The sequence below is a fragment of the Armatimonadota bacterium genome (assembly GCA_016125185.1).
In the GTDB taxonomy this organism is placed as follows: domain Bacteria; phylum Armatimonadota; class Fimbriimonadia; order Fimbriimonadales; family Fimbriimonadaceae; genus Fimbriimonas.
Window position 1 is genome coordinate 1 of record WGMG01000009.1, and the last position, 115343, is coordinate 115343.

The 115343-nt window shown below is 56.9% G+C and carries 108 protein-coding genes, 1 tRNA gene and 1 rRNA gene (1 of these 110 running past the window's edge); 47 read left to right on the forward strand and 63 right to left on the reverse strand.

The window, feature by feature from the left end:
* Positions 1-283: 283 nt before the first annotated feature.
* Positions 284-616 carry an HIT domain-containing protein gene (locus tag GC165_19235; protein ID MBI1335003.1) on the reverse strand — a complete coding sequence of 111 codons (333 nt, stop codon included), beginning with the start codon at positions 614-616 and terminating at the stop codon, positions 284-286.
* A 52-nt stretch (positions 617-668) separates the two neighbouring features.
* Here GC165_19235 and lpxK point away from each other — a divergent pair, with 52 nt between their 5' ends.
* The 7 genes from lpxK to ftsY are packed head-to-tail and all read left to right on the forward strand — an operon-like array spanning position 669 to position 6408.
* Positions 669-1628, forward strand: a complete 960-nt coding sequence (gene lpxK / locus GC165_19240; GenBank protein ID MBI1335004.1) for a tetraacyldisaccharide 4'-kinase — start codon at positions 669-671, stop codon at positions 1626-1628.
* Entirely contained in the window at positions 1604-2509 is a 906-nt protein-coding gene (locus GC165_19245; protein MBI1335005.1) for a hypothetical protein, read from the forward strand. The genes lpxK and GC165_19245 overlap by 25 nt, the downstream gene beginning before the upstream one ends.
* A complete protein-coding gene (locus GC165_19250; GenBank protein MBI1335006.1) occupies positions 2314-3414 on the forward strand; it encodes a hypothetical protein in 1101 nt (366 codons plus the stop codon). Before GC165_19245 ends, GC165_19250 begins: the two co-directional genes overlap by 196 nt.
* Positions 3402-4346 carry a lipopolysaccharide heptosyltransferase I gene (locus GC165_19255; protein ID MBI1335007.1) on the forward strand — a complete coding sequence of 315 codons (945 nt, stop codon included), beginning with the start codon at positions 3402-3404 and terminating at the stop codon, positions 4344-4346. Before GC165_19250 ends, GC165_19255 begins: the two co-directional genes overlap by 13 nt.
* Positions 4343-4786, forward strand: coding sequence for a D-glycero-beta-D-manno-heptose 1-phosphate adenylyltransferase (gene rfaE2 / locus GC165_19260; GenBank protein MBI1335008.1), 444 nt, complete (start codon positions 4343-4345; stop codon positions 4784-4786). The genes GC165_19255 and rfaE2 overlap by 4 nt, the downstream gene beginning before the upstream one ends.
* Entirely contained in the window at positions 4783-5514 is a 732-nt protein-coding gene (locus tag GC165_19265; protein ID MBI1335009.1) for a hypothetical protein, read from the forward strand. Before rfaE2 ends, GC165_19265 begins: the two co-directional genes overlap by 4 nt.
* Positions 5515-5529: 15 nt before the next feature.
* Positions 5530-6408 carry a signal recognition particle-docking protein FtsY gene (ftsY, locus tag GC165_19270; GenBank protein MBI1335010.1) on the forward strand — a complete coding sequence of 293 codons (879 nt, stop codon included), beginning with the start codon at positions 5530-5532 and terminating at the stop codon, positions 6406-6408.
* A gap of 129 nt (positions 6409-6537) precedes the next feature.
* On the opposite strand, the gene GC165_19275 is transcribed toward ftsY, so the two are convergent.
* Together GC165_19275 and GC165_19280 are read right to left on the reverse strand one after the other, a co-directional pair.
* Complete coding sequence (locus GC165_19275; GenBank protein ID MBI1335011.1) at positions 6538-7323, reverse strand: hypothetical protein; 786 nt, start codon at positions 7321-7323, stop codon at positions 6538-6540.
* Between the two features lie 104 nt (positions 7324-7427).
* On the reverse strand, positions 7428-8618 hold the full coding sequence (locus GC165_19280) for a tyrosine--tRNA ligase (GenBank protein MBI1335012.1): 1191 nt from the start codon (positions 8616-8618) through the stop codon (positions 7428-7430).
* Between the two features lie 53 nt (positions 8619-8671).
* Between GC165_19280 and GC165_19285 the strand changes: the two genes are divergently transcribed.
* Positions 8672-10183 (forward strand): M20/M25/M40 family metallo-hydrolase, encoded by a 1512-nt coding sequence (locus GC165_19285; GenBank protein ID MBI1335013.1) that lies wholly within the window; start codon positions 8672-8674, stop codon positions 10181-10183.
* Positions 10184-10228: 45 nt separating this feature from the next.
* Here the strand turns inward: GC165_19285 and gap are convergent, their stop codons facing one another.
* Positions 10229-11239 (reverse strand): type I glyceraldehyde-3-phosphate dehydrogenase, encoded by a 1011-nt coding sequence (gene gap, locus GC165_19290; GenBank protein ID MBI1335014.1) that lies wholly within the window; start codon positions 11237-11239, stop codon positions 10229-10231.
* Between the two features lie 9 nt (positions 11240-11248).
* Complete coding sequence (locus GC165_19295) at positions 11249-12688, reverse strand: MFS transporter (protein ID MBI1335015.1); 1440 nt, start codon at positions 12686-12688, stop codon at positions 11249-11251.
* An 84-nt stretch (positions 12689-12772) separates the two neighbouring features.
* On the opposite strand from GC165_19295, the gene GC165_19300 reads away from it, so the two are divergent.
* Positions 12773-14674, forward strand: coding sequence for a DUF2961 domain-containing protein (locus GC165_19300; protein MBI1335016.1), 1902 nt, complete (start codon positions 12773-12775; stop codon positions 14672-14674).
* Here the strand turns inward: GC165_19300 and GC165_19305 are convergent.
* The 3 genes from GC165_19305 to GC165_19315 are packed head-to-tail and all read right to left on the reverse strand — an operon-like array spanning position 14669 to position 16755.
* Positions 14669-15730, reverse strand: a complete 1062-nt coding sequence (locus tag GC165_19305; protein MBI1335017.1) for a hypothetical protein — start codon at positions 15728-15730, stop codon at positions 14669-14671. The two genes, GC165_19300 and GC165_19305, sit on opposite strands and share 6 nt — an antisense overlap.
* A complete protein-coding gene (locus tag GC165_19310) occupies positions 15723-16061 on the reverse strand; it encodes a PadR family transcriptional regulator (protein ID MBI1335018.1) in 339 nt (112 codons plus the stop codon). Before GC165_19310 ends, GC165_19305 begins: the two co-directional genes overlap by 8 nt.
* Positions 16062-16101: 40 nt before the next feature.
* On the reverse strand, positions 16102-16755 hold the full coding sequence (locus GC165_19315) for a methyltransferase domain-containing protein (GenBank protein MBI1335019.1): 654 nt from the start codon (positions 16753-16755) through the stop codon (positions 16102-16104).
* Positions 16756-16820: 65 nt separating this feature from the next.
* Here GC165_19315 and GC165_19320 point away from each other — a divergent pair, with 65 nt between their 5' ends.
* Positions 16821-17618, forward strand: a complete 798-nt coding sequence (locus GC165_19320) for a helix-turn-helix domain-containing protein (protein MBI1335020.1) — start codon at positions 16821-16823, stop codon at positions 17616-17618.
* A gap of 9 nt (positions 17619-17627) precedes the next feature.
* Here GC165_19320 and GC165_19325 read toward each other — a convergent pair whose 3' ends face one another.
* From GC165_19325 to infA, 15 genes are all read right to left on the reverse strand, one after another.
* Positions 17628-18245, reverse strand: a complete 618-nt coding sequence (locus GC165_19325; protein ID MBI1335021.1) for a hypothetical protein — start codon at positions 18243-18245, stop codon at positions 17628-17630.
* A 139-nt stretch (positions 18246-18384) separates the two neighbouring features.
* Positions 18385-18843, reverse strand: coding sequence for a hypothetical protein (locus tag GC165_19330; GenBank protein MBI1335022.1), 459 nt, complete (start codon positions 18841-18843; stop codon positions 18385-18387).
* Positions 18807-19826, reverse strand: coding sequence for a hypothetical protein (locus tag GC165_19335; GenBank protein ID MBI1335023.1), 1020 nt, complete (start codon positions 19824-19826; stop codon positions 18807-18809). The genes GC165_19330 and GC165_19335 overlap by 37 nt, the downstream gene beginning before the upstream one ends.
* A 451-nt stretch (positions 19827-20277) precedes the next feature.
* Entirely contained in the window at positions 20278-20721 is a 444-nt protein-coding gene (locus tag GC165_19340; protein MBI1335024.1) for a DoxX family membrane protein, read from the reverse strand.
* The gene (locus tag GC165_19345; protein MBI1335025.1) at positions 20706-21389 is read right to left on the reverse strand and encodes a prepilin-type N-terminal cleavage/methylation domain-containing protein; all 684 of its coding nucleotides are present in this window, start codon (positions 21387-21389) and stop codon (positions 20706-20708) included. Before GC165_19345 ends, GC165_19340 begins: the two co-directional genes overlap by 16 nt.
* Before the next feature lie 442 nt (positions 21390-21831).
* A complete protein-coding gene (gene rpsI / locus GC165_19350) occupies positions 21832-22227 on the reverse strand; it encodes a 30S ribosomal protein S9 (protein MBI1335026.1) in 396 nt (131 codons plus the stop codon).
* A 3-nt stretch (positions 22228-22230) separates the two neighbouring features.
* Positions 22231-22674: a 50S ribosomal protein L13 gene (gene rplM / locus GC165_19355; protein ID MBI1335027.1), complete on the reverse strand. Its 444-nt coding sequence runs from the start codon at positions 22672-22674 to the stop codon at positions 22231-22233.
* Positions 22675-22697: 23 nt separating this feature from the next.
* The gene (truA, locus tag GC165_19360; GenBank protein MBI1335028.1) at positions 22698-23495 is read right to left on the reverse strand and encodes a tRNA pseudouridine(38-40) synthase TruA; all 798 of its coding nucleotides are present in this window, start codon (positions 23493-23495) and stop codon (positions 22698-22700) included.
* A gap of 33 nt (positions 23496-23528) precedes the next feature.
* Entirely contained in the window at positions 23529-23978 is a 450-nt protein-coding gene (locus GC165_19365) for a 50S ribosomal protein L17 (protein MBI1335029.1), read from the reverse strand.
* Between the two features lie 11 nt (positions 23979-23989).
* Complete coding sequence (locus tag GC165_19370) at positions 23990-24979, reverse strand: DNA-directed RNA polymerase subunit alpha (protein MBI1335030.1); 990 nt, start codon at positions 24977-24979, stop codon at positions 23990-23992.
* Positions 24980-24999: 20 nt separating this feature from the next.
* Complete coding sequence (gene rpsK, locus GC165_19375) at positions 25000-25392, reverse strand: 30S ribosomal protein S11 (GenBank protein MBI1335031.1); 393 nt, start codon at positions 25390-25392, stop codon at positions 25000-25002.
* 48 nt (positions 25393-25440) lie between these two features.
* Positions 25441-25818 (reverse strand): 30S ribosomal protein S13, encoded by a 378-nt coding sequence (gene rpsM / locus GC165_19380; protein ID MBI1335032.1) that lies wholly within the window; start codon positions 25816-25818, stop codon positions 25441-25443.
* A 9-nt stretch (positions 25819-25827) separates the two neighbouring features.
* Positions 25828-25941, reverse strand: coding sequence for a 50S ribosomal protein L36 (rpmJ, locus tag GC165_19385; GenBank protein ID MBI1335033.1), 114 nt, complete (start codon positions 25939-25941; stop codon positions 25828-25830).
* A 238-nt stretch (positions 25942-26179) separates the two neighbouring features.
* The gene (locus tag GC165_19390; protein ID MBI1335034.1) at positions 26180-26527 is read right to left on the reverse strand and encodes a response regulator; all 348 of its coding nucleotides are present in this window, start codon (positions 26525-26527) and stop codon (positions 26180-26182) included.
* A 39-nt stretch (positions 26528-26566) separates the two neighbouring features.
* Positions 26567-26833, reverse strand: a complete 267-nt coding sequence (infA, locus tag GC165_19395; GenBank protein MBI1335035.1) for a translation initiation factor IF-1 — start codon at positions 26831-26833, stop codon at positions 26567-26569.
* A 20-nt stretch (positions 26834-26853) separates the two neighbouring features.
* Here infA and GC165_19400 point away from each other — a divergent pair, with 20 nt between their 5' ends.
* Positions 26854-28230 carry an aminoacetone oxidase family FAD-binding enzyme gene (locus GC165_19400; GenBank protein MBI1335036.1) on the forward strand — a complete coding sequence of 459 codons (1377 nt, stop codon included), beginning with the start codon at positions 26854-26856 and terminating at the stop codon, positions 28228-28230.
* 430 nt (positions 28231-28660) lie between these two features.
* On the opposite strand, the gene GC165_19405 is transcribed toward GC165_19400, so the two are convergent.
* From GC165_19405 to dnaA, 4 genes are all read right to left on the reverse strand, one after another.
* On the reverse strand, positions 28661-29275 hold the full coding sequence (locus GC165_19405) for a hypothetical protein (protein MBI1335037.1): 615 nt from the start codon (positions 29273-29275) through the stop codon (positions 28661-28663).
* Positions 29276-29285: 10 nt separating this feature from the next.
* Positions 29286-30554: a GTPase HflX gene (gene hflX / locus GC165_19410; protein ID MBI1335038.1), complete on the reverse strand. Its 1269-nt coding sequence runs from the start codon at positions 30552-30554 to the stop codon at positions 29286-29288.
* Positions 30554-31300: a hypothetical protein gene (locus tag GC165_19415; GenBank protein MBI1335039.1), complete on the reverse strand. Its 747-nt coding sequence runs from the start codon at positions 31298-31300 to the stop codon at positions 30554-30556. Before GC165_19415 ends, hflX begins: the two co-directional genes overlap by 1 nt.
* 137 nt (positions 31301-31437) lie before the next feature.
* On the reverse strand, positions 31438-32808 hold the full coding sequence (dnaA, locus tag GC165_19420; protein ID MBI1335040.1) for a chromosomal replication initiator protein DnaA: 1371 nt from the start codon (positions 32806-32808) through the stop codon (positions 31438-31440).
* A 201-nt stretch (positions 32809-33009) separates the two neighbouring features.
* On the opposite strand from dnaA, the gene GC165_19425 reads away from it, so the two are divergent.
* Entirely contained in the window at positions 33010-33663 is a 654-nt protein-coding gene (locus GC165_19425) for a thiamine diphosphokinase (protein ID MBI1335041.1), read from the forward strand.
* Between the two features lie 92 nt (positions 33664-33755).
* Positions 33756-34178, forward strand: coding sequence for an FHA domain-containing protein (locus GC165_19430; protein ID MBI1335042.1), 423 nt, complete (start codon positions 33756-33758; stop codon positions 34176-34178).
* A 3-nt stretch (positions 34179-34181) separates the two neighbouring features.
* Here the strand turns inward: GC165_19430 and GC165_19435 are convergent, their stop codons facing one another.
* On the reverse strand, positions 34182-35213 hold the full coding sequence (locus tag GC165_19435; protein MBI1335043.1) for a phosphoribosylformylglycinamidine cyclo-ligase: 1032 nt from the start codon (positions 35211-35213) through the stop codon (positions 34182-34184).
* A gap of 65 nt (positions 35214-35278) precedes the next feature.
* On the opposite strand from GC165_19435, the gene GC165_19440 reads away from it, so the two are divergent.
* From GC165_19440 to prmC, 3 genes are all read left to right on the forward strand, one after another.
* Positions 35279-35353, forward strand: a tRNA-Lys gene (locus tag GC165_19440).
* Between the two features lie 151 nt (positions 35354-35504).
* A complete protein-coding gene (locus GC165_19445) occupies positions 35505-36614 on the forward strand; it encodes an AI-2E family transporter (GenBank protein MBI1335044.1) in 1110 nt (369 codons plus the stop codon).
* Complete coding sequence (prmC, locus tag GC165_19450; protein ID MBI1335045.1) at positions 36601-37416, forward strand: peptide chain release factor N(5)-glutamine methyltransferase; 816 nt, start codon at positions 36601-36603, stop codon at positions 37414-37416. The genes GC165_19445 and prmC overlap by 14 nt, the downstream gene beginning before the upstream one ends.
* On the opposite strand, the gene GC165_19455 is transcribed toward prmC, so the two are convergent.
* The 8 genes from GC165_19455 to GC165_19490 all read right to left on the reverse strand — a co-directional run bounded on the left by GC165_19455 (position 37395) and on the right by GC165_19490 (position 47373).
* Positions 37395-38252 (reverse strand): transglutaminase family protein, encoded by an 858-nt coding sequence (locus tag GC165_19455; protein MBI1335046.1) that lies wholly within the window; start codon positions 38250-38252, stop codon positions 37395-37397. The two genes, prmC and GC165_19455, sit on opposite strands and share 22 nt — an antisense overlap.
* Complete coding sequence (locus GC165_19460; GenBank protein ID MBI1335047.1) at positions 38252-39244, reverse strand: alpha-E domain-containing protein; 993 nt, start codon at positions 39242-39244, stop codon at positions 38252-38254. The genes GC165_19455 and GC165_19460 overlap by 1 nt, the downstream gene beginning before the upstream one ends.
* Entirely contained in the window at positions 39237-40763 is a 1527-nt protein-coding gene (locus GC165_19465; GenBank protein ID MBI1335048.1) for a circularly permuted type 2 ATP-grasp protein, read from the reverse strand. Before GC165_19465 ends, GC165_19460 begins: the two co-directional genes overlap by 8 nt.
* A 72-nt stretch (positions 40764-40835) precedes the next feature.
* Complete coding sequence (locus GC165_19470) at positions 40836-42044, reverse strand: hypothetical protein (GenBank protein ID MBI1335049.1); 1209 nt, start codon at positions 42042-42044, stop codon at positions 40836-40838.
* Between the two features lie 442 nt (positions 42045-42486).
* Positions 42487-43092, reverse strand: coding sequence for a hypothetical protein (locus tag GC165_19475; GenBank protein ID MBI1335050.1), 606 nt, complete (start codon positions 43090-43092; stop codon positions 42487-42489).
* 199 nt (positions 43093-43291) lie between these two features.
* A complete protein-coding gene (locus tag GC165_19480; protein MBI1335051.1) occupies positions 43292-45802 on the reverse strand; it encodes a hypothetical protein in 2511 nt (836 codons plus the stop codon).
* A gap of 17 nt (positions 45803-45819) precedes the next feature.
* Positions 45820-46434 (reverse strand): hypothetical protein, encoded by a 615-nt coding sequence (locus GC165_19485; GenBank protein ID MBI1335052.1) that lies wholly within the window; start codon positions 46432-46434, stop codon positions 45820-45822.
* A 270-nt stretch (positions 46435-46704) separates the two neighbouring features.
* Entirely contained in the window at positions 46705-47373 is a 669-nt protein-coding gene (locus tag GC165_19490; GenBank protein ID MBI1335053.1) for a hypothetical protein, read from the reverse strand.
* A gap of 98 nt (positions 47374-47471) precedes the next feature.
* On the opposite strand from GC165_19490, the gene GC165_19495 reads away from it, so the two are divergent.
* Positions 47472-50684 carry a DUF5050 domain-containing protein gene (locus GC165_19495; protein ID MBI1335054.1) on the forward strand — a complete coding sequence of 1071 codons (3213 nt, stop codon included), beginning with the start codon at positions 47472-47474 and terminating at the stop codon, positions 50682-50684.
* 30 nt (positions 50685-50714) lie between these two features.
* Here GC165_19495 and GC165_19500 read toward each other — a convergent pair whose 3' ends face one another.
* Positions 50715-51548, reverse strand: coding sequence for a methyltransferase domain-containing protein (locus tag GC165_19500; protein ID MBI1335055.1), 834 nt, complete (start codon positions 51546-51548; stop codon positions 50715-50717).
* A gap of 59 nt (positions 51549-51607) precedes the next feature.
* Positions 51608-52183, reverse strand: a complete 576-nt coding sequence (locus GC165_19505) for a hypothetical protein (protein ID MBI1335056.1) — start codon at positions 52181-52183, stop codon at positions 51608-51610.
* Positions 52184-52286: 103 nt separating this feature from the next.
* On the opposite strand from GC165_19505, the gene GC165_19510 reads away from it, so the two are divergent.
* On the forward strand, positions 52287-53324 hold the full coding sequence (locus GC165_19510; protein MBI1335057.1) for a DUF2332 family protein: 1038 nt from the start codon (positions 52287-52289) through the stop codon (positions 53322-53324).
* A 325-nt stretch (positions 53325-53649) separates the two neighbouring features.
* Here the strand turns inward: GC165_19510 and GC165_19515 are convergent, their stop codons facing one another.
* The 5 genes from GC165_19515 to GC165_19535 all read right to left on the reverse strand — a co-directional run bounded on the left by GC165_19515 (position 53650) and on the right by GC165_19535 (position 58359).
* Positions 53650-53892 carry a DUF433 domain-containing protein gene (locus tag GC165_19515; GenBank protein ID MBI1335058.1) on the reverse strand — a complete coding sequence of 81 codons (243 nt, stop codon included), beginning with the start codon at positions 53890-53892 and terminating at the stop codon, positions 53650-53652.
* Between the two features lie 154 nt (positions 53893-54046).
* A 16S ribosomal RNA gene (locus tag GC165_19520) occupies positions 54047-55554 on the reverse strand.
* A 260-nt stretch (positions 55555-55814) separates the two neighbouring features.
* Complete coding sequence (locus tag GC165_19525) at positions 55815-56483, reverse strand: hypothetical protein (GenBank protein ID MBI1335059.1); 669 nt, start codon at positions 56481-56483, stop codon at positions 55815-55817.
* Between the two features lie 52 nt (positions 56484-56535).
* The gene (locus tag GC165_19530; GenBank protein ID MBI1335060.1) at positions 56536-57207 is read right to left on the reverse strand and encodes a hypothetical protein; all 672 of its coding nucleotides are present in this window, start codon (positions 57205-57207) and stop codon (positions 56536-56538) included.
* 147 nt (positions 57208-57354) lie between these two features.
* Positions 57355-58359: an aldo/keto reductase gene (locus GC165_19535; protein ID MBI1335061.1), complete on the reverse strand. Its 1005-nt coding sequence runs from the start codon at positions 58357-58359 to the stop codon at positions 57355-57357.
* A gap of 169 nt (positions 58360-58528) precedes the next feature.
* Here GC165_19535 and GC165_19540 point away from each other — a divergent pair, with 169 nt between their 5' ends.
* From GC165_19540 to GC165_19555, 4 genes are all read left to right on the forward strand, one after another.
* The gene (locus GC165_19540) at positions 58529-60718 is read left to right on the forward strand and encodes a hypothetical protein (GenBank protein MBI1335062.1); all 2190 of its coding nucleotides are present in this window, start codon (positions 58529-58531) and stop codon (positions 60716-60718) included.
* Between the two features lie 28 nt (positions 60719-60746).
* Positions 60747-61397 (forward strand): hypothetical protein, encoded by a 651-nt coding sequence (locus tag GC165_19545; protein ID MBI1335063.1) that lies wholly within the window; start codon positions 60747-60749, stop codon positions 61395-61397.
* Between the two features lie 24 nt (positions 61398-61421).
* Complete coding sequence (locus GC165_19550) at positions 61422-61874, forward strand: hypothetical protein (GenBank protein MBI1335064.1); 453 nt, start codon at positions 61422-61424, stop codon at positions 61872-61874.
* A 71-nt stretch (positions 61875-61945) separates the two neighbouring features.
* On the forward strand, positions 61946-62851 hold the full coding sequence (locus GC165_19555; GenBank protein MBI1335065.1) for a hypothetical protein: 906 nt from the start codon (positions 61946-61948) through the stop codon (positions 62849-62851).
* On the opposite strand, the gene GC165_19560 is transcribed toward GC165_19555, so the two are convergent.
* From GC165_19560 to GC165_19575, 4 genes are all read right to left on the reverse strand, one after another.
* Positions 62852-63556, reverse strand: a complete 705-nt coding sequence (locus GC165_19560) for a GDSL family lipase (protein MBI1335066.1) — start codon at positions 63554-63556, stop codon at positions 62852-62854.
* Between the two features lie 162 nt (positions 63557-63718).
* Complete coding sequence (locus GC165_19565) at positions 63719-64117, reverse strand: DUF559 domain-containing protein (GenBank protein MBI1335067.1); 399 nt, start codon at positions 64115-64117, stop codon at positions 63719-63721.
* A 47-nt stretch (positions 64118-64164) separates the two neighbouring features.
* Positions 64165-66075: a succinate dehydrogenase flavoprotein subunit gene (gene sdhA / locus GC165_19570; protein ID MBI1335068.1), complete on the reverse strand. Its 1911-nt coding sequence runs from the start codon at positions 66073-66075 to the stop codon at positions 64165-64167.
* An 84-nt stretch (positions 66076-66159) separates the two neighbouring features.
* Entirely contained in the window at positions 66160-67032 is an 873-nt protein-coding gene (locus tag GC165_19575; GenBank protein ID MBI1335069.1) for a hypothetical protein, read from the reverse strand.
* A gap of 163 nt (positions 67033-67195) precedes the next feature.
* On the opposite strand from GC165_19575, the gene GC165_19580 reads away from it, so the two are divergent.
* Positions 67196-68185: a hypothetical protein gene (locus GC165_19580; protein MBI1335070.1), complete on the forward strand. Its 990-nt coding sequence runs from the start codon at positions 67196-67198 to the stop codon at positions 68183-68185.
* A gap of 244 nt (positions 68186-68429) precedes the next feature.
* Complete coding sequence (locus GC165_19585; GenBank protein ID MBI1335071.1) at positions 68430-69554, forward strand: aminotransferase class V-fold PLP-dependent enzyme; 1125 nt, start codon at positions 68430-68432, stop codon at positions 69552-69554.
* A gap of 220 nt (positions 69555-69774) precedes the next feature.
* Here GC165_19585 and GC165_19590 read toward each other — a convergent pair whose 3' ends face one another.
* Positions 69775-72546, reverse strand: coding sequence for a prolyl oligopeptidase family serine peptidase (locus GC165_19590; protein ID MBI1335072.1), 2772 nt, complete (start codon positions 72544-72546; stop codon positions 69775-69777).
* Between the two features lie 51 nt (positions 72547-72597).
* Between GC165_19590 and GC165_19595 the strand changes: the two genes are divergently transcribed.
* Positions 72598-73056: a hypothetical protein gene (locus GC165_19595; GenBank protein MBI1335073.1), complete on the forward strand. Its 459-nt coding sequence runs from the start codon at positions 72598-72600 to the stop codon at positions 73054-73056.
* Here the strand turns inward: GC165_19595 and GC165_19600 are convergent.
* On the reverse strand, positions 73053-73889 hold the full coding sequence (locus tag GC165_19600; GenBank protein MBI1335074.1) for a helix-turn-helix domain-containing protein: 837 nt from the start codon (positions 73887-73889) through the stop codon (positions 73053-73055). The genes GC165_19595 and GC165_19600 overlap by 4 nt on opposite strands.
* 4 nt (positions 73890-73893) lie before the next feature.
* Positions 73894-74832, reverse strand: coding sequence for a PEP-CTERM sorting domain-containing protein (locus GC165_19605; protein MBI1335075.1), 939 nt, complete (start codon positions 74830-74832; stop codon positions 73894-73896).
* Here GC165_19605 and GC165_19610 point away from each other — a divergent pair.
* The gene (locus GC165_19610) at positions 74806-75555 is read left to right on the forward strand and encodes a sigma-70 family RNA polymerase sigma factor (GenBank protein MBI1335076.1); all 750 of its coding nucleotides are present in this window, start codon (positions 74806-74808) and stop codon (positions 75553-75555) included. The genes GC165_19605 and GC165_19610 overlap by 27 nt on opposite strands.
* The gene (locus tag GC165_19615; GenBank protein MBI1335077.1) at positions 75542-76882 is read left to right on the forward strand and encodes a hypothetical protein; all 1341 of its coding nucleotides are present in this window, start codon (positions 75542-75544) and stop codon (positions 76880-76882) included. Before GC165_19610 ends, GC165_19615 begins: the two co-directional genes overlap by 14 nt.
* A 3-nt stretch (positions 76883-76885) precedes the next feature.
* Here the strand turns inward: GC165_19615 and GC165_19620 are convergent, their stop codons facing one another.
* Complete coding sequence (locus tag GC165_19620) at positions 76886-77464, reverse strand: riboflavin synthase (protein ID MBI1335078.1); 579 nt, start codon at positions 77462-77464, stop codon at positions 76886-76888.
* Between the two features lie 64 nt (positions 77465-77528).
* Between GC165_19620 and GC165_19625 the strand changes: the two genes are divergently transcribed.
* Positions 77529-78344 (forward strand): hypothetical protein, encoded by an 816-nt coding sequence (locus GC165_19625; GenBank protein MBI1335079.1) that lies wholly within the window; start codon positions 77529-77531, stop codon positions 78342-78344.
* Between the two features lie 181 nt (positions 78345-78525).
* Here the strand turns inward: GC165_19625 and GC165_19630 are convergent, their stop codons facing one another.
* Positions 78526-79305 (reverse strand): HAD-IIA family hydrolase, encoded by a 780-nt coding sequence (locus GC165_19630; GenBank protein MBI1335080.1) that lies wholly within the window; start codon positions 79303-79305, stop codon positions 78526-78528.
* Positions 79306-79377: 72 nt separating this feature from the next.
* Between GC165_19630 and GC165_19635 the strand changes: the two genes are divergently transcribed.
* Entirely contained in the window at positions 79378-80115 is a 738-nt protein-coding gene (locus GC165_19635) for a ubiquinone/menaquinone biosynthesis methyltransferase (protein ID MBI1335081.1), read from the forward strand.
* A complete protein-coding gene (locus GC165_19640) occupies positions 79989-81125 on the forward strand; it encodes a hypothetical protein (GenBank protein ID MBI1335082.1) in 1137 nt (378 codons plus the stop codon). The genes GC165_19635 and GC165_19640 overlap by 127 nt, the downstream gene beginning before the upstream one ends.
* Here the strand turns inward: GC165_19640 and GC165_19645 are convergent.
* Genes GC165_19645 through pyrR form a run of 7 tightly spaced genes read right to left on the reverse strand, consistent with a single transcriptional unit; the run spans position 81069 to position 87811 of the window.
* On the reverse strand, positions 81069-82385 hold the full coding sequence (locus GC165_19645) for a hypothetical protein (protein MBI1335083.1): 1317 nt from the start codon (positions 82383-82385) through the stop codon (positions 81069-81071). The genes GC165_19640 and GC165_19645 overlap by 57 nt on opposite strands.
* 41 nt (positions 82386-82426) lie before the next feature.
* Positions 82427-83125 carry a GNAT family N-acetyltransferase gene (locus tag GC165_19650; GenBank protein ID MBI1335084.1) on the reverse strand — a complete coding sequence of 233 codons (699 nt, stop codon included), beginning with the start codon at positions 83123-83125 and terminating at the stop codon, positions 82427-82429.
* Between the two features lie 35 nt (positions 83126-83160).
* A complete protein-coding gene (locus tag GC165_19655) occupies positions 83161-84345 on the reverse strand; it encodes a hypothetical protein (protein MBI1335085.1) in 1185 nt (394 codons plus the stop codon).
* 1 nt (position 84346) lies between these two features.
* Positions 84347-85033, reverse strand: coding sequence for a hypothetical protein (locus GC165_19660; GenBank protein MBI1335086.1), 687 nt, complete (start codon positions 85031-85033; stop codon positions 84347-84349).
* Positions 85034-86380, reverse strand: coding sequence for an amidohydrolase family protein (locus GC165_19665; protein ID MBI1335087.1), 1347 nt, complete (start codon positions 86378-86380; stop codon positions 85034-85036).
* On the reverse strand, positions 86353-87285 hold the full coding sequence (locus GC165_19670) for an aspartate carbamoyltransferase catalytic subunit (protein ID MBI1335088.1): 933 nt from the start codon (positions 87283-87285) through the stop codon (positions 86353-86355). Before GC165_19670 ends, GC165_19665 begins: the two co-directional genes overlap by 28 nt.
* Positions 87275-87811: a bifunctional pyr operon transcriptional regulator/uracil phosphoribosyltransferase PyrR gene (gene pyrR, locus GC165_19675; protein MBI1335089.1), complete on the reverse strand. Its 537-nt coding sequence runs from the start codon at positions 87809-87811 to the stop codon at positions 87275-87277. The genes GC165_19670 and pyrR overlap by 11 nt, the downstream gene beginning before the upstream one ends.
* 224 nt (positions 87812-88035) lie before the next feature.
* On the opposite strand from pyrR, the gene pilM reads away from it, so the two are divergent.
* Genes pilM through GC165_19705 form a run of 6 tightly spaced genes read left to right on the forward strand, consistent with a single transcriptional unit; the run spans position 88036 to position 94077 of the window.
* Positions 88036-89106, forward strand: a complete 1071-nt coding sequence (gene pilM, locus GC165_19680; GenBank protein ID MBI1335090.1) for a type IV pilus assembly protein PilM — start codon at positions 88036-88038, stop codon at positions 89104-89106.
* A 12-nt stretch (positions 89107-89118) separates the two neighbouring features.
* The gene (locus GC165_19685; GenBank protein MBI1335091.1) at positions 89119-89718 is read left to right on the forward strand and encodes a hypothetical protein; all 600 of its coding nucleotides are present in this window, start codon (positions 89119-89121) and stop codon (positions 89716-89718) included.
* On the forward strand, positions 89718-90356 hold the full coding sequence (pilO, locus tag GC165_19690; GenBank protein MBI1335092.1) for a type 4a pilus biogenesis protein PilO: 639 nt from the start codon (positions 89718-89720) through the stop codon (positions 90354-90356). Before GC165_19685 ends, pilO begins: the two co-directional genes overlap by 1 nt.
* The gene (locus tag GC165_19695; GenBank protein MBI1335093.1) at positions 90346-90957 is read left to right on the forward strand and encodes a hypothetical protein; all 612 of its coding nucleotides are present in this window, start codon (positions 90346-90348) and stop codon (positions 90955-90957) included. The genes pilO and GC165_19695 overlap by 11 nt, the downstream gene beginning before the upstream one ends.
* On the forward strand, positions 90926-93661 hold the full coding sequence (locus tag GC165_19700) for a hypothetical protein (GenBank protein MBI1335094.1): 2736 nt from the start codon (positions 90926-90928) through the stop codon (positions 93659-93661). Before GC165_19695 ends, GC165_19700 begins: the two co-directional genes overlap by 32 nt.
* A 2-nt stretch (positions 93662-93663) precedes the next feature.
* Entirely contained in the window at positions 93664-94077 is a 414-nt protein-coding gene (locus GC165_19705; GenBank protein MBI1335095.1) for a hypothetical protein, read from the forward strand.
* 6 nt (positions 94078-94083) lie between these two features.
* Here GC165_19705 and GC165_19710 read toward each other — a convergent pair whose 3' ends face one another.
* Positions 94084-95487 (reverse strand): acyltransferase family protein, encoded by a 1404-nt coding sequence (locus GC165_19710; GenBank protein MBI1335096.1) that lies wholly within the window; start codon positions 95485-95487, stop codon positions 94084-94086.
* Between GC165_19710 and GC165_19715 the strand changes: the two genes are divergently transcribed.
* Positions 95261-96670: a protease complex subunit PrcB family protein gene (locus GC165_19715; GenBank protein ID MBI1335097.1), complete on the forward strand. Its 1410-nt coding sequence runs from the start codon at positions 95261-95263 to the stop codon at positions 96668-96670. The genes GC165_19710 and GC165_19715 overlap by 227 nt on opposite strands.
* Here the strand turns inward: GC165_19715 and GC165_19720 are convergent.
* The 3 genes from GC165_19720 to GC165_19730 are packed head-to-tail and all read right to left on the reverse strand — an operon-like array spanning position 96667 to position 98455.
* Positions 96667-97473 (reverse strand): NADPH-dependent oxidoreductase, encoded by an 807-nt coding sequence (locus GC165_19720; protein MBI1335098.1) that lies wholly within the window; start codon positions 97471-97473, stop codon positions 96667-96669. The two genes, GC165_19715 and GC165_19720, sit on opposite strands and share 4 nt — an antisense overlap.
* Positions 97470-97688 (reverse strand): hypothetical protein, encoded by a 219-nt coding sequence (locus GC165_19725; GenBank protein MBI1335099.1) that lies wholly within the window; start codon positions 97686-97688, stop codon positions 97470-97472. The genes GC165_19720 and GC165_19725 overlap by 4 nt, the downstream gene beginning before the upstream one ends.
* Complete coding sequence (locus GC165_19730; GenBank protein ID MBI1335100.1) at positions 97685-98455, reverse strand: hypothetical protein; 771 nt, start codon at positions 98453-98455, stop codon at positions 97685-97687. Before GC165_19730 ends, GC165_19725 begins: the two co-directional genes overlap by 4 nt.
* A gap of 37 nt (positions 98456-98492) precedes the next feature.
* On the opposite strand from GC165_19730, the gene queC reads away from it, so the two are divergent.
* From queC to GC165_19780, 10 genes are all read left to right on the forward strand, one after another.
* Positions 98493-99185, forward strand: coding sequence for a 7-cyano-7-deazaguanine synthase QueC (gene queC / locus GC165_19735; GenBank protein ID MBI1335101.1), 693 nt, complete (start codon positions 98493-98495; stop codon positions 99183-99185).
* 43 nt (positions 99186-99228) lie between these two features.
* Positions 99229-99618 carry a hypothetical protein gene (locus GC165_19740; GenBank protein MBI1335102.1) on the forward strand — a complete coding sequence of 130 codons (390 nt, stop codon included), beginning with the start codon at positions 99229-99231 and terminating at the stop codon, positions 99616-99618.
* Positions 99619-100015: 397 nt separating this feature from the next.
* Complete coding sequence (locus GC165_19745; GenBank protein MBI1335103.1) at positions 100016-100738, forward strand: radical SAM protein; 723 nt, start codon at positions 100016-100018, stop codon at positions 100736-100738.
* Positions 100739-100928: 190 nt separating this feature from the next.
* Positions 100929-105611 carry a DUF3320 domain-containing protein gene (locus GC165_19750; GenBank protein MBI1335104.1) on the forward strand — a complete coding sequence of 1561 codons (4683 nt, stop codon included), beginning with the start codon at positions 100929-100931 and terminating at the stop codon, positions 105609-105611.
* An 89-nt stretch (positions 105612-105700) separates the two neighbouring features.
* Positions 105701-106999 carry an amidohydrolase family protein gene (locus tag GC165_19755; protein ID MBI1335105.1) on the forward strand — a complete coding sequence of 433 codons (1299 nt, stop codon included), beginning with the start codon at positions 105701-105703 and terminating at the stop codon, positions 106997-106999.
* Positions 106996-109683, forward strand: coding sequence for an amidohydrolase family protein (locus GC165_19760; GenBank protein MBI1335106.1), 2688 nt, complete (start codon positions 106996-106998; stop codon positions 109681-109683). The genes GC165_19755 and GC165_19760 overlap by 4 nt, the downstream gene beginning before the upstream one ends.
* Positions 109684-109710: 27 nt before the next feature.
* Positions 109711-111351, forward strand: a complete 1641-nt coding sequence (locus tag GC165_19765; protein ID MBI1335107.1) for a phospholipid carrier-dependent glycosyltransferase — start codon at positions 109711-109713, stop codon at positions 111349-111351.
* Between the two features lie 132 nt (positions 111352-111483).
* On the forward strand, positions 111484-112590 hold the full coding sequence (locus GC165_19770) for a DUF2961 domain-containing protein (GenBank protein MBI1335108.1): 1107 nt from the start codon (positions 111484-111486) through the stop codon (positions 112588-112590).
* Between the two features lie 659 nt (positions 112591-113249).
* Positions 113250-113807 carry a hypothetical protein gene (locus GC165_19775; GenBank protein ID MBI1335109.1) on the forward strand — a complete coding sequence of 186 codons (558 nt, stop codon included), beginning with the start codon at positions 113250-113252 and terminating at the stop codon, positions 113805-113807.
* A gap of 154 nt (positions 113808-113961) precedes the next feature.
* A protein-coding gene (locus tag GC165_19780) for a DUF2339 domain-containing protein (GenBank protein ID MBI1335110.1) crosses the window boundary here: on the forward strand, positions 113962-115343 show its 5' portion. Its footprint extends 1057 nt past the window's final position; 1382 of the gene's 2439 nt are visible here — the first part of the coding sequence; its start codon is at positions 113962-113964; the stop codon falls past the right edge of the window.

Genomic DNA, 115343 nt, shown 5'->3' on the forward strand with positions numbered 1-115343 from the left:
CTCTGCACTCTGCACTCTGCACTCTGCACTCTGCACTCTGCACTCTGCACTCTGCACTCTGCACTCTGCACTCTGCACTCTGCACTCTGCACTCTGCACTCTGCACTCTGCACTCTGCACTCTGCACTCTGCACTCCGCACTCCGCACTCCGCACTCCGCACTCCGCACTCTGCACTCTGCACTCTGCACTCTGCACTCTGCACTCTGCACTCTGCACTCTAAGAAAAGGGTGCATCCTGACCTGCGTCAGGAGACAGGTGAGGGCCAGTCAGCTAAAGCTTATTACCCTGGCGGCCAAGCCATCTGTCGCCCACCCAACAAATGCGCATGCAGATGCGGCACGCTCTGCGAGCCGTCCGATCCTTGATTGATCACCAACCGATACCCGTTCGTCAGACCCTGCTGTTCAGCGATGATCTTCGCCGCGTTCAAAATCGCCAGATGATCCCCCTGCTCCGGCACGTCCGCCAACCCCGGAATCTCGCTCTTGGTAATGATAATCAGGTGAACCGGAGCCTGCGGCGCAATGTCCTTGATCGCAAAAACATGCTCGTCCTCATAGACGAAAGTAGCCGGAATCTCGCGGTTCAGAATCTTCGTGAAGATCGACGCCATCGCACTCCATGATATCCCGCAACCGCGTCTTGGGGTTCAATGACTAGGCCAGGTGACGATTCACGACGTTTGGTACGGAGATTCGATGGCGGCGCGGACCGTCCGCATCCTGCTGTACCCCCTCAGCCTGCTCTATGCCGGCGGATGGCAGATTTACCTCCTCATCTATCGCCTCGGAATCAAGACCGCCCAAAAGCCACAAAAGAAAATCCTTTGCATCGGCAACCTCGTCGCCGGAGGCACCGGTAAAACCCCAACCGTCGTCTTCATTGCCAACCTCCTACAAGAGCTCGGCTACACCGTCGTCATCGGCTGTAGCGGCTACGGTTCGCCCCGAGCCGAAGACGCCTCTGCCGCTCCCGAAGGCCCCCTAGACCCCGCTGAATGGGGCGACGAACCCGCCGAGATTCGCGAACTCTTGCCAGATATCCCGCTGATCGTCGGTCGCGCCCGCGTCATCGCAGCCAAAATCTGCGCCAAGCGCTACCCCGATGCCGTCCTCTTGATGGACGACGGCTTCCAGCATATGCCCCTCGCCAAGGACCGCTCGATCATCCTCGATCCGCCCACTTCCAATACCCTGACCTTTCCTGCCGGGCCCTACCGCGAATCACGCGCCAGCGGACGTCGACGCGCCAGCCTCGTCGTCCCCTCCGACGAATGGCGATTCGAATTCTCGCCCATCCGCTTCACCACCGCCGCCGGAACCGCTATTCCCGCCCCACCGAAAGCCCGAGTCCTCACCGCTGTCGGCCGACCCGATAACGTTCAGCGCAACCTCCAATCCGCCGGGGTCGAAATCGTCGAGTTCATCGCCCTTCCCGACCACGACAAGCTGGAATTCGACCTCGCCCAGCGGCCGCAGGACGTTCCCTGGATCGTCACTCGCAAGGATTGGGTCAAGCTTCGCTCACGTTGCACCAACGACTCAAACGTCGTCCTCGCCGAACGCCAAGCGTCCATCGAGCCGTCAGAAGAGTTGAAGAAATGGCTCAAAATAGTGTTGGGATGAATTTCAAGCCGCTGATCCACAAGCTCGGGCTCGGCGTTCTCACGCTCGGCGAAAAATGGTTTCGCATCCCCAACGTCACCAAGGCCGAACGGCGCGGCGCATTTCTCTCACGCACCGTCTGGCGGTTCGACAAAAAGCATCGCGAGCAGACCAAAGCCAACCTCATCCTCGCCTTTCCCGAGAAATCCGATTCCGAGCGCGCCGAAATCGCCGAGGGCATGGTCAACCACTTCGGCTACGTCGTAGCCGACTTCGTGCGCGGCTCCATCCGGACCGACGAGGAATACCTCTCTACCACCGCCGTCGAGGGCAAGGAGAACTTCGACCAAGCCATCGCCGAAGGCAAAGGCGTCCTGCTCGTTTCCGCCCACCTCGGCAACTGGGAGCGGTTCGGGCACTGGTTCGCCCTCAACAACGTCTCCGTTTCCGGCGTGGCCCGTGACGCCAACGACGACGAGATCACCCAGCGCGTCACCAAGATTCGCGGGGAACGCGGCGCGCGCATGCTCAGTCGTGGTAACGCTGCTCGAGAAATCCTCGTCCGACTCCGCAAGGGCGAGGCCATCTTCATCCTCCCCGACCAAAACGCCGACGACGCCTACATCCCCTTCTTCGGACATGTCGCAGGCACGGCCCTCGGCCCCGCCGTGCTTCATCTCAAGACGAAAGCGCCCATTCTGCCCGCTTGTATGCTCCGCACAGGCGCGGGAACGTATCGAATCGTGTTCCGAGAGCCCATGCACGCCAAAGTGGACGAGAAGGCCGAAGAATTGATGACGCGAGTCAACGCCGAAATCGAGGCGATGATCCGCATGGCCCCGGAACAGTATCTCTGGATGCACGACCGGTGGCGAAACGCCCGCCGAAAGGGTCTGCTTTGAAGGTCCTCCTGATCCGCTTCTCTGCCATCGGCGACTGCGTCATCGCGGGCCACGCCGTCAATGACCTTCGCTATACCTACCCCGACGCAGAGCTTTCGTGGGCCGTCGAGGACCGGTGCGCTGGCGTGATCTCCACCTCCCTGGTCCGCAAGCTGGTCCTCCCTCGTCGCAGGTGGCGCGCAAAAGGCGACCTCAAAACCCTCTTCGAGCAATATCGCTGGCTGACCAGTTTTCGCAAATTCGGCTTCGATTACGGCTTCGACCTCCAGGGCCATAGCAAGACGGCGTGGTGCCTTCGGCTCTCTGGCGCCAAAAAACGTCTGTCGGTCCACGGCACCGACGTCGTCGCCAATCGCCTGAATCCGGTTCTCGTTGACCCGCTGCTCGAAGAAGTCCATGCCGTCGAATCGAGCCGCCGCCTCGTCAATGCCCTCCTACCTATCGAGCATGTTCGGTCCGACTTCCTTCCCGGCTCGCCCCAGGTTCGGAACCCCCGATTAGTCACTCTCTGTATCGGCGCGGGGCACCCTCTCAAGGTGATTCCGCCCGAAACATTAGTTGCCGTGGGTCGAACGCTAGCATCCGAAGGCTTCGAGGTCGTCTATCTAGGCGGGCCGGAAGACCAACTGGACGCGCCGGCGGGTACAACCAATCTGGCGGAAAAAACGACCTTGGAGGAGTCCATCGACTGGGTGCGAAAGAGCGCGGTTCATATTGCCGGAGACACCGGCACGGGCCATATCGCCGCCGCCGTGGGCACTCCCTTGGTGTCCATTTGGGGACACATGCCGCTCGATCGCTACTATCCCTATGGCGAGGAAGTCACCGTCCTCAATGCGAATGGAATTCCCGCCGACGTTTCCGTGGCGGAAATCGTCCATGCCGCCAAGAGGTGGCTTCCCTGAACATCCTCATTGCGCGCCTTTCGTCTCTAGGCGACGTCGTCTGCACGCTCCCCGTGGCCGCCAGCTTGCGAACCTCCTTTCCCGAGTGCCACATCAAGTGGGTTGTCGATCCTCGCTTTGCCGGAATCCTTGAATGCTGTCCTGCCGTCGACGAAATCGTCACCTGCAAGCCTTCGTTTTCGCCGTCCTCGTTGCCGAGCTTCAAAGAGCCATTCGATCTCGCTCTAGACATGCAGGGCCTCAGCAAAAGCGCATTGGTCGTCGGACGGGCCCGCGCAGCCCGAAAGCTTGGCTACCATTGGCAACGCGAAATCGCCCCGTTCTATTCTCAGCGCGTCTTACCCGATCCATCCTCGCTCCACGTCGTGGACCAGTACGTCGATGTGATCCGGGCCGCTGGGGCCGAGGCGTCCAAGGCAGATTTCGGCTTGATCGCCCTCGACGACGATAGGGAGCGCATGAAAGCCCTTCTGTCCCAGCACGGTGTGACCGGTCCGTTTGTGGTCATGAATGCCGGTGCGGGCTGGGCCACCAAACGTTGGCCCCCGTCTCACTTTGCGACTCTCATCGAAATGCTCGCGTCCAAGGGCGTGCAGTCAGTGTTGATCGGAACCGACTCCGCCGCCGATGTCGCCGCCGCCTCAGAAGTCGTCGCCGCGTGCCCAACGCCGGTTGTAAATCTCCTGGGCAAAACCTCCATTCGCGAACTGGTGGCGTTGATCCACTTATCGAACGCTCACATCGGTGGAGACACCGGTAGCACTCACATCGCCGCCGCCCTCTCCGTACCCGCCATCGGCCTGTACTCCATCACCAAACCTTCCCGAACATGCCCCTATGGTCAAATCCACCGGTGCCACTACTCGGAAACGGGCCTCAGTGATATCATGCCTGGTGACGTCTACAAGACTGTCTGGGAGGCATTTGGATGACCATCGAAGAGTTACAAGCCAAGCGCGGCAAATCCGTAGTAGTGTTCACTAATGGCGTCTTCGATATTCTCCATGCTGGCCACGTCGACTATCTGGAAAAAGCGCGAGCATTGGGAGATTACTTAGTAGTAGCTTTGAATACTGATAGAAGCGTTTCGAGACTTAAGGGACCAACCAGACCAATCAATCACTTGGCCGATCGCGTGCGCGTGATCGGAGCCCTGCGGTGCGTTGATTGCGTGGTGACCTTCTCCGAAGACACCCCCGAACGGATTATCGCTGCGATCCGCCCCAATATCCATGTCAAGGGAGGCGACTACACGGTGGAATCCCTCCCCGAATCAAAGATCGTCCATAGTTACGGCGGAAAAGTCGTGATCTTTCCTCTCCTCGAGGGACGATCCTCCACCCGCGTTATCCAGAAACTAGACCGAGAATGAGCGTCTTCGACTACTCCAAGCGGCGATGGCTGTTCTGTATGACCCATCCCGACGATGAAATCTCCATCTGCCTGTGGATGAAGAAGCTGATCGACAATGGCAACGAAGTCTTCGTCTCTTGGACGCACTCCACCCCGGTGCGTGAGGCTGAATCTCGTAAGGTATCCGAACAATTAGGCATTCCTCAAGAAAACCTCTTCTTCCACCTCGCTTCTGACGGAATCATCTGCACCGAGTTTCGCGATCTCCTTCCCCGCTTCCGGGAGATCATGTCCACCGTCAAACCCGACGTCGTCGCCTGCGGCGCATTCGAGCAAGGCCATGTCGATCACGACACCACCAATGTCCTTGTGAACCTTTCTTTCGATGGACCCGTGCTCGAAATTCCCTTCTATCACACCTACGCCACGCGCTTACAGGTCATGAACGCCTTCTCAGACCCGACCGGTCAATCCGTCCTGCACCTAAGCTCCGACGAACAAAAACTCAAACGTCAAATCGCCAAGCTCTATCGTAGTCAAAACATTTGGTCGGTCCTACTTTGGTTTGAAATTTGGCAAGTCGCTCAAGGGCGGCGAATGACCCTCTCCAGCCGCGAGACCATGCGATTACAGCAGCACAAGCTATTTCGGCTCCCGAACCATCCAGCCCACGTAGCGGCACTAGTCGAGCGGTGTGACAAGTGGCACTGGTGGTGCGATCACGTCCTTCCGTACGTGCCCGGCTAGGTACCCTTTAGCAGTATGTTTCGCAAATTGATGGAGCGCGTGGACCGGATGATGGGTCGCGGCGTGATTGACGAAGAGTTTTACGAAGAACTCGAAGAAGCGCTCCTCCAGGCGGACACTAATATTCAGGTTGCCCACGAGATTCTCGAAGAGCTTCGAAAAGCCGTTCGCGAAGAGAAAATAACCGATGCGGCTGGCATGAAAGCTCGACTCCAAAAAGCCATCGGCGATCGCTTCCGCTCCCTAGAACCCGTCGGTCTCTCGGTCGCCGAAGAAGGGCCTACGGTCTACATGTTCGTTGGCGTCAACGGCGTCGGTAAAACCACCACTATCGCCAAGCTCGGGCACCTACTCGTCAATAAATTCAAGGTCAGCGTCCTCCTCGCGGCCGGTGACACCTTCCGTGCCGCCGCCATCGAACAGCTCGACACTTGGGCTAAGCGCATCGGAACCGATATCGTCAAATCCCAACCCGGAGCCGACTCTGCTACCGTCCTGTTCGACGCCATCACCGCCGCCAAAGCCCGCGGCACCCAATTCGTCCTTTGCGATACCGCTGGGCGACAGCATTCCAAATCTAACCTCATGGCCGAGCTGCAAAAAGTTCGCAAGGTCACCAACAAGGCTCTCGGACGCGATCCCGACGAAGTGCTATTAGTCATCGATGCTAATACCGGTCAAAATGCCATTCGTCAAGCCGAGGAGTTCACCAAAATCGCTGGAGTAACTGGTTTGATCCTCACCAAACTAGACGGTACCGCCCGCGGCGGCGCCCTCATCGGTGTCTACGACCGCCTCAAAGTCCCGATCAAGTTCATCGGCATAGGCGAAAAAGTCACCGACCTCAAAGACTTCAAACCCGACGAATTCGCCGAAGGTTTGTTCGACGACTAAGCCCGACTTATCGCGCAGACTCGGTTGCTACCTGAACGGCTTGAGGTCCGTTGCTCGGGACTAGAACTTCGAACTGACGGACTGACTTTCGTCCCAATTAATTAGTCAAATGCTCCATCTAGGTTTCATTTAGCCACTATGGTTAAGCCCTGCTTCAAATTGAGTTCTAAGTTTCAGAAATTTCCGTTCGAGAATGTCAATCTTGGCGCGGTCGCTACTAGGATCGAGTAGTGAAGTGCCTTTTGCGACTCCCAGATACTTGACCTTGTCATTGATCTGGATCTGTACCCAGGGCCAAAACTGTCGACACTCCACACTCGGCAATTCCGCAGATAGCTGAGCGTAATCTTCCATTCCATATTTGTGAGGCAAGGCTAGGTACCGCAGAGATTTGCACTTGCCAATTGGTGACAACCCGCCGGAAATTACCTTGACGTCGTTGAGATAGAGCTCCTCAAGATTGGGAAGGAACCGCAGGGGTTCCAAAGTTTCAAGAGTTATCTTATTCCACAAGCCCGCATCAATTTCTAGAACTCGCAGTGTGGTTAGAGCCGCAAGGGAATCCAGATTCCTGATCTTATTCGTGCTCTGAAGGGAAAGTACTTCAAGATTTGTGAGTTGGCCCACCGAGTCAAGGTTTGCCAACTTCGTGTTCCAAGTGATTTGAAGGCTTTTTAAGCGACCAAGTTTTTGAAGAGGCGAGAGATCTCCAATATGTATAGCCTTGAAGCGCAAGTCATCCACGTCGAGCCTTTCGCTTAGCCACTCCAAGTCGCTTTTCTTCGGGCGGTAAACAAAGGCAATACGCCCAGTGGTCTTCTTCGGAAGGTCCCTGAGCCTCATTGGATTTCCGTCCACAATGACCATGGCGTCTTCACCTGAGTCGAAGTGGACGTGCCTAAACGGATTGGGCATTCGGAATTGTCGATACGACGGACCAGGTGCAAGCATTTATTGCTGTTATTCCGCAGTTCCCCAATTTAGAGGATAAGCTCGAAGAAATCCGCGCTCAAAAGCACTCAGACCAACTTTCGAAACTGGTGCTTCCCTACTTTCAGAACGCACCCAACCAAGGCGTCCATCCCAATTCGCAGGTCCGAAACCTTTTCGCCATCCAAGGCAACGGCTCCCGCTCCAATTAGGGATTTAGCTTTCCCGTTAGACTCGGCCAAGCCCAAAGCCGCGATCAAAGCCGGAAGCGACACAAACCCCTCGATCACCAAATCCGCCGGAATTTCCGCCTCCTCCGCATCGGTCACAACCTTCCGCTGACTAAACGTCTCAATGAAGTAGCGCTCAGCCTCATCTGCCGCCTCAGAAGAATGGTACAAAGCCACGATCTCCTTCGCCAATCGAATTTTGGCATCCCGCGGATTCTTGCCCGGCCCCATCATTTCAGCGACCTCAGAAAGCGGCACATCCGTACACAGCTCGAACCAATTCGCAATGGTCTCGTCGGGAATCGACATCGTCTTGCCAAACATCGTGTTCGGCTCGTCCGTAACCGAGATGTAGTTCCCCAGCGACTGCGACATCTTCTCCTTGCCGTCAGTCCCCACCAGCAACGGGCACAAAACAACCGCCTGCGGCTCCAAGCCGTATTGCTCCATCAGGGTCCGCCCGACCAGGTTATTGAACTTCTGATCGTTCCCGCCGATCTCGATGTCGCTCTTGATCTCCACCGAATCCATGCCCTGACAAAGCGGATATAGAATCTCGTGCATGGCGATCGGCTCGTGGTTCTCAAACCGCTTTGTGAAGTCGTCACGCTCCATGATGCGCGCCACTGTGTACCGCGAGCACAAGCGAATCACATCCTCAAACGACATCTTGCCCAGCCAATCCTTGTTGTAGTAAATCTCGGTCCTTTCCGGGTCCAGAATTCGAAAGAACTGCTTCGAAACGGCATCGACGTTGGCCTGAACCTCTTCCCGGGTAAGCTGTTTACGGGTCTTGCTTTTGCCGCTCGGGTCGCCGATCTGCGCCGTAAAATCTCCGATGATCAGGCAGGCGATATGGCCGAGTTTCTGAAAATCGCGCAGCTTGCGGAGCACCACCGCCCAGCCAAGCGTGACGTCCTTGGCTGTCGGGTCCACACCGAGCTTGACTCGCAAGGTCCGACCAGCTTTGATGCGCTCTAAAATATCCGACTCGCCGATGATTTCGGTCGTGCCTCGCCGGATGATCTGAAGCTGTTCGTCTTGGGTCATTGGATCAATTTTACCGGGAACCCAAGCACCGGGATTTCCGGTAAAGTACCGGCATGAAACTCCATTATCCGATCACTCTTTTGATCGCTAGTGTGGCCTGTCTTTCCCAAGCCCAATTCTCAACCGGAATGCGAGCTGTTCCGGCTGATCTCAAGCCCGGATTCGACTCCATCATGACCCAAGATGGCAAGAATTTCCTCACCTTCCTCTCCGAAAAATGTGAAGGTCGCGGCACCGGTCAACCCGGCTTCCAAAAGGCGATGGACTACATGGCGGCCCACTTCAAAGAATATGGTCTCAAGCCGATCATGCCGGACGGAAGCTATTTCCAACTCGTAGACTTCTGGCGAACTGGCCCCGACCTCGGAGCCTCAAAACTTTCAAGCCCTCGCTACACCGCAACGACCAAGGAAATCGGCATCTCTCGCAATGGCACTTTAGATGCGTCGGGTGACGTCGTCTTCGTCTACGCAAAAGGCGACCTTGAACGACTCACCGACGAGGTCAAAGATGCAGTCAAGGACAAGATCGTGATCGCCAAAAACGACTCCTCCTTCAAGAATCTTGAAAACTACCTAATGGGTGCCGACGCCAAAACCGTTATCAGCATCGTCGACAAACTGCCCGAGGCGAACTGGAATGCCTCGCGCAACGAACCCTCACTCAGCTCAACTCTTGCCCGACTCGCAATCACGGAAAAGACTCTCCACAAGCTCATCGGCAAGGAAGACCTCGAAAAAATGAAAGCCATAATGTCCAGCCCGGTCCCGGCGGGCAACGTGGTCGTGACTCCGATCTCCGAGCAACTAACGGCAGGCTCCAAGTCCGTGGTCGAAAAGATCAAAGTCGGAAACGTGGTCGCCAAGCTGGAAGGTTCCGACCCCGCCCTGCGGGACGAATTCATAGGAGTCGGTGCCCACCTCGATCACCTCGGCAAACGAGGCGATGTCGTGTACCCGGGCGCGGATGACGACGGCTCCGGTACTACTGCCCTTCTGCAGATCGCAAAGGCCATGTCGATCAACCCCATCAAACCGAAACGCACGGTTATCTTTATGTCCTTCTACGGCGAAGAAATGGGCCTCCTCGGTTCGCGCACCTTCAGCGACAACCCGCCGATCGACCTGACCAAGATGATCGCCGAGTTACAAATGGACATGGTGGGCCGCAACTCGGTTGGCCCGCAAAACGGCGATCCCAACCGCGTCGATAAAGAGGAGGAAAACCGAGACACTATTCGTCTCGTCGGGTCAAAGCGCATCTCGACCGCCCTGGACAAGATCATTCAGGATCAAAACGAGTCGATCGGCTACCGATTCAAGTACGACGCCGAGGATGTGTACACGCGAAGCGACCACTACAACTTCGCTCGCAAAGGCATCCCCATCGCGTTCTTCTTCACCGGCTTCCACCCCGACTACCACAAGCCGACCGACACGATCGAGAAGATCAATTTCGACAAGATCGCCAACACAGCCAAACTCGTGTACCTGACGATCTTTAAGCTGGGCGACCACGAAGGCATGCTCCCGCACGACGTCGACCAAAGCGGTGGCGGTCTATAAAAGAAAACGGCCCGGAGCATTTGCTCCGGGCCGTTTCAGGCCAAGTTACAATCCGGCCTTAGCGACGAAATCGACGATGTCGGCGATTCGACAGCTATAGCCCCACTCGTTGTCGTACCAGCTCACGACCTTGGCCATGTTGCCAATCGTGATGGTGTCCAGCGCACTGAAGATCGAACTGTGCGTGTTGCCGCGCAGGTCGGTGGAAACCAGCGGCTCCTCCGTGTACTGCAAAATGCCTTTCATCGCACCTTCGGCGTACTCCTTCATGGCGGCGTTGATCTCGGCAACCGAGGCTTCCTTGTTCAGAACCGCGGTAAAGTCCACGACCGAGACGGTTGGAACCGGCACGCGGAAAGCCATACCCGTGAACTTGCCCACAAGCTCGGGAATGACCAGCCCAACCGCTCGCGCCGCGCCGGTCGAGGAAGGAACGATGTTCTGCGAAGCCGCGCGCGCATCGCGCAGGTCCTTCGAAGCCGTGTCCTGCGTTCTCTGCGAGTTGGTAAAAGCGTGAACGGTGGTGAGAAGCCCCTTGTCGATGCCGAACTTCTCATGAAGCACCTTGGCGACCGGAGCCAGGCCGTTGGTCGTACACGACGCATTCGAGATCACGTGGTGCTTGCTCGGATCGTACATTCCGTCGTTAACGCCCAGCACAACCGTGATGTCCTCGTTCTTCGCCGGAGCCGAGATGATGACCTTCTTGACGCCATGCTTGCGGTGATCGACCGCCTTCGTCGCGTCGGTGAAGAAACCGGTCGATTCGATGACGAGATCGACGCCTTCGCTGTCCCACGGAATCGAGCCCGGATCGCGCTCGGCGAAAACCTTGATGGACTTGCCGTTTACCGTGAACGAGCTATCGTCGTGGGAGACTTCGCCGTTGAAATTGCCGTAGGTCGAATCGTATTTCAGAAGGTGAGCATTGGTCTTGGTGTCGGTCAGGTCGTTGACTGCAACCACCTCGATCGAATCCGGGTGTCGTTCCAGGATCGTTCGTAGGGAGAGTCTTCCAATCCTTCCAAAACCGTTAATGCCGACGCGAACTGCCATGCGTGCAGTTTACTGCGTCGGAGAGTCGAGAGTCTCGTCGTTCCTCGTTTGCACCGTTTCTTCATACGGAATGATCGGCGAATCAAGTTCGGGCTCTGGTGGAGCCGTGGGCTCCTCTTCGTACGCCACCGCCACAGTATCGATCACCTCGGCGTCCGCGTCAGCCTCATACTCGTTGGGCAACGCCTCGCTGGACTTCGGCTCGTGCAGGATTTTCAAGCTTAGGGCCAGCCCGCCCAGCACACAAAGCGCGCAGCCCACAAACGGCGAGTAACGACCGAACGACGCTCCGAGACCAATCTGCTGACCGAGCGGCTGAAGCTTTTCGTACATCGTTGCACCGATGGGCGCGCCGATCATAGCCCCCACACCCTGAGCCGTCATGACCGCGCCAATGTTTGTGGCCCGCTTCTCGGGATTGATGTCGCTGACGCTCGCCATCCAGGCCGGAATCGTCAACAGGAACCCAATACCGATGGGCAGCCCGCCCAGCGCCAAAAACCACGGCGAACGCAGGAACGGTAGAAAGGCTCCGAGCGCAATCACACAGGTTCCCGCCGAACAAAGCGAGAGCCCGATGTGAACGGCCTTGACCTTGCCGAGCCGCTCGCCAACCTTGGCCATCGTCCCGCTCAGGCCTGCCATCGCTAACGCGCCAGGAAGGATCATGAAGCCGATCAGCGACTCGCTCATGTGGAATTCCTCGACCGGAAACAGCTTGAAAATCGTCAGCGGGAAGCCGATGCCCATGAAGGTCACGACGGCAAGAATCAGATACTCGGGAATCTGCTTCAGCGAGTCGACGAAGTCTTGGAATCCGCTCGAATGCTCGTCTTTGACCGGCGGCGTCTGATGCGCCACGCGTTGGCTGGCAAAAGCCGCTCCCGCAAACAGGACCGAGGCAAGGATAATGCCCGCGTAGCGCTTGCCGGAAAGGTCATTGACGATGCCCCCGAGCGGATAGGCGAGGGCAATCCCGATCATGTAGCAGGCGTTGAGGTAGCTCATCGCGTGCTGGCGTTCGTTGTCCTCGACCACGTCGTTCATCTGCGCGAAGGCCGCCGGCCACAGCATCGCCACCGCGATGCCGTCGAAGGCGCGCAGGACAATAAAGGCCAGCGTCTCGACTGGCGCGCCGTCCAAATGCGGCAAAAAGATACTGATGAGCGAGGTGAAGATGCTGATCGTCGGACCAAAAATCATCAGCTTTCGGGTGCCGAATTTGTCGGCGATGTGGCCAGTGATCGACTTGAAGACGGCCTCAAACAAGAGGAACGTCACCATGACCAAGCCGATGACCGAGGTTCCGAAATGCCGGTCCTCGGCAAGGTAGATCGGCATCGTCGATAGGTTCAGCGTCGCATATCCGATCTCGGCGAAGAGGGCGATGATGAGGATGTTTTGGACTGGCCTTTTCTGCCAGCACGGTTGCGTTTGAACCTGACTCATCTTCCCTCCTTCTTCATAGTCCTCTAATGATACTTGTACGGCGGGAATTCCGTTTTGTGGCCCACTCTGATATGCTTTGGGCGTATGTTGTCGAGCCTCATCGTCGAGCTTTTTTTCAACCCGCAGGACACCCCGATCACCACGAAGTCCCTCATTGAAAATCGATTCGACCTCACTCACGAGCCGTCTCCGCGCTTTACCATGCGGCAGTCGAGTAGCTATTCCCCAATCTCCAAGACGCCGGGGAACGAGGACTGGTTCGCCAACGACGACTACGGCCACTACCTGCGGCAAGAGGGTAACGAGTACGTGATGGCCGACCTAAAAGGCCCGGGCGCGGTGGTGCGAATGTGGTCGGCAAACCCGATGGGAACCCTGCGAATGTACTTCGACGGCGAATCACAGCCTCGCGTGAAGGTCAACATGCGCGACTGGGTGCAGAACCTCCAGCAGCAGATGGGCCCGATCGGCTCCGAATTCGCTTTTTGGGCCGGTCCGGGTTGGGACGTTTATGTGCCGATGCCTTACGAGAAGGGCGTCAAGATCACGATGGAGCCAGGTCCGAAGGATAACCCGAAGGGCCTTTACTACCACGTGGGGTACCGAACCTATGCCCCGGCAACGCAGGTCAAGACTTTCCAGCCGAGCGACCTCGACGCCAATTTGATGGCTCGACCTGAGCCCTCCGCGAACCTGCATCAAGCCGTCACACTGACACCTGGCTCGAAGTCGACGACGGTTCAGTTCGATGGCCCAGGCAAGATCGAAGACATCCATTTGAACTGGAACTACGGCGCCAAGGACCTGCACAAGACGCTTCGCTCGATTTGGGTGACCGGCACCTTCGATGGCGAGCAAACCATCAGCGCACCGCTCGGCGACTTTCTCGCCGCACCGTTTGGGCATGGATCGAAGGACTCGATGGAGGTCCATCTGCGGTTCGATATGCCGTTCAAGAAATCGGCTTCCTTTACCTTTGAGCGCAACACCGCGTTCGGCGGCGACTCGGTTCTCGTCGAGTTCTCGGGCGAGTCCGTGCGATACGCAGGCAACGAGGTCATCAACCTGTTCCACTGCGACTTCAGCCGCGACCGGGGCCGAACGCGACCGATGCGAGACATGCACTGGCTGGACGCCAAGGGAACCGGCTACCTGGTCGGGTGCAACCTACTGATGCAGAACCCGCGGCGCGAATGGTGGGGCGAGGGCGACGAAAAGATCTTCGTTGATGGCGAGACGTTCCCGTCGTTCTTCGGCACCGGTAGCGAGGACTTCCTCAACTACGCCTGGGGTTCAGCCACGCCTTTCTGGACGCCGTGCGGATCGCAAAACTACACGACGACGACCGCCAACAGCTTCGGCTACTGCAACATCTCTCGCCTGATGACCCTCGACCCGATTCCATTCACGAAGTCGATCAAGTTCGACGTCGAGATGTGGCACTGGGCCGACTGCGTCGCGACCTGGGACCGCGTGGTGTATTGGTACGCCCAGCCGGGCGCGACGGTGGTTCGGCAAGCAAGGCCGAGTTGGAAGGACCTGGAACTTCCCGATGTGGAAGACATCGTCCACATTCCCGGCGCGATCGAGGGCGAAGACCTGAAGTACTCGGCGACCGGCGGGTCGTCCGAGGTGCAGGGCGCATTCGGCGACATGTCGGGTCGCGGACAGATTTGGTGGATGGACGCGCCGGACGGCGCTAAGCTGAACGTCGAGGTCCCGGCCGCCGATGGCGAATACGAACTAACCCTTGGCGCATGCTTCGCCCGCGACTACGGCATTCATCAGCTTTATTGGAATGGAATGAAGCTGGGCCAACCGGTCGACTTCTATGACGACAATCTGCAATGGAAGCAGGTGAAGCTCGGAAAGGTGAAGGTGACGGGCGGCAAGGCCGTGTTCACCGCCGAGTGTGTGGGCGCCAACCCGAAGGCCGAGCCGAGGAAGATGTTCGCCGTGGATTACCTGCTTTTGAAGAAACTATAATGCCGGACTACGCTTATTGATGAACGGACCGATCTTGCGAGCGATCCCGATAGGGAGCAAGCTTGAGATTAGCGCCATTAAGAAGGTCAATATACTCCCTCGCACGTCGTCAAGAATCATCGTAATCGCTCGGGGTGCTCGGATTTTTGATGTCCGATCAAACTCTGCTTCAGATCCTTTTCGAAGAATAGGTATCGCTTTGAGGAGATCATCCGAAGAACGCCAAGCCTTTTGCGCAACTTCAAATGAATCGGTCGAACCGAAGTTTAGGAAATTGAGGTTATCGTCGCGCAGGGGGAACACCGTAATGTTTAGTTTTCGGACTTCATCGGTTTTGAGTGGATAAATCCATTTTCCATCCGCCTTACCGAGAATAACAACTCCACGATCTTGCGGCCGTTTGATCGTCGTCGAGAGCTTGCTCATTGCCTGTTCGGATTCCTGCTGACTCCCTGAGATGCTGGCAACATACATTTCGTAGCGCTCAGTCATGATCGGTCGATACGTCAAAGCGTACTGGTGCCAAGAATCCTCAAAGTCCTTCATCTTCGCGTCATATACGCCAAATGAATGAAAATCTCCCAACAGAACAGCGGTAAATCCCAGCGAGATCATCGCAACCGCAAGGCCAAACGCCGTGACGGATACCCGCCCGGCACGAATGATTCCTAAGACTGCAAGGAAACCGGCCAAATAGACGACGATCAGTCCAATCGGTAGCATTGCACCGGATATTCTCCCGTGAAGGCGAATTGAAGCAAATTTGATGAGAAACGCCCCAACTAACCACAGCGATGCCGCGAGCCATTGCAGCCGTAAAGCAATCGATTTGGTTGAAGCGGAAATAATTCGCGATGCGATCTCGTCAATTGTCCCGATGCGACCATCTGCCAGACGCTTGGACTCAACATCCGATTTTCCGGCAAGCAGACCTTCTTCGTAAAGATCTTCATAGTGCTCGACTATTTCACGGATCTCGTCCGAATAATCCTTGCGAGTCCGACGACGAACTGCTCCGCGCAGTACGCTTTCGAAATCCCCGACAGCGCTATGCATGGCCCACCGCCCACGCTTTCGCCGGCTTCATCACCGCGTTCACTTTGTCGACAAACTTCTCAAACTCCTGTTGCCGCTCGCGAAGAAAGCGAGAGCCGTCTTCGGTGATCGAATAAACTCGCCGATTCGGCTTGCCTTCCTGCACGACCCACTCGGCGGTGACATAGCCGTTCTCTTCCAATTTGCGCAGGGCCGGATACAGTTGGGCCTCGCCGTACTTAAACAAATCTTCGCTCAGTTCGCGGATGCGCTTAGCGATCTCATATCCATAGCCGGGCTGGTCTTGGAGAACACCCAAAACCATCGCCTCGACATCACTTCTAAAGTCCATACAAAGGACTATACATCAAAACTTTATATATGTTCACAAATTATTTGACAATCGCCATGCTGATGCCATCGCCGATGGGCAGAAGCACTACGTCTACGCGATCGTCTTGGATCAGCTTCTCGTTGTAGGCGCGAAGCACATTCGTATTCTCTTCCTGGTTCTCGGGGTCGATGATGCGCCCAGCCCAGAGCACGTTGTCGCTGAGGATCAGCCCGCCTTTGCGCACCAGCTTAAGGCACCGTTCAAAGTAGTTCGGCATGTTCGGCTTGTCGGGATCGATAAACGCGATATCGAACGGCGCAACCCCTTCGGCAATGAGTGAATCGAGCGTATCGAGAGCCGGACCAAGGCGAAGTTCGATATTGTCGCCGTAACCCGCCTTGCTCCAATACCGCTTCGCCACGTTGGTGAACTCCTCATTGATATCGCAAGCGACGACTTTAGAATCCGGTCCCATCGCTTGGGCCACCACCAACGAACTGTAGCCGGTGAAGACGCCAATTTCGAGGTATCGCTTTGCCCCCGTCGCCTTGGCCAGCCAACCCATAAACAACCCTTGATCCGGACTGATTTGGTACCCGGCATCCGGCATTTGGGCGGTCTCTTCGCGCAGTTCGCGCAGGATGTCGGCTTCCTTCAGAGTGACCGATTCAATGTAGGTCTGCAGGGCAGGGTCGATAAAGCTCTTGGCCATTTCACTAGGTTATCCGTTTCAAGTGCAAAATACTTCTCACAAAACATGTTACTATTGAGTAACATATGAATATGGAAGACACCGCGGTTTGGAAAGCGCTCGCCGACGAAACGCGACGAGGTCTGCTCGATAGCTTGAAAAATCGGCCGGCGACCACCGGCGAGCTCTGCGAAGAGTTCGCTCACTTGGATCGCTGTACGATCATGAAGCACCTCTGTGTGCTTGAGCATTCGAACCTCATCACGTTTCGGCGCGAAGGCCGAAACCGCATGAACTTCCTAAACCCGGTTCAACTCCAAAAGATACATACGCGGTGGCTGACCAGCTACACCGCGCAACGGGCCCAGAGCCTGCTGAATTTGAAGGAGCGAGCCGAGGGGGTTGCGCCCGCTATGCCAATGGAAAACACCACAACACTCGAAACACGCGCGGCAAAGTACGCGTTCGACGTCGACATCAAAGCGCCAAAGGAGAAGGTCTGGAACCTTCTCACCAACGACTCGTCCTGGTTTCCCGACGCCTACAACTCCAATCCGCGCACCAAAGGGTTCGTGATGGAGCAGAAGGTCGGGGGCATCTTTTACGAGGATTACGGTGACGGAAACGGGAAGATGATGGGAATGGTCGTCGGCCTCGACGTGCCAAATCGCGTCCAGGTCCAGGGTCCGGTCACCACCGACTTCGGCGGTCCCGCCACCCACATGTTCACCATGGAACTGGTCGAGACCGCCGACGGCTGTACCTTCAAGTTCGACGACGCTCTGTTCGGCGTCTTCCCGGACGAGCTTCTTCAGGGTCGCCAAGGCGCCTTTAGGGACTTGTTCGGAACCCATCTGAAGGCGGCAGCCGAGAAGGCTCTTTAGCCTCCGACCTTACTGGGCGATGATGTTGTCCTTCAGGCAGGACATCTGAACCGCAAACTCTTCGGGGGTGACCAGCTTGGTTTCGCCCTCGAAGTAGGTCACGCGCATGGGATCGTCGCCCGTGTCCTCATAGATATGAGTCCAAAACATCGGCATCGTCGGACAATTCCATGTCGAGGAAAGGGCAACATGAAACACGCCGAACCGGCTGGACGTGTTGTACGCCGAGCCCGTCATCGCCTTCCAACTGATGAAATTGTGATCGGACGGCTGGGCAACATCCGGCACCGTGTCGATATTCGACGTACACAGTTCGCTTCCCGTCGATTCGGCCAGGAGCGCGCAGGTTCCCGGATACCAGTAGTGGCTGAGGGCCAGATCGTCGGTCGGCATCTTGCGCACTGACATCAGGTAGCGGTCGTAGTCGCTAATTGAGCTCGGAAAGTGGTCGTCATTCTGTCCGGCGTAGAGACTCACCGCCCCAAACAGCTTGTGGAGCCGAGCCATCTCGTTGTCGTACTTCAGCTTGTACTTGATCTGGTTTGCTATCGGCTTTCCGATGGCGTAGGCGACAGCGATCAGCAGACAGGTCACCAACAGCTCCCCGAAAAATGTCGACCGCCTCATACCGATAATCCGTACTCCCGCCCAGGCCTTTAGACGCGATCGAAGCGCCAATGATCCATCAGACGGACACCAGCAATATTATCGGCTATCGGCACGCCAAAAATGACGAAAGCCCTTTCCAATTTCGATATAAAGTAATTTACGGGTGGCTCGTTCGTAAATCGTCGATAATAAGAACATTGCCGGTCCACACAGAGTCGAGTCGTGCTTGCGACCATATTTCGACATCCGAATCGTTGTCCTTAACATTTATGGAGCCATCTCTATTAGTACCTAGTACTGCGACAAAGTGTTCATTTTCCAACTCCACGATCGCACCAGAGTACTTGCTTAGCATTTGGGGACAACTAAAGTGAAAGCCGTTTAATTGGAATCCAAAGTGTTTCGCCGTGGTCTTTAACTGGTCAAAGCTGACCAATCCGTCCTTCGTTGAAATGTTAGCCATTACTTCATCGTACGAAACGGGCCTACCGCTTTTACGCAACAAGGCAGTCAAACTACTAACACCGCATTGAAGAGTATTAGTTGCATGTCCACAACCGCAAAGCAGGGCTAATACTATTAATGATCCTTGCGCCTTCGAAAAACAACCTTCCATAAGCAAGCCAACAGTAGCCCCGAGCCGGAGAGCACGAAGATATTTCCCAGGGCAAGGGAACTCTTGCCTCCGCCTTTGTGTCCCGCTTCACCCCAGTATACGAGATCGCCGTTCGCAGCTACTTTATATAGTCGTCCATCATCGGACCCAATAGTGGCAGACACAGGCATTTTCGGCACATCCGAAGGCCAATCATTTCCTGAGTAGGGCCTTACATTAACCAAATCCACTTCTGATGCCGTTCCCTCAGCTAATTGACTGCCGTTGAATACTCCACTCCAAATATTAGCGCTTTTGGCAACCCAAACTCCGCTTATACGAATAAATTCATTGATATGGTAGCCTGAACGAACATTCTTTTCACGCAGTTCAATAGCAGAAGCAAGCATACCCTTTGATCTTAAAAGTGTTATTGTAATGTCCTCTCCGCGGTATTTGCCGGTCACTTCTATGGATTCTCCGCGGTCGCTTACAACTGGGGAATCAATTTCGTCTAGATGCTTCTCTATGGTCCCTCGCACCCAAACTCGCCCGATAGCGCCACTTGCATAAGCGACATCCCATCTTTCATCCAAGAAACCCGTCAAAAAACTCTGGTGCCCTTTGTCTGTTTTGAACATTTCGTATTTCAAGACGCTCCCATCGTGCGGTTCATTGATTAGTAATCTGGTACCAGGCTCAACGCCGGGTTTTGTCTCTCGCACTTGCTTTTCAACGATCCAATTGCTTCCATTCAAGAGCCACCTGTATGAGCCTTCAAAAGCAATTCCTTGCCCAACGGGATCACTCAGTTTGGGCGCTTGCACGCTAAAATACTTTGTTGTTACTGTAGCCTCACCAATAATCTGTGAGCTATTGTCTTGCGCTAGGGCAATCTGCTTTTGGATATCTTGAATGCTTAAGGCAAAGGCCAACTCCGGCAATACCAAGAGCCAGATGGCTATGGAAAATACCGGAATTAGCCGCCGCCCTCCAATTTTCATTGGAGGGTGAATCATTAGGAACCGCCCGAGGGAGGTGTATCGATGACGCAGGTCGAGGAAGTTGTGTAATCAGTCCTCGACACGGTCGTGCAAGCGGAGTCCGCGTAATACATCACCTCATTGCACGCTACGTCCGGCAGTGCAACACAAGTGTCAGAGCCTAAAGCCCATCCGCATTCAAGGTGACTATGCCAGACCTGCTTGTAGTAGATGTTGATTCCAAATTCATCGGTCCCGTAATACGTACATGGCACGGGCTGCTCATTGCAACCAAGTCGGCACGTTGAACCCGCCCCTCTGGTCAGGTTCATTTCAGCACGTGTCAACGGCCGACTTGTTGGCGAGTTGCTTTCAGTCTGCCTTGGCATTGTCGAGTATCCTGTGGCAACTAGACAAACCAGGGGTAAAACTATCACTATGTTAGTTATATTTCTCTTCATGTTTCCTATTCTCAGTTAGAGATGTGTTGAGTTACGTGTAAATTCCTCAAGCACTGAAAGGCAAGGGCACACGTAAGAACCGCAAAAGTTGCTGACTGCCATGGCGCAAGTTTTAGAAGGGCCCCAAAGCATGAGCACGGTGCCTTCAGATCTTGCAACCACCGCCAAAGGGAGTACCCAAACAGTAGCGATGAAAAGCCAGCGTAAGTGACGAATCCAAATGAAAGCGTTTTCCTAAGCATCAGAAGTACGGAGATCAGAAGTTCAACGAAAATTACACTATAAGCGACGACCTTAACTAATAGCGGCGGAAACAGACCAGACCTATCAATAGTTGCAATGATCTCCTGAGGATGCTGAACCTTCGTAATTGCAGCGACAATCATGACACCACCTAGGAAAATTCTTGAAGCGGGAACTACCCACCTCCATTTGGATTTCAGTACGAGCGCCACGCCACCTCTAAGCCGGAGTGAGTCAACAACTTGACATGCCCGTCGGCGAAAGCAATCTCGTACCGATAATCGAACACTTTAGCCTGAAAGTCGTCCAGGCTATCTGATGCCAGCGCAACGAGAGAAGTCCCATGCCAGTGACCAGCCAGATCGGCCAAAGTATTTACCTTCGATGGGTCCTTAAGCCCCGTGTCTTGCGCACCCACCAAACCAAGTTCTGTTCGATACTCGTAGCTGCTACCACATGCCTCATAGACAGACGGAGTAAACTCCATTTTCTCAGGAAAGGCGCTTTCTACGACATTGGTACCTGAATCTTCAGGGCAGCGAAAAGTTGCAAAGGATTTAGTGTATGGCATAAGGATGTGATGCAATAGCGGCACCGATTCAATTTGAGCCGCGGGCGGGAAGGATCCTGGACGCACCAAATCAGCGCAATCTTTTCCTCTGGGAAAGACATTGTCATTGTCGGCTGAATATAGTAGAATTGCATTGCTTATTTGGGACAGATTTGCAGTGCATACTGTTCTTTTAGAGGCTCGTTTAGCAGAAGTAATTACTGGCATCAGGAGTCCGGTCAGGATAAGAAGCACGCTGACGACAATCATTAATTCTATCATTGTGAAACCACTCACTTCCCCTCTCTTGGTCTTACGTACAGCAGACATCGCCCTATAACTCACGCTCCAGCATTTTCGTGCCTTCTTTCTTCCTCGCACGGTACCAACAACACGGGACAAGTTGTACCCTTCAAATAGAAATCAACACGTGATTGACATTATAACGTATTTTCCAGGAAATTATCGCAATTGCAGCATTTTTGATTCTTTGTGAATTGAACAGTCGGCAGGCGAGGTTCCATGTTACAGTCGTTGGCAACAAGTCGCCCTGTAACACATGAGAAGGTTATCTCCAAAGTGCTTGATCTTCCCTCGGGCAACAACCAGAGTGCCTTGACCTCAAGCCAAGGACTGAAGCTCACAGATGTTAGCCGAAAGCTGAATTGAGCGACAAGTGATTTGAAGCTTCCAATGATTTTTCCTTCTGATAATGTATTACGGGCCCACACAGAAGAGGGCCCGTAATACATTATCGAGTAGGACTGAGTTCTCAGCGCTTAACGAACTGGAAGCCACGTCGCGCTTTCTTGCGGCCGTACTTCTTACGTTCCTTCACTCGCGCGTCGCGGGTCATGTAACCCTGCGAGCGCAGGTCCTTCTTGAACTCTTCGTCGACGGTCACTAGGGCGCGAGAGATGCCGAGGCGGATCGCACCGGCCTGACCGGAGATACCGCCGCCTTTGGCCGTCGCCACGACGTCGTACTTCGCGTCGAGACCGAGGTGAACCAACGGGCTCTTGACGAGGATTTCGAGAACGGGACGACCCAAGTATTCCTTAAAGTCCTTTCCGTTGATGATGATATTGCCCTCGCCTGGCTTGAGCCAAACTCGCGCAACGGCGCTCTTTCGTCGCCCGGTTCCATAGTTCTGCTGTTTAGCTGCCATGCCTTATTTGTTCTCCTTCTTGATGCTGTAAGGTTGCGGATTCTGTGCTTCGTGCGGGTGCTCGGCACCAGCATAGACTTTGCACTTCTTGAAAATCGCCTTGCCCAGCTTGGTCTTCGGGCACATTCCCCAGATCGCCTTTTCGACGAGCTTGACGGGGTCGTTCTCCAGCATCTCGCCGCGGGCCACGTTCTTGAGACCGCCCGGCCAACCCGAGTGCCAGTAGATGAGCTCCTCTTTCTTGTTGCCGGTCAAAACGGCCTGAGAAGCGTTGATCACAACCACGAAGTCTCCGCAATCCTGGTTGTATTCGAAAGTAGGTTTATTCTTGCCACGAAGAAGCTGTGCGACTTGTCCAGCGAGACGACCCACGGGGACGCCGGCAGCGTCCACCACGTACCATTTTCGCTCGATCGAGCCACCCTTATTGGTGAATGTTCGATTCATCTTTTTCTATCCTTATTCTTTTTCTAAAACGTTTCTTGATCGAAGCCGTGAGTGAGATCACGATGGTCCCTGGGATGCCTGCCGTACCGGATCCGCATTAAGCAAAGACCCTTTGCCGGAAGCACCACTGGCCATTGGTACTTGAGCCGCTCCTCTGGTTGGAGGAGTCTACTGACCTCTACGACGTCGCGGTAGCCGCGTCCCACTTCGAGGATCGCGCCAGCCATTCTTCGCATCATTCCGCGGAGAAAGGCGGTACCCACAACGTCCACCCACACCTCATCTCGAACTTGCCTCACCCCAACCGAGTACAGGACCCGGCGGGTGTTGGTTACCGAAGACTCCAACTCTTCGGTAAAGGCTCGAAAGTCGTGATCACCTTGCAGATAGCTTGCCGCCTTCTGCATTAGCTCCAGGTTCAGTTCGCGTCCATAGTAGTGCGCAAACCTTTCTCGCATGGGGTCGGACTTGCCAACCATGATGCGGTACCGGTAGAAGCGGTCGATAGCCGAGAACCGTGAACTGAAGTCGTCCGCCACTCGCGAGGACTTCATCACCCGGATGTCGGGTGGAAGCACCTTGTTGAGCGCGTAGGACCACTTTTCGGGTGGGACGCCTTTATCACAATCGAAATGGCACACTTGGCCTTTCGCGTGGGCGCCGCCGTCGGTTCGGCTAGCTCCGATGATCTCGATTTCTTCGCCCGAGACACGGCGAACAGCTTCTTTCAATGTGCTTTGGACAGTTCTCTGTCCTTTGTTCCGCGACCAACCTCTAAATTCCGTCCCATCGTAGGCGACGGTGAGTTTGATTCGCATCACAAAAAATCCCACCTTTTACGGTGGGATAAATCTTTAGACCAATTCGAGAACGGCGGTCTGGGCGGCGTCGCCTCGGCGGTTACCAGTCTTGGTGAGACGGGTATAGCCACCGTTGCGATCCTTGTACCGGGGACCGATGTTGTCAAAAAGGTGCTTGACGAGGTCTTCACCGGTCAGCTTGTTAAACTGGGCTTTCACCTGGGTGACTTCCAGTTCCGTCTTGCCGGCGGTGATCTTTCCGCTGACGAGGTTGCTGGAACCGTGGCCGACGAGAATCTTTCGAGCTCGGCGTCGGGCCTCCAGGCCATCCTCCATCTTGGTCAGAGTAATGAGCTTTTCAACCATGCGCTGAAGCTCTTTGGCGCGGCCGAAGGTGGTTCGGACGTACCCATGTCGAACGAACTGACGAGAAAGGTTCGTCAGGAGGTGCATCCGCTGATCGGACGGCAGGCCAAGTTTTCGGTGGTCTACTTTGTGTCGCATCGTTGTTTTCCTTAGAAATCGTCGTCGTCGTCGTCGAGAAGGTCGATCGAGCGGTAGCCACCCTTGGACGGCTTCAGCTCAAGACCATGCTCTTGGAGCTTGTCGCGGACCTCAAGCAACGACTTCTTACCGAAGCCGCGGATTGCGGTGAGGTCTGCCTCGCTGACGAGAGCGAGGGCGCGCAGGTTAAGAATGCCAGCGCGGCGAAGACAGTTGAAGGTTCGCTGCGAGAAGTCGAGCTCTTCGATCTTCACGTCGGGAACGTTCTTGAGAATCTCGTCCGTGCTCTGCTCTTCGGTACCGATTTCGGCCTGGAAGCCAGCGGCGCCAAGGTCGAAGAAGAGTCGGAAGTACTTGTCAAGAATGTGAGCCGACTGCGAAAGCGCATCGTTCGGGGCGATCGCGCCGTTCGATTCGATGTCGATGACCAGTCGCTCATAGTCCGTTCGAGTTCCCACGCGGGTGGCCTCGACCAGATAGTTGACCTTTCGGATCGGCGTGAACTGTGCGCCGACCGGCAGAAGGCCGATCACGCCCTTGTAGCGATCCTGCTTGTCAGGAAGCGTGTAGCCGACGCCCCAGTTGACGAACAGCTCCATGCTGAGGGTCGACTTCGGGTCGCTGATGGTGGCGATATAAACTTCGGGGTTGACGACCTCGACGCCCTCGGGGCAGACGATGTCGGCGCCGGTGACTTTGCCCGGGCCAGTGGCTTCGATCTTGAGGACAACCTCGTCGATCGGCTCTTCGCTGGTGACCTTGACCGCCACATCCTTCAGGTTAAGGATGAGCTGGGTCGTGTCTTCCTTGATGCCGGGGATCGGAGCGAACTCGTGGAAAACCTTGTCGATGCGGATGGCGCAGATGGCGGCACCCTGGATCGAGCTAAGGAGCACCCGTCGAATCGCGTTGCCGATGGTCTGTCCGTAGCCTCGCTCGAGAGGTTCGAGGACGAACTTTCCATAGTCGTCGGTCAGTTGCAGAGTGGAAATTGCAGGCATTCTGGGTCGGTTCTCCTAGGTTAGACTCGGCGTCGCTTCGGCGGTCGGCAGCCGTTGTGCGGGAGCGGCGTCACGTCGACGACGTGGGTGACTTCGAGACCGCTGGCGGCCAGGGCGCGCATGGCGGTTTCTCGACCGGAGCCGGGTCCTCGGACCTGGATCGAAATCTGCTTCAGGCCGTGCTCCTGAGCCAGTCGCGAAGCCTTATCGGCTGCGACCTGCGCCGCGAACGGGGTGCCCTTTCGACTGCCTTTGAAGTTGACGTTTCCGGCGCTGGCCCAGCTGATCGTGTTGCCGTTCGCGTCGGTGATGGTCACAATGGTGTTGTTGAAAGACGCGTGAATATGCGCAACACCGATTGCGATGTTCTTCTTCTCTTTCTGCTTTCCTCTCGTGGTGGTTTTTCTTGCCATGGGTGCCTTGGTTCAGGGTGTCCCGCCGCCGAGGCGGGACGATCAAAATTACTTCTTCGCCTTCTTCTTTCCGGCAACGGTCTTCGGCTTACCCTTTCGAGTTCGCGCGTTGCTGCGGGTTCGCTGGCCTCGAGTCGGGAGTCCGCGCGAGTGGCGGATGCCTCGGAAGCATCGAATCTCCATCAGGCGACGGATGTTGGTTTGGACTTCGCGGCGCAGGTCACCTTCTACCTGGTAATCGGCGTCGAGGACTTCGCGGATGCGAGTGACTTCGTTCTCGTCGAGATCCTTTACTTTCTTGCGAGGGTCAATGTTTGCTTTCTCAAGCAACTCAAGGACGTTGTGCTTGCCGATTCCGTACAGGACGGGCAGGGCATACTGCACCATTTTTTCTCGCGGAAGGTCGATACCTGCAATACGTGCCATAAATTCTTATTAACCTTGTCGCTGCTTATGCTTGGGGACGCTGCAAATCACGCGCACAACGCCGTTGCGCTTGATGATCTTGCACTTATCGCAGATCTTTTTAACACTAGCTCTAACTTTCATGATCTGTTCTTCCTGGTCCGTCCGTCCGTAAGGTTGATCACCTTATTCTTTGGGAACGAAAGCACACGCAGTACGTCGCTGACGCAACTGAGAATATTACTCAACGCGTGAATCGTTTTGCAACCCTAATTCGTCACGAATTGGTTTAGCCGTATAGAACGGCGGAAACGCCTAGGACCGGGAAGCCTTTAGTGTACTTGACGGGGACCGAAGAGGTCCCGCTTTTGGGGAAAACCTGTCAACGCTTTCGATCCTTTCGGAACGGGTTTTGCCGAGGATCGGTATAAACGTCGGCCCGGAACGGCAAACTTTGAACATGATCGTATTGACTCGGAGAATTGACGATGAGGACCACGGACATCATCCTGGTCTCATCGTTGGTTCGGATGAACTCTAATAGCTCATAGCCATTCGGGTGAGACATCGTGTAGTCGACGATCGCCTGATCAAACTTCTCGGTCTGAAGCAGATGAAGACCTTCGGAACCGGTTTCGACCACCGTGACCTCTTGCCCCGAACGCTCAAGGGTCGTTTGAATGAGTCGAGCTATGTGCTTTTGGTTCTGAACTACCAGGACCCGTCTCATTTAGCTGAATCCTGAAGCCTGGAGTCTGAAGCCTACAGGTTAATTCCGATGCCGATACGTGATCCGGCCCATCGTCAGATCGTACGGACTGACCTCGACTTTCACACGATCGCCCGGCATGATTCGGATGTAGTGCATGCGCATCTTGCCGCTCACGTGGGCCAGGACCTCAAGGTCACCTTCATCGAGCTTGACGCGAAAGCGAGCGTTGGGAAGGTTTTCGATGATCGTCCCATCGAGTTCGATTCCCTGCTCTTTTCCGGATTGATCTCCAGTCTTCTGCTTGTAGTGCCTTCTTCGCGCCATGTGCCATCAGTTTACCAAGAATGGCGTTCGTCGCCATAATGGAGGGCGGAATGAAGCCGGATGTGATCGTCGTCGGGGCGGGCGCCGCCGGAATCTTTGCCGCCTGGCGGGCGGCCACCTTGGGCGCGAAAGTCGTGCTTCTGGAAAAGACCAGCCGCATCGGCACCAAGATTCTCGTGTCGGGTGGCGGCAAATGCAACATCTGCCACGACGGCCCCATCGAAGAGGTTCTCGCCAAGTTTCGCCCCAACGAGGGGCGCTTCATTCGACCAAGTGTTTACCGGTTCCCCAGCACCGCCATCGTGCCGCTCTTCGTCACCCGCGGGCTTGACGTCTACACCCGGCCGGACGGACGAATCTTCCCCGTCGATCGCACCGCCAAGGACGTAGTGGCGATCCTCAAATCGCTTTTGGACGAGGTCGGCGTGACCGTGTTCCTGGACTCTCCTGTCGAAGGACTGACCATCGAAGATGGGCGAGTTGCCGGGGTGCAAGTGGGAACCGCCGAGCGGCGGGGGAGCCATCGGACTACAGATCAGCCCCGGTACGGTGCGAAGGCTCTCCTGACCGAAGCATTGGCCATCGAAGACGACCATTCGGTCTTTGGCGCGGGCGAGCTTCGAGCCCCGAAGGTGATCGTATGCTGTGGCGGATCGAGCTATCCCAACTCGGGCACCACCGGCGATGGCTGGAAGTGGATGCGCGACCTGGGGCACACCATCGTCAAAACCCGCGCCGCACTGGCTCCGCTGTATCTGGAAAGCGTCGATGCCGACCTCAGCGGGGTGGCCCTGCGAGACGTAGCGCTCAAGGCTCGGGCGACCAAAGAGGTCGCGCGATGGCGGGGCGATCTGCTGTTTACTCATCAAGGAATCTCGGGGCCATGTGCACTGGGGGTCAGCCGAGTGGTCGCCGAAACGCTCGAATCGGCCGAAGTGTCTCTCGAGGTCGATTTATGTCCCGACACGTCCGAGGACGCCCTGCGCGAGCAGGCTTTGAGCGCGGACCCGAAGCGCACCGTCGACTGGTTCCTGTCCGAACTCTTACCCGACCGCCTTCTCGAGCGTTTCTTGACTGATGGCGCGATTCCTCCCAAAACCACGTTTGCCAACCTCGACCGCAAGTCGCGCAATCGTCTGATGACGTTGATCAAGGCGTGGCCCATCGGCAAAGTTCGCCACGTCCCGCTGGAGAAAGGAGAGGTCGTCGCCGGTGGCGTTAGCTTGGACGAAGTCGATCCCAAGACGATGGCGTCGCGCTTGGTCGATGGTCTTTATTTGTGTGGCGAGATTTTGGACGTCGCTGGGCCGGTGGGAGGCTATAACCTGCAGGCGGCTTTTGCGACCGGGTTCGTGGCGGGGGAATCGGCAGTTGTATCAGTCTCCGGTAACGCTTAACGCACTCCCCTCATCCGGTTCGTAAACTCACCGGCTTCTCCATCCGGAGAAGCATCGGATCGGCACCACGTTCCAGCGCTAGGGGAAAGCCGATCGTTTGTAAAAGTGGCGACTCTAATGCGTAAAAGTTCGGCAAGATGCTTTCGTCGATGTGCCAGCAGACCCGAGACGGTTGAAGCCCAACGACTTTTCACCTGAAATTCCAACATTTGGCCGTCCAAAGATGCTTCTCCGGATGGAGAAGCCGGTAAGACGCCAAAGGCGACGAACCGGATGAGGGGAAATCAAGAAAGCTATGTTCAAAGTAGGTTCTTTTGCTTGCCAGTCCAGAAAATTAGGGGACTCGCCGCAGACTGTCTGAACGCGATACCAAGTTTCACTCACTACCGAACATCTACATTTCGGACCAACAACTCTTGTAAACCATCGGCTAGCACTCGTCTTTCCACGTTTCTTCGTAGATTGGAAGAAAGTATCGAGCCGCTCCGCCTTCCTGCCGTCTCATTTCATATTCTGCTTCAATCCAGGCGGCCTTGAATGCTACAAACCGCTTCACACATTCGACCTCAGGGTCAGTCAGAGCGGACCAGCGATCTAAGAACATCTCCCGCTCGCCTGGCCTTAGCATCAAGTCGTGGGCCAGATCGATCGAGTCTGGCTCTCTCAGCCCTCGAAGCATTGCCGCCGGAAGATAATAGCGACGACCTACGGGGTCAAGGTACAAAAAGCTACCACCCCATTCGCCAATCTTCCACGAAGGATCATCGATAAGGTCCTGCCAATGGGAATCAGAGTCCCCAAAGGCTTCAACCCGGTCAGATTCATCCCAGGTAGCACGTCGGATGACGTCAGTCCATTGCGCGTCGGTCAATGCTGAAGGCTTCTCAGTTTGCAACAGATTTTCGACCAAGAAAACTTGGACTTCATAATTCTGCCTGCAAGACTCGCCCCAAGTTACCGTGCCGGTTCTCGTGACGCCATCGAAGACGAGCCTAATCTCCCTTTCGAGATCTTCGACTTCGCGGGCCAATTCTTCCTGATCCATCCGGCAAAACTTACAGCGCGTACTTCGTCAACAAGCCCCGCATCTCCTTCACCAACTCCGCCTCAACATAAATCCCATCGTCCCGATAGTCGATCTTGAGCACCCGGCCAAAGTTGTAGCACTCCTGCACCAAGCCCGACTCCGAGTAAGGCACCAACGCCTTGATCGCCCCCAACAAGTCCTGGACCTGCCGCTTGATCGCATTCAGGAGATCGGGGATCCCTTCGCCGGTCGTCGCCGAAATAGCAACCGAGTTCGGAAACTCCGCGATCAACTCGCGGCGCACCGCCGGGTCCGAGATCGAGTCGATCTTGTTGAACACCGTGATGCACGGCTTGTCCTGCGCTCCCAGCAAGTCCAGGGTCTCCATGACCGCGTCGCGCTGGACGTCCCACGCCGGCGCGCTGATATCCACCAGATGGAGGATGAAATCGCTATGCGTCACCTCCTCCAAAGTCGACTGGAACGCCGCCACCAAGTGCGTCGGCAGGTTGCGGATGAAGCCGACCGTGTCGGTGAGGAACAGCGCGTAGCCGTCGGGCAGATCGATCTTTCGCGTGGTCGGGTCGAGGGTCGCAAACGGCATCGCGTCGGCCAGCAGTTCAGTCCCTGCCAGGCGGTTCATCAACGTGCTTTTTCCCGCGCTGGTGTAGCCCACGATCGACGCAAACGGGAACGGATGCTTGCGGCGGCTCGCCCGCTGTTGGTCGCGGACCCGCTTCACGTCCACAATCTCTTCCTTCAGCCTCGCGATCCGGTCGCGAACCATTCGCCGGTCGGTTTCCAGCTTGGTTTCACCCGGACCACGCATACCGATACCGCCCTTTTGCCGCTCAAACTTCGTGTAAACCGACATCAGCTTGGGCATCATGTAGGTCAACTGCGCCAGTTCGACCTGGAGCATGCCCTCCCGAGTTCGGGCCCGACGAGCGAAGATATCGAGAATAAGCTGAGTGCGGTCGACGACGCGCGTTTTGAATGCCTCTTCGAGGTTACGCTGTTGCATACCGCTCACCTCTCCGTCGATCAGTACGACGTCGGCCTTTAGGTCTTGGGCCAGCACCGCGATTTCCTCGACCTTGCCCGAGCCGATGAAGGTGCCCTTATACGGCCGATCCAGGCGCTGGCGGATGATCGTCAATGGCTCTACGCCCGCCGCCTCGCAAAGGCCCTCGAGCTCTTCTTCGACGACCATGTCGTCGGCTTCGTCCTCGTTGATCACCACCAGAACGGCGGTTTCGACCGGGTTGTCCAGAGAGGCCAGTCGCGTTTTCGCCATCAAAAAATCCCGACGTAAACGACGCCTTGGTGGATAGCGTTCAGTTCGTTGACGACCCCTTCGACGCACGCGTCAAAAATAATCTTCCCTTTCTCTGCTGTCGCCTTGGTGGCGTAGCCAAGCGATCCCTCTTCGCTCACCTCGTCCCACATTTTCACGAGCGAAGTCGTGGGCGGCTGGGTGCGCAGGCCGTCGTCGCGCAATAGGGCGGTGCGGACCTTGTCCGGGTGCAGGTGCATCATCAAACTGGTTTCGGCCTCGCAGGCATGCTGGATGCCCTTATCCGGCCCTTCCAGCACTGACGCGACCGCCTTTTCGCCAAAGGCGTAGTAGCCGCGATGGGCGAGGGTCAGGTTCGGATTCTTTTCCTTGAGGGCCCGCAGAGCCACGCCGTTCGGTTCGTTGTTGCCACCGTGGCCGTTGATGACGAAGAAACGATGAAATCGATGGCGAACCATCGACTCGATGACGGCCGTCAGCGAGGACATGTAGCTCTCCATCGTGGCCGTGCAGGTACCGGCAAAGGTCATGTGGTGGCCGCTCGCCCCGAGCCAAATCGGCGGGGTCAAAAGGACCTTTTCGGGAATCCGCTTCTCAACTGCCGCCGCCGCGCCGCCAGCCAGCAATGTGTCGGTGAGCAAGGGCAGATGAGCGCCGTGCTGTTCGAGCGATCCCGTCGGAATGAGCACGATCGTATCGCGGTCGAGCGCATCGACCTCTTTCCAAGTCATGTCCGCGAGGATCATGCCTCCAGTATGGCTGGAGAGCTGCTAGCTGTTAGCTACTAGCTCTTAGCAAATTCCCCGCAAAGACAAATTTCGGCCGAGAAAAGCCGCGATCCTCTTCTTGGCTAGAAGCTAGAGGCTTGAAGCTAGAAGCTATCTTAATGCGGATTCAAGCTCTTCAGCAGGCTCTTCACCTGCCCGAGCAGTTCCTTGTCGTGGTGCATCTGCTCGTCGATCTTCTGGTAGCCGTGCATGATCGAGGTGTGGTCTCGGTCGCCAAACTGCGAGCCGATGTGCTTCCACGAGTCGCCAGTGATGCGCCTCGTCAGGAAAATTGCAATGTGGCGAGCGTGGACGACCGGCGCCTTTCGCGACGGGCCCTTCATCTCCTCGACCGTGATATTGAACTGCGTAGAGACCAAATCGACGATCTGGTTGAACCCGGGCTTCGAGAACGAATTCTGATAGTACTGCTCAACGATCGGCTCGGCGAACTCACGGTTCAGCGCCGTGCCCTCCAGCGAGGCCATCGTCACCAGCTTGGTGATCGCACCTTCTAGGACGCGGACGTTACCCGGCACGCTCTCGGCGAGGAACATCGCGAGGTCGTGGTTCAGTTCAACCTCCAGCATCTCTGCCTTCTTCATGATAATCGCGCATCGCGTCTCGGTATCCGGCATCTGAATGTCGGCCACCAATCCCGCCTCGAAGCGAGATCGAAGCCGTTCGTCCATCTGGTAGATGTCCTTCGGCGGTCGGTCGGAGGTCAGCACGATCTGCTTGCCCAGCGAGTGGAGGTAGTTGAACGTGTGGAAGATTTCTTCCTGTGTCTTGTCCTTTCCGGCGAGAAATTGGATGTCGTCCACCAGCCAAACCTCGACGTGCCGGTGCTGGCGGCGGAAGTTCTCGACCTTGTTGGCCTGAAGCGCGTTGATGAACTCTTCGGCAAACTGCTGGGCCGTCATGTACACGATCGACGTGGTGGGGTTGTGCGACAGCAATTCGCGGGCGATGGAGTGCAGAAGGTGCGTTTTACCAAGTCCGCTGGAACCGTAGATAAAAAGCGGATTATATTTTCTCCCTGGTTCCTTTGCGACCGCCTTCGCTCCCGCTACCGCCAATCGGTTACTTTGTCCCACCACGAACTGGCTGAATTGGTACCGCTCGTTGGGCACAAACCGGTTCGTCGGTTCTTGCACCGGTGTATAGGCGACGGCCTTCACCGGGGCGTTGTCCGACTTCTCTCGAGGCTTCGCGAGAACTTCAAGCTGCACACTTTGACCCAATTCATCGCTCAGATAGCTTTGAATGATGCCGGAAAATCGCTCGCGGACCCACTCCTGGAGAAAGCGTCCGGGGGCGCAAAGCCGGACGGTATTCTCCTCGAACGAAACCGGCACCAATGGGCGAATAAAACGGGCCATGATCGGCTCCTGAACTTCACTCGAAATCCTACCGAGAACCCTCTGCCATGCGGCTTCTAAACGTATACGGGATTCGGAGTCTTCAAAGGAAAGCTGGTCTTTCATGGATGTATCGGCGGGGTGCCAGGAGACGGAGTATACAACGGAAAAATTGTTAAGAAAGGGGGGTTTTTTGGACTTTTTTGCGCCGTTTTTTGACCCTCGTTCGTCTTGACATTCTTATGCCTTCCTTATTTAGTTGACTACCCTCTACTGGTTTTTTTGCTAGGGTTGTTCCCGGTTGGTAGACTAACTTCCATATCTTCTATGGCGACACAAAGAGTGCTCGGAGTTTTGGGAGGAGGGCATATGTCCCCAGCCAAAATTGGAGCCTGGATTGAGTCTGCCGACCTCGTGGTTGCCGCCGACAGCGGCTTTCTGAGGGTTCTGGAGGCAGGCTATCTTCCCGACGTCGTCGTCGGCGATTTCGATTCCGTCTCGACCGATCTGATCGGCGACGACGTAGAGGTCATCGTCGATCTCGGGCAGGACGATACCGACTGCGCGAAGCTTCTTCGGTATGTTAAGGACTGCGGTCACGAGTCTGTAACCCTGATCTGCGCCGAAGGCGACCTGACGGACCATTTTCTGGACACCATTCACAGCGCCATCCGTACCGAGTTGAACGTCACCATCGGCCTGGAGCGTGGCCATGCCCACATCCTGGATGGCCCCGTCTTGGCGTCCTATCCCATCGAAGTCGGGCGGCGCACCTCGATGCTGCCCCTCGAGACCATCGAGAATGCCTCAATGGCGGGCGTAGAATGGCCATTCGAGCGCCAAACCCTCTCGGTCCGAGGTTTTACTAGTATTTCGAATCGAGCCACCCAGGCGAGCCTTTCCGTCGCCTTCGACAAGGGTGTTGCGTACCTCTTTATCGAGGCCGACACGCCGTTTTGGAGTGAAAAAGGGGAACCTTAGAGCGACATTTGAATTCAGATTTGTTGACCTAAAGGATCGATTAGCGGTAATTTTTACAGGATTTCGCCGAATAATAGATTCTGGGAGTAACCATGACCGACGACACCCAAGTAGCTGAACCGATTGAAGACCTCGCCACCGATAGCGTCGAGGCAACCGAAGACCAGGCAGCGGCCGCAGAGCCGGGCGTCCTGAAGCCGATTTTGATCGTCAAACGAAATGGCGCGGAAACCGATGAAGTGTTCATCGTGAACAACCCGTGCGTCATCGGACGCTTCGACCCGACGGTCGGACCGATCGACATCGACCTTGGTTCGATGCCGGAAGGCGTCTATGTGAGCCGCAAGCACGCAAAGATCTTCGAGGACGGCGGCGTCTGGAAGATTGCAGACCTCGGCTCCTCGAACGGCACGTTCATCCTCACCAACGACTTCGAAAAGGTCGACGAGGCGGAACTGTCCGACGGCATCGAGATCGCCCTCGGCAACGCTCGCTTCATCTTTCGACTCAGCTAACGTTTAGATCAACTGCACGTCGCGGGAGCCCTGCTGGACTTCCCCGATCACAGCGGCGTGCTCGCCAAACTCGTTCAGGGCATCCACGATGCCCTGGGCGGCGAACCGGTCGACCACCAGAATCATCCCGATTCCCATGTTGAAGGTTCGGTACATTTCCTGTTCGGAAATCTGCCCTGCGTTCTGAATCAACTGGAAGATCGGGCTCGGAGTCCACGACCGCTTTTCGACCAGCACCTTCACGCTCGCTGGCAACACGCGCGGAATATTGTCGAAGAAGCCTCCGCCCGTCAGGTGCGCGATCGCATGAATCGTCGGTTGCTGGAGCAACGGGAAAACCGAGTTGAAGTAGCACCGATGCGGTTCCAAGAGGGCTTGGCCGATGCTACAGCCGAGTTCTTCCGGCTCGTCGCGAACGCTGTATCCGCCGACTTCGAAGAGGGCCCGTCGGGCCAAAGAAAATCCATTGGTGTGCAGGCCGTTGCTGGCCAGGCCAATCACCATGTCGCCCGCATTCACCGTCTTCGGGAGGCGCATTTCGCTTTCCACGATGCCGACGATCGTGCCCACGATGTCGATCTCACCTTCCACATAGACGCCGGGCATTTCGGCGGTTTCGCCGCCGATGAGCGCGCATCCCACCTCGCCACAAGCCTCGGCCATCGAGCCGACAACCGCTTCAAAGACTTCGGCCGAGAGCACCGAGCTGGCGTAGTAGTCGAGGAAGAAAAGCGGCCGGGCACCTTGGCACAGAATGTCGTTCACGCAGTGGTTGACGATGTCCTTACCGAGGTTCGAATAGTCCCCTGCCATTTGGGCCACTTTGGTCTTGGTCCCAACGCCATCGATCGACGAAACGAGCAACGGATTGGAGTAGCCAGGGAAGGTTGCGCGGTACAGCGAACCGAAACTGCCCATCGCGCCAACCACGTCTTCACCCTGCGTGGCCTGAATCTTGCCGACCACGGCGCGGAGCGCGCGGCTCGCCTCGTCGATATTGACTCCGGCGGAAGCGTAGGTCAGTTCATTGCTCATCCCTATTAATCTACCTTGGGCCCCCTTATTTTGGTTCGCCTCGGCGGGGTATCATCTTTCGGTTCGGGTCTGTAGCTCAGCGGTAGAGCAGTGGCCTTTTAAGCCATTGGTCGAGGGTTCGAATCCCTCCGGACCCACCAGACTTCGCCAAGGCTTCGTCTTGGCAATTTTCAAACCCCGACGAATAGGCTGCGCCATTGATGCTGGAGGTCACGACAGCCTCGCTCCAAACTCCCAACTGAAAGAAACGCAACCTCAACCGGCGTATAGTGGTATGAATCGGAAACGTCGATGCAGCCACCTTTCTCCGCCCACCAGATCCGCGGCTTCCTCTTTCTGGCTATCTGCCTGACCGTCGTCGGCCTTTCCGTCACCATTTTGCTCCCGTTCCTGTCGGCCATCCTCTGGGCCACGACGCTCAGCGTCCTGACCTTTCCCTGGTTCGAAAAGTCGCGTAAGCGGTACCAAGCTATCCGAGAATCGGGCGCGACCGGACTCAAAGGTTGGACCGCCAGAGCAGGTGACTCGGTTGCCGCTGTCAAGAGCGTCCTCCTGACTATGCTCGTGATCTGCCTGCCGTTCGTCCTCCTCGGAAGCCTCGCCTTTAGCCAGGTCGGCCCCGCCCTCAACGACATGCAAGGCACGACCGGATTCGAGATGACCGACCGCATCGACCAGGTGCTCCACCCCATCGCCGAGAAGATCGGCATCCACGATTTCCACGTCAAGCAGTGGTGGATCGAGAACTCGGATGAAGTGGTCAAGAACCTGCGCGAGCCCGCTGGGTCATTCGCCAAACGCGCCGGGGCAACCCTCTTCACGATGATCATCGCCCTCCTCTCGATGTTCTTTTTCCAGCGCGACGCCCGCTCGCTCAAGGCCCCGTTCCTCGACTTCTGTGGGCTCCCGCCCGAGAAGGGCGAAGAAATCTTAGTAAAAGTTCAAAAGACGATCCGCGCCGTCTTCTCCGGTTCCGTCATCGTCGCCGTCATCCAGGGCACCATCATGGGCATCACCTACGCCTGCCTCGGCGTGCCTGCTCCCGCCCTCCTTGGCTTCATCTCCATCGTGCTCTGTATCGTGCCCTTGCTCGGCGCGCCGATCATCTATATCCCCGTCGGGCTCCTTTTCCTGGCCCAAGGTGACCTCGTCAAAGCTGCCGTCGTGCTCGGAGTCGGATTCCTGATCGTCAGCCAGATCGACAACGTCCTCAAGCCCTATTTCATCAGCAATCAGGTCAGTCTGCACCCGCTCGCCATCTTCTTTTTCGTGCTCGGCGGCATCTCGCTCTTCGGCCCCATCGGCCTCATGGTCGGCCCAATGATCCTCACCATCTTCCTGGCCCTAGTGGATTACACGCGTGGTTTGCTAAACTTGCCGGAAGTGCATGATTCTGCGTGATTGGCTCATGGAGGCGTCGGACCGTCTCAACCATGCCGGAATAGCCTCGGCCAAGCTCGAGGCCCAGCTTCTCGCCGGTCACGCCATGCTCGTCGATCGGGCCTGGATCCTGTCCCATCCCGAGCATGAAGTCAACGCGCTTGCCCTCGAAGGTCTGCTCCAACGCCGCGAGAATGGCGAGCCGCTCGCCTATATTCTCGGCTACCGCGAGTTCTATGGGCGCAAGTTCCGCGTCGACCGAAACGTCCTCATTCCACGCCACGAAACCGAAGTCCTGATCGAAAAAGCCCTCGAGACCGAAAACAAAATGCTTCGGGTGCTCGACCTCGGCACCGGCTCTGGGTGCGTCGCCATCACCCTAAAACTCGAACGGCCCGAGTGGGACGTCTGGGCGACGGACATCTCGTCGGGGGCTCTGCAGGTCGCCCGCGAAAACGCCGAGACGCTCGGCGCCGAGATCACCTTTCGCCACTCGAACCTCTTCGACTACCTCGAATACGAGAAATTCGACCTCATCGTCTCGAACCCGCCCTACATCGGCCGCGATGAGGAACTGCCGGTGGAGGTGAAGGAATTTGAACCAGAAACCGCTCTCTTTGCTGACAATTTCGGCCTGGAAATCTACCAAAAGATCAGTAAGGACATTCGGTGCAAGCTGGAAAAAGGCGGACGCCTTCTCCTCGAAATCGGACATCTGCAGGGCAAGCTCGTCTCCAATCTGTTCCCTGGCTCGAAGGTCCACAAAGACCTCGACGGCAACGACCGCGTCGTCGAATGGGTCTACGCCGAAGACAAGGCCTGAACGTCCACCCCGACGTCCATCTGTGCGGTTCCGAACCCCATGAAGACGCCCTTGATCGGCGTCACGTCGCTATAGTCGCGCCCGACGTGCACCTTCACATATCGGTCGTCGACCAAGATGTTGTTCGTCGGGTCTACCCCCAGCCATAGGCCGCTCGGCAACAGGACCTCCACCCACGCGTGCGTGGCCTGTGTGCCCCGTAGCTCGTGGTGGTCGCCCAGATACAGGTAGCCGCTGACATACCGCGCCGCAAGCCCAAGTGACCGGCAACAGGCGATCATCAGGTGTGAGAAATCCTGGCAGACCCCCGCCTTCAGGTCGAAAAGCTCATGTAACAGCGAGTGAACGTTGGTCAGGTTCGCCTGATAGTCGAACGTCCCGAAAATCTTCTCCTTCAGTTCCAGCACGAACATCGCGGTGTTGCCCGCCGTCTTCGGCACCAGATCGCCGACGAAAGCCGACACCTCCGGCAACTGCTGAATGTAAGGGCTCTCGGTCAGGAATTCGGCGTAACGGTTTCGGTACTCGTCGTCGGGTTCAAAAACCCAATCGTTCGAAATCAGGTCGATGGACTCAAACACGTCCCGCTGGATCGTCTCCACCACCGACTCGGCCAGCACGTCCAACTCCTCATGGGCGTCCATCACCGAGAAGTGGTTGACGAACCCACCGATCGTCTCATACTCGTACACCTTGGCGCGCGGCGATACCCGCACCTTGTACTCCAGGCACCGCTGAACTTCGTTCGTCAGCGGCTTCAGACGAATCTCGTTATGACTCGCCGACGACTGCCCGACGTACGCGTAATGGGTTCGGTGGTGGATCGAGAGCCTCATCAGAACGAAAGGTAGGTGGAGTAGATCGCGTCGCCGATGCGGTTACACCGCTCCTGCAGGCCCTCCAGGAACTCGTGCAGGCCCTGGGCGACGATGTCTTCCCCATTCATGTAGTTCAAGTCGTTGTACAGCCGTCCGATTTCGCGCTCGGCCCGATTGGTTGGTGCGACCGAATTGTTGCCCGAAATCCGGCGGATATTCTTGTCCACCTGGCGCATCGAATACCGAACGCTGGCGGGAAAATCTGGATTGAGGATCAGAAATTGCGCCACCGCCTCAGGAGTAAACGCCCGGGTGCTGGTCTTCCGAAACGCCTCGAAAGCGCCCACCGACTTTAGCACCGCCGCCCAGCCGTGCGTATCGATCGGACCGCCCACGCTCAGTGGGTCGCGGAATCCGGTTTCGTCGATCGCGACCGTTTCGGCCGAGAATCGAGGCAGAAGGTCATGGTATTTCACGTCGAGAATCCTCGCGGTCTGGTCTGCTCGTTCGAGAAACCGCCCGCACTGGAAGAAGTCTTTCGTCTCCCCCGTCATTAATGTTCGGTCGGCGATGCCTTGGAACAGATGCGAGCTTTCCTTCACCATCTGAAAGAATGCGTTCGGGCTCCGCTTCAGAACCTTATCCACGTTCCACGACTTGTAGTCGAGAAACACCCGGTTGGCGCACTCCCACATCTCACTACTAATCTGATCCCGAATCGCGCGGGCGTTTTCCCGAGCCGAGTTCAGACATGAAGATACAGACGAAAAATTCTTGGGATCGAAGGCAAAAAAGTACAGGATGTTCCGCTCGTTCAGTTCGCTATACCGGTCGTGAAATTCGTCGTCGTTGCCGCTGATGGCCAAGATCGACGACCACCGCAACACCTCGCCGACGTACCGGCTCTCCAGGCCGAAGTGGTAGTGAACGTCGATCATCCTGGCCGTCGCTTCGGCCCGCTCCATGTATCGACCCAGCCAGTACGCGCTGTCCGCGTGGCGGCTAAGCATTCTCACCGCCCTGGAACTGCATCTGCGCCACCGCCGATTGCATTTGGCTCTGATGCGCGGCGTCCTCGAACAGGACCCACGTGTCCTTGCTCCCGCCGCCCTGACTGCTGTTCACCACGTACGACCCCTTACGGAGCGCTACGCGGGTCAGTCCGCCCGGCGTAACCGTGACTTTGTCTTTCCCGACCAAAATGTACGGACGAAGGTCGATGTGCCGACCCTCGAAGTGGTCGCCAAAGAAGCAGGGTGAGCGCGACAAACCGATCAGCGGTTGGCCGATGTAGTTGCGCGGATTTTCTCGAATGCGCTTACGGAATTCGTCGATCTCGTCGTTGGTCGCCTGCGGACCGATGAGCATGCCGTATCCGCCGGACTCGTTGGCGGCTTTGATGACCAACTCGCCGGTGCGCGTCAGCATCTCGTTCAGATCGTCTTCCCGCCACCCGACGTAGGTCGGCACCTGGGCCAGGATCGGCTCCTCGTTCAGATAGAACCGAATCATGTCGTGGACGTACGGGTACACCGCCTTGTCGTCGGCTACGCCGGTTCCAATGCCGTTCGCAATGGCAACGTTGCCGGCGCGATAAGCATTGACGAGCCCGGCGCAGCCGAGGACACTTTCGGGGCGGAAGGTCAACGGGTCGAGGAAGTCGTCGTCCACGCGGCGGTAGATCACATCCACGCGCTTCTTCCCCTTCGTCGTCTTCATGTACACAAAATTGTCGTCCGTAAATAGGTCGCGCCCTTCGACCAGTTCGATGCCCATCTGCTGAGCCAAGAACGCATGCTCGAAGTAGGCGGAATTGAACACGCCCGGAGTTAGGAGGACGACGTTCGGGTCGGAATCATTCCCCTGATACAGCTCGCGCAGGTTGGTGATGAGCTGGGCCGCATAGTCGCCGATGGGCCGGACCTTGCTGTCCTTGAACAGGCTCGGAAACACCTTCATCATTAGCAGGCGGTTCTCCAGCATGTAGCTGACGCCGCTGGGCGTCCGGCAGTTATCCTCCAGCACGCAGTACGTACCCTTGTCGTCGCGGATCAGGTCGGTGCCGCAGATGTGGACGTAGATGTCGTGCGGCGGCTGAGCGCCAGTGAACTCTCGCCGGAAGTTCGAAGCCTTCACAACCAGCTCGGTGGGGATGATGCCGGCACGAAGGATTTCTTGGTCGTGGTAGACATCGTACAGGAAGTGGTTGAGCGCCTTCACCCGCTGGACCAGTCCGTCCTCGATGTGGTCCCACTCGCTGGCAGGAACGATTCTCGGCACGAGATCGACCGGGAACGGCTTCTCGATCCCCTGGTCGCTTCCGTAGACGGTAAAGGTGATGCCTTGGTGAACCAGCGTGAGGTCGGCCAGTTCGCAACGGGCGTGAAACTCTTCCGCCGTCATCTCGGAGAGGCGATTGACCAGACCGGCGTAGTGGGCGCGTGCGGCTCCGTCGGCAAACGCTTCGTCGAAGAATCCATCTTCGGAGTAGCCGGAAAAGAGCGAAAGGGCGGTGTCTGACTCAGCCATGAACGATGACCTGTGGGCACCCTTGACCAAGCCGATTATAGCAAGCGTCCTCGCCTACGTCAAGATCAAGTCTTAGGCCGGTTTCTTGTACTTGGCCAAGGCATCAGTCAGGTGCCAAAGGAGCGGGTCAGACTTGATTTGCCTAGTCAAGGTCTTCAGAAACTTGTGCGCCAGTTCCGATCCCGCGCTTCCGAAAGAATCGATGATCTCGCACTGCTTCATCCAGTCCGACGCGGTCCATGCACTCTGCAATTGCCTGATCGCCTCGCCCTTTTCTGTCAAGTCATCACTGCACTCGACCAGAGTTCGAAGAACTTCAAAGTGCAGATCTGGATCGGAAGCGGACCTCTCCCCCCGAGCGGCGGCGAGGGCCTCCTGGCCATTCAGATGCCTCAAATCCTGCAACATCCGACTTTTTTGGCTCGGTTTGGCATCCCTGAACAGATCCTTCAGGAAAGGAACTGCGTCCTGGTTACCCGAATTCCCCAACGTCGTGGCGGTCAGACCTGCGCTCATCAGCTTTCGGCGATGAGCTTGAATTGCGAAGTAAGCCGCACCGGGTCGGTGTGTCGCGCTAAGGACTCGCCCCAGAATGATCCGAAACTTTGCCTGCTCATCCTTCTCGGTGTAGGGTTGCTGAAGCAGCAGTTCTCCGACTATCTTGACGACGTCATCAGAGTGAACATCCATCAGATACATGCAAGCCTCCCACTTCATGTTCAGCGGGGCATCGGACGTGATGTATTGCAGCAGTTTTGGCGCGTAAAAGTGCTTATTTTCCCAGAATTGCACCATAAATCCGTAGGCTAAGGTGGTCTCCAACTCGACGCTCCCGAGCTCAGCCTTTTGGGTTTCAACAAGGGCACTCTCCAACGTTGGCGCCGGAAGTAGCCTAAACGTCAGTTTGGATTGCATCACCTGCCCAGGAGCGGGGAGAAGGACGAGGTCTCCTTTTTCACCCTTCACCATAACAAGACCCGAAAAGTACGTTTGCCCACTAAACGGGGCACTTGCTTTGCCAATCTCATGATCGTTGTAGGTTTCGACCTTTAACTGAAGCTGGTTGCCCAGATCCTTCCAAGCCCCCGCCAAATAAGACACGTTGAACGACCTGGGTGTGATCGACAGATATCCGGGGAAAATGGCCTGATACAGATCTCGATCTTTTTCAGCGCAGCTCGAATAGTCCGGTTTGTAGATTCCGCACGGAGCCTTGAACTCCATCAGCAACGGCTTTTGAGCCGCTTGTGCCAGTGCGACCAACGGAACCAGAAACGTCATGGCTATTCCCCAATACGATTATAGGGGAAGTTTGGTTGACCTCAAATCACCCATTGGTTGCCGCCTCGCTTAGGTTCAACGGACCGCAATTCACGATCACTTACCTAAGAAAGTAGTAAGTGATGATCTCGTATGAAAGCGACGATCATCACGATTCCATGCCTTAGGGAAATGAAAGTGATTTGTCATTCGCTGGAGAGTGGGCGTCACTTTGGCGAGAGAACTGCATTTTAGAACCGTCGTGGCACCGGTAAAGACGTCTGCTTTGTCCGCCGAAGTCCAAGGAACGAGGACGTAGGAGGACGAAGTTGGGATTTACCAGTGGTTTCACGAGCACCGTGTCCCAAGTCCGATCCTTTCCCGCATAGCCTTCGGCTATACGGGCCACCCGAGTCTGTCTCCTTGTATCACTCAGCGGGCATTTCTAACTGGGAGGGCGGGTTCATGATTGGCTACTTGGTTCTCCTTGAGGAGCCATCCTGTCTCTTGGCGACTTTTGGAAACCCGTGACTACGGGTTTCGAGTAGAAAGTTAAACCGCCAAAGTTCGCAGATTCCGGGGTCGTTGCCCCAAATCGAATTTTGTTCTGCCCAGCTAGTGCCTTCCTTTCTTCATTATCGGGGACCCAAGTGATCACCTTTGATTCGCCAGGAGCCCAGGACATTTCATATTTAGCCGCTGAAATCAAATCAATCAAGTCGATCCAGCCGCCGACTTTGGTAATTTCAGGGTCTTCGTTTACACCATCAACCGAGATGTAAATGTCTTCCTCCTTCTGAGGGCCCAGGTTCGTGACGGTTATTGCGATTCGCAAACTTGGACTCTTTGAAAGAACTTTCGCGGTGACCGCGAGCTTCGTCTTCGAAATATCCTTGGGAATCTTGTCACTTGCGGGACCATATCTGACGGCTGGCGGTGTCTTCGATGGGGGGACCCGATCGCCCTCTATTGCTACGGACGCGCTGGTACTGCCGCCACCGGAGTGAGCGTTGCAGGCAATTCCCGTGACCAGAATTGCTAACCAGACACTTTGGTATCTTCCACTCACTCTCTAACCTATCCTTTCCTTAACGTTCAGGTTCAAATCGCTGAAATCACGTTCACATCATCTATAAATAGATGATGTGATGATAACCATGAAGAGCGCAACCGAGATCATCATTTTTCCGTGGGTAAGGGAAATGATCGTGATAACACAATGAGCTTCACGGTCACTTCCCTAAGGCATGGAATCGTGATGATTTCAACTAGTCGTCGCTCTCACCGTCCAGATTCATGCCCGGACGCTCGTTCGGCCGAGCCGGATACGGCCGCGACCCTTTATAGATCGAATACCACTCGATCCGATTAAGCCAATACGGATCGGCGCGATCCATCGACGACCAATCGAGCGACATCGACTTTTCGTACCAGTACCGATCTTCCTTCGTCATCGCCGCCTTGCGACCCGGGTTCGGCTCGTCGAACGGAATGTTGTTCGGCGCAATCTCGTAAGGCGTCAGGTCGGGCGTATCCGAAAAGCAGTCCATCGCCGGACGAGCGATCGCGTCGTAGCGCGACAACGGCCCAAAGCCCAGCATCATGCCCATCGTCTTCATCAGGCTCACCTGGGTCAAGAACTCGCTACTGACGTATTTCCGCTTGGTGTAAGGGCTGATGATCAGCGTGCTGGTCCGGTGTCCGTCCACGTGGTCGGGACCCGACTGCGAGTCGTCCTCGGTCACGATGATCGCCGTGTCCTTGAAGTACTTCGAGTGGCTGACCAGTGACACCAACCGCCCTAGCGCGTAGTCGTTGTCGGCCTGCATCGCCCGTGGCGTCGGGTACGCCGGGTTGGTGCCCTCGGTGTGGTCGCACGGCAACGACATCACCATTAGGTTCGGGAGCTTGCCGTTGGCCTCAAACTCCTTGAACTCCTTCTCAAACGTGTCAATTCGGTGCTGATCGCTCTGCACCAGCGGCCAGTAATGGTAGCCCGGCGCGAGAATCGGCTTCAGGGACGGGACTTCGGTGGTGGGCAGATACGTGAACTTGTTGGTGCCCGACACGCGGTCCTGCCACGCTTCGAACCAGTCCTTCGGCTTGTACGGCTTGTAGATCGGATGCTCGTCGTCGGCCCACTCGCCGTACACCCGAACCTTCAAGCCCTTCTTCATCGCCGCATCCCAAATTCGGTCGCCGCTGTTCAGCGAGAGCGCGTCGGTGCCGTCGTCTGGGTAGGTGCGCGAGTAGCCGACGTAGAAGTGCTCCAGGTAGTCGTTGGCATACGACTCATCGCACCAGTGGTGGCCGTCGGCGCTATTCGTGCCGCAAGTGTAGGCATTGTCGAACAGCGTAAATGTCCGCGCGATTTTCTGGTGGTTGGGCATGACCTTGCTACCCAAACTGCACAGCGACGGGTCGCCGTTGCCTTCCGGCATATCGCCGTAAATGTCGTCGTAGGTGCGGTTCTCCTTGATCACGTAAATCACGTGCTTGATCGCCCCGTGGTAGACCTTCAGGTCCGGCTTTTGCCCGCTCGCCGGGTCGTTCCAGCTATTGAACTGCGCGACCTTATCCGTCTCCGTCTTCAGGTCGTTGGCTAGGTCGATCACCGAAACCGTGCCGACAAAGTCATGCGTGTTGCGCCGATTGCTGTCCTTCAGCGTCTCGCGCACCGAGCCGTCGCCCTTCGTATTGAGGGCATAAATCTTCTTGCCGTCGACGCTCAGGTGGACGGCGGTGGGATAGTAACCTGCCGGTCGGAACCCCATCACCTTTCCACTGTTGGCGTCCATCTCGCAAATCGCGTTGTCGCCGCCATCGGCGATGTAGAGCGTGTCGCCCTGCTTCGCCAAGGCGTTGGGCATCGAGCCGATCAGCTTGTATTTGGTGGTGCGGATCGTCCACGATTTCGACCGCTTTTTGGCCTTCAGGTCGAGCACGTCGACGGTGTCGCTTTGCGCGCAGGCGACAAATGCTCGGTCGCCGTCGCACAGGATTTCCGTCGGGTGGAAGCCGGTCGCGATGTCGGAGCGTTCCATCGTCGCGAGGTTCGTCATCGTGACACTGCCAGTCAGCACCGAGCCCTGCTTGTTAATCGCAACACGCGTGTTGCCGCTCGCCATCGTCACGTCGTCACCTTTCGGCTCAAATCCCGCCCAGTTGCTGACGAGGAGCGACTGCTCGTCGGACGTCAACGTACAGCCAAAGGGAATCTTGCCGCTGGGGATGAACTTGGTCGATTCGTAGCTTCCAAGATCGACTTCGACCACGCCGTCCCAGTCGGCGCACGCCACATACAGCTTGGTCCCCGCCTTGTTGATGCACAGCCCACCCGGAACCGGGTTCCCCTTCTTGTCTGGAGCCTTCAGAGTGATCTTCTCGCCTTTCGTCAGCAGGTCGCCGTCGTAATCAAACTCCTGCAGATGTCCGGCATCGGTCGTGAGGATGAGCTTCTTGCCGTCCGGCGTCCAGGCGATGCCATGAAAGCCGGAATTCGCGCCGATAGCGACCTCGGTATCGGGAAGGACATGCGTCTCGTCGCACAAAAAGACCTTGTTCTTGGCCGCCACCGCGATCACCTTGCCGCCTGGATGCACGGCCAGGTCGGAGAGCCGCTGTTCGTAGGGAATCGTGCCCGCCTGGATGGTCTGGCCGGACGACACGAGGAAGGTCCCGTCCGCCTGTGGCCCCATATGAACCACCGATTTGATCGCCTGATACGTGAGCGCCGACGCCGCGAGTCCCGCCAGTGCGATCGCGATTCCCTTTTTCATGAGGAAATGTTACGCCCTCAGGAAGGCGAAGTTCCATCTTTGGACCGTTCTGTTAACGCATAATCCCGGATTCTTGCCGCCTCACCATCGATGAAAGCTCGGTAGGCATCGGGGTAGACAAAGAAAAGGTGCCGCTGGTCAGATTTGGCCAACTGCGAGCACAACTGCTCTCTTCCAACTGCCGCATCGGTCCTTAGATTGAAGATCGAAGGAGTCCAGTCGCCGATGAAATTGACCCCGATCCGGTCTCCTCGCTCTCCCAAGAACCCCTTGAGAACCGCTGATGTTCCGTCATCGAGACTGACCTCCCAAGCAGTGTCTTCAAATACCATGTGCATTCGCTCGACCTCTGCGTGCTCATTTTCGATCACTTTGCGCAAATCGCTCGCTTCTTCGCCCAACCAATTGGCAAACCAAGCGACGGCACAAAGGAGTGCTAGGGGAGCGGCCACTTCGTACAGGACCATCTGATAGACGACGGCAAGCGCGATAACCGCGACGGAGACCGAGAAAAGCCCGAGATGCCGGTACAACCGAACCCGGCGAGCCGACTTCAATCGATTCCGATGGATCTGCCATGCATTCGTGGTCGGGAAAACCCGTACGATCGTCCCCATAATCGATCGGTCCACACCGTTCATGTCTCAGGAATTACCCGACTGGCCTCAGCGCCGTTTCAAACCAGCGCCATTTTTTGGTTTTCGATTCTGATCCTTTTGGGATCGGAGTTCGCCCATCCATCACTTACTAATTCGTTGGCATTAGCCTGCGGTACGAGGTGCAAACAAGGGCCCGACGAGAGATGATGGCGAAAACATGGACATTACACCGTTCGAGTGGCGTGATGTAACATCGCAATTCTCGGATTACGGTTCACTGTTTGCGGCTAGAAGCTCAACGACCTACTTCGCTGCCCACAAGAATCCGCGTCGCATCAGCTCTCGCGGGACCTCGGCTTCCAAGATGTCGCAATGGTGCCCGAGGGCGTTATAGAACACCCGCCCCTTGCCATACATCTTCGTGTACACCTGCGGCATCTTGCACGGATTCGCCGTGTGCGGCCCATCCGCTCCGGGAGTCGGGAAATCGCACGTCGCCAGCACGTTCACGCCCGGATCGACGTGCAGGTAGTACTGCTCCGAAGCCACTTCGAAGTCCGGCAGACCCTCGGTGATCTCGTGGGGATTGGCCCGATTGAGATGGATCGTGTACTTCACGCCGTCGTTGCCAGGGTGAGAAACCCACTGCGAGCCGGTCATAAACTGCCATTCGGTATTGGCCCGAAACGCATCGCACATGCCGCCGTGGCAACCGGCCATGCCGATGCCGTGCTCGGCAACCGCCTTCCGCACCGGCTCGAACTGCTCGTTCGAAATCTCGCTCATTGTGATGACCGGAACCAGAAGATTCTGAGCGAAAACCAACGACTCATCGGCGAAGGAATCCATCGTGTTCGAGATCGTCACTGCGAACCCTTCGGCACCAAGAATTTCGCCGAAGAAGTGGGCCACCTTTTCCGGCTCGTGGCCGTCCCAACCACCCCAAACGATCAGCGCATTCTTAGTTGACATGCTAGGAATTATGATCGGCGTTGCAACTTTTACGAAACGGTAGCCGGTAACTTAACAGGAAACCCACACAAGATCGATCTTGGGGGAATTTCGTTCCTATGACATCATTATCAGTTCTGGCTATCGCGTCAACCCTGATGCACGCGCAGACTCAAACCATCGAACCGCGCTTGCTCCGCCAGCCCGATATCCACGGAGACACCATTGTTTTCCTGTATGCGGGCGACCTGTGGGCATCCTCTACGCAAGATGGATCAGTCGCGCGAAAAATCGCCTCAGACGTTGGCTCGCGCCTCGGAAATCCGGCTAGCAGCCCCTACACTCGACCTCAAATCTCGCCTGATGGCAAGCTCGTCGCGTTCACCGGAACGTTTGACGGCGCTGCCAACATTTATGTCGTTCCCATCGGAGGCGGCGAGCCAAAGCGCGTCACCTACAGCAACGGCACCGACCAAGCCCTCGGCTGGACGCCGGACGGCAAGATCGCCTTTGCCACCAGCGAAGGCGTGCCCTATCTCGGCCGCCAGTCCAAGCTGATGCTCGTCAGCCCTAAGGGCGGCGTCCCCGAGGACACGCCGGTGAAGGAGATCGCCACCGTATCCTTCTTCCCCGACGGCCACACCATCGCCTACAACCGCGTCAACAGCTTCCTCTTCAACTGGCGACGGTACCGAGGCGGCACGCAGGGTCGAGTTTCGATCTACGACATGAAGACCAACAAGTACGAAGAATTGCCCGCCAAGCGCGAGCAGGCGTACTACCCGATGGTCGTCGGCGACTCGATCTATTACATCTCCGACCGCGCCAACGGCACGCTGAACCTGTACAAGCACTCGGGCAACAAGGAAACCCAGCTCACCAAGTTCGACGACGCCGACATCCGCTGGCCCAACACCGATGGTCAGAACATCGTCTACGAACGCGACGGCTACCTGTACGAGTACTCGCTGAAGTCGGACAGCGCGAAGAAGATCGACATCCGCATTCCTTCTGAAAACCTGGCCGCCCGCCCGGCGCTCAAGAATCTGGTGCCATACATCACTGACTTCTCCCTCTCGCCTTCGGGCGTCCGTCTGACGGTCGCGGCGCGCGGTGAAGTCTTCTCGGTTCCTGTCAAGTCGGGTCCGACGCGAAACATGACGAACTCCAGCGGCTCCCGCGAAAAGAACGTCGATTGGTCGCCGGATGGCAAGCTGGTCTCCTACCTCAGCGACAAATCCGGCGAATGGGAGCTCTACACGCAGGATCAACTCGGTGGCGACGAAACCAAACTGACCGACGGCTCGGTGAAGATCGACGGCTACACGTGGTCGCCCGATGGAAAGAAGATTGCCCTCTTCGGCCCGACGACGACGGTCAGCATCCTCGACGTCGATACCAAGAAGATTTCGACCGTAGACGACCTGCCGTACGGCGGAGGCGGATTCAGCTTCTCGAACGACGGCAAGTGGCTCGCCTACGCCAAGGGCCGCGATGGCGGCTACAAGGCCATCTACATCTACGAAATCGCCACCGGCAAGAAGACCAAGGTCACCGAAGGCTTCTTCGATGACAGCGACGTCTGCTTCGACAAGGACAGCAAGTGGCTGTTCTTCTCCTCCAGCCGCGAGTTCGCTCCGACGTTTGGGCGACTGGAATTCAGCCTCAAGGTCGATGAGACCGAGCGGCTGTACGCCGCTTCGCTCAGCGCCGACACCCCGAACCCGTTCCTGGTGAAGGACGACGAAGAGCCGACCAAGAAGGGTGAGAAGAAGGATGACGACAAGCCGAAGGATTCGCCGGTCGATCTCGAGGGCATCGAGAAGCGCGTCATGGTCCTGCCGATGGACGTCGGCGCTTATGGGAACCTAACCTCGGCCGACAACGGATTCTTCTACGTCACCGACGGCACCCTGTACCAGTACACGATGGGCGCAAAACAGCCGGTGGCTATCTACGAGCACATCGGACCGTTCACCATGAACGCCTCGCACACCAAGCTGGCGGCCATGGTTCCGGGACGCGGAATCCAGGTCCTGACCATTCAGCCGGGCCTCAACGCCCAGCAAGGCCACGTCGACCTCGGCAACGTCGAAGCCGTCATCGATCCCCGCGCGGAGTGGCATGATATTCTCGTCGATGCCTGGCGCTACGAGCGAGACAACTTCTACGACCCGAAGATGGCCGGTAACGACTGGGACGCAGTTCTCAAGCGATACGAGGGCTACCTGAAATGGGTAAACCACCGAACCGACCTTAGCTATATCCTCGGCATGATGATTGGCGAACTCGGCACGGGCCACGCCTACGTCCAAGGACGCGGCGACATTGGTACGGCCGGTCTCATCCGCACTCAGGTCGGCACCCTCTGCGCCGACTACGAAATCAAGGGCGACCACGTAGCGTTCAAGAACATTCTTCGAGGGTCCAATGACTTCGAGGAGTATCAAACGCCGCTCGGCATGCCTGGCGTCGATGTTCAGAACGGCGACTACCTGCTCGCGATCGACGGTAAGACCGTCACCGCCGACACGAATCCGAACGAATTCCTCGTCGGCAAGGTTGGCAAGGTCGTGACGCTCACCGTCAACTCGGTTCCATCGATGTCCGGCGCTCGCGACGTCTACGTCAAGCCGGCTGGCTCCGACATGATGGCTCGCTACTATGAGTTCATCGAGAACAATCGCAAGTTGGTCTCTAAGCTCTCTGGCGGGCGAATCGGCTACATGCACATCCAAAACACGGCGGCGCAGGGAGCTAGCGACTTCGTTCGCGGTTTCTACTCGCAGACCGACAAGGATGCGATGATCGTGGACGAGCGATGGAACGGCGGTGGCTATATCCAGCCATGGTTCGTGGACACCCTGTCTCGCCACAAGAAGGCGATGATCGAGCCGCGATACGGCGCGCACCAACCGGAAGAGCCGGTAATCGAAGGCCCCATGTGCCTCATGATCAACCAGTACGCCGGATCGGGTGGCGACTTCTTCCCCTACATGTTCCGACAGGCCAAGCGCGGTCCGCTCATCGGAAAGCGAACCTGGGGCGGCCTCGTTGGCATCAACGGTGGATACACGCTGGTCGATGGCGGCAACCTCACGGCGCCGACTTTCGCGATCTATAACCCGGACACCGGCGACATCATTGCCGAGAACCAGGGCATCGATCCCGACATCGACGTGGATATGCGCCCCGACCTCGTGGCCGACGGACAAGATCCCCAGCTCGAAGCGGCGGTCAAGTACCTGATGGATCAGCTCGCCAAGATGCCTCCGAAGAAGAAAGACGTCGACATTCCAAAGGTCGGCAAGAACGGCAAAATCAACCCGTAAGGGTTGCTCATTCGAACCCAGACGGAATCGCTACTGGGCGATCTCTCTGGGTTCGAGCCATTTACGGCCCACGGCCATGATGTGGGCTGACATTCCCAACAGCGACGGCTGTTGTTCGATCTCACGCAGATGCCCCATCAACTTCTCGTTGAGTGGTGATTCCGCCAACTCGGCGTAGTTGGGCATCAGCCAGGCAGGGCCTTCGATGCCATGAAGCGAAATATCCAAGAATCCTGCGTGCTGAAGCTCTCCTTTCAGCTCGTTTGGCTCGTGAAACTTGGTCGTCGTAAAGTAGTCGGGGTGCCCCGTCGGGTTCCGATGCTGGCCATCGACTAAGTCCAGGTCGACAATGGTCTGAAAATTCGGATCGTCAATGAGGCCCCGGAAATACCCATCGAACAGCGAGGCGAAGCGGGAAATGCCCACGGCGAAGATTCGTCCACCCGGCTTTAGAACTCGGCTCGCCTCTTCCAGCGCCTGAATGCGGTCTCGCCGCTCCGTCAGGTGGTACAGTGGGCCAAACAGAAGAACCATGTCGAACGACTCATCGCCAAATCGGGTTCCACGGGCGTCGCCCACCGAAATCGAAGCCAGGGTGTAGCTCTGCACCAGCTTCTTGGCCACCTCGATGTGCGATTCCATCGCATCAACTAGGTGAACTTCATAGCCTAGGTTGGCCAACCAAAACGAATAGTGTCCGGTTCCGCCACCGAGGTCGAGCACTTTGGCTGGCGGCTGAAACAGATGCCGAAGAAGAATGTCTTTGGATCGCTCGAATTCCAACTTGCCGTGGGGCGTCAGGAGCCGTCCGTGCTCCTTGCCCTCGAGATAATGCTCGATCGCTTCTTGGGTGAGGCTGTCCATTCTCAATTATAGCTTTGGCTATATGAGCAGGATTTGAAGGTGGTCCTAGACAACTTCTTCTAAGATCCAGGTCCGAGAACGTTCTCAATACGTTGAAGATTGGGATTTATGTCAACGCCAAACTCTTGGGCCACCTTTGCCGGATCGCTTTTTGGGATCGAGATCGTCGCCTCAGGCAAGTCGCCGCGGAGCATCATCGCACCAGCCGAAAAGCAGATGTCCACCTCCACCCGCTTCTGTCCTTTCGTCGCAAAGACGAAATGCCGCGGGTCTGAGCACGAGTTGGCGCCTTGGCGAGAAGCCTTCAATGACTGTAGAAAGGCCACAACCCGTGATCGATTGACCGATGGCACTTCTAGTCGGCTTTCGGCCCGCATCGCCCCATACACCGCCCGCTGCCGATCAGACATGGTCGGAGAAAGCGACTGCTGACCGTCAATATTCGAAGCGCCCTGCCACGGATCAGTGGTCGCATAGAGCTCGACCCTATCCGCCCGTGCAATGAAGTCGAGGTATCGGTCGAAGCGTCCGTCTGGAGTCCAGAGGTAATACTGGCGGTAGGCAACGAAAGCCACGATGCCAATGATTCCGGCGGTAAAGGCCCACCGAATGTGATAGCCCCTCACTATCGCCATGGTCTACTTGCTTCGACTATGGGCTTCTCGCTAGGTTCCACCAAAGCGAAGTTTTCCGACTTGGACAAAAGTCTCACGCATTGGGTGAGAACGACCTCACGACCTGCCGATTATACTTATCACCGTGTCGAGTTCGTTAGCAAATCGTTTCATCACCTTTTCGAACGAGTGCGAAGGTTCCAGCGAGCTTTACCAAAACCTTTCGGTGCGTATCGCCCAGGACGAAGACATGCTTGGCCTGGCGGCGACCAGTCGCGAGGGGCAACCCGAGCCCAATATGCTTTTCGGCGCCGTACAGTACATGTTACTGACCGGCAAGACCAATCCGCTCAGCCGATATTTTCCCAGCATCACCATGACTCCCGAGAGCCCGGATATGGCCTTTCCGGCCTTTCGAAAATTTGCTCTCCAGCATCAAGGTGAAATTGAAGACTTGCTCGGTTCAAAGCTGGTTCAGACCAACGAGGTTCAGCGCTCGGCTTACATCTTTCCGGCCATCGTCACTACCCATCGCCTCTTCGGCGATCGACCGATCTCGATGATCGAAATTGGCGCGAGTGCCGGTTTCAATCTGCTTTGGGACCAATACAGCTACCAGTACGACGAAGACGAACCCGTTGGTCTGCTCGCTTCAAGCCTTAAAGTGACGAGCTCTTTCCAGGGCGATAAGCGCCCGGACCTAAGCGGTGGATTTCCGACCATCAATTCTCGGGTTGGCATCGACCTCAACCCCGTCGATCTGTTGGACAAGGACCAGATCACATGGCTTCAGGCCTTGATCTGGCCTGAGCATTTCGAGCGACGCGCCCGCTTTGCCAAGGCGGCGCGAATTGCGATGGTCAACCCGGTCAATGTGATTCAAGGAGACGCGGTAGAACTCCTGCCCGGTCAACTCGCTGAGATTCCGGCGACCGACGTTGCCTACGTTTACCACACCCACGTGGCTAACCAGATGAGCCTTGAACAGCGGACCAAGCTGTTCGAGACCATCGACGAGTTCGGCAAGAAGCAGGACATCGTTCACTTGTACAACAACGTTGAGCCGCACTTCCATGCGACTATTTATCGCAACGGCGAGCGCATTGACCGTCCGATTGCCAAAACCGATGGCCACGCTCGCTGGATCGAGTGGCTAGACTAGCCTTCAGGCGCGACTCGAACGATAGTCCCTGGTACGAGTGAGGCGATGCACTTCTCGACTTGACCACAAGGCGCAACCACTGACGCTTTGCCCTGGCTGGCCGGTTTCAGAATCAGAATCGAGATTCTTCTTCCCGTCATGTTCTGTTCGGAAGGGATGTTATCATCGAGTGTAAGGAGGACGTCAAATCCGTTCTCTTCGGCTCTTCTCAAAAGCTCTCCATTCTTCGTGCCGCTCCAACCGAGGCGAGTAACACTTGAGCAGTCGTGAGATAAGAGATGATTGGCAAGACTGAACGGCATGTTTTCGTCGAACAGGAGTTTTATTAACTCGCCAATTCGATTCCGGCCTCAACACGGGTCCGGTCCTGTTGCCAACCGACGACCGTCAACGCTTGATCTCTGGAAACGGACGGATATTCCTGAACAAAATCGTCGACGCCCACTCCTTCGTCGAGGTTGTCTAAAAGAACGGTCAAAGGAACGCGAGTTCCAGCCAAGCATAGTTCACCGTGCATGACATCGGGATCCATGCTTAGCACTTTTTCAAGCCCTACTGGAATGACCATCTCAACCCTATTCTACGAGAAATGAGGAATTCAAAAACAAAAAAGACCCCCAAAATGGGAGCCTCAAATGTTTACGAACTTTAGAAAGCGGAGAAGAAGACAGTTTCGACCTAGATATGTCGGCCTCTGCAGTGCAGAAGCGAGTGCTTATCTTTTAAGGAGGTGATCCACCCACACCTTCCGGTACGGGTACCTTGTTACGACTTAGTCCCCCTTACCCCCCTCACCTTCGGCCGCTCCCTCCTTACGGTTAGGCCACGGACTTCGGGTGAAGACAATTCAGGTGACTTGACGGGCGGTGTGTACAAGACCCGGGAACGTATTCAACGCAGTATAGCTGACCTGCGTTTACTAGCGATTCCGCCTTTATGCAGTCGAGTTGCAGACTGCAATCTGAACTGGGGGCGTATTTTTGGGATTGGCTCCACCTCGCGGTATTGCTGCCCTTTGTTGCGCCCATTGTAGCATGTGTGTAGCCCCAGGCGTAAGAGCCATGCTGACTTGACGTCATCCACACCTTCCTCCGGCTTACACCGGCGGTCTCCTGTGAGTGCCCGACTTTACTCGCTGGTAACACAGGACGTGGGTTGCGCTCGTTGGCGGACTTAACCGTACACCTCACGGCACGAGCTGACGACAGCCATGCAACATCTGTCTTCACGTCTCCTTGTGAGAGAGGAGCCCCTTTCAGGGCTTTGCGATCGATGTCAAACCTGGGTAAGGTTCTTCGGTTAGTATCGAATTAAACCACATGCTCCACCGCTTGTGCGGGTCCCCGTCAATTCATTTGAGTTTCAACCTTGCGGCCGTAGTCCCCAGGCGGGATACTTAACGCGTTAGCTACGGTCACGAGAGGGGTCGATACCTCTCACGACTAGTATCCATCGTTTAGGGCGTGGACTACCAGGGTATCTAATCCTGTTTGCTACCCACGCTTTCGCTCCTCAGCGTCAGATAAAGCCCAGTAACCTGCCTTCGCCATGGGTGTTCCTCCTGATATCAACGCATTTCACCGCTACACCAGGAATTCCAGTTACCTCTGCTTTCCTCAAGTCTGCCAGTATGCGAAGCAGTTTCCGTGTTGAGCACTGGAGATTTCACTTCACACTTAACAGACCGCCTACGAGCTCTTTACGCCCAGTAAATCCGGACAACGCTTGCTCCCTACGTCTTACCGCGGCTGCTGGCACGTAGTTAGCCGGAGCTTATTCTTCAGGTACCGTCCTAAGTCTTTCCTGAAAAAAGGACTTTACAACCCTAAGGCCTTCATCGTCCACGCGGCGTCGCTGCATCAGGGTTTCCCCCATTGTGCAAGATTCCCAACTGCTGCCACCCGTAGGTGTGTGGGCCGTGTCCCAGTCCCACTCGTGCGGATCATCCTCTCAGACCCGCTACCCGTCGTCGGCTTGGTGAGCCATTACCTCACCAACTACCTGATAGGCCATGAGACGCTCCTTAAGCGAAAAACCATTTAATGGAATGGTGATGCCACCACTCCGCCACATCTGGTATTACGCCGGGTTTCCTCGGTATATCCCAGTCTTAAGGGCACGTTTCTCATGTATTACTACGCCGTTCGCCACTACCCCGAAGGGTCGTTCGACTTGCATGTTTTAGGCACGCCGCCAGCGTTCGTCCTGAGCCATGATCAAACTCTCCGTAGAAAGTGTTGACCAAACTACCTACCCGAAGGTAGGATTTGATTCTTTACTCATTTGAACGATCTCTACTTCCTAAGAAGGAGATCAAGACGAGTTGGATTTCAATGTTTTTCGAAATTCAACCGTCAAATCTGACTGTTCTTCTTCTTTATTCCGCTTTCAAAGATCGTTGCGTCCTTAGCTGGGCGCAGGGAATATTGTTCCTCATTTGAACTCTGAGTGTCAACCCTAAAGTTAAAATTTGTGGAAAAAGTCGAATCTTTAGTTCAAATCGAGGCGTCTTGAATCTTTTGCGGGTGTCTTTTCTGGGCCCATTTTGTAAGCGGCCAGAAGTGTCTCGACGTTCCATCCCTCGTGCTTGAGTCCGTAGTAGAGCTGGTCCAAGAGCTCATCCCATGCCCGCGCGCCCTTCGTCGGATTGCTGTAACACGGCACTTGCATGGCTTCCAGCTTGTCGCGGTCGCGCAAGGTCAACAGGTACTGCCCCGCCATAATCGGACCACCATTCAGTGAGGATGGCCCGCCCTTGTTCTGGTTGAATTGGCCCATCAAGCCGGGAAACTCGTGTAAACCGATAGTGGCAAACATCGGCGCAAAATCGATGTCGCCGATCTCAAATTCCCCGGGAAGCGCCTTGATCGCTCCCTTCTTTTCCCGCAGAACTACCCAAAGGAGATGCGCTTCGCGAATTTTTGGTTCATCGATCTTGATGATCAAGGTTCGTCCGTGTCCGTTGTCATGTTCCTCGATTGCAAGCGGCACAGACGACGGAAGATAACGGTCCAAGAAGGCGGCAAATGATTCCCGGGGCAACGTCGCGCCCTGCAACTGAGGCTCGGGGACGAGTTCGGCAAACGACTTCCAATCATGAGCATGCACCGCCTCGCGAATCCTCGCTAGACGCGTCGATGGAATTTCCCTCTTCTTCATGGACAAGACGACAAGGCAGACCACCAGGATCACCCCGAGCCAAAGCCAAAGGCTACGAGCCAGATTTCTCTGCCTTTGCACGAACTTCCTCCAAGAGCTTGCGGTTATCCGCAATGTATTCGTCCCACGTCTTGGCTGGGCTATAAAGATGGTACGGCGTGATCCCCATCTGCATCAGCCGATCTTTCTGATCCTCCACGAACCTTAGCACCGACGATGTCACATCCGATCGCATCGGCGGATACTCCGCGTAAGCCACGCGGTAGAACGTCACATAGAACGACAGCACCACCTGCTTGCCTTGAAAGATGCCGAATCGACGTCCCTCGACCGGCATTTGGAACCAGGCGACGTCGTCCGTATAGTCCAACTGAAGAAAATTGAATCGCCGCCTGCCCCAAGTCGGCTGATACGCCACTTCCTCGTTGGGGATCGGCACCATGGAAGACTCCCACTTGCGCGACACCAAATCGAACTCCCGCCGATCCAAAACCGGCTCGACATAGGTGCGAAGGAACTGGGCTAGCGCCGGCTTCGACGGCGAGCGAGGGTAGTTCTTGTAGGTTAGGTTCTCGACCAGTCGATCCCAGTCCCGATGCTTGAAGGCGTCCTTCGCCACCTCATACTGGCTTCGCGTCGCCTGCTGCTCGTACCCAAACCCGCATGTGGCCGAGATCAGCAGCACGCCGATGGAAAGAAACACCCATTTCCATCGACCTTTCATATGGTCATTGTAACGTTGATTTCAGGCATCAGTTCCCAGGCTTCAGGATTCAGCGAGAATTTAAAGCTGAAGCCTGAAACCCATGCCCTTGCCCTAGCGAAGCGAGCCCTAAGGCGAAGCCGTCGCCCAAGCGCAAAGCGCGTGCCCTCATCCATTCACAAACGACATCGCAAACTCTTCGTACCGAGCGCCCGACGGCGGCTCAATCGAATTCAAGTCCGCCAAGTCTGCTGCCGACAGCACCAGCGAGTCCGCCGCCGCGTTCTCTTCTAGATAAGGAATCCGCTTCGTGCCCGGAATCGTTACCACGTGGTCGCCCTGCGCCAACACCCACGCCAACGCTACTTGACCAAGCGTGGCGTCGTGCCGCGCCGCGACTTCCTTCACCTTCTCCACAATCGCCATGTTGGCAGCAAAGGCCTCGCCGGCGAAGCGGGGATTGCGACGTCGCCAATCGTCCGGGGCAAAGTCGTCCACCGACTGATACTTGCCCGTTAGGAACCCGCGTCCAAGCGGCGAATATGCCACGAAGGTAATCCCAAGCTCGCCCGTCACCGGAATCACGTCCGACACATAGTCGCGTGTCCACAAGGAAAGCTCGCTCTGCACAGCCGCAATCGGATGCACGGCATGCGCCTTTCGAATCGTCTCCGCCGATGCCTCGCTGAGGCCGATATTGAGAATCTTCCCTTCCTTCACTAGCTCCGCCAGCGCGCCAACCGACTCTTCGATCGGCACCATCGGGTCCACCCGGTGCTGATAGTAAAGATCGACGTGATCGACGCCCAAGCGACTCAGGCTGTTGTCGATGCACTTCCGAATGTATTCCGGCGTCCCATCAACGATCCACGGGGCGTTTGCCGCCACCTGGTTTTGGTGGGAGGTCAGCGTTCGGTCGAACACGTTGGCGAACTTTGTCGCCAAGAAAATCTGATCGCGAACCTGACTGACCCGATGCGACAAAAGCTTTTCGTTCTCGCCCGCGCCGTACAGGTCGGCGGTATCCCAGTGATTTACGCCCAATTCCAATGCCCGGTCGAGGACCTTCAGGTTGTCGTCCAACTCGCCGCCAGGCCCGTAGGCCCAGCTCATCCCCATGCATCCCAAGCCGATGCGGCCAAACGACTGCGAACCAATCACATGTTGCTTCATGGACTACTTCTACTCCGTCATTCATCCCATAGTCGCCGCCATTTGGATTCCTTAATCGACGCTCCTTTGTTCGCCCCGATAGGACCATCCTGGACACACTGTGAACCGGACGCTTTTGCTGAAGCCTCAATCCTGAATCCTGACGCCTATTTGAGCTATCCTCTTATCCGTGCGCGTCCAACGCATCCTGTTCTCCCTGGCGACCTTTGTAGGGTCGGCGTTGCTCTTTCTCGTGCAACCCATGGCGGCCAAGATGCTCCTCCCGATTTTCGGCGGGTCGCCCGCCGTCTGGACCTCCGCAATGCTCTTCTTCCAGGTCGCGCTCCTGGCCGGATACGCGTACGCGCACTATTCCAATCGGCACCTCGGTCCCAAGCACCAGCGCTACCTGCACCTCGTCCTGCTCATCCTGGCCGGATTAACCCTGCCTGTCAGCCGTCACAGCCCCGTCTTCAAAGCGTTCGAAGAGAAGGCCATCGGCTCGGCCCAACCCGCTCCCCTGGTCTTCGCCCTCTTGCTTCTTTCCGTCGGGGCCGGATACTTCGTGGTCTCCAGCGGCGCACCTGTCCTCCAACGTTGGTTCGCCACCACCGACGATCCAAACGCCAAGGACCCGTACTTCATGTACGCCCTCAGCAACGCGGGCTCGATGATCGGCCTCTTTGCCTACCCTTTCTACTTCGAACCGCGATTTGGCCTCACAGACCAAGCCAAAATTTGGCGTGACGGCTTCGTCGTGCTCGTCGCGCTCTTCGCCATCAGCGCGTTCTTCGTCAAGCATCGCAAGCCCGAGGATCCCGTCGTCGAATCTGAAGCCGAACCCGAGCGCCCGGTCACCTGGGAACAGCGCCGTCGCTGGGTTTTCTACGCGGCCATCCCGTCTTCCCTGCTCCTCGGCGCAACCTCCTACATCTCCAGCAACATCGCACCCGTTCCGCTCATCTGGGTCGTGCCGCTGGCCACCTACCTGCTGACGTTCATCCTCGCCTTCGCCTCAAAGCCACTCCTGAACGCCCGGCTCATCGCCCGGTTTCTCCCCATTCTGGTCGTTCCGCTCGCGTTTACCCAATGCATCGAGGCCACCGAGCCGCTGGTGCTCCTCGCCTCGTTCCACGTCATCGTCCTGCTTGCGACCGGCTGGATGTGCCACTCCCTGCTTGCCGAACAGCGTCCCTCTGCCCACCACCTTACCGAGTTCTATCTTTGGCTCTCTGTAGGCGGCGCGCTGGGCGGGCTATTCAATTCTCTGATCGCCCCCCACATCTTCGTCACCTACGCCGAATACCCGCTGGCGATCGTCCTTGCATGTCTGATTCGTCCCCAGACCAAGCAGTACACCCAAGACTGGGCTTGGCTGGCCTCCATCGCCGGAATTACTCTGGTGGCCATGCTCACCTTCCGCGGGCTGTTGCCACCCGGCCAGCTTCGCGCTGGACTCGCCATTGGCATTCCCCTTGTCGCCGTCTTCGCCGCCATGGACCGCGTCAAGGTCTTCGCGGCTGGGCTCGGACTCGTGTTCTTCTTCGTCAACGTCTTTGAGATCGCCGCGCCGGGGCGCATCCTCGCCACCAAGCGCTCCTTCTTTGGCGTTCATCGCGTGCTTCAAAACAAGGATTACCTCTCGCTCGTCCACGGTAATACCACGCACGGAAGACAATCGACTCATCCCGACCTTCGGGACATGCCGCTGACCTACTATCATCCCACCGGTCCGATTGGCCAAATCTTTACCCAATCTCCGTTTATCCAGGGTGTACACCACATCGGCTTGGTGGGACTCGGCGTCGGATCACTCGCCGCTTACGGTCGCCCAGACGAGGAGATGACCTACTTCGAAATCGATCCCGAAGTACTCTATCTCGCCCGAGATTCTGGCTTTTTCACCTTCCTCAAAGACTCCAAGGCGCGAATGAAGTACGTCCTTGGAGATGCACGCTTGACCCTCTCGCAGGAACCGGATCAGTCCTACGACTTCCTCGTCCTCGACGCCTTCAGTAGCGATGCGATTCCTACGCACCTGCTCACGCAGGAGGCCTTCGAGATGTACAACCGCAAGGTTGCCCCGGGCGGCATGATCGCCCTGCACATCTCCAACCGCTACCTCGACCTCGCTCCGGTGGTCGCCCTCACCGCCCGCAAGGCGCACCTGTGGGCCTATGAGCAAGTCGATGCGCCAAGCCCAGAAGAGGCCAAACAAGGCAAAACGCAATCCCACTGGGTCATCTTAGTCCGCGACCCTGGCGACCGCGATCGTCTGTGGAAGCCGATGTACTGGAACGACATCGACATCGGTCCCGAGGTCAAGCCGTGGACCGACGAATACGTTAACGTGCTCGGCGCCTATAACCCCGAGCAATAGGCCCACATTTTGTGTTATTACATAGAGTGTGAAAAGGCGCGGCAACTGGATTTTCGGGGGTATCTTGGCGGGTCTGGTTTTGGCCGCCATCGCCCTCTTCTTTCCCAGCCGCCGCCAAATCCGAGAAGACGAACTCCGCCAAGAGTTCTCCCGGATGTCGACGATTGAGATGGCCACCGACCAAGATTTTGCTCAACTGCAAAGCGCCGCTTCGTTCACAATTCCCGCCAGCAAAGACAAACGCGGTGATCTGTACCTGTTCGTTCCCTCGCTCAACACGAACATTTCTCTCCTCAGCCACCCCGCAAGCAATCCGTTTGTGAGCCACAACTTCACCCACGTCGATATTCACGTCATTCCCGTCGAAATGAAGGAGTCGCCAGTTTCCAATCTCGCGGTAAAGCTCGCGCTTCGGCACAATGGCTCGGGAGCCAGCATGATTCTGGACCAAGCCGTTTCCCGCCAAACGGCGGCCCTACCCAAGCTCCTCGACGCCTGGAACGCATTGCCGCCCGACGAGCAGGCGAGCCTCACCACGGCGGTGAAAAAGAATCAGGAATTGCAGGCGAAGATGGGAGCGACCGAGGCGATCGTTCGCTATCGAAACATCTCGCTCAAATCCAAAATGTGGAGTAGTCTCCTCAACCCGTTCCTGACCCTCGACCGCTTCTACAACTAGCTTGGCGGGTAACCTAGACTTTGCGTGGAGCCTATTCGGCGAATCCTTTCCAATCGGCGAGTTTTCATCACCCTGGTCATCTTCCAGGTCGTGGGCGTCTTCGCGCTCACCTCTGTTTCGGTCTTCCCAAAAACCAAAATCGGCGTGCAGTGCCCGACTGCGGCTGTGCAAGTCATCCGTGACACCGTCGTCGAGCGTACAAACTCCGGTCAACTCGAAACCGAAACCATTCTTCGCGCGCCCCGCCCCGGCGACAAAGACTTTAAGCAATGCTGCTGCGCCGAGAAGCGTGCCGGTAAGGAGCAATTGGCCAAAGAATCTGGCTCCGAAGGTCAGCGTCTGACATTGATCGCCACCGCATCTCCAACGATCTCCTTCAGTCCTCGTCTCATCATCGGTCATAAGCCGATTCGGTTGCCGTCTAATCTCGATGGCCGCCGCCCCGAACCCCAAGTTCCACCCCCAAACGTCATCTGAAACCTATCATCGCTCCCTAACCCCGAGGCCACAGAATGGTGTCGGGTTGATGCCCGTTTTCAGATGAATTCATGAACAAACAAATCACAAGATTGTCTCTCGTCGCTTCGGCGGCCCTTGCCACCGCTTCCGCCAGTGCCTGTTCGGTCTGCATTGCCCACGCAATCGGCGCGGGGCTCCAAGCCATCGGTGCTCAAGTTCTCGAAAAGAACCACATGATCGTTGGAATCTCCTACGAGAGTTTTTCCAAGTCGCAAGACGGCAAAACGCCGGGCACGACCGAAAAGCACAATCAGACCCAGATGTCCATCGATCTGCTCAAAGGTCTGAACGACCAGGTCATGCTCCGCGCCAGTATTCCCTACGTCTACAAACGCCTCTCGGCAACGGGCGAAAGCCCAATCGACACCCAGGGCCTTGGCGACATAACCCTTGGCGCGACCTACCAGATCAAGCCAAAAACTAATCAAAAGGTCCTCCTGGGGACCACCCTCGACCTGAAGCTCCCCACCGGTAAGAACAATCTCACCGACATCAACGGCGACCGCATGGACGAGCACACCCAACTCGGCACCGGCTCGACCGACGTGTCTCTTGGACTTCTCGCCACGATGGAAGGTGGAGAGTCGAACCTTTGGTTCGCCGGCCTCACCAGCCGCTGGAACGGGCGAAATGGCACCGGCTATCACTACGGCAACACCGTGTTCTACAACGTCGGCATGTCGCACACCCTTAGCGCCGACTCCAGTGTGGTATTGGAGTTCAACGGACGCATGGCCGCCCGCGACCGCATGGAAGATGGAACCCTCGACGGCGATAGCGGCGGTCACTTTGGTTACCTTTCGGTGAGCTACCGCCGAGCGCTTGGCCAAAACACCGGCCTCATCGCCTCTTACCAAATCCCGGTCGTCCGTCAGCTCAACGGCTCGCAAACCGAGACCGGTTTGCTGACCATCGGCGTCTTCACCAAAGTCTGATTACTTGCCCAAAAGCCGATCCAAGGTCGGCTTCAAAGCCTTCGCCCAGATGGCGTATCCATCGGCATTTGGGTGAAGGTAGTCGGGCATAATGGTGGGGTGCAGGACGCCGTACTCATCGAGAAACTTCGCGCCGATATCCAAATAGATCGCATGCTTTTGCCGCGCAATCGGCTCTAACAGAAGGTTGGTCGCATCGACCTTGCGTCGTTGCCAGTTGTCGGGATTTGGACTGCGTGGGAATATCGCATGAAGAACGATCTTGGCCTGACGCTGATGCACTCGAAGCCAATCGAGGATCGCCGAAACGCCTTCCGCAATCTGCTCCGGCGAGTTGCTTCCGATGTTGTTGGTGCCGATCATCACGACCACGACCTTGGGCTGAACGCCGTCCATCTCGCCGTTATCCAATCGCCACAACACGTGCTGGGTGCGGTCGCCGCTGAACCCGAGGTTAACCGGATGGTATTTGCCGAAGAACTTGTCCCAGCTATCCTTGCCTCGGTTGTTGAAGCTCTCACCCGTTTGCGGGTCACCGCCAAAGGCGTGGGTGATCGAATCGCCGATGAAAACGAGATCGCTATTCCCTTGCTTCACTCTGGCGATGACCGCATCGTGTCGCTTCCGCCACCAATCGTCCGGGCGAGGAACGGGCACAATGGCGTCATTGGCGAGTCGAGCGGTCAGCAATGCGGCGACGAGCATAGATGCGTTTTACCCCTTCTGCCACTTCTTCCAGAAATATCAAGGCTCGGATAGAAGGACCAAATTCGGCTCGCGCCTCCCCTCTCCCATTTCTTGAAATGGGAGAGGGGCCGGGGGTGAGGGCTAGAGCATTCCTAATTCCAAAACACTAGGAGTGAGGGTTCAAAACCGAAAGCGCCCAGAACGCTCTTCGCACAAACGAATCAACTCCTCAATGTGATTCTTATACGGCGTGCCAGGTTCAAGCTCAAAGAACTCGATATTAGGAATGCGAAATGTCGCGATGCCTAACTTCTCAAGATACTGGTCACGAATGAAATCCCGAGCCGCGTCATGCTGTTCGCCATCCATTTCTAAGCAAACCTTAGCTTCCGCGCAGTAGAAATCAAGCCGATAGGGACCAATCGGCACTTCCCGTTTGAATTTGAATCCGATCCGACCACCGCGGACAATTTCCCAAACGATATCCTCTGCTACTGATGGCGATTTTCGGGCGACCCGAGCCCGGGCCACCTGTGCTTTTGTTCGCTTCGGCCTCGCTCGTCCTGCCATCGCCCTCATCCCCTAACCCCTTCTCCCATTTTTCCAAAATAGGAGAAGGGGGAAAACTACTTAGACGCCGACGCGAAGCCTTCGAGGAAGTTTTCGCCCATGAGCTTCTTCACGATGCCGATCTGGTTCACTGCGTACTTACGGGCCCGAGGAGCAAGGAAGCGACAGTCGATGGGCTCGTACGTGAACTTGGTTCCCGTCGGTGTCCAAGTCGCCATCGAGGTTTTCAGCCAATCCGAGTCGTTGCGCTCCGGCGTATCCATCTTAAAGTGCGCGCCGCGGCTCTCGTCGCGCTGAATCGCGCCATCCACAATCGCCTTCGACTGCTCAATCATGTTAATGACTGCGCGAGAGAACGGCACCGCCTGGTTGGTCCAACCGCTGTCGTCCACCAGGTTGCATTGTCGGGCTCGCTGGGCGAGCGAGTCGAGATTGGCCCGAGCCGCCTCCAGGTCCTTCTGCACGCGCCAAATGCCGCAGTTGTTCCACATCGTCTCCGCCAGTTCGGCATGAAGTCGATAGGGGTTCTCGTTGCCATTGTTCTTGCGCAGACCGTCGTACTGGTCCTGCTTCTCCTTGCGCGCGTCCTCAAGGACTGAGCTATTCAAGCCGTCCGCCGACACATCGCCTTTCGCAAAGTAAGCCAAGATGCCTTCGGACGCGATCTCACCACCGACCAGGCAGGAGAGGAGCGCGTTCGCGCCCAGGCGATTCGCGCCGTGGTACTGGAAGTCGCATTCGCCGGCAGCGTACAGCCCCGGAATATTGGTCATCTGGTTGCGCGGGCTATCCACATCCCATGTGCCGTCGCCATTGGTTTCGTAATCCACCCATAGGCCGCCCATCGTGTAGTGGACCGCCGGGTAAATTCGCATCGGATTCTCGATTGGGTCCTCACGCATGAACTTCTCGTAGATTTCGAGAACTCCTTCCAGCTTGTCGTTGATCTGGTCGCGAGTGTAAGGCCCACCCCGCTCCGTATTAAGCTGAGTGATGTCCAGATAAGCCTGCTGGCGACCCTGAACACCCTTGCCCATTCGGCAAACGCAGTAGATGATAAAGCTGACGATGTCGCGGCTGAGCAGATTGCCGTACTTAGGGTCCAACTCTTCGCACACATACCATCGGTCGGCTTCAGGAATGTCGGTCGCGCGTCGCTTGTCTACCGGGTCGCGCGGAACCCAAACGCGTCCACCTTCGCCACGTACCGACTCCGAAATCAGGCGGCACTTGTCTTCGCCGGGAATCGCCGTCGGGTGAATCTGGACCATCTCCGGATTACCGTAGATTGCGCCCTGCTGGTAGCAAATCGAAACCGCCGCACCGGTGTTGATGATCGAATTGGTCGATCGGCCAAAGATCAGACCGTTGCCGCCCGTCGCCATCACGACCGCGTCGGCCGCAAACGCCTCGATCTCCATGCTCCGCAGGTTCTGAGCGGTAATGCCGCGGCATCGACCCTCTGAGTCCTTCACGATGCCGAGGAACTCGTACCCCTCGTACTTCTCGACCTGGTTGATCGTCTCCCAGCGGCGAACCTGCTCGTCCAACGCATACAGAAGCTGTTGCCCGGTAGTCGCACCGGCGTAAGCCGTTCGGTGCTTCAGCGTTCCGCCAAATCGGCGGAACGACAGCAGACCCTCGTGGGTTCGATTGAACGGAACACCCATGCGGTCCAGCAGGTAGATGATCGCCGGAGCCCGCTCGGCCATGCGCATAACCGGAGGCTGGTGGTTCAGAAAGTCGCCACCGGTGATGGTGTCTTCAAAATGGAGATAAGGGGAGTCGCCTTCGCCGCGAAGGTTCACCGCGCCGTTGATGCCGCCCTGGGCGCATACCGAGTGAGATCGCTTGACGGGCACGATGCTAAAAATCTTGACCTTGTGCCCCGCCTCGGCCAACTTCATCGAGGCCATCAGTCCGGCTAATCCGCCGCCAACTACGACAACGGTACGTTGTGCTGCCATTTCAGTCCTTTATTCTACGCAGTTTGGCACGACGAAAGCTGGGGCCAGACCCCCTGTCGGCAATAGTTTCCACAGTCCTCGTGTCTACTGCGGACGGATGCTCGCGCTCGTCACCCATACGGGCCCCTTCAGGATTGCCTTGTCGCTTCCCTTCGTCCAGTCGCCGATGTGCAGTTCGCTGGTCCAAACCTTCACCGATCCCAGCGGAGACAGTTCGCGCGTCGTGCAGTACGCATACGCCGGACGCATCGGCCAAAAATCGAACCCGTTCGCCGTGTCAAAGATCGTCTTCGGCTCCTTCCCACGCTCGAACAGCATCACCCCATTCACGTCGCCGGTCGTCGAATCATGGTCGCCAATGAACACCCACAGCTTCGATCCCGAATCCGTGGTTCGTGCCCGCAACGCCATCCAGTCGCAGTTTGCCGCCTTGCCGTTCGACCAATACTCAAAGGGCGCAAGGCACGTTAGCTTCAGCCGATGCTCGGGACTGCTGGGGTTGGGCAGGTCGGTCGCAATCGCCTCGGAAAGAACGATGTCGTCCTTCGAAGGCGGCTCTTGAAATGGCATGAGCGCAACCGTCGTCGGGTCGATCGTCATCACGCCCTTCGAGCGGTCATAGTCTTCGACAATCTCGGGCACGCCCGGCTCCGCCATCTTCCAACGCGACTCCACAAAGCCAAGGTTAATCGCTTTCCGCACCAGGGTCGGCTTCCACGGCGACAGTTTGCTGGTGTAGAGCCCAGAATCCGTAAACCATGCCAGCCGATCCGTTCCCACCCATTGCACAAAGTTGGGCGTTTCTGGGGTTCGAAGGAGCTTTCGGTCACTGCCATCCAGGTTCGAAACGTAAAGCTCGAACCGGCTCTTTTCCTTCCCCGGCTTGTATAGGCGGGCGATGAAAGCCAGCGTCGGCTGGGCAGCGGCAAGAACGAAGGAAGCTGTCGCGAGAACCATAACGTATCCAACAGTCTACGACGTCCAGGCGTTGCACTCAGTTTTGTCGTAGGCCCTCCCCTGCCCCGTTTTCGACCCGAAAAGATAAGATTTTCACGCATCGAAAAATCTCTTCCCCAACGGCGAAACAAAGGCTTTTCGGAGTGGCTAAACTGGGAGCGATATGGACCAAGTTCGGTTTGGACTCATCGGCGTTGGTGGGTTCGCAAGGTATCGAGTAGGCAATCTACTCAAGGTCAAAGGTGCCACGGTAACGGCGATGGCCGATACGAGCGCGGACAACATCGCGCGCATGAAGGAGACGCACCCCGCCACCGCAGGAGCAAAGGAGTTCGCCGACTATCATGACCTTCTCGCCCAAGACGATGTGGACGCGGTCATGATCATGACCCCTCACACCCAGCACGTCACCCAGATTCTGGATTCGCTGGCCGCGGGCAAGCACACGTGCGTCGAGAAGCCGATGGTCACCACCGTCGACGACGCCCACAAAGTCATCGCCGCTCGCGACAAGGCCGGAAAAGTCGGCATGGTCAGCTATCAGCGGCACTTCGAGCCGGTCTATCGCAAGATCAAGTCGATGATCGAAAGCGGTGAGGCGGGCGACATCCAGTTTATCGCGGGCCTGAGTTGCCAGGAATGGAAGGTCGGCACCAAGGGCACTTGGCGGCAGGATCCGGGCCTCAGCGGCGGCGGACAATTGAACGACACCGGTTCGCACTTCGTTGATGTCATCCTCTGGTCAACCGGCCTCGAAGCCGAAACCGTCAGCGCCATCGGCGACAACCGAGGCACGCTCGTCGATATCGACTCGGCCCTCGCCATCCGGTTCAAGGGCGGCGCCGTCGGCACCATCTCGGTCGTAGGCGACTCGACCAACTGGCACGAGGACATGACGGTCATGGGCACCAAGCTCGGCTTCTTCGTCCGCGCGGGCAAGCTGACCGTCCGCAACCTGGCCAAAGACCAGATTGTGTACGAATCGATGTCTGGCGGCACCACCCCCGACCAGCACTTCTTCGACTGCATCACCAAAGGCATCCCTTGCGAGTCCCCGTTCGAATGTGGTCTCGAAGTCATCCGCCTCACCGAAGCAGCCTGGAAGTCCATGGAGAAGGGCGGCGCACCGGTCAAAGTCGCCGACCTGGGTTAAGTCCAAAGCTATATCCTTCCCAAAGATTGGGAAGGTGGCACGTCAGTGACGAAAGGGATGGTTCCGTCTTAGAGGAATCATCCCTTTTTTCAGTGGAAGCAGGCACGGGTACGATCTCGCGCCTCTACAGAGGCCGAGGAGCGAAGCGGAATCGGGGCGACCCCCGACATTATTGCGGCAATCTAGCCTGACCTATTTAATCATTACAGACCGGCTCAACACAAAAACCGAAACCTTTACAAAAATGTCACAATGGACCAGTACAGCCATGCAGGTCCCTTTTTATGATATTCAGGCGCAGTACACCGATCTCGCGTCTGAAATCGACCAAGTTGTCCACGATGTAATCTCTTCCGGAAACTACGTCCTCGGCAACCACAACCGAGCGTTCGAAGAGGAATTCGCTCGCCTGCACCAGGTCAATCACGCCATCGCCGTCCATAGCGGCACCGATGCCCTCCGAATCATGATGGATGCGGCCGAGATCGGCCCCGGCGACGAGGTCATCACCACCGCCTTCACCTTCGTGGCCAGCGTCGAAACCATCGTCCAAACCGGCGCGACGCCGGTGTTCGTGGACATCGATCCCGCCACCTTCATGATGGACCCGGCCAAGATCGAGGCCGCCATCACTCCTAAGACCAAGGCGATCCTCCCCATTCACCTCTTCGGCCAACTCTACGACGTCGTCCGCATTGGCGAGATCGCTCAAAAGCACGGGCTCGTGGTCCTCGAAGACGCCGCCCAAGCCATCGAAAGCACCTTCGACGGCAAGCCGGCCGGTCACTTCGGAATCTCCGCCGGATTCAGCTTTTACGTCACCAAGAACCTCGGCGCCGCCGGCGACGGGGGCATGATCACCACCAACGACGACGAAACCAACGAGCGATGCCGCTCGATCCGTGTACACGGCATGGGCCGTGAGCGCTACTACTACGACCACCTCGGCTACACGGCTCGCCTCGACGAGATTCAGGCTGCCGTCCTGCGCGTCAAGATGACCAAGCTCGGCGATTGGGGCAAGCGAAAGGTCGCCATCGGCCAGCGATACCTCAACGAACTCAACGGCATCGACGGTTTAGTCCTCCCCGTCACCAGCCCCGGCAACAACCACACCTTCCACCAGTTCACGGTGCGGGCCAAACGCCGCGACGCCCTCCAAGCGCACCTCAAAGACCTCGGCGTCCCGTCGATGATCTACTATCCGGTGCCGATCCACCACCATAAGCCGTATCTGAAGTTTGCCCCGTCGAGTCCGCTCTCAGTGACCGAAGAAGTCTCGAACGAAGTCCTCAGTCTGCCGATCCATCCGCACCTGTCGGATGAGCAGGTCAGCCACGTGATCGACTCCGTTCAGAAATTTTTCTAAATTTCTCGATTGGCTTTGAACTTCCCGTCCTAGTGGCGCGTAATTAGGCTATCTGAACCCTGAGATCTAGCGTGTCGCGATAGGTGGGCGGGATGTGGAGTCGACTCAGTTAGCTTTCAGTGGTTCAGAGACCCCCGTCGCTCCAAGCTCCGGGGATCGTTTCGACTCGAAAGCAGACAAACCCCTTTCGTACCCAGCGGGAGGGGCCCCTCATTAACCTTTAGCCGCCGCCACGCGTTTCCGTCGGCACCTGCTGAATGTACGGCACGCCGTCCGTGATCCACTTCTCGGGTTTAGTGCCCTTCAGATACACGTCGAGCCACTCGCGAAGTCGTCGCGCGTAGTCCAACTGATTCGGCCGCTGGGCCAAACCGTGGTTCTCGCCCGCGTAAACCAGCATCACGCACTGCTTGCCCATGCGCCGCAACGTGTTGTATAGGTACTGGCCCTGGTGCCAATCCACCGCGCCGTCAGCATCGCCGAACGCCATCAAAAGCGGAACCTTGCGCTTGGCCGACTGCCAAACCGGCGAGTTGTCGAAGTACGGCTTCGGGTCCTCCCAGAACGGAACCCGCATGCGCCCTTGCGAAGACTCGAAGATCACCTGGTCGGTCATGCCGCCGTTCCAGTAGTACGAGTTGTACATGCTAGTCAGTTCGGTTAGCGGCGCGCCGCACGCACCCACTGCAAACCGGTCGCTGACCGTCGTCACAAACGCCGTCTGATACGCGCCCCACGAGTGGCCAATCAGCCCGACCTTCTTCGGATCGACGCCCACATTCTTCTTGACCACCGCATCCACCGCAGGCTCCAAGCAGTCCACCGCCGACTCGCCCGGACGGTTGCCCTTGTACGCGATGTCTGGCTCGAAAACGAAGTAGCCATTCTGACTGAAGTACTGCAGGTTGTACGCCGACCATTCGCTCGGGAACTGATACTGGTTCTTGTTGTCCGAGAGGCGCTCGTAGATGTACGTCACCATCGGATACTTCTTGCTCGGGTCATAGTCGGCCGGATAGATCAGCGTTCCCTGCAGGTCCACGCCGAACCGGCTCTTGTAGTTGACCAACTCAGATTTGCCCCACTTGAACTGAGCCTGCTGGGGATTCGTATGCGTCACCGGCTTCGCCGCCGAAAATGCCTGGTTCGTAATATACAGGTCTGGCGACTTCAGATACGACTCCATCGAGAACATCATCCGGTCAGCGTCCTTGGCCTTCACTAGCCGCCGAATCTGGACGTCGTCGAAGATCGGGATCGTGCCCTTCAGGTCCTTGCCGACGATGTACACGCCATCCTTCTTCGTCTCCGTGTCGAAAACGTCGAAGTACATTGGGAACTCGCGCTTAGGCTCGTCGTCGTACGGAGCGACCTCCTGATACCGGTAGCGAACCTTATCCTTGCGGCCATCGGTCAGCTTCACCATCTTGCCCGTTTCTGGGTCGCACAGCCACGCATCATACCGATCCTGTACGATTAATCCCGCGTCCTTATCTAGCCAGGTCGGTTGGTCCTCTGGCGGCTTGACCGCCACTGTATGGTCGTCCAGTTCGTCCTCGAAGTTCGCATAGCCGTCCGGATGAAGCGCCCGCGCCTTCTTGTTGCGGACGTCGTACACCCACCACAGCTTGTTGTCGTAGTACGCAAAGTAGTTGCCCGTCACGCTCGGCACCAGGCCAAACTGGTTCTTCTTCACCGCCTCGGTCTTCTCACCTGTCTTCAGGTTCGTGACCCAAAAGTCCGCGTAATTGATGCCGTTCGTCACCGAACTGGTGTACGGAGTCCCGTCTTGCACAATCGCGTAAGTCATGTCTTGGGACAGGTATGTCTGAACGTCGAAACCCGGAATCTCGTCGTCCTTGCCCGGCGACGCTTTGGTCAGCGTGTTGGCATCTGGGTCCCAAATAAACAGAATTCCCCTCGCCCGGTCCCGCGCACTTTGCCGCTTCTGCAAGGGCATCGGCCGCGTGTCCTTCGTGTTCCAGACCTCGACTCCCGCCTTGTCCTTCGGCTTGACCGGCTTCTCCTTATCGTTCCAAGGCTGAATCGTCAGTGCGATCTTCGAACCGTCGTCGGACGGAGAGATACGCATGCCATCGCTGATCTTCATGCCTTTCGGAAAGTTGGCGAAAGCCGTCGGATTGAACCGCTGTCGGGTAAGAACTCCGTCAAATCCCGAAACTCGCAACACATCGTTGTTGTCGCCTTCCTTCTTATCGTCCGGTAACGCAATCGAGAGCGAAAGCACGTCCGCGTCTTTGGCCCATGCAAACGACGTCACGTCGTCTTTGCCGCTGTAGATCGGGTGCATGATTCCCGTCTTGATGTCCAGCACCTCGAACGCTTGATAGCCAGTCCCCGAATCGATCTGGATCGCCATGAGCGTTTCCGGTTCATTGAGGCTGTAGCTCTTCACGTTGGAAATCACCATCTGTTCCCCGTTTGTGGCGTTGATGAGGAGCAAATCGCCAGCACCTGGCCCGGGTGCCATTTTGGGTCGCAGGGCCACGATCAGGTCTTTGTCTTTCAGAAAACTAAAATTGGCGATGTCGTCGATCACGTGCTCTTCGCCATTTTCCAAACTTCGGATGCCAAGCTTGGTCGGGCTGGGCTTCTTCTGCTCCGTATTCTTTTCGATTTCGGCCTTCGGGAGTGTGATGAGGTAAGCCGCCCACTTCGAGGTGTCCGAGATCGCCGGACGAATGCCGTCGGGAATCAGCGCCTTCTCGGGCCCATCGATCTTCCGTGCCACCACATAGCCGTCGGCGTCGGCCTTCACCACGCCGTAAAGCAAATATTTGCCGTCGTTTGAGATCACTGCCTGAGAAATGCGCTCCCACTCCTTGTAATCGTCGAAGGTTAGCGTCCGCGGTTTGGCCGGTGCTTCTTGTTTCGGCGGTGGGGTCTGCTGTTTGTCAGAATCCTGGGCGTTGACGGCGATCGGCCATACGCAAGCCAGCGCGACTAGCGAGAGAGCCCGATATCGAATCATGCACGAAGTTTAACCACTTCGTGGGCAAATTCCGATATAGAATCGAAGAAGATGGCCAGCGAAGTCGAGGTTCTGAACGTCGCCGCCCAATGGGTGGCCTATCGCCGCTTGACCTGCGACCGAGACAAAATCGGCCCCGCCATCACCGCGCCCGATGTCTTGCCCGGCATCTACGAACTAGCCAAGAAGCACGGCGTCCAAGCTGGCCCACCCTATGCCCGCTACCTGCGATGGGGCGAAACCGATTGCGATCTCCAGTGTGGAGTACCCCTCACTGGCCCTGTGCCGCCGGAGGGCAACATCGTCGTCGACTACTACACATCCTGCCGCCTAGCCATGCTCACTTTTGTCGGCCCCTATTCCGAGCTTGGCAAGGCTCACGACACCGTCATCGAGTTCATCAAGGCCAACGGCTACTCGTTCGGCGGCCCTTGTTGGGAAGTCTACGACGGCCCTGGCAACCCTGACGGCACCGCTACAACCCACGTCTGCTACGCGATCGAGCCTTAGCCCAACCCCAGACAAGCTCTCGTGCGCACCTTCTCGAACGGAAGCGGCCATGCAGCGTACTCATCCCACGAGATTGACGAATTTGGCCAAGCGCCGCTCAGGTACGACCACGCCTCATTCCGCTGATTGCGCTCCACAAAATGCTTCGTCTTGATCGCCAATTGGCTTGGCACCGAAACCGTCTCAAATCCTGGTGGTGCAACCTCGCTGGACGGAAGTAAAAAGCCAAGTTCGGCCCGCATCAGGTTCTTATTCGGGCAAGTCCACAGGTTGTCGCGATAGATGGTCACCCAGGTCCTTCCCTCCTCAAACGGAACCTTCTCCCATCCCTCCCACAGGTACGCATAATTGCCAACATGGCGGATGGCCGCCACCCGAAACGGCACAATCCGCTCCAACTTCGTCTCGTACTTGACCGCGAGGTTCGGAGCTTCGAACGTCTCGTCCCAATGCTCGTTCCAGTGCAGTCCATCGGGTGATGGGAGCTTCCAATCCAGCCCCGACGCCAGAAAGTGCCGAGGTGGCAACCCGAACGTCCGCTTGAAGGCCCGACAAAACGCTTCCGGCGAACCGAACCCGCCCAACATCGAAGCCTCCTGCACCGAAAATCCCTCTCGAAGTCCGTACGCCGCTCGCTCCAGTCGGATGCGTCGATGAAGATCGCCCAGCGATTCGCCGCACATCTCGTGAAAGACGCGCGTCAGGTGCGACCGCGAGTAGCCGCACTGCTGAGCCAACTCTCCGGTCCCCACCACGCTCAGCGGTGACCGGAGAATCTGGTTCAATAGGTCGGCCAGGTTCGGCGCGACCTCCTGTTTGGTCTGATATCTCATCCCCTCATCGTTTCTTTTGGCGGAGCAACAGGGCCAAGCCTCCCGCCAAGCCAATCACCGCCGACGGCTCCGGCACCACCAGCAAGCTCACCGGACCACTGAGCCCCGACGCCACAAAATCGCCCTGGTAGGCGCCCGAAGTCGCATCGAACTTCAGCACTCGATTGTTTCGCCAACTGGTGATATAGACGCTGTCTTTGTAGAAAACCATTCCCGTAGCGCCGTTGAGACCGCCCGAGTTCGCCGCAATGAACGTGTCGATATACGTCCCTGTGCTCGCGTCGTACCGCAAAACCTTGTTGCCGTTGTCGCTGGTCACATACATTGCGCCGTTGCGCCAAATGATCTGCCGAGGTTGAGACAAACCGCCCGACCCGGAGGGAATGAATTTGTCGATGAATGCGCCGGTCGTCCCGTTGTAGCGCAAGACGTCGCCCGAGTTGAAGCTGGGCACGTACAGATTTCCGTCCGGCCCAAACGTCGCACCGATGTCCGGCCCATCCAAGCCTCCACTACCTGGAAGCACGAACGAGCCGAGCGGGCTCCCCGTCGACGAATACTTTGCCACCGAGTCGATGTCGAACTGACCGACGTACGCCTTGCCGTCCTTGTCGAACGTCACCGCCGTCGGACTGTTGGCCGTCGCAAACCGTCCTAGCCATGCTCCGTTCCGATCGAACTTCTCCAGCGAACCGGTCAGCTCACTGCAGACGTACACGGAGCCATCCGGCCCAATGGTCATGCCCAATGTGCCGTCGAGCTTGCCCGCCCCCACCATGCCCAAGGACGAGCCAGAGGTCAGATCGTAGCGTTGAATATTGTCGCCAAAGTAGCTTCCCACCCAAAGCTCGTCGGACGCAAAGGCCGCCAACGGCAAGGATAGAAGCGCTAAGGAAAGAAAGAGTGTCTTCTTCATTTGTATTTCCCCCACAGTCAGTCTCATCGAGTCCTCCAATCGAAATCTGACCGTTTGTGCGCATCTCGCCGTTTACTCGGAACGCTTTGTTTGCCAATCGGTCGTCTTCGATATTCAGTCACCGATTGCTGCCCAAAATCTGACCTTTTGTGCGATTTTCTCGTTGAGGAGGTCCATACTGGCCCCATTAGCGAACAAGCGATTGTGGAGTCAAAACAAGTACCGGAGGCCCTGACCTTGGACATCAGTCCATCGTCGCCTTCCCGACCGCAACGGGCGAGGAGCATCGAAGATCTCTTTGAAGATCATTTCGACGCCGTCTATCGCTATCTTTCTCGCCGAATCGGCAATGCCGAGGACGCCAAGGACCTTGCGGCCGAGACATTCGCCGCCGCTATGAGCGGACGGTGCCCCCGAGGCGTCGCCCCTCGTTGCTGGCTCTACGGAATCGCCCGTCGCAAGCTCGCCGACGTCTATCGAAAACGTCGCCGCCACGAACCCCTCGACCCGAACCAAGCCGACCCCTCCAATCTCGAATCGTCGGTGGCCCTTCGTCGGTCCATCGAGGCATTGCCTCCCAATCAGCGCGACGCGTTCCTGCTCCAGGCCCTCGAAGACCTTTCCGTCGACGAAATCGCCCAAGTCATGCGGCGGTCTCGAACCAGCGTCAAGGCCCTTCTCCAACGCGCAAAAGAAACCCTGCGCAAAGACCATAACGACTTCCTACAGGTACCCGATGCAAGAAAATAACGCCCTTCAATCAGCCTTTCCCGCCAGTGATCCCACCGATTTGACCCGATCCGACGTCCTGAACCAAGCCAACCGCATTCATGGCCAGCACCTTCGCCAACGGCGAAACCGAAGCGTGGTTCTTGGCGGCATCGCCACTGTCGCCATCGGCTCCTTCGCAGTCTCCGTTGGTCCGAAAGCTTACGCCTACTACCAATTCCAAAAGATCGCCGGGGCAAGCTCCGACTGCAAAACCGCGGTCATGAAGTCCTACGATATCAAGTCGGACGGAACAACTCAACTCCGCTCCACGACCTACTTCGAAAACGGAAAGTGGAGAATCGAAGACGACGGCAAGGTGACCATCTTTGCCGACCACATTCTTTGGAAGCTCGATCCAGCCCTCCAAAAAGCCACCAAGAAACGGGCGGACGGACCGTTTGCCTATACACCCAGTGGCTTTTCAATCGGGGCGCTGGCTTCGGACCACCAACGCTGGCACTGGTCGGGCCAGAAGATATCGTTTGGATCGGAAACGTACCAGGGCCAGCCGGTCGATGTCGTCACGATGGAGCAGACCACATTCCCCACCCAATCAAAGTTCTTCGCGTCGAAGAACGACCATCGAATTTTCCGAGTGGAAGTTCGCACCCTTAAGAACGGCACATGGATTTTGGGCGGATTCGAAACGATAAGCTACGATCAGCCCCTCCCAGCCAAGACCTTTGCCGTCGATTTCCCCAAGGAAACCCAGGTCATCGATGTCGATCACATCGCCGACGACTGGAAGAAGAAGCTCGAAAAGCCCATCGCAACGCTTAAGTCGGAGCACGGCCAAATCGTGATTCGAGACTACTACGTCAACTCCCGCGGCCATGTATTCATCGTCTTCACCGACGGCGAAACCAAAGCAGAAGTTCGCAACGAAGCGTTGCAAATGAGGCAGAGTAGCCCCCCTAAGACTTGGCACGCTCTGCCAACCGTCTCGGCGAGGGACAGCGAGCTGATCGGCTACGAGCAGTCTCCCGCCAGCTTCCAGCCGTTTGTGGGAAGCGCTGTGCCCAATCTTGAGAGAGGGATCGTGCTTTCGGACGGCGAAATCCTCCAGGGTGCCTGGCTGGTTCCCGCCCGGATCACTCCCTGGAAGCCCAAGCAACTCGATGTCCAGTTCTTAATCAACTGGCCCGGACGCGATTCTGAACGCACCAACACGTGGACGATCCAACTGGACCACAAAGGCGACTCTCTCCGCCCCGATTGGATGGTAGCTTGCGCGATCGGTCCAATTAACGATGAGGCCGTCCTCAGGGCCGAGCAAAGGCAAGCCGTCCTGCCCGCCAAGCGCTAAGCTCTAACCCAGATGTGGTTGCGCGAGTTTCTCCAGATACTTCGCAACCACATCGTATTCGATATTCACCTTCGAGCCCGCCGTCAGCCGACCAAGGTTTGTGTTCGCCAAGGTATGCGGGATGACCCAAACATCGAACTCATTGCCTTTCGGCTCCACCACCGTCAGCGAAATCCCATTCACCGTGATCGATCCCTTCTCGATGACATACCGTCCCGACGGAATGCGGAAGCGATACACGAACGAGTTCCCTTCTTCCCGAATCGACACCACTTCGCCGACGCCGTCCACATGCCCCTGAACGATATGCCCGCCAAACCGGTCGTTCGCCTGCATCGCTCGCTCCAGATTCACCGCGCTTCCTGCGCCAAGGTCGGCAAAAGCCGTTCGCGAAATCGTTTCCGGCGAGAGTTCAAACTTCAAATGTTCCGGCGAGCTAACCAGCGTAAGACAAACGCCATCGACCGCGATCGATTCGCCCAGCGTCAACCCCTCGACATCGAGGTCCTTCGCGTCGATGAGCAAAACTCCGTCCTGGAGCGAAACGACCTCGCCAACCGCCTGAATGATGCCGGTAAACATGATAGGCCCATAAGTAAACCCTGCAACGGCGCGCCGCGATCAGCGTAAAATCCTTACAGACTTCATGCTTTTTGGCAATAAGGCTGAACAATATCCGCACCTGGTCGGCTACCTCCGCGAAACCGAGAACCTCGATCTTTTCAAAGACTTTCATCAACAATGGAGTCGGATCATTCTCGCCTGCGTCGGTGTGCCGTTCCTCATTGGCCTCGCCTTCCACAACTCGATTCCGCTCATCTTGACCCTCATCGTCACCGCCCTCTGCGGCGGCGTAGCCGGGTTCTTCATGCAACAGAAAAAGGCCGAGCTCTACACACCGGAGCTCGAATCTCGCCTCGAAGCCCAGCGCCTTTTCGGCACGCTTCGAAAGATGCTGACCTTCCACCGCCTGCACCGCGACCTCAGCGAGTCCTCGTTGACCCTGATGGACGAGATCGCTCGCACTCGCATGGAGACGCGCCAACTGCTGGAGTCGCCTTATTGGCGGCAGCCCGCCCTCGCCCCGACCTACGTCCAGCTTCGTGAGCAAGCGCTAACGGCCTGCGATCAGGCGATGAACGACGCCGTCATGCAGTTCAAAATGGTCATCCCCACCCATGTCGAATCTCGCCGCCCTGGCGACTACGTCAGCGAAGCGATGGAAATGTTTCTCAAGACCCCCAAACCGATTCACCAGGAATCGGGCGTTGGCTTCGATGCCGCCTTCAAGGTCGCCGACAAACTCCAACTGATGCGGAGCGAATTGGAAAAAATGACCCTCCAAGGTGAACGCGACACAATGACGACCTCGCCCGACATCCCCGGCGGCATGCTCGATCTCACGATGTCCGAAATCCGCACCATCCGCCAAGCCGAAGAAGAACTCCGACAGGGCCTCTAGTTTTCGCGTTAAGTGCCCAAACACGGCAGCCCCCTATTCCCTCTCCTAATTCTTGAATTGAGGGTCCGCAGTTGGAACTGCCACAAAGGCAGTTCCAACGTGGATGGTTGTCACCTGACTTGTGTCAGGTGACGGGTGAGGGCAGTCCGCTGAAAAGCCGCGAACAAGGGCAAAAAAACACTCACAAGAGCCCGCTCACCGACTCCAAACACCATTGCCCAGCAATCGCTTCATGTGCCACCCCGCTCAAGACCAGCAACGTGTCGCACCCCGCCGCTCGGCCACAAGCGATGTCCGTATCCATGCGGTCGCCCACCATCAGCGTATCCGCTGCATCGATCCCCAATCGATCAAATGCCGATGTCAGAATTGTCGGATTCGGCTTCCCCGCCACAAACGGCTTCACTCCGCTACAAGCCTCGATCGCGGCCACAATCGACCCCGATCCCGGGCTAAACTTGCCTCCCTCGATCGGGTACGTCAGATCACCGTTACAGGCGATATAGTTCTGGGTCTGAATTGCCACCTGCATCGCCGAATCCAAAAGTCGATACGAAAGCGCCTCGCGACAAATGCCCGAAACCACCACGTCCGCCGACGAATCGCTTGGCCTGACCGAACCGTCCTCACCCGCATTCACCACCTCCAATCCGTTCGCCCGGAACGTCGCCACCAGGCCCGGCTCGCCGACCAAAAACACCTTTTGGTATCCGCGCAATCGGCAGACATCGGCTCCAGCCTGCCCGCTCGTCACGATCTGATCCTCGCTCGCCGAAAAGCCCAATCGCCCCAGCTTCTCCACGTAGTCGCCCTTTGTCAGCCCAGAATTATTGGTGACGTAGAGAATTCTTGCCCCGCGCCCCTGAAGCGCCGCGACCGTTTCCGCCGCGCCAGGAACAACCTCATTTCCCCGGTATAACGTCCCGTCGAGATCGAAGCCATAGCAAGAGTAGAAACGCACAGAAGATTTTAGCCGTAGTAAGTTTCACAATATTCTGAAATTTCGATGATTTCAGCCGATGGTGCGGTATAAATGAAGAAGGAAATGGTCGATACACAACAGCCGGTACCGCTCTGGGAAACCCAGGGAGACGACAAACGAGTCGCGGTGCAGGGGCTGTTCGCCCGTATAGCCAAGAATTATGACCTCGCCAATCGGCTTTTGAGTTTCAATCGCGACCGAAAGTGGCGAGAACTAGCCACCTCGAAACTCAACCTCAAGCCCGGCGATTCAGCCCTCGACCTCTGCTGTGGCACCGGTGATTTCCTTCCGCCCCTTCGAAAAAGGGTCGGCGACTCCGGCAAGCTCGTCGGTCTCGACTTCTGCGCGCCGATGCTCGACCAAGCCGCCGCCAAAGACCCGAAGGCAACCCTGATCCTCGCCGACGCCTGCAACCTCCCGCTCGGCGCAAACGAATTCGAAGGCGTCTCCGTCGGATGGGGCATCCGCAACGTGCCCGACATCGAAAAAGCCCACACCGAAATCTTCCGCGTGCTCAAGCCCGGAGGCCACTTCGTCTCGCTGGACTGCGCGGAACCGAGCTCACCCCTCGTCCGCAAGGCAACCGGACTGGGACGAAGCCTCATGACTCGCCTCCTCGGCGCGTCCCTCGGCAATAGCAAAGAGTACGCCTACCTCGACGAATCCACCAAGCGATTCAAGTCGCGCGCCGAACTCGTTTCCATCATGGAGCAAGCGGGCTTCGTCGACGTCCAATTTCAAGACCTGATGTTTGGAAACATCTGCATCCACTGGGGAACCAAACCGTGACCGTATCATCCTTATCCATCCTCAACAACCCCGAAATCCGGGCCCAGCTTCTGCGCCGGGTCTCCGAAGAAGTCGCCGACATCGAGCAGGTCATCCGCGAAAGCACCGACTCACCAGTCGAGATCATCCGTAACGTTTCCAAGCAGATTCTCGATGCCGGTGGAAAGCGCATCCGCCCCGCGTTCGTCATCCTCTCGGGCAAGGCCGTCAACCCCGACGCCGACATGGTCCGTCTGCGTCGCCTCGGTGCCTGCATGGAGATCATCCACATGGCGACCCTGGTTCACGATGATGTCATCGATTCCGCTGGCACCCGCCGTGGAAAGCCGACCGCCGCCGCCACCTATGGCAACACGACCGCCATCATGTCCGGCGACGTCTTTCTCGCAAAGGCCATGTCGCTCCTTGCCAGCGACGGCGATGTCGAAGTCTTCCGCACCGTCAGCGACGCCGTTTGCGAAATCGCCGAGGGCGAAGTTCTGGAACTCGAGGCCCGAGGCGACTTCGATCTCGACATCGAACACCACCTCGAAATTCTGCGCATGAAGACGGCCTCGTTCATCCGTTGTTGCTGCGAACTCGGCGCGATCGTCGCCGGCGCTAGTCGCCAACAGCGCGAGTCACTCGCCAAGTTTGGCGAGCACACCGGCATGGCTTTTCAAATCGCCGACGACCTCCTCGACTATCGAGGCGACAAAGTCAAGACCGGCAAGCCGATCGCCACCGACTTCCGCGATGGTCAAGCGACTCTGCCGCTGATCTACCTTCGCGAAAAGCTCAGCGAGGCCGAAAGCCAGATAGCCCGCCGACGCTTCGGTGGCTCAGTCAACGAGGACGAAATTCGCATGATCTGCGACTGGATGGACACCCGTGGCGCGTTCACCATGAGCGAGGAGATGGCCAATAACCACATCAGCCTCGCCCACGACCAGATCGATACCTTGGCGGAGGGCCTACCCCGGGACATGCTCCACGCCGTCGCCGACTACGTCCTCGCTCGCCAATCCTAAGTCGTCGGGAATAGCCATTAAAAAGCGGCGGTCAAGTTGGTATACATCGGGCTTAACTCCGTGTTTCTCTAAGCGCATGAAGGGTTGATGGGAGTCTTTGGCTGGGGGGATGTCAAGCAGTACTTTCTTTGGCGTTTTAGGATATTTCAGGAGCAAGCCATGATGTTCGACGAGAAGCGCATTGTTATCAACCGAAATAATGTCGTCAACCCAATCGATGCGCCGCTTGATGCTCTTTACAAAAAAGAGAGGCAAGCTTCCAAGGGACGTCATCAACACGACTCCGATTGCAATCCCCGGATTGTCTCTTTGCTTCTGACTGCCGAACATTCCAACGCCCAAGGTAAGCATCGCTATACAAAAGGCTAAGATTGAACCTATCCTGCACGCCACAAGCTTCTCTCGTTGAGTCGCGGCAATTCCTTCCGGGTCGATATAACGGTACTTCTTTCCCGGCACCAACTCCAGTGGCTTTGGCCATCGGTTACATTCCTTAAGAAAGTCTTCCAGATTGGGTCCAAACTTGGATTCCCTCATTAGGTTCTTCTTACTTTCCAGTCCAGCGATCCACTCAAATAGAAAACCAGAGAGGAAAATAAACCCGATCATCACGCAAACCACATCGATTGACCAGGGTACCAAGCTAATCCATTCGCGAGCGCCAATGACGCCGTCATAGTCTTTGGCAAGCATGGCGGGCCTGCCACATACAATGGCTAAAATGACTCCGAATGCCGTTACTCCTGAAGTTATCCAGAGTCTTCTCTTTCGGACGACAGCCGTGTCCTTTTTAATCTGGAACGTCTTTAAGACGTTCTTAAACAGTTCGCTATCCCGCGACCTCTCGACAGAAGGAAACTTTGCCCTCTCTATTCTTCCATCGGTTCGAGTCACGATCAAATCGCCCCGCTGACTCGAAACCTCCTTTATATCGATCCATCTCAGCTGAAAGTAGGGTTCGTGGTCAAGCCAAAACGAGAATCCTGACTTATCAAATCGCACACGGTAGCGCTCACCACGTCGATGGATTCGCCAACCAGCAAATGCCGCAAGGACCCCAGCACCAACAAACGAAGTGGCCATTGCCAGGCCGGGTGAGGGAAATTTGATGAAGACTCCCAGCGGCATCAGGACAATCCAAAAAAGATAGAGGTAGCCGCACGCCCAACCAAAGGCGAGGCTCTTGGACCACCGCATTTCGTAGCTCTTGTCTCCAAGCGCTTCGATGGCTTTCTCCCGCTGATTGTCGATTTTGTCCACGGAATTCCCAATCTTCGTACGGAATCTGTTTGAACCGAGATTCACTTCTCGCGACGCATCATCACGACTTCCGCATACTTCCGAAAACCCAGCCGCTCGTACCACGGCACCAGCGAGTCGTGGCACTGAAGCGTCGCCGTACACCGCCGCGACGCCGCAATCCCCACCAGCGCCCGAACCAGCTCTCCACCCAGTCCGCGATGCCGCTGTTCCGGCGTGACCGAGATGTTATAAAGCCCCAACGTTCCGTTGGTCTGAGAAATCATGGCCCCTGCCGTCGGAGCCTCCAGCCGCCCAAGGCAGATCAGTTCGCACTCAGGGGCGCGCGAGGTCAACGTCGCAATCCCTTCGCAAAAGGCCATGTTCGCTGCCGAAAAGAACTGCTTGGCCAAAAACATTGTGTGGTCGTACCGCGCCGAGATGCCGGTCACCGTGGTCAAATCTAGGTCGATTCCCCCAAGTGGGTTTCGCACAAACATCAAACTCAGCGACCGCCCCGGCGTAAAGCCCACCTTCTTCATCATCTCAATCACGGCGTAGGTCTGATCGGTCGGCAAAACGTACGCCGTGTGCGAATCCATCTGCACCAGCCTAGTCAGCGAATGAATGTTCGGTCTGGCCACCACCGAGAAATTCGAAGCCGGATGCTTCTGCGTCGAGCGGCAACCGATCACGCCGTCATCCTCAAACCGCGTCAATCCATCCGCAGGTCGAGCCAACGCAAAATAGGTCTCAACCATGTTGAGACAGCACGACTCGATGATTTCCCTATCCGTTAAAGGACGATGCTCCAAAACAGTCCAAATCCTGCCCGGCGGTTTGAAATCCCCACACCGGCGTTCAGACCCCCAGAAATATCCGAACCCACCCAGATTACCGGATTCTTGGGCGTCAAAAGGACGCTGGCGTACGTCCGCCCCTTGGGATCGAACTTCAGCAGGTCAAACCCCGCGGCAATATTGAACTCGGCGGGAGCCTCCATCATGAATCCGACTCGAACCGTCGGTGTCACGATCGACAGCGGCGGCATGTACTCGCGATCCTTCGCCATCGCGTTGAAGAAGTTCGCCACCTCGCGCAACAGCCGCTCCTCCACAAAGATGCCCCCGTAGTGCCCCGAATCGATCTCCAGCACCTTCGAGTTCGGCAATGCCCGAATTAGCGCATCCGTGCATTCTGGCGGAATCACCGTATCGTACTTGGCCCGAACCACAAACGTGTTCCCGACCTTGCCCGGCTTCAGGTACGTGGACGGCTCGATGGGCCGCAGAGCCTGGTCGAGTCGTTCTTCGTTGTATCCTTTGGCCCGCAGTTCGTCGCGCACCTTGGTCAACAGCGACGATCGCCAAATGATCTTTCCAAGCTCGATGCCGCCCAACAAAAACGCCGAATTAGTGATTCGGTCGTCCACCGCATATGCCAGCGTCGAGACGACCGCCCCCAGGCTGGTGCCGTAAATGCCGAGGATTCGCCCGCACTCCGGCTCTTGCTGAAGAAAGTCCAGCGACCGTCGGACGTCCATCACGGACTGCGTCATCACCGCCTTCAGCTTCTCCGGGTCGGACTGAATCGCCATTGCCCCCGAAGTCGCCCCTTTCGGCGTTCGCGTCAGATGGTACGGCAAGGTCATGATCGCCGCCCCGATGCCCCGGTCGTTCAGTTCCAACGCCAGCGAGCGCTCGACCTTCAAGTTCGGCGCACCCCAATAATGGAGGATCAAAACGACCGGCGGGTGGTCCACATGCGCGGGAAGCTGAATCTCTAGCTGGACCGTGTCATTCTGCGGATACCCCGAGTCAAACGCACTGGGAAATTTCGCGATGTACTGCGAGTAATCCTCGTTCTCGTCCAATAGTTGCCACTTTTGGAACTCAATCTTGGGAACATCGAACTGAGCCCAAACGCTCCCGACGCAAGCGAAGAGAATCAGTAGGCTTGCGAGGAGTCTAGCGGCTTTCACATCACCCGTTCGAACTCAGGAGTTCGGTCATCTTCTGCTCGGCCTTATGAATGTGATACCGCTTGGCGATCAGAAAGGCCCGGCCATCGTCCGAGTTAGGATCGACCTTCACTCGCTCGTGGCACTTCACCGCGTTGGAGAGCAAGTCGACCAACTCCTTGTTGTGGCCCTTGTTCTGCGCCGCTGGAACGACTTCGTAAAGAACGCTAGGCAGAATGGGGGCGGCGTCCTCGTCCTTTGCGTCCATCACCGATGCCGCTGTCTTGATTGCTTCTTCCACTTCCCCGTTCTTCGCCTCGGCCTGGGCCAACTTGAGAGTGTCGTTGATCTTCCGATCTGGGTCCTCGGCCACCTTCACCGCTTCCTTCAGCGCGGCTTCGGTTTCCTTCCATCGGTTTGTGACTCGTAGTAGCGAGGCGTATTTCCACTGAGCATCGAGCGGAACATCGTCAGCCTTGATCGACTTCAGCATCTGCTCGGCAACCTCCGAAATCATCTCGTTTCGCCTTTCGTCCGAAATTTCGTCCTGCTGAACCTTGAACTGAAGCGTATCCTCCGCCGAAAGCAACCGCTCATACGCGATCGCCGCCCGATTCTCTTGCGGAATCGTGGCAAGGTCGTTCGGGTTGGGGAATTGCCCGCAACCGAACACTAGCAAACCCAGAAGAGGGAAGATTTTTCGTCGCATTTAGATGTAGATGGCGTACCGCTCAGCCGGAAACATGGCGTCGCGATAGATTTCGCTGCCGGAGAACGTCAGCATCGCCTTACCCTTCAGCTTCATACGATGAAACGGCGTATTTTTGCTCTTGCTGAACGACTTATTTCGATCAAACGTCCATTCGACGTTCGGATCGATGACGGTGATCTGCGCCACCGGAAGCTCTTCCGGCTTCAGGGTACCCCCATCCAGATTCAAAATTTCGGCGGGCACCGTGCTCAGCTTTCGGATCGTATCCAGTGGGCTCAAGATGCCTTTATGGGTTAGGTAAGTCAGCGTCGCGCCCAGCGTCGCCTCAATCGTCGAAGCCCCGAACGGAGCTTCGTCGAACGGTACATCCACCTCGTGCGAGGCGTGCGGCGAGTGGTCGCTGGCGATGCAGTCGATCGTCCCATCCTGCAGACCCTGCTGGAGCAGTTCGATGTCCACCTTCGTCCGAAGCGGCGGCTGCATCTTGAACTTCGTGTCGAACTCGCCGATGTCGTCCTCGGTAAAGATGAAGTGCATCGGGCAGATTTCGCAGGTCACGGGCGCCCCCAGCGACTTGATCAGTCGAATGATCTCGACCGCGCCCCAAGTGCTCACCCGCATGATGTGTACCGGACAGCCGGTGTGAAGCGAGAGCAAGCAGTTGCGCATCGTCGCGATCTCTTCCGCTGTCCTTGGAATGCCTTTCAGGCCGAGCATCGCGCTCACCGCGCCTTCGTTCATACAACCGCCCTTGCTCAGACTGGTGTCGTCCGAGTGAGCGAGGATGGGGAGGCCGATCTGGTTGCAGAACACCATCGCGCGGCTCATCACCTGCGAGTCTTGAATCGGAAAGCCTTCGTCGCTCGCCGCGACGATTCCCGCCCGCTTCATCGCTGCCAAGTTCGAGAGTTCTTCGCCCTTCAGGTCCTTCGTCAGCGCGCCAACCGGCGCAACGAACACGCCGCCCGCCTCAGGGGAAGCCGCTCGGTCAAGAATAAAGTCGATGATCGCCGGATTGTCGAGCGGAGGATTCGTGTTGGGCATACAGCAAATCGTCGTATAGCCGCCTGCTGCCGCCGCCTGGGTTCCGGTAATGATCGTTTCTTTGTGCTCGTCGCCCGGCTCGCGCAAGTGGACGTGCATATCCACCAAACCCGGAGTGATCCAAAGCCCTGTGCAGTCGTAAACCTCGTCGATCCCAGTTAAATCTTCAACGACGCCAACCTGAATGACCTGGTCATTCTCGATCAGGACACTGCCGATTTCATCCAAATCCTGCGACGGATCGAGGATGCGACCGTTGCGAAGCAGGGTTCTCACGCCGCACCTCCGCCGAAGCACCAGTAAAACGCAGACATTCTCACAAAAACTCCGTTTTCAACCTGCTGGTTGATGGCCGAATACTCTCCGTCGGCCGTCACATCGTCGATTTCCACGCCTCGGTTGATCGGACCGGGGTGCATCACTAGGCACCCGGGATTCGCGTACCGAAGCGTCTCGGCATTGATCTGATACAACGAGCTGTATTCGCCGATCGAGCTGATCATGCCTTCGTTCATCCGCTCCCGCTGGAGGCGGAGCGAAATGATCACGTCCGCACCGTGGATGCCTTCTTCCAGTTCGTCGCAGAACTCGCCTGGCAGATTCGACGGCTGCGGAGGAAGAAGAGTCCGCGGTCCGACTAGGCGAACATTCGCTCCCAGCTTGTCCAATAGCCACAGGTTCGACCGTGCGACTCGCGAGTGCTCGACATCGCCGACGATCGAGACGTTCAAGCCCTCGATCGAGCCCTTTCGCTCCATAATGGTCAGCGCATCCGCCAGCGCCTGCGTCGGGTGCTCGTGCTGGCCGTCGCCCGCGTTCAAAACCGGACCGCCGAAGTGCTTCGCGGCCAAGATGGGCGAACCACTCGACTTGTGGCGCATCACCAAACCGTTGATGCGCTCATGGCGTAGGGTCAAAATCGTATCCTTCAGCGTCTCGCCCTTGTTCATCGACGACGAGGTCGTGGCAAAGTTGCTGGATCGCATGCCCAGATAGAACGCCGCCTGCTCGAAACTCACGCGCGTGCGCGTAGAGTTTTCAAAGAACAGCAGGCCGATGACGGTCTTGGTCATCTTGGGCACGTCGTCGCCCGCCGTCACGCGCTTCTTGAAGTCGGCGGCTTGGTCGATGAGGTGGACAATCGATTCTTTGTCCAGATTGCGGATTCCGATGAGATTTCTGGTCCCCGTGGGATTACTGCTCATGAGGTGCCTCTTGGCTTCGGAGCTCGACCAGATCCTCGCCCTCGAATTCCTTCACTTTCACAAAGACGTGGTCAGATCGTTCAGTTTGGATGACGCGGCCGCAGTAATCGGGCTGGATCGGCAATTCGCGGTGGCCCCGGTCGAGCAAAACGCCGAGCCGAACGTAACTCGGACGACCGTATTTGATCAACCCATCCAGGCCCGCCCGAATCGTACGGCCGGTAAAGATCAACTCGTCCACCAGAATCACCCGCTTACCCGTCACTTCAAACGGAATCTCGGATTCGTCTTCGGTTTTGGCGGGTCGGTCGTCGCGGTAGGCACGGGGGTCGAGCTTGCCACACGGCACCGTCACTCCCTCGATCTGCGTCATCAAAAACGCCAGCCGTTTCGCGATGGGATACCCCCTTTTCATGATCCCGACCACCACAAGGTCCTGGGCCCCTTGGTTGTCTTCCAGTATTTCGTGCGCCATCCTTCCCAAAGTTCTCTTAATGTCTTCGGCGTCGAGGATAACGGCATCCATCCTAGGCTGGATTATGACAGACAACTTGAGTTTTACGGGTGAAACGCCTCACCCAAGTCGTTAAGAAAGCCGAAAAACCGCCCAAATACAACCTGAAGAAAGCGCCCCGCCTTTCCAACTATTTTTACGGGGTCATAGCATCTCAACAAGACGATGGTTATGTTTAACAGGCAAACGACACATTCGAGGGCGATTTTCGCTCGCCTCGAACAAGGGAGGCGGTGATGGCTGGAAAGAAATCATCGGTCGGGGTCGACATCGGATATTCGAGCATTCGAATTGTCCAAGTCGAGAAGACCGCGGCCGGCGTCCGCGTCACTAAATTCGCCACTGTGCCGACTCCGCCGGATTCGGTACGCGATGGTTTGGTTCGCGACCCCGAGGAAGTCGGTCAGGCTATTAAGACTGCAATGAAGGATGCGCACATCCACGCGAGCACGGCGGTAGTCGCCGCGTCCGGTGGAGCCGTCTTCGTTCGCACGGTTCCGTTCCCGAAGATGACGCCGCAGATGCTGCGCGAGTCGATCAAGTTCGAAGCCGGACGCTACGTTCCGGGTTCGATCGAGGACTCGTACGTCGAAGGAGAAATCCTGGGCAACCTTAACGAAACCCAGATGAACGTCCTCCTCGCTGCGGCGCCGAAAGACGTCGTAGACGGACGCATCGCCGCGTGTAAGGTCGCCGGCCTCGATGTTCGCCTTGTCGAAATCGAGACGTTCGCCGCTTACCGCGCTCTGCTGGAAACCGATGAAGCCAAGGACACCGCGAACAAGACATACATTCTGGTGGACATCGGCGCAACCAGCACTACCGTTAGCGTGATCGAAAACGGCGTCTATGTGATGCTTCGCTCGATGCCTAACGCGGGCAACACCCTTACCGAGGCTCTCAAAGCTGCGTTCAAGTTGGAGGCAGTCGATGCCGAAGCTGGCAAGAGCGCGCTCGACATGAATGAATTCCTCACACCCCAGGGACTCGAGAATCCGCCGCTGAAGGTCATTGCCGCTCATGTCGACGACCTCGTTCGCGAACTTCGCCGATCGATGAACTACCTGCAGACCCAAAACAGCGAAGCCACGCAAGCCACCAACATCGACGGCATGTTCCTCTGCGGAGGCGGAGCCAAGCTCAAAGGTCTGGATCAATACCTCCAAGCCAAGCTCGGCATTCCCGTCACCACCCTCGGCGTCTTCGAAAACCCCATCATCACTCAGACCGGAGCCATCTCAGGCACTGGCGTTGACCTCGCCGTCGCAACCGGGCTTGCGATGCGACCGGTGCTTTGGGCCGCCTAAAGGAGAACCTAGATGCCACTGATTAACCTCATCGAATCGCAAATCCTGTCGGCCAAGCGCAGTGATCAGAAACTTCAGGTCAGCAAGTTCGCCTTCATCGGCGCCATTGCGATCTTTGGTTCCGCTTACGCCGTCCTCTTCGCCGAAGGTTCGTCCCTCGGCAGCAAGCAGGTCGAGATCGAAGCGAAGCTGAAAAAGCTGAAGCCGCTCCAAGAGCAGATCGACGCCTTCAAGAAGGATTCCGCAACCCTCGAGCCTCGTCTTAAGACTCTCGAAAGCGCGCGGAACCTCACCAACCGTTGGGCCCGATTGATGGAGCACCTTGCCATCAACACCCCATCCAACGTCTGGCTAACTTCGTTCCGATCCGCCGCTGTTGACCCCGAAAAGCCGATCCACATCACCTTCAACGGCGTGGGCGAATCGCAGACCGACGTCTCCGAAATGATGCTTCGAACGCAAAACGCCCAAGACCTCGAATCGGTCACCCTCGGCGGCACGCAGGAGAAGCTCTTCGAGAAGACCACCGGCGTTGAATTCGAGATGGGAGGCGACATCGTCGACTCCGTCGAGAAAAAGAAGAAGCCCACCAAGGAAGAGGGAGACAAATAATGAAATTCAGTCTTACTCCCAAAACGTTCTATGCCCTGACGGGCATCGTCGTGGTCGTCGGATCAGCCATGTTGTGGATGACCAACTCCACCAACTCTGATCAGAAGGCTCACATCGAGTCGATCTCGAAAGAAGTTCGCGACGAGAAGGAAGTCCAGAAGGAACTCGCCGACTCTAAAAAAGTCGTCGAAGACCTCCAGTTCAAGCTGAAGCACCTCGAAGAGGGCGTCCAGCAGTTCGCCTACATCCCCACCATGATGAAGGAGTTGGAGCAGTACGGCAAGCAGAACCAGATTCAGGTCGTCCAGATCAAGCCAGTCGTCATGCCGACGTCCCCCAAGGACAAGGACAAGAACGACGACAAGAAGAAGTCGGCCTACGAGGAGATGAACGTGAACATCAAGTGCCGAGGATCGTACGAAGACTCTCTTCGCTTCCTGCAGGCCATCAAGGTGTTCCCCAAGATCGTTGCCGTGCGAACGGTTTCGCTCTCGCCTCACACCGATAACAAAACCAAGAAGGCGGCCAAGCCGGTCCTCGACCTCGAGCTTGAGCTTCGTGCCTACGCCTTCAAGGATGACGCAAATATCACCCCGGTCGCCTCATCTGGCGCCAAGGGAGGCAGCAATGAATCGTGAGAAGAAACAAGCTCTGGTCCTCGCCGTCCTCTTCGTGTTGATCCTCGGAGTCGGAGCCTTCCGAATGATGGGTGGATCGCAGGCAGCCCCTGCCGCCGCCAAGAAGAAGACCGACGACAAGGCAACCGAGAACAAGGACAGCGAAAAGCCGGTCATCAAGAACCCGGAATTCAAGCCGCTGGCGTCTCGCGATCCGTTTATGCCCGCGCCGTTCATGACGGCCGGAGCGGATCAGCCGACGACCCCAGTGCCAACGCCGACGCCTAGATCAGCGCCGAAGGCGGACACCGAGAGAACCGCTCCGTTGCCGATGCCTTTCAGCGACGACCACACGGGCTTCAAGGCCGGAGGCATTGCGCCTCTGCCCGTCCCCCAAGATGTCAAGCCGGTGTTCAACTACTCGGTCGTCGGTCTCATCGAAGGCGCGCATCCCGCGGCTGTCTTCGAAGACGCGCAAGGCAATCAACAGATGGTTGAGATCGGCCAAGGCATTGGATCGAGCGCAACCCTGATCGACATCACTCGCGGAAGAGTCCGCGTCAAGTTTAACGCAGAGACATTGGTGCTCAATGTCGGAGGAAACCCACCACATGCAAAATAATGAGAAACGAGCGGCCCTAGTCGGGCTCTTTGTGGCGGCGGCAGCAGTGTCGTCCGCGCAAGGGCGAGTCACTGGCGTGTCCGTTTCGAAGATGACCTTCGGGGTCCAGGTTCAGATCACAGGAAAGAACCTCGCCGAACCCAAGGGTGTCTTCGGGCAATCGGACTGCTATTACTCGCTGGAATTCGATAATCCGTACGCTGGCAAAGCGGAAAAGACCCCTGTTTGGATGAACGGACTTGAGTCCATTACGACCATCGCCGAGCACGGCAAGTCGGGCAAGACCAAGCTCTCGTTCAAGTTTTCCAACGGCGTAAATGCCTCGTTCTGCAAGAACGAAAAGGGATACATCGTCTACTTCCAGCCTAGTACTTCGCTCGATACTCTGCCGGTCAACAAGACCGACAAGGCGACCCTGGACGCCCCGAAAGCAGTGGCCAAGAAGACGGTTGATCCGGCTCCGATGCCTCACTTTCTCACGGCTCCCGAGTCAACCGCCGTGGCGACCCAGACCAGTGAAAACGGGTCCAAGTCGTTCACTGAGAATATCAATTCGTGGCTGAAGACCCTTCCGGCAACGAAGGCACCGGATACAACGCCGAAGATCGACGTCAAGCCGCAGGTCTTCGCCTCGTCCGACGACAAGACAGTCACCAAGGAAGTCTCGAACGGCAAATCGGATTCCGAACCGCTCGTCAGCATCGACTTTGTGAATACGGATGTCGTCCAGATTCTCAAGTCGCTGGCGCGACAGACCAACGCCAACATCGTCTCCTCACCCGACGTGACCGGTAAGCTCTCGATCAAGCTGAACAATGTCAGCATCCGCGAGTCGCTCAACCTCGTCACCTCGCTCGCAGGTCTCAAGTTCGCGATGGTCGGCAAGACGTACGTCGTGACGTCGCCTTCCAAATTCATCGATACGCTGAGAAGCGTCCAGGGCAACACCGAGGAGATGACCCTTTCGCGGATCGTCCCCATCTACAGTGGCCAGGGAACGCAGATCAAAGTCGCGGTTCTCAAATCGGTTTCCTCCGAGAATGCCTTTGGTCGTTTCGAGCTTGTCCTCCCGTCCGAGAAGAACGTGGTCAGCACCACGCAGAAGGTCGGCGACAAGAAAGATGACGACAAGGGTGGAGTGAACATCCAATCCGAGACCAACGACACGTTGAAGGACAACTACGTGATGGTTATCGGTTCGCCGAGCCGCCTCGACGAAGTCGAGCAACTCGTGTCGAACATCGACCAACAACTCTGCAGCGCCCTCGGCATCCGAGTACCGACCAGCAACAAGCAGGTCATCGAGACCTACTATGTTCACGGCGGACGCGCCACCGACCTGGTGGATGCCGTTGCGGGCAAGGGTAAGACCAACGTTGGAGACGTGGACCTTTTTGCCACACCGTCCAACAGCATCGCCAAGCAGTCGATCGTCATCAAGGGACGAGCCGACGAAGTCCAAAACGTGCTCAAGGCGTTCGCCCAACTCGATAGCGACGAAACAACGATCGCATCTGAGTTCAAGATCGTCGACCTGAACTACGCCGACCCGCGAACCGTTCGCGAGCTTGTCGTCGCCCAGGTCCCTGGCGTCACCTGCGTCATCGCTCCTAACGGAGTCATGAACTCGCAGACCTATAAGAAGGATGACATTCGCAACCAGAGCGAACAGCGCGGTACGGATCAGCCTGCTCCACAGGGCGGCGGCACCGGCAACACCAGCGGTCAGTCGGCCAACCAGGCTTCGGGCCAGCAGAACAATGGCACTGGCAACGACAGCAAGCAGGGTAAGGACACCGCCGACAGCGGCATCACCCTTCCGTTCGAAGATTTCGAGAAGATTGCGGTTCCGATGCGCCTCATCGTCAAGGGAACGCGAGACCAGGTCGAGCGAGCAATGGAGTGGATCAAAGCCACCGACGTCGCTCCTCGTCAAGTCGCTCTCGAAATGCGCGTCATGGAACTCAGCCGCGAAGAAATGCTGAAGATGGGTATCGATTGGAACCTCTTCACTAGCGGCGCAATCAAGACGATTACCCTGAACAACGCTCAGACGTCGCCGTCCAACACGATCGGCGCAAGCATCCAGGGTCACGACATCTCAGGCGACGTTGCCGCCAGCCTCGATTCCATTTCGAACGGCAGCAACCTCATCTCCCGACCGAACCTTCTCTGTAACGACGGACGAGAAAGCGAAGTCTTCGTAGGCGACGCCATCCGATACGTCGAGTCGATCATCTCCAGCCAAAACGGCCCGAGTGTCACCACCGGCACCGTTCGAGCTGGCGTCCGACTGGCATGTTTCCCGCGAATCGGCGGCGACGACACGCTGAACCTCGACATCCGATCGTCCATCACTTACCTAAAGGGCTTCAAGACGGTTCCGCAGATCGGTGGCGAATTGCCGCAGACCAGCGAGCGAACGGCCCAAAACACCATCACGATGAAGAGCGGTGAGACCTTTGCCATCGGCGGCCTCATCCAGCAGCAAGACGTGGTCGAACTGAGCGGTCTGCCGATCCTCAAGGATCTGCCGATCGTGGGTCAGTTCTTCCGACGAACGACCAAGGACAAGATCCGAACCGAACTCGTCATCTTCGTGACGGCGAAGGTCGTCGGTCCTCATGACCAGAAGACGCTTCCGATGAACTCGGACTCAGATCTGATCAAGCACAAGACCAATCTGCCGGGAGGTAAGGGCTAATCATGCGAAAGGTTGGAATCCTGGCTGTTGCCGCCGCTAGCCTCATCATTGGATGCGGAGGAGCCGGCGACACCAGCAACCTTCCGAGCCTATATGTAGGCGATTGGACCGGAACTTGGACCAGCGTCGATGCGAACGATACCGGAGCCATTGCGCTCACGGTCACCAGCAACGGCAGCTTTTCGGGAACGATTGCTACAAAGACAGACTCTGGAACCATTTCTGGTGTTATCGACAAGCACGGTTCGATGAACGCGATCGGTACGTTTACGAATAGCCCGAACATGGTCATCACCGGAGCCGTGACGCTGAACAATGGAGACATCACCAGCAACTTCACGTACACCGTCAATGGTGTGAAGTATGGTGGCAGTTTCGACTGCACGCCCAACACGGGCGGCACAACTGGCGGCTAGCTCCGGCTAAAGGAGCTTAGCTCGACTCTTGGGAGAGCCCTTGGATATCGCCAAGGGCTCTCGTGCTTTTTTTGAGGCACCTGCCGACAAGTAGGCATAACCCTCTTCGTGTTCCGCCGCCTCCACCCCATTCAAGGCTCGCAACGGCAGAGGAATTCGCTCCACGGCCACCCGCGCCGCCTCGCGCATCGGCAGGCGAGACTTCACAAACGGCCGTTCAAAAATGAACGAGAAAAGCCAACTGATGATCAAGATCGAAGGCAGGGCCGCCAAAAGCAGATAGCCCATCGTCATCTCCGACCCCAGCACCCACGCTGGCTTATGGACGTAGAAAATCTGCAGAAGCGGATGGTGGAGCAGGTACAGGCTGTAGCTGAAAATGCCAATCCGCACCAGCCATTTCAGCGAGAAGAACCGCTCGATCCACGACCCCGGCGCCACCGTCATTGCGTACAGAAGCGTCGCCGTCGAAAGCCCGAACGTAATGTCCGAAGAGATCAACGTCGGCGTGTCGAAAATCTTGCCCTGACTGAGCGCACCCATCACGATTTTCGCCGTGATCGCAACCCCGACCAGGCTCAAAAAGATGCCCGTGCCTGCCTTCGGACCGATCTTCAAGCTGGGTCGATACGAGAAGTGCGCGGCCATCATCCCCAGCACGAACAGAATCGCAAACCATGTATAGGTCTTGCCCGCACCGGGCAGGTAGTTCACCACCAGCACCGTCGGAATGATCGTCAGGATCAGCAGAGTCAGCGGGCTCCGCTTCTGCATGATCAGGATCATGAATGGGAACACCAAGTAAAGCTGAAACTCGATGGCGATGCTCCACAGCACGCCGTTGATCTTATAAAGCCAATCCACCGACCAGTTGTGGACCAAGAAAATATGCGCCCAAAGACTCTCTTTCGAGATCGGTACGTAATTGCGGAACGGCGGCACATTTCCATTCGGGATCGTCACGTACTGGCAAACCAGATACGAAAAGCCCAAGCAGGCATAATATGCGGGCAAAATCCGCAAAGCCCGCCTCTTGAAGAACTTGCCCAGCCCGTAGACCCGCCCGTCCCCGCGCTGATACAGGCCGTACTGAAGGCTGAATCCGCTGAGAACGATGAACGCCGCCACCGCTAGGTGGCCGTGCCAAAAGGGCGACATCAAGGCTTGCAGAAGCGGCGAAGCGATGCTCTTGCCCGTGTCCAAGAACTTGGCATCCACCATCCCACAGAAGTGGCCGATGACCACGTACAGGGCCGCTACCGCGCGCATCCCCTCGATGAACTCCAGTTTGGTGCTCACCTCAGAATATTTTCGTTTGCGTTTTCCGCCCTTATTGGCGGCCTTTTTGGGTAACCCTTTTTCGCGGGATACGTCTGAAACAGAAGAAATGGTTTTTTCGCGCGCTTTCATTTGCCTCCTGTTTCTCACTGTATGGACGGCTATCGTAACCGCCCAGTTTCCCAATACTGCTCAAATGGTACGTTGGCGGACCATTGCTTCGGGTACCTCTAGTACCGAAACCCGGCAAAAATTAGTTCTCGCCAGCGAAAGAACCGAGCTGGAAAACTACTGGATGCCGGTTTTGAAGCAGAATCGGGCGCAACCCCTTATCGATTTTAACAAAGATCGAGTGGCGATTATCTTCTTAGGGACTCGAAATACCGGCGGATACTCCGCTCAAGTTAGCGATGTCATCGGTCAGGGCGGTGCCACCGCCATCGTTTGCGTCAATGAACTGATCCCCGGCAAAAAGCAGCCGGTCACCCAAAGCCTCACCTCGCCGTGGGTCATGATCGCCATCGACCGGGGCTACTTGGACCTAAGCGCCAAGTTCCAAAAGGTCGAAAGCACCGCCCTCCCGTCCTATCAGATCAACCCGCTCACGACCTTCACGCCTCTGCCCTGGAGCCCCTGCGGCTACGGCATCGGCGGAAGCTGGAACGATCCGTGCGGCTTCGGCTTCGATACGCCTTACGAATTCCAGAACTGGTGCCAGCGCAACCGCTTCGACTACCCCAGCTACGATGCCATCGACTTCAGCATCAATCGTCTCGTGCTGGTCAGTGCCGGTGACTACGGCCTAGGCTTCCGACTTCAGATCGGCGACGTCTTCATCAGCGGCGGCGAAACCATCATTCAGGTTCACCGCAGTTCGACCGCCATCGCATCGGGCCAACGAAGCTACGCCCTCCTCGCCCTTAGCCGACAAACCCAGAAGTACACCGTCGAATATGTCGTCGATGGAAGCGAATGCTATCTCGATAGCGGCACCTTCCTCCCATTCCCCTCGGCTGGAGCCTGGATTTGCTCGAACTCGCGTGACCTAGAGCGACTAGCTCCCGGCAACGTCGTTCTGCCCAATAGCTTCGGCGGATTCGATTTCACTCGTGGAAGCCTCGGCATCGTCTTCCTCGGTCAGCAACAACCGCACGTGAATTACTCCGTAGCTGGCGTCGCCTACCGCGGCACCGTGGCGTATGTGTACGTCAAGAAAACGGTGATCGTCGCTGGGCTGGCAAACCCGACCTCGCCCTACTTCGCCTTCCGGTTTGATAAGCGAATCCGAAGCGTAAAGGTCGTCGACGCGCCCTAACGCTTCAGGAGGCCCTGCTCGTGCAAAAACATGAGCAGGGCTTCGCGGCCCGAAAGACCGGTCGTCTGGACTCGCCGTCCCGACTTCTTCGACCACGGTTCATCGGTCGACATGGCGTGCGAAGCAAAGTACTCTGCCGCCCTCTGGTCGTATTCCCGGCTATCCAGCGACTCGGGATACTCCTCCTCAAACCAGACCTGATCCTGCGACAACCGAGGCTTGATGTCCGCCCGCGCGTTCTCCGCCGGACGTCCGATGCACAGCCCAAAGATGCCGAAAGTCTTCTCCGGCAGGTTCAAAATCTCCCTGACGCGATCCGGGTGGTTGCGAAGCGCCCCTATGTAGCAGATGCCGTAACCCAGCGCCTCTGCCGCGCACACCATTCGTTCCGCCGCCAACGCCGCGTCGATGACTGCCACCGTGTACATCTCCGCCGTATCCAGGCCGTCGGGGTCGATCTCGTGCGCCACCGCGTAGCGATGAATCCGATTCAAGTCAGCCAAAAAGACGAAGAAAGCGGCTGCCGTTTCCACCTGTTTCTGGCTGGCGCACGCCTCCGCGATGGCATGGCGTTTCTCCGGGTTCTGAACCGAAATCACGCTCCAAGACTGGAGGTTGCTACTGGTCGCCGCGCTCTGCGCCGCCGCTACCAATCCCGCCATCGTCTCGACCGAGATGGCTTCGTCGGTAAATCGCCGCACCGAGCGGTGGGCCAAGAAAGGGGCTATCGGGTCAAGGTCAGCGGGCGGCTCCGATCCGAAACGCTTGTTCCAAGATTCGGAGACCTGCTCTTTGAACATCACTGGTTTCGCGCGGACTCTTTCCGCTTCATTTCCTGAGACTGTATTTCTCGCTCGTTGTCCAGGGCCTTCTTATTCAGCAGATTGCCCCAAATACGACCGATGCCGAATGTGATGAACATGGACACCAGCGTGAACAAAATGAGCCCAACCACCACGCTGATCAGGAATTTCTTCCCGTTGAAGGTCGGCCCGGAATCCATCATTCCATCGCTCATTTCTCGTCTCCCAAACTGTCTTCGAATAGTTTTCGCAATCTCTCTCGCTCTTCCCGCTCTTTCTCTCTACGATACACGTCGTCGTAATATTCCTTCTCTCGCTTGAGTTGCGCCTTGGTCGGCTTGGCCTTCACGTAGGCATTCGAGGCCCGACGAAAACCATATGGCAAGAACGGAATCTTGTTGGCAGCGTAAGGGTAGGCAACTCCGCATCCAACGCAAGCCAAAATGCCCGCGAAGACCATTGAGCCGGTAACGGCGTAGGAGAAAAAGACGGATAGAACGGATATCACCGCGATCCACTTTCCAAGGATGGGGATAAGACCAAACAGCATCACCGTCGCATCCTTGAACCGGGTGCCCCAAATTACCGAAAGCATTGCAACTGGAATCAGGGTCCCCATGGCGTAGTAGCCGAATATGGCGAGGGGAATAACGCCGACCAATGTACACCCAATCCAGAGAAGGAGAAAGTTTCTCGATCCATGGTCTGGCTCAAGATTCCGACCGATTCCCAGCAACCACAGCGCCAGAAAAATCGCGAAAATTGGTCCGCTTCCCCCGCTCAATAGGACACTTTCCGCAAAGGGATAGGTGAGAATTGTCCAAACCTTGGGAATGAGGTGCCCATCAAACCCGAAAGTTGAGAGCATAAAGCCAGGCATTGCCCAACTCAGAAGAGCGCCAATGATCACAAGTCCGGTTAATACGAAGGTGACGGGCGACGCTTGGCGTCGAAACCACTTCATCGGATCTTGGACGGCCATACAATCATTATGACGTTTGGTCTATCCTCATTTAGGTTTGAAACAAAAGGCTGTCGTCCTTCTCTCTGGCGGACTCGACTCCGCGACCGCCCTCGCCCTTGCCCGAACCCAGGGTTTTGAGTGCTATGCCATCTCCTACGACTATGGTCAGCGGCACCGGGTCGAGCTAACCTTGGCCGCCGAGCAGGCTCGACTCCAAGAAGTGGTGAAGCACATCGTCGTCCAAGTCGACCTTCGCCAAATCGGCGGCTCCGCCCTCACCGACGACATCGCCGTTCCCAAGGACCGCGACGAAAGCGCAATGAGCGCCGATATCCCCATCACGTACGTCCCCGCTCGCAACACCGTCTTCCTCTCCTATGCCCTCGCGTGGTCCGAGGTCCTTGGTGCAAACCACATCTTCATCGGCGTCAACGCCCTCGACTATTCCGGCTATCCCGACTGCCGCCCAGAGTTCATCGAGGCGTTCGAGCGAATGGCCAACCTCGCAACCAAGGTCGGCGTCGAAGGCGCCAAAATGACGATCCACACCCCCCTCATCTCGCTCACCAAAGCCCAAATCATCGAGCAGGGCCTGGCGAATGGCGTCCAATACGACCTCACGAGCAGTTGCTACGACCCCGCCCCGGACGGCAAACCCTGCCGCCACTGCGACTCCTGCCTCTTGCGCGAAAAAGGCTTCGCCACCCTCGGCCAAACCGACCCCTTAGTCGCGAAATTCGAACAATGAACGCTGGTTGGCGAAAAGACGACTCTTGCGTTACAATCTCCGTATGAGCAGGACCGGAACCATCGTCCGCTCGATCGTTGTTGCTACTTTGACAGCAACAGTTCATTGGCACCAGGCGATAGCCGTTCTGCTAGGCATCCTCTGCGGTAGCATTGACGCCTACTATTCTTGGGGCAAACCGTCCGGCTGGTCGGCAAAGCAACTGATCGCCGAACCCAAGAGATTGCCCCGCACGATCCTGAGCATTTTGTGGAGTACGTCGGTGTGTGACATCCTTCTCTTCTTCTCGATCCGTGCTCAGTCGCTATTTACGTTCCTACTTGCATGCATGGCCGGGTTTATTGCCCAACAAGCCATCCAAGACTTCCCCGGATTTACGAAAAAACCATCGGTCGTACCTGCCGGTGGTGGCCACTTCCACACTCGGGCATAGCCCACTTCCTTTCACTTAACGGAAGCGTAGACACTCATCCAAAGGACCTCAAACGAGGTCGGCCCATTGGGAGTTGTGAGCACCACGAAGTTCCCGCCGCGGGGAAATGTCTACGATTTCGAAAGGCGAAGCAGAGCGAATCAGGACCGTTCACATAACGAAAGACCAATTGGGGGCCCAGGCGTCTCGCCTGGGTAAACGTCGCAAGGATGACAGGCTGCAAAAGCAGAGACTAACATGCCAAAGCCTCGCGGGGCCCGTATAGACGAAAGCTATGCGCAAATTCGACCAACCCAAATCCCTCCCACAAGAAGTGGAGATGAAGCAGGGCCAGCCTACCAACCCTGTCGCCCTTCACCACAAGTCCCTGTCGCCCTTCACCACAAGTCCCACCCCAATGCTTCAAAATAACAACAACGCATTGACCGCCAAACTACGAATCGCTGAAATCTTCCACTCCGTCCAAGGTGAGGGCATCTGGGCCGGAATCCCGTCCACCTTCATCCGTGTCAGCGGGTGCAACCTCCGCTGTGTCTGGTGCGACACCCCCTATGCCTCTTGGAACCCCGAAGGCCCCACCCTCACCATCGACGAAATCCTCGACCAAGTCCGCCAAGCCGACCTCGATCATGTCGTCCTCACCGGCGGAGAACCGATGCTTTTCGACGCCATCGAGCCTCTCGCCTGTCAACTCAAAGCCGAGGGCAAAACCATCACCATCGAGACCGCCGGCACCCTCTACCGCGACCTCCCCTGCGATCTCATGTCGATCAGCCCCAAGCTCGCCCACTCGACTCCCACCGAAGACCTCGCCTGGGCCAAGCGCCACGATGACCTCCGCCTCCAACCCGACATCCTTCGGCAACTGATCGCGAGCTACCCCTTCCAGCTTAAGTTCGTGGTCTCCTCACCCGACGCCCAGGAGATCGACGAAATCGAACGCCTCCTCGACCAAATCGGCCCCGTCGAGCCCAGCAAGGTCCTCCTCATGCCCGAGGGTCGCGACCAAGCGACGCTCTGGCAGAAGGCCCGCCTTCTCATCCCCGTCGTCACCGCCCGAAATTGGCGGCTTGCCCCCCGCCTCCAGATCGACCTCTTCGGCGACACCCGCGGCACCTAACTTGATCAACTCCCGAGCTTTACTCACGCAAAAGATTCGTCTAGAATAACGATATCCGAAATCGAACTTTACAGCATTGTGGATTCGCGGATGAAGTCTCAATCGAGACATTTGGTGTTGTGTGGCAGGTCAGGATAATTCAATTAGATCGGCATATGAAGCTCTTCGCAAAAAATTGGTTGATACCACGATGCGGAATCGCCTTATCAACTATCGTCCCTCAAAGACAGTAGGGGTCGAAATAGTCGAGGAATCGTCTGAGAGCCTCTGGAGAATTCTAGTCGTCGAGGGCAAAAAGATGGGGTTTACAGGTCCCCCAGATCCTCCGAAGTCGAAGCGTGACGACGAAGACCAAGATAACCCTCTCATCCAGGCTGACTTCTTCCAAGAGGAACCGCAGGTTGGGAAAATCGATACAGAGGACTCTTTACTCAACACATCGGTAACTCACACAAAGCTTCAAATGCGTCTCCTTCAGACCTGGAGGCAAGCGACGACACAGCTTGACGAGCAAGGAATCAATACTCTCTTTCTGGCTCTTGGAATGCTCGAATGGAAGCCGAGCGATTCGGCGGAAAAAACCGCGTTCGCACCCTTGATACTGATCCCTGCAGTTTTGGAGAGAACCGTAAAGGGAAGCTTCAAACTGGTTTACGACGAAAACGACATTGGCACAAATCTCAGCCTTAGCGCGGCCCTAGCCGAACAGCATATCAAACTGCCTGAAATCCCTTCTGACTTAGCCAATTTCTCGGTCGAAAAGTATTTTGGAGATGTTAAAGGTGTACTTAAGAACAGACCAGATTGGTCCATTCACAAAGACAAGGTCGCCTTAGGCTTTTTTAGTTACGCTAAGATAGTTCTTTACCAGGACCTTGACATTCAAAGATGGCAAGAGGGGCATGATCCGACGAGCCATACAGATGTATCCGCATTCTTGGGGGTTGGTTACGAATCGAGTGAAGGCACTTCCGACGAGATTGAACAAGTCGATAACGTACGTTCTCCACTTGACTCTTTCGAAGTATTCAGCGCCGATAGCTCTCAGATCAAGGCGATCATGGAAGCCAATCGCGGAATTTCCATGGTCGTAGAGGGTCCTCCTGGTACAGGTAAGTCTCAGACCATTGCCAACCTTATTGCAGAGTGCATTAGTAAAGGAAAAAAGGTCCTGTTTGTCTCAGAAAAAATGGCGGCGCTTGAAGTGGTTCATCGACGCCTGAAACTCGAGGCGGGATTGGATGAGGCTTGCCTTGAACTGCACAGCCAAAAGGCCAACCGAAGAACATTCTATAGTTCAATCGACCAGACTTGGAAATTAAAGAGCCGACTTCCCGACGCGGCAAGTCAGCTTGAGAGACTAGCAGACCTTCGTCAAAGTCTGAATCAGTATGCCGATGAAATTCACCGCCCCTTGCCGATGCAAGGGGTGTCCCCAAGATTTCTCATCGGAAAGGCCATTTCGTTGCCTGATGTAGAAGAAGAAGACCTCGATGCTCCATATCAGGGTGTCGGCCTTGCCAAGCTGTCTTGGCAAGATTTAGAACGAAGACTGCCGCTCATTGAAGCAATCCAAGCTAAGATAACGCAGATTGGAGTTCCCGCACAACATCCATTCTTCGGATGCTCGCTCACTTATCTCGGCCCCTCAGAGAAGTTAGAGTTGGAAAGGTCGACTAGATTAGCAAGACAGCTATTGGCGGAGGCTTTTGACCTTGCTGAGGACCTCTCAAAACATCTCTGTGTTCCATCCCCTATTTGCCCTGAAGACATTACTAGCTTGACGCATTGCGTGGATATTGCTGTCTCAGCGCCCGAACTGGATGGTGTAGCTGTAAAGGCTGGAACCTGGCAACAAGAATCCAAGAGGCTTTCGGAAGCTATTCATAATTTGAGACGTCTTCAGGAGCTCCGGTCGAGACACAAGAACAAGGTTATTGAGCAGGCGTGGGGAGCTGATGTCGTCTCCGCTCGAGCGGCTTACGAGCAGAACGCCGACAAGTTTCTAAAGTTTCTGTCTGGCGACTATCGGAAAGCAAGAACGCAACTGGCTGGACTGCTGACAGCACAAGGACCCACTACTCCACTAGAACAGAGAGAACTACTCAGGGAATTAGTTGAATTCTCCGGGCTCCGAAGTCAGCTAGCTGAAGTCCAACCGGTCGTAGAGCGTCACTTCGGAGTCCAATGGCAGGGAGAAGTGTCGAATCCAGATAGTTTAGACCGCCTCCTTCGTTGGGTTCTCGATTTGGAAGGGCAGGTCAAAGATGGACTCATTCCGAAGAGCCTGCTTGATTTCTTTACTGGTGCCATCCGAGCGACAGGCCTGGCTGAAAGGTCGCGCACAACTTCCGAAGCGATGGCGAGCGTCCTGGAGAAGATTCGTCACCTTGACGCACAACTTAAGCTGAACAGAGAATCTTCCCTCGAAAGTTGCCGTTTCGAGGCTCTCAAGTCGCAAATCCAAAGTTTTGACGAGAATATTGAGAGGCTTTCTGAAATTGTTGAGTGGAACTTAATCGCCGAAGAAGCGACCGAAACGGGCCTTCAAGAAATCCTATCCTTTGCCAGCGCTTGGCCAAGGGCCGGTAAGGACCTGAAGCACCACATTCTCAGGATCTGGCTTCATGCGGGAATCAAGGAGGGCTTTGAAACAAGATCGGCTCTGCGAAAATTTGAGCGAGCAACCCACGAAGAGGCAATCAAAGAATTCAAACGACTAGACGACGTGCTCATCGAACATAATCGGGCTCGTGCTTTGCACTCACACCTTCAGGGTATCCCTTCGACGTCACAGCTTGGACTGAGTGCAGAGCTTTCAAAGCAATGTAATTTGCGCAAGGGCCACAAGCCCATTCGATGGGCATTTGAGCAGTTCTCAGAATTTCTTCTTAAAATTAAGCCCGTCGTCATGATGTCGCCAATCTCTGTGGCGACATTCCTTCCGAACTTCAAGGAGATGTTCGATGTCGTCATTTTTGATGAAGCCAGTCAAATCAAGCCCGAGGATTCGCTAAGCTCCATTGCGAGAGCAAAGCAGGCCATCGTTGTCGGGGATACAAAGCAAATGCCCCCCACCAGCTTCTTCGACAATCAAATCGACGATGACTCCACAGATGAGGAGGCTGGCTACGACACGGCGGTTGGAAAAATGGAGAGCATACTCGCGCTCTTCAACTCAATAGCTGAACCCTCAGGTAGGAAGACGGACTTACGATGGCACTACAGGAGTCTACATCAGGCCCTCATCCAACCATCAAATAGGCTCTTCTACAATGATCGACTAGTCGTCTTCCCGAGCCCCATCTACGCAACAAACGAACGAGATAGCGATCTTGGAATGCGGTTTCGTTACGATCCGACAACGATTTACGATCGTGGGTCGGCTAAGAAGAAAAACAAAAAGCAAGCCGCGGCAGTTGCGGATGCAATCGTAAAACATATGGCGGAAAGGCCACATGAGTCCCTCCTGGCCGTTGCTTTCAGCAAGCACCAGCAAGAAGCGATCCAGGACGAACTCGAGGTAAGACAGCAGTCGGACCCTGGCCTCTTTAGTTCGTTTAACCAGATGCACCAGACTGAGCCGCTACGAATAAAGAATCTGGAAACCGTTCAGGGCGACGAGCGCGATGTCATTCTCATCAGTGTCGGATATGGTCCAGATGAGAGTGGAAATACGTCCATGAATTTTGGCCCAATCAACAAGGAGGGGGGCGGAAGAAGGCTAAACGTACTAATGAGTCGAGCCAAAAAGCGTATCGAAGTTTTCACTTCGATGCGTTCCGGCGACATTCGCATTGATGGTGACAATGAAGGTCTTTCCGCATTCAAGACCTTTCTGGAATTCGCTGAGACTGGAATTTTAGACATCCCAAATCCGACCGGCATGGAACCAGAAAGCATCTTCGAAGAAGAGGTTATGTCAGCCCTAACGCACAGAGGATATAAGATTGACCCTCAAGTGGGCACGCTCGGATTCCGAATCGACCTAGCTGTTCGACACCCAAAACGACCCGGTCGATACGCGATAGGGATTGAATGTGACGGAGCAACCTACCATTCGGCAAAGAGTGCGAGGGATCGCGACAAGTTGCGAGAAATGGTATTGGTGGCAAGAAATTGGAAACTACACAGGATTTGGAGTACGGATTGGTGGCGAGATAGAGAAGCTTGTCTCAAAAGGTGTGTCTCCGCAATCGAAGGTGCCATTGAAGCAACGGACGAGGAAGAAGAACTTGCTCTTGTCGATAATTCGAGATCCGATGAATCCATTTCTATTGAGATATGGAAAAGTGATGCTGACCAGCAAAACCCGCGAGGCAAGCCCTACGCAAAATGGACGACGCCGTTCGAGCTTTCTGGCATAGCACTTGGGGATCTTCCTCCTTCCAAGATGGCAAGTGCGGTCGTCAAAGTAACAGCGTTTGAAGGTCCGATTCATCGGAACATTCTGGTGAAAAGAATTCGAGAGTCCTGCCGTCTAGCCAGATCCGGTTCAAGAATCCAATCGGCAATCGATGCCGGTATTTCTTATGCACTGCAAAATGGATTTGTCCGTACCAAAGAGGATTTTGTTTACCAATTCGATCAGACGGAGTTCGTTGCCCGCGATCGAAGTAGCTTGGATTCTTCGGAGCGATTGGTCGAGTACATTTCACCTGAAGAATTTGACCTTGCTATTCGAGAGATACTTTGCGCATCCATGGCGGCATCACAAGACGAAATTACCTCTGGTATTCGTGAGTATTTTGGTTTCGGACGCACTCCTGAAAATCTGCCAACTGTGGTGGCCGCTCGATTGGCCCAACTTGAAAGGGACGATTTAGTTTCCAACGATGGGCGTTTTAGGTGGTCAGGAGCGATCGACAATTGATTGCCTCCGGATCGACCTCTTCGGCGACACCCGCGGCACCTAATTTCTAATAACAACCGGCCGTGGGAACATGGTAAAACGCGCTATCCATGCGTACTTATTCACTCGCGCTCCTCGCGTTGGGCCTCGCTTCGGCCGCCCATGCGCAAAGCGCGGATTTTGCGATTACCGGCGCAAAGGTCTTCATCGGCGACGGCAAGGTGCTCGATAGCGCCACTGTCGTCGTCAGGAATGGAAAGATCGACTCCGTTTCGACCGACGCCGCCCCGGCGGGCCTCACCGCTATCGATGGGAAGGGCAAAGTGCTCTATCCCGGCTTCATCGATGCCTACTCGACGCGGCTGACCAAGACCCCGCCCAACCCCTCCACCGACGGAAAGCCGGACATCGGCGTCGAAGCCCCGCCCTACATGTGGATCGGCAACCACAAGGGCATCTATTCCGACTTCCCCTCCGCCCCCAATCTCGACTTCGACAAGGACACCAGCGCCTGGGATAGCGGCATCACCGCCGCCCTCGTCATCCCTCGCCAAGGAAGCATCCGAGGGGCCGGAGCCGTCATCAACATTCTTCCCGCCGCCGAAAAGGACGCCCGCGTCCTCGACGATTCGTTCGGCTTCGGCATGAGCTACCGCAATGGAGGCGGCGAAGGCTACCCCTCCAACATTCTCGGCGTCATCGCTCTCATGCGGCAAACCCTCGCCGATGCAAAATCCCTCGCCGACGGGGCCAAACTCGCCAAACCCGACGACAAAGCCCCTTGGAAAAAGGCTCTGGAGGACCTCAAGCCGCTGGTCACCGGCCAAAAGCCCGCCGTCTTCGAGCTCAACATGGACCGCGAAATCGCCCGGACCTTCCACATCGCCGACGAATTCGGGTTCAAATTCATGGTCGCCGGTGGACGCGATGCCTACAAAATGATCCCCGATCTCAAGGCGCGCCAGATTCCCATTCTCTACACCATCGATAACCTCATCGAACCGTCCGTCGAACCTGATAAGGCCGACACCGACCCCGCCGACGTCACCCCCATCGAATACAAAAAGGAACGGCACGACCGCTGGGAAGAGCAGATCAACGGCATCGCCGACATCGCCAAAAGCGGTCTTCCCTTCGCCTTCGGCACCAGCTCGGCCCCGGCCCAATACCTTGAGAGCATTCGCGGCTTCATCAAGCACGGCCTCGACAAAGACCTCGCCCTCAAAGCCATGACCATTAACCCGGCAACCATCCTCGGCGTCCAGTCCAAGCTCGGCACCATCGAGACCGGTAAGCTCGCCAGCCTCGTGCTCATGTCGGGCGAATTCACCGACGAAAAGAGCAAGGTCGAACGCGTTTGGGTCGCCGGAAAACCGGTGGTCGAACCCAAGAAGGAGGGCGGCAAGTGAAGCGTCTCGCACTCCTCCTCGTCGGCCTCGCCAGCTTCGCTCACGCCCAATTCCCGTTCGAATTGGAATCGGATCGCAAGCCAAAGACCGTCACCGACGGCAACTGCCTCATCAAGGGCGGCCGCATCCTGACCGCCACCCACGGCACGCTGGAAAACACCGACATTCTCGTCCAAAACGGCAAAATCGCCAAGGTCGGACGAAATCTCGTCGCTCCGTCCGGCACCATCGTCATTGACGCGAAGGGCAAAGTCGTTTGCCCGGGCATCGTCGATGCCCACTCGCACCGAGCCGCCGACGGCACCAACGAAGGGGCCGAAAGCATCGTCGCCGAGGTTCGGATGCAGGACATCCTCAACCCCTCGGCCCTCTCGGTCTGGCAGGCCCTCGCTAGCGGACATACTTCCGCGATGATCCTCCACGGCAGTGCCGACTGTGTCGGCGGCCAAAGCGTGGTCATCAAGTACAAGTACGGCGCGACGGCTGATGAAGTCCGGATTCCCGATGCCCCGCGCATGATCAAATTCGCCCTCGGTGAAAACGTCACCCGCAAGAGCAGTACCACCAACTCGCGCTTCCCCACCACCCGCATGGGCGTCGAATCGGTCTATCGTCACGCCTTTAACGAGGCCATTCAATACAAGAAGGATTGGGACGCCTACAAGGCGGGTCAGACCAAGGTCGAACCGCGACGCGACCTCCGACTAGAAACCCTCAGCGACATCCTTCAGAAGAAGATTTGGGTGCAGTGCCACTGCTACCGAAGCGACGAAATGCTGATGATGGTCCGCCTCAGCCAGGAATACGGCTTCAAGATCGGCGCGCTCCAGCACGCCCTCGAAGCCTACAAAATCGCTCCTGAGCTAGCCAAGGCCGGCATCGGAATCTCGATCTTCGAAGACGAATGGTCGTTCAAGCAGGAAGGCTACGACGCCATCCCGTGGAACGCCTACATCTGCAACAAGGCCGGCGTCAACGTCTCCATCAACACCGACGGCCTCAGCGGCACGACCGCCCTCAACATCGACGCCGCCAAGACCATGCGCTTCGGCGGATTCACCGAACAACAGGCGCTCCAGACCATCACCATCAACCCGGCGAGAGAGCTCGGAATCGACAAGCGAACCGGAAGCATCGACGTCGGCAAGGACGCCGACATCGCAATCTGGGACGGCCACCCGCTCAGCGTGTACTCCAAGTGCGACCTCACCATGATCGAGGGCAAGGTCTACTTCCAGCGTCGCGACGCCTTCGGCATCGATGGTGCCTCGATCACCAAGGCCGTACTCGACCGCAAGGTCAACGCCGCCGAGAACACGAGCCTGCCCAAGTCGTCCAATATCTACGCCATCGTCGGAGCCACGATCCACCCGGTCGTTGGGGCCGACATCCAGGGCGGAACCGTCGTCGTCAAAGACGGCAAGATTCTGTCCGTCGGCAAGTCGGTCGATATCCCCCACGGCGCGTCGGTCATTCAAGGTCGCGGTCTGCACGTCTATCCTGGCTTCTTCGACGGCCAATCCTCGATCGGCCTCAAAGAGATCAGCCCGATTCCCGTCATGAACGACAACCGCGAGTTCGGCACCTTCAACCCCGACCTCGACGCGCTCACCGCCGAATGGGTGGAAAGCGCCCACTTCGGCCCCGCCAAATTCAACGGCGTGACTAACGTGTTCTCGGCCCCGACCGGGGGAAGCATTTCCGGCCAGGGCGCGGTGATCAACACCGACGGCTACACCACCGAACAACTCGGCGTCGAACGCAAAGCTGGCCTCGTCGTCAACATGGCGGGCGGACGCGGACGTCCGAACTTCGACATGTGCGACATGGTCGACACGTCGATCCTCTTCGGCGGGCGCGGGGAGACCCCACAGATGGATGGCCGCGTCGGCGACGCTGATCTTTCGCTCAACCAACTCGAGGAATATTACGACTTCCTCGGTGGCCGCATGCCGTTCCAAGACGGCGGCGATGTCTTCGCCCAGGGCGGAAGCAACAGCGCCCTCGACAGCTACTTCGACAAAGCGTCGAAGTACATGGACGCCCGCAAAGCCGACCCGAACATGCCGATCGACCTCGAAATGGAGGCGATGATCCCCTATCTCAAAGGTGAAAAGACCGTCGTTCTGTCGGCCCACTCGGCCAGCCAGATTCGCGACGCCGTCGCCTTCGCCCAAAAGTTCAAGCTCAAAGCCGCGATCTCTGATGGCTCCGAAGCTTGGCGCGAAGCCGCTCTGCTCGCCAAGGCCCGCATCCCCGTCATCCTCGCTCCCGCCGGTGCCAGCACCCTCGGCGCGAACAACACGGACCGAGCCTACGACCCCTACGACACGCCCTACGTGAAGGCGGGCCTCTTGGCCAAAGCCGGAGTCAAAATCTGCTTCCAAAGCGGCGACGGTTCGGAAACGATGATGCTCCCGTTCAAAGTCGGCGAGCACTGTGCCTATGGCCTTTCGCGGGAAGACGCCCTCAAGGCTCTGACCATCAATCCGGCGCAAATCTTCGGCGTAGCCGACAAACTCGGCTCCATCGAGCCGGGCAAGATCGGCAACCTGATCGTAACCGACGGCGACCCATTTGAGCTCACGACGACGATGCGCTACGTGTTCATCGATGGCCAGCCGCGCAGGCTCGAAAGCAAGCACACCATGCTCCGCGACAAATACCTCCAGCGCCTGAAATAGCCCAAACTCCGTCTCCCATTTCTTGAAATGGGAGACGGAGGGTCCGGTGAAACGGCAAAAGGCTTTCCGCTCCTTTGGGAGTGCTCATTTGAACTGTCTGTAGACCCCGCCGAGCTTGCGAGGGAAATGGAGCGGAATCGGGGCGAAGCCTGCTTCGCTGAAGCGAACTACGCAATCCCAGCGCAAAAGCCAGTGAGGGCACGACGAACCAGCCCACCCGGTAAACTCCACCCCATGAAACGCGAGGCCAGGCCGATCCCCCTAGGTCTCGTTTTTCTCTTCGCCTGCCTCCCCCTCATGGGCTGGTGGATGACCGGCCTCTTCGACATCGACGAAGGCTTCTACGGTGCCGTCGTCTCCGAGATGAACCGTCGCCACGAGTGGATCACCCCGTTCTACAACGGCAACCCTTGGTTCGAAAAGCCGATCCTCCTCTACTGGCTCGCCAAGCCCTGCATCGCCCTCTTCGGCGTTGATTTCGGGCCCCGTCTGCCGTCCGTCCTTTGCACCATCGCCCTCTTCGCTGTCTGCGCGTTCTTCGTCAAGAAACGCTACGGCGAGCGCACCCAAGCCCTGACCGTCTTCTGCCTCGGCTCCAGCATCCTCGTCATCGCCCTCGGACGACTGATGATGACCGATGCGCCGCTCAACCTTTGCCTCACCACCGCCTTTCTCACCTTCTACGAATCTCTCGTCGGCGACCGTCGCTGGCGACTCCTGACAGCATTCTGTATTGGCCTGGGAGTCCTTGCCAAGGGCCCCGTCGCGATCGCCCTCTTCGTCTTCGTCGCGGGCGTCTCGCTTTGGCGCGACCCCTCCCTGCGAACCCAAATACGAGGCTATTGGCTCGCCGGCACCGCCATTCTCTTTGCCACCGTCGCCCTTTGGTACGTGCCCTGCTACCTCGCCAACGGTCAAGAATTCATCCAGAAATTCCTCATCGAGCAGAACGTCGGACGATTCCTTGGCGGCGACAAGGCTCACTCCCTTGGCCTCCTAGGGTTGCCCTTCTATATCCCCTTCGTCCTCATCGCCGTCTGCCCGTGGGGCTGGATCGAGTGGCGCGCCGTCCTTCCCCAGAACCGCGACGACTCGTTCTCCCGCTTCCTGTTCGTCTGGGCCGCAACCATCTTCGTCTTCTTCACCGCCAGCAACGCCAAGCTCCCGCACTACATCTTGCCGATGATCCCGCCGCTGGCCATGCTCGCCGCCAAGAAGATGGCCACCAACCCCCGAGTCAACTGGTCCCCCATCTGGATCATGGGCATCTCGATGCTACTGACCCTCGGCATCATCGACCCCGCGCAGCGGATTTGGTACGCGAAGTCTGGCCAGCAGGAAGCTCAATACCTCGCCCGTAAGCATCCGGAAATCGAGGTTCTCTACCAACTCGGCCGCCAAGACAAAGCGCTGATGACCGGCACCACCCGTCTGCAGGAAACCAGCCTCCCATCGCTCCTGATGTATCTCAACCACGATGTGATCGAGACCGACAACAAGGACGACCTCATCGACCAACACCCGAAAATCGTCTACAGTGGCTCCGCCCACGTTCCCCCGATCCGCGCCCGCATCTTCTTCACCCGCCGCTCCCGACTAGCCGAATTGCCAACCCTCTCCCCAATCGAAGAAACGGAGAATTTCGGCGTCTACATGCTCAAGCTTTAGGCATAATCCCCCGACCAGGCCCATTTCCTCTCCTCGTAGGAGAGGACCTTCGCGCGACGACAGGAGCATGCGAAGAGGTGAGGTAGGGAATAGCAACCAACTCCCAACCAAATCAGATAAGCTTGCGACCAAATGAGCCAGGGCCCATTGGCAAACATCGCCAAGCTCGTCGACGCGACGACGCATCGAATCTCCAGTTACGACCGATCCGGTGGAAACGGCGACAACATTCCAATTCCCGCCGGAACGACCGTCACTCTCGCCGAGATGGATCACCCCGGCATCGTCACCCACATCTGGTGTACGTTTCACCACGACGACCCCGACAGCCGCCGCAATCTGATCCTGCGCATGTACTGGGACGACCAAGAGCACCCCAGCGTCGAAGCCCCCATCGGCGAATTCTTCGGCCAAGGCTGGGGCACCTGCTACGTCTATCAGACCCTCCCCCTCGCCGCCACGCCGGTCGAAGGTCGCTCTCTGGTCAGTTATTTCCCGATGCCGTTCCACAAGAACGCCCGCATCACCCTCGAAAACGACTCGGACGTCGACGTCAAGCACTTTTACTACTACGTCGACTACGAAAAGCACCCGTCCATCCCCGATGACGTCGCCTGCTTCCACGCCTGGTACCACCAAGAATCCACCCAACCCGAGGACGGCACTGGCAAGGAAAACGAGTGGGAAGTGTTCGGCAAATTCCAAAACAACCCTAGCGACGCCAACAACTACGTCTTCTGTGAACTGGAGGGGCACGGCCACTTTGTCGGCGTCAACTACTTCATCCAAAGCGACACCCCGATCTGGTACGGCGAAGGCGACGACATGTTCCTCGTCGACGGCGAGCCCTGGCCCGGCTCCGCCCATGGGACAGGCACGGAAGACTACTTCAACCAGTCCTGGTGCCCCGACGAGGTCTTCATCCACCCCTACTTCGGCACCGCCCGCGCCCCCGGAAAAGGCAACGACTCGCCTCGCTACGGCTGGCTCGGACGCACCCACGTCTATCGCTTCCACTTCGAAGACCCGATCCGGTTCAAAAAATCCCTCCGCGCCAGCATCGAGCACGGCCACGCCAACTGCCTCGCCCTTGACCTGTGTAGCGTCGCCTACTGGTACCAAACCCTGCCATCCAAACCGTTCCCACCCCTCCCAACCCGCGAAGAACGCAAACCCAAACCCGAATTCGGAGCCGTCGACATGCACCGCCTCCGTTGCAAAGCCCGCGGAACGGATTAGGATCGCGATGGGCCCTTCTCCCTTTTCTCGAAAAGGGGGAAGGGTTGGGATGGGGGTCCAATCAAAGTCCGAATCGACCGAGGTTCAAGGTGCGAGGCGACCCAATTTCCCTCTCCCATTTCTTGAATTGAAGGGTCCGCAGTTGTAACTGCCCCGAGCAAGCAAGGAAAGCCCGCGACTGCTACCTCAATGCCGAGGCACGGTGATTAATCCCGAATTTGTGAGCAGAGGTTCTGAGGTTCAAAAGTCATCATAGCGCCTCCAAAGGACCCACCGACATCCCGCTCACAAGGAATCCCATCCCTAAGGCAGTCTCCACCGACAGCCAAGCCCTGACATAACATCGGCGCACTTACGAAAGCTAGCAGACGTAGGGCTGAAAGCCCGTTTCAAATTAGCCCAGCCCGCCAGGGCTGGGTAAAGCCAAATGAGACAAAGTCCAAGGAGTCCCGAGCGTCGGGACGACCCCGCCATTATGGCGGCCGATCCATGGGTCGCGCTCCCATGTCTCAAAGTGTACGTCCGCAGTTGGTACTGCGACAAAGGCAGGGTCAAAGGCCTCCAAACTCCGACCAGTGAAGGCTCCTCCACTCATGGGGAGGTGTCTTCCGCCCAAGGCGGAAGACGGAGGAGTTAACTCAAGCAGTAAAATCACGCCCATGAAAGCCAAGAACGTGCAACTCACTGTGGCTTTCGCGTTGTTAGGCATCGTTTTGGTTGCCCTGCTAATGCCCAAGCATAGGCAACTCGATCCCCGATGGAATCAGTACGCGACGTTCTTGCGTGAGGCTGATACGGTCCAGACGGTAGCCACAACATTTGATTTCTTTCCCTTCGATAATCCTCCGACCAACATCGAAAAGTATCTCTCTGAGAAAGAACCTGGAGGACGTCACAAGGTTCAAATCTGCGACGCCAAGATGCGCGAAAGAATCCTATCGTGCATTGCGCAGATCACGACTCAGCAAGACATGGCGTCATCGTGTTTTTGCCCCCATCACTTCGTGATTGCGACGAAAGGAAGCCAACGCGTGGTCCTCAGCATTTGTTTTTTCTGCCAGAGTTGCCTGACGGGCGGAAGCATTCAAGTCCAAGATAGCATCTCAAAAAGCGGAATCCACGATACGGCCGAAGCCTTCGGTATCGATCTAGCATCGGACCTGGGGGATAAGCGTTGCTTCATCAACGATGGAGTGAGCGGCAAACTACCCGAGTAACGCAACCAACCGCAAAAACCCCACCATATTCACCCTGAAACAAGGTCCCAATTTCCTCAGACCCCCGGTCTGAATCCCGCTCAAAAGCCTTCAAACTTCGCCGCCAAAGGGCTATCACTAGGGTGTCGACTACCAATCGACAACGGATCGCACTATGACGAACGAACAACTCGAATGGCGAATTCAGACCTTGGAAACCGGGTTCCAGGGGATTCTGCATCGACTGACCGCCCTCGAAGATGCCGCCAAACCAGGACCGGCGCCCGCCCGATACATCCCGATCACCCCACCTCCGGTTATGACGCCCGAACCGCCCCGACCGGCCCCCAAAACCCAGTTCGACCTTCCCAAGCACATCTTGCCCGAACCGAAGGTCGATACGCCTTACCAACACCCTCGTCCCCACTCCGCCCCAACCGACCCCGACGAACTCGAATACAAATTCGGCATCAACGGACTCCTGCGCGGCGGTGCGGCCGTCATCCTCTGCGCCGTCCTCTTCCTCGTTGCTCTCGCCCTCGGACGCGGATGGATCACCCCCACCATGCAGTTCGCTGGCGAAATCCTCCTCTGCCTCGGCTTCATCGCCATCGGCGTCTGGAAGCACGACGAGCGCGAAGACTTCGGCCACCTCATGGTTGGCCTCGGCTCATTCGGACTCTATGCCAGCTTCGCCGGAGCCTACGCCTACAAACACCTCTTCGAAGGCGAGACCCTGGTCTCACTCTACATGCTCCTCAGTCTCGCCAACCTCGGCTACTCCCACTGGCGAGCCTCTAAAACCTTTCTCACCATCGGCCTCATTGGGGGTCTCGTCGCTGCCATCATGCCGATGCACCGCGACAAGGTTCTCCTCGATTTCGCCCTCCACTTCGCCATTCTCTTGCCCTGTTCCGCCATCATTCTCCGCAATAAGTGGCAACACATGGCGACCTTCATGTGGGTAGTCTCGACCCTCGCCCTCCTGCCCGCCGCGACCTCCAACTTCCATCAGGCCTACCGCGTCGGCGCGATCTACCTCAACTGCGCCATCGCCCTCTTCGTCGGCGGACGACTCTTCAAACCCTCTAAGTTCGACCCGCTCGCCGCAGTTCAATCCGTCATCGTCGTCCTCACCGGATGCCTCGCCGTCGGCATCGACGAAGGCCACAAAGGCTCCGTTCACGCCCTCGTCCTTACCGCCATCGCCGCCGGTGTAGGCTATCTTGTCAGCGTCAGCAAAGAAGCTCGAAACGCCACGTGGCTAGGCGCGCTCATCGTCGCCATGCTCGTCACTCCGCTCGGTTCGACCCAAGAAGTCGCCACCAGCTGGTACGCCGTCGAAGCCCTCGTCCTTGCCGCCGTGGCGCTCCGTGCCAACTCGATTCCCATCGCTGGAGTCGGAATCGCGACCTTCCTCGCGTCCGGTCTCGCCTACGTCTGCTCGCCCGCCCATCAGGACTTTCGCTTCGCGTTCCTCACGCGTCCTTGGGAGCTGTCCCTCCTCGCCGTCTACGTCGCCACGATCGTGACCAATCTGATCTTCGTCCTCAAGCG

Coding starts and splice junctions, on each gene's coding strand:
- GC165_19235 (MBI1335003.1), bottom strand. CDS start 616: ATGGCGTCGATCTTCACGAAGATTCTGAACCGCGAGATTCCGGCTACT.
- GC165_19245 (MBI1335005.1), top strand. CDS start 1,604: ATGGCTCAAAATAGTGTTGGGATGAATTTCAAGCCGCTGATCCACAAG.
- rfaE2 (MBI1335008.1), top strand. CDS start 4,343: ATGACCATCGAAGAGTTACAAGCCAAGCGCGGCAAATCCGTAGTAGTG.
- GC165_19265 (MBI1335009.1), top strand. CDS start 4,783: ATGAGCGTCTTCGACTACTCCAAGCGGCGATGGCTGTTCTGTATGACC.
- ftsY (MBI1335010.1), top strand. CDS start 5,530: ATGTTTCGCAAATTGATGGAGCGCGTGGACCGGATGATGGGTCGCGGC.
- GC165_19275 (MBI1335011.1), bottom strand. CDS start 7,323: ATGCCCAATCCGTTTAGGCACGTCCACTTCGACTCAGGTGAAGACGCC.
- GC165_19280 (MBI1335012.1), bottom strand. CDS start 8,618: ATGACCCAAGACGAACAGCTTCAGATCATCCGGCGAGGCACGACCGAA.
- GC165_19285 (MBI1335013.1), top strand. CDS start 8,672: ATGAAACTCCATTATCCGATCACTCTTTTGATCGCTAGTGTGGCCTGT.
- gap (MBI1335014.1), bottom strand. CDS start 11,239: ATGGCAGTTCGCGTCGGCATTAACGGTTTTGGAAGGATTGGAAGACTC.
- GC165_19295 (MBI1335015.1), bottom strand. CDS start 12,688: ATGAGTCAGGTTCAAACGCAACCGTGCTGGCAGAAAAGGCCAGTCCAA.
- GC165_19300 (MBI1335016.1), top strand. CDS start 12,773: ATGTTGTCGAGCCTCATCGTCGAGCTTTTTTTCAACCCGCAGGACACC.
- GC165_19305 (MBI1335017.1), bottom strand. CDS start 15,730: ATGCATAGCGCTGTCGGGGATTTCGAAAGCGTACTGCGCGGAGCAGTT.
- GC165_19310 (MBI1335018.1), bottom strand. CDS start 16,061: ATGGACTTTAGAAGTGATGTCGAGGCGATGGTTTTGGGTGTTCTCCAA.
- GC165_19315 (MBI1335019.1), bottom strand. CDS start 16,755: ATGGCCAAGAGCTTTATCGACCCTGCCCTGCAGACCTACATTGAATCG.
- GC165_19320 (MBI1335020.1), top strand. CDS start 16,821: ATGAATATGGAAGACACCGCGGTTTGGAAAGCGCTCGCCGACGAAACG.
- GC165_19325 (MBI1335021.1), bottom strand. CDS start 18,245: ATGAGGCGGTCGACATTTTTCGGGGAGCTGTTGGTGACCTGTCTGCTG.
- GC165_19330 (MBI1335022.1), bottom strand. CDS start 18,843: ATGGAAGGTTGTTTTTCGAAGGCGCAAGGATCATTAATAGTATTAGCC.
- GC165_19335 (MBI1335023.1), bottom strand. CDS start 19,826: ATGAAAATTGGAGGGCGGCGGCTAATTCCGGTATTTTCCATAGCCATC.
- GC165_19345 (MBI1335025.1), bottom strand. CDS start 21,389: ATGTCTGCTGTACGTAAGACCAAGAGAGGGGAAGTGAGTGGTTTCACA.
- rpsI (MBI1335026.1), bottom strand. CDS start 22,227: ATGGCAGCTAAACAGCAGAACTATGGAACCGGGCGACGAAAGAGCGCC.
- rplM (MBI1335027.1), bottom strand. CDS start 22,674: ATGAATCGAACATTCACCAATAAGGGTGGCTCGATCGAGCGAAAATGG.
- GC165_19365 (MBI1335029.1), bottom strand. CDS start 23,978: ATGCGACACAAAGTAGACCACCGAAAACTTGGCCTGCCGTCCGATCAG.
- GC165_19370 (MBI1335030.1), bottom strand. CDS start 24,979: ATGCCTGCAATTTCCACTCTGCAACTGACCGACGACTATGGAAAGTTC.
- rpsK (MBI1335031.1), bottom strand. CDS start 25,392: ATGGCAAGAAAAACCACCACGAGAGGAAAGCAGAAAGAGAAGAAGAAC.
- rpsM (MBI1335032.1), bottom strand. CDS start 25,818: ATGGCACGTATTGCAGGTATCGACCTTCCGCGAGAAAAAATGGTGCAG.
- rpmJ (MBI1335033.1), bottom strand. CDS start 25,941: ATGAAAGTTAGAGCTAGTGTTAAAAAGATCTGCGATAAGTGCAAGATC.
- GC165_19390 (MBI1335034.1), bottom strand. CDS start 26,527: ATGAGACGGGTCCTGGTAGTTCAGAACCAAAAGCACATAGCTCGACTC.
- infA (MBI1335035.1), bottom strand. CDS start 26,833: ATGGCGCGAAGAAGGCACTACAAGCAGAAGACTGGAGATCAATCCGGA.
- GC165_19400 (MBI1335036.1), top strand. CDS start 26,854: ATGGCGTTCGTCGCCATAATGGAGGGCGGAATGAAGCCGGATGTGATC.
- GC165_19405 (MBI1335037.1), bottom strand. CDS start 29,275: ATGGATCAGGAAGAATTGGCCCGCGAAGTCGAAGATCTCGAAAGGGAG.
- hflX (MBI1335038.1), bottom strand. CDS start 30,554: ATGGCGAAAACGCGACTGGCCTCTCTGGACAACCCGGTCGAAACCGCC.
- GC165_19415 (MBI1335039.1), bottom strand. CDS start 31,300: ATGATCCTCGCGGACATGACTTGGAAAGAGGTCGATGCGCTCGACCGC.
- dnaA (MBI1335040.1), bottom strand. CDS start 32,808: ATGAAAGACCAGCTTTCCTTTGAAGACTCCGAATCCCGTATACGTTTA.
- GC165_19425 (MBI1335041.1), top strand. CDS start 33,010: ATGGCGACACAAAGAGTGCTCGGAGTTTTGGGAGGAGGGCATATGTCC.
- GC165_19430 (MBI1335042.1), top strand. CDS start 33,756: ATGACCGACGACACCCAAGTAGCTGAACCGATTGAAGACCTCGCCACC.
- GC165_19435 (MBI1335043.1), bottom strand. CDS start 35,213: ATGAGCAATGAACTGACCTACGCTTCCGCCGGAGTCAATATCGACGAG.
- GC165_19445 (MBI1335044.1), top strand. CDS start 35,505: ATGCAGCCACCTTTCTCCGCCCACCAGATCCGCGGCTTCCTCTTTCTG.
- prmC (MBI1335045.1), top strand. CDS start 36,601: ATGATTCTGCGTGATTGGCTCATGGAGGCGTCGGACCGTCTCAACCAT.
- GC165_19455 (MBI1335046.1), bottom strand. CDS start 38,252: ATGAGGCTCTCGATCCACCACCGAACCCATTACGCGTACGTCGGGCAG.
- GC165_19460 (MBI1335047.1), bottom strand. CDS start 39,244: ATGCTTAGCCGCCACGCGGACAGCGCGTACTGGCTGGGTCGATACATG.
- GC165_19465 (MBI1335048.1), bottom strand. CDS start 40,763: ATGGCTGAGTCAGACACCGCCCTTTCGCTCTTTTCCGGCTACTCCGAA.
- GC165_19470 (MBI1335049.1), bottom strand. CDS start 42,044: ATGACGTTTCTGGTTCCGTTGGTCGCACTGGCACAAGCGGCTCAAAAG.
- GC165_19480 (MBI1335051.1), bottom strand. CDS start 45,802: ATGAAAAAGGGAATCGCGATCGCACTGGCGGGACTCGCGGCGTCGGCG.
- GC165_19490 (MBI1335053.1), bottom strand. CDS start 47,373: ATGTCAACTAAGAATGCGCTGATCGTTTGGGGTGGTTGGGACGGCCAC.
- GC165_19495 (MBI1335054.1), top strand. CDS start 47,472: ATGACATCATTATCAGTTCTGGCTATCGCGTCAACCCTGATGCACGCG.
- GC165_19500 (MBI1335055.1), bottom strand. CDS start 51,548: ATGGACAGCCTCACCCAAGAAGCGATCGAGCATTATCTCGAGGGCAAG.
- GC165_19505 (MBI1335056.1), bottom strand. CDS start 52,183: ATGGCGATAGTGAGGGGCTATCACATTCGGTGGGCCTTTACCGCCGGA.
- GC165_19515 (MBI1335058.1), bottom strand. CDS start 53,892: ATGGTCATTCCAGTAGGGCTTGAAAAAGTGCTAAGCATGGATCCCGAT.
- GC165_19525 (MBI1335059.1), bottom strand. CDS start 56,483: ATGAAGAAGAGGGAAATTCCATCGACGCGTCTAGCGAGGATTCGCGAG.
- GC165_19530 (MBI1335060.1), bottom strand. CDS start 57,207: ATGAAAGGTCGATGGAAATGGGTGTTTCTTTCCATCGGCGTGCTGCTG.
- GC165_19535 (MBI1335061.1), bottom strand. CDS start 58,359: ATGAAGCAACATGTGATTGGTTCGCAGTCGTTTGGCCGCATCGGCTTG.
- GC165_19555 (MBI1335065.1), top strand. CDS start 61,946: ATGAACAAACAAATCACAAGATTGTCTCTCGTCGCTTCGGCGGCCCTT.
- GC165_19560 (MBI1335066.1), bottom strand. CDS start 63,556: ATGCTCGTCGCCGCATTGCTGACCGCTCGACTCGCCAATGACGCCATT.
- GC165_19565 (MBI1335067.1), bottom strand. CDS start 64,117: ATGAGGGCGATGGCAGGACGAGCGAGGCCGAAGCGAACAAAAGCACAG.
- sdhA (MBI1335068.1), bottom strand. CDS start 66,075: ATGGCAGCACAACGTACCGTTGTCGTAGTTGGCGGCGGATTAGCCGGA.
- GC165_19575 (MBI1335069.1), bottom strand. CDS start 67,032: ATGGTTCTCGCGACAGCTTCCTTCGTTCTTGCCGCTGCCCAGCCGACG.
- GC165_19580 (MBI1335070.1), top strand. CDS start 67,196: ATGGACCAAGTTCGGTTTGGACTCATCGGCGTTGGTGGGTTCGCAAGG.
- GC165_19585 (MBI1335071.1), top strand. CDS start 68,430: ATGTCACAATGGACCAGTACAGCCATGCAGGTCCCTTTTTATGATATT.
- GC165_19590 (MBI1335072.1), bottom strand. CDS start 72,546: ATGATTCGATATCGGGCTCTCTCGCTAGTCGCGCTGGCTTGCGTATGG.
- GC165_19595 (MBI1335073.1), top strand. CDS start 72,598: ATGGCCAGCGAAGTCGAGGTTCTGAACGTCGCCGCCCAATGGGTGGCC.
- GC165_19600 (MBI1335074.1), bottom strand. CDS start 73,889: ATGAGATATCAGACCAAACAGGAGGTCGCGCCGAACCTGGCCGACCTA.
- GC165_19605 (MBI1335075.1), bottom strand. CDS start 74,832: ATGAGACTGACTGTGGGGGAAATACAAATGAAGAAGACACTCTTTCTT.
- GC165_19615 (MBI1335077.1), top strand. CDS start 75,542: ATGCAAGAAAATAACGCCCTTCAATCAGCCTTTCCCGCCAGTGATCCC.
- GC165_19620 (MBI1335078.1), bottom strand. CDS start 77,464: ATGTTTACCGGCATCATTCAGGCGGTTGGCGAGGTCGTTTCGCTCCAG.
- GC165_19625 (MBI1335079.1), top strand. CDS start 77,529: ATGCTTTTTGGCAATAAGGCTGAACAATATCCGCACCTGGTCGGCTAC.
- GC165_19635 (MBI1335081.1), top strand. CDS start 79,378: ATGAAGAAGGAAATGGTCGATACACAACAGCCGGTACCGCTCTGGGAA.
- GC165_19650 (MBI1335084.1), bottom strand. CDS start 83,125: ATGGTTGAGACCTATTTTGCGTTGGCTCGACCTGCGGATGGATTGACG.
- GC165_19660 (MBI1335086.1), bottom strand. CDS start 85,033: ATGCGACGAAAAATCTTCCCTCTTCTGGGTTTGCTAGTGTTCGGTTGC.
- GC165_19670 (MBI1335088.1), bottom strand. CDS start 87,285: ATGAGCAGTAATCCCACGGGGACCAGAAATCTCATCGGAATCCGCAAT.
- pyrR (MBI1335089.1), bottom strand. CDS start 87,811: ATGGATGCCGTTATCCTCGACGCCGAAGACATTAAGAGAACTTTGGGA.
- pilM (MBI1335090.1), top strand. CDS start 88,036: ATGGCTGGAAAGAAATCATCGGTCGGGGTCGACATCGGATATTCGAGC.
- GC165_19685 (MBI1335091.1), top strand. CDS start 89,119: ATGCCACTGATTAACCTCATCGAATCGCAAATCCTGTCGGCCAAGCGC.
- pilO (MBI1335092.1), top strand. CDS start 89,718: ATGAAATTCAGTCTTACTCCCAAAACGTTCTATGCCCTGACGGGCATC.
- GC165_19695 (MBI1335093.1), top strand. CDS start 90,346: ATGAATCGTGAGAAGAAACAAGCTCTGGTCCTCGCCGTCCTCTTCGTG.
- GC165_19700 (MBI1335094.1), top strand. CDS start 90,926: ATGTCGGAGGAAACCCACCACATGCAAAATAATGAGAAACGAGCGGCC.
- GC165_19705 (MBI1335095.1), top strand. CDS start 93,664: ATGCGAAAGGTTGGAATCCTGGCTGTTGCCGCCGCTAGCCTCATCATT.
- GC165_19715 (MBI1335097.1), top strand. CDS start 95,261: ATGCTCTTGCCCGTGTCCAAGAACTTGGCATCCACCATCCCACAGAAG.
- GC165_19710 (MBI1335096.1), bottom strand. CDS start 95,487: ATGAAAGCGCGCGAAAAAACCATTTCTTCTGTTTCAGACGTATCCCGC.
- GC165_19725 (MBI1335099.1), bottom strand. CDS start 97,688: ATGAGCGATGGAATGATGGATTCCGGGCCGACCTTCAACGGGAAGAAA.
- GC165_19730 (MBI1335100.1), bottom strand. CDS start 98,455: ATGGCCGTCCAAGATCCGATGAAGTGGTTTCGACGCCAAGCGTCGCCC.
- GC165_19740 (MBI1335102.1), top strand. CDS start 99,229: ATGAGCAGGACCGGAACCATCGTCCGCTCGATCGTTGTTGCTACTTTG.
- GC165_19745 (MBI1335103.1), top strand. CDS start 100,016: ATGCTTCAAAATAACAACAACGCATTGACCGCCAAACTACGAATCGCT.
- GC165_19750 (MBI1335104.1), top strand. CDS start 100,929: ATGCGGAATCGCCTTATCAACTATCGTCCCTCAAAGACAGTAGGGGTC.
- GC165_19755 (MBI1335105.1), top strand. CDS start 105,701: ATGCGTACTTATTCACTCGCGCTCCTCGCGTTGGGCCTCGCTTCGGCC.
- GC165_19765 (MBI1335107.1), top strand. CDS start 109,711: ATGGGAGACGGAGGGTCCGGTGAAACGGCAAAAGGCTTTCCGCTCCTT.
- GC165_19770 (MBI1335108.1), top strand. CDS start 111,484: ATGAGCCAGGGCCCATTGGCAAACATCGCCAAGCTCGTCGACGCGACG.
- GC165_19775 (MBI1335109.1), top strand. CDS start 113,250: ATGAAAGCCAAGAACGTGCAACTCACTGTGGCTTTCGCGTTGTTAGGC.